The 96,570-nt window shown below is 68.3% G+C and carries 86 protein-coding genes, 1 tRNA gene and 1 pseudogene; 39 read left to right on the top strand and 49 right to left on the bottom strand.

Annotation, left to right across the window (positions count from 1 at the left end; genetic code table 11):
* Positions 1-473 (top strand): lipoprotein LppJ family protein (locus tag AC5Y7V_RS28710; RefSeq protein WP_499883421.1); only part of this gene is annotated, 473 nt, incomplete at its 5' end.
* Between the two features lie 4 nt (positions 474-477).
* On the opposite strand, the gene AC5Y7V_RS28705 is transcribed toward AC5Y7V_RS28710, so the two are convergent.
* On the bottom strand, positions 478-711 hold the full coding sequence (locus tag AC5Y7V_RS28705) for a DUF7218 family protein (protein ID WP_499883420.1): 234 nt from the start codon (positions 709-711) through the stop codon (positions 478-480).
* Positions 712-823: 112 nt separating this feature from the next.
* On the opposite strand from AC5Y7V_RS28705, the gene AC5Y7V_RS28700 reads away from it, so the two are divergent.
* The 4 genes from AC5Y7V_RS28700 to AC5Y7V_RS28685 all read left to right on the top strand — a co-directional run bounded on the left by AC5Y7V_RS28700 (position 824) and on the right by AC5Y7V_RS28685 (position 4,463).
* Entirely contained in the window at positions 824-1,963 is a 1,140-nt protein-coding gene (locus AC5Y7V_RS28700; RefSeq protein WP_499883429.1) for a M42 family metallopeptidase, read from the top strand.
* 193 nt (positions 1,964-2,156) lie between these two features.
* On the top strand, positions 2,157-3,101 hold the full coding sequence (pat, locus tag AC5Y7V_RS28695; RefSeq protein ID WP_499883428.1) for an acetyltransferase Pat: 945 nt from the start codon (positions 2,157-2,159) through the stop codon (positions 3,099-3,101).
* A gap of 6 nt (positions 3,102-3,107) precedes the next feature.
* Positions 3,108-3,779 (top strand): DUF5642 family protein, encoded by a 672-nt coding sequence (locus tag AC5Y7V_RS28690; RefSeq protein ID WP_499883419.1) that lies wholly within the window; start codon positions 3,108-3,110, stop codon positions 3,777-3,779.
* 27 nt (positions 3,780-3,806) lie between these two features.
* Positions 3,807-4,463, top strand: a complete 657-nt coding sequence (locus AC5Y7V_RS28685) for a DUF5642 family protein (RefSeq protein ID WP_499883418.1) — start codon at positions 3,807-3,809, stop codon at positions 4,461-4,463.
* Between the two features lie 61 nt (positions 4,464-4,524).
* On the opposite strand, the gene AC5Y7V_RS28680 is transcribed toward AC5Y7V_RS28685, so the two are convergent.
* Positions 4,525-5,121: an alpha-ketoglutarate-dependent dioxygenase AlkB gene (locus tag AC5Y7V_RS28680; RefSeq protein WP_499883417.1), complete on the bottom strand. Its 597-nt coding sequence runs from the start codon at positions 5,119-5,121 to the stop codon at positions 4,525-4,527.
* A gap of 70 nt (positions 5,122-5,191) precedes the next feature.
* Here AC5Y7V_RS28680 and arcA point away from each other — a divergent pair, with 70 nt between their 5' ends.
* The gene (gene arcA, locus AC5Y7V_RS28675; protein ID WP_499883416.1) at positions 5,192-6,403 is read left to right on the top strand and encodes an arginine deiminase; all 1,212 of its coding nucleotides are present in this window, start codon (positions 5,192-5,194) and stop codon (positions 6,401-6,403) included.
* A gap of 91 nt (positions 6,404-6,494) precedes the next feature.
* Here arcA and AC5Y7V_RS28670 read toward each other — a convergent pair whose 3' ends face one another.
* On the bottom strand, positions 6,495-8,051 hold the full coding sequence (locus tag AC5Y7V_RS28670) for a dolichyl-phosphate-mannose--protein mannosyltransferase (RefSeq protein WP_499883415.1): 1,557 nt from the start codon (positions 8,049-8,051) through the stop codon (positions 6,495-6,497).
* Between the two features lie 24 nt (positions 8,052-8,075).
* On the opposite strand from AC5Y7V_RS28670, the gene rsmI reads away from it, so the two are divergent.
* Positions 8,076-8,912: a 16S rRNA (cytidine(1402)-2'-O)-methyltransferase gene (rsmI, locus tag AC5Y7V_RS28665; RefSeq protein WP_499883414.1), complete on the top strand. Its 837-nt coding sequence runs from the start codon at positions 8,076-8,078 to the stop codon at positions 8,910-8,912.
* A 5-nt stretch (positions 8,913-8,917) separates the two neighbouring features.
* Here rsmI and AC5Y7V_RS28660 read toward each other — a convergent pair whose 3' ends face one another.
* The 5 genes from AC5Y7V_RS28660 to AC5Y7V_RS28640 all read right to left on the bottom strand — a co-directional run bounded on the left by AC5Y7V_RS28660 (position 8,918) and on the right by AC5Y7V_RS28640 (position 14,252).
* Positions 8,918-9,901 carry a hypothetical protein gene (locus AC5Y7V_RS28660; protein ID WP_499883413.1) on the bottom strand — a complete coding sequence of 328 codons (984 nt, stop codon included), beginning with the start codon at positions 9,899-9,901 and terminating at the stop codon, positions 8,918-8,920.
* Between the two features lie 120 nt (positions 9,902-10,021).
* Positions 10,022-11,266 carry an aminodeoxychorismate synthase component I gene (locus tag AC5Y7V_RS28655; protein ID WP_499883412.1) on the bottom strand — a complete coding sequence of 415 codons (1,245 nt, stop codon included), beginning with the start codon at positions 11,264-11,266 and terminating at the stop codon, positions 10,022-10,024.
* Between the two features lie 16 nt (positions 11,267-11,282).
* Positions 11,283-12,185, bottom strand: a complete 903-nt coding sequence (locus tag AC5Y7V_RS28650; RefSeq protein WP_499883411.1) for an RNA polymerase sigma-70 factor — start codon at positions 12,183-12,185, stop codon at positions 11,283-11,285.
* Complete coding sequence (locus AC5Y7V_RS28645; RefSeq protein WP_499883410.1) at positions 12,182-13,369, bottom strand: NAD(P)/FAD-dependent oxidoreductase; 1,188 nt, start codon at positions 13,367-13,369, stop codon at positions 12,182-12,184. The genes AC5Y7V_RS28650 and AC5Y7V_RS28645 overlap by 4 nt, the downstream gene beginning before the upstream one ends.
* 88 nt (positions 13,370-13,457) lie before the next feature.
* Entirely contained in the window at positions 13,458-14,252 is a 795-nt protein-coding gene (locus tag AC5Y7V_RS28640; RefSeq protein WP_499883409.1) for an FkbM family methyltransferase, read from the bottom strand.
* 250 nt (positions 14,253-14,502) lie between these two features.
* Here AC5Y7V_RS28640 and AC5Y7V_RS28635 point away from each other — a divergent pair, with 250 nt between their 5' ends.
* Positions 14,503-16,368, top strand: coding sequence for a putative bifunctional diguanylate cyclase/phosphodiesterase (locus AC5Y7V_RS28635; RefSeq protein WP_499883408.1), 1,866 nt, complete (start codon positions 14,503-14,505; stop codon positions 16,366-16,368).
* A 5-nt stretch (positions 16,369-16,373) separates the two neighbouring features.
* Entirely contained in the window at positions 16,374-18,050 is a 1,677-nt protein-coding gene (locus AC5Y7V_RS28630; protein WP_499883407.1) for a hypothetical protein, read from the top strand.
* On the opposite strand, the gene AC5Y7V_RS28625 is transcribed toward AC5Y7V_RS28630, so the two are convergent.
* The 16 genes from AC5Y7V_RS28625 to AC5Y7V_RS28550 all read right to left on the bottom strand — a co-directional run bounded on the left by AC5Y7V_RS28625 (position 18,044) and on the right by AC5Y7V_RS28550 (position 37,289).
* Positions 18,044-18,715 carry a class I SAM-dependent methyltransferase gene (locus AC5Y7V_RS28625; protein WP_499883406.1) on the bottom strand — a complete coding sequence of 224 codons (672 nt, stop codon included), beginning with the start codon at positions 18,713-18,715 and terminating at the stop codon, positions 18,044-18,046. The two genes, AC5Y7V_RS28630 and AC5Y7V_RS28625, sit on opposite strands and share 7 nt — an antisense overlap.
* Before the next feature lie 8 nt (positions 18,716-18,723).
* Positions 18,724-19,815 (bottom strand): glycosyltransferase family 4 protein, encoded by a 1,092-nt coding sequence (locus tag AC5Y7V_RS28620; protein WP_499883405.1) that lies wholly within the window; start codon positions 19,813-19,815, stop codon positions 18,724-18,726.
* A complete protein-coding gene (locus tag AC5Y7V_RS28615; RefSeq protein ID WP_499883404.1) occupies positions 19,812-21,299 on the bottom strand; it encodes an O-antigen ligase family protein in 1,488 nt (495 codons plus the stop codon). Before AC5Y7V_RS28615 ends, AC5Y7V_RS28620 begins: the two co-directional genes overlap by 4 nt.
* A complete protein-coding gene (locus AC5Y7V_RS28610) occupies positions 21,296-22,858 on the bottom strand; it encodes a tyrosine-protein kinase domain-containing protein (protein WP_499883403.1) in 1,563 nt (520 codons plus the stop codon). The genes AC5Y7V_RS28615 and AC5Y7V_RS28610 overlap by 4 nt, the downstream gene beginning before the upstream one ends.
* Positions 22,859-22,861: 3 nt before the next feature.
* Positions 22,862-23,977, bottom strand: a complete 1,116-nt coding sequence (locus tag AC5Y7V_RS28605; protein WP_499883402.1) for a glycosyltransferase family 4 protein — start codon at positions 23,975-23,977, stop codon at positions 22,862-22,864.
* Positions 23,974-25,071, bottom strand: coding sequence for a class I SAM-dependent methyltransferase (locus AC5Y7V_RS28600; RefSeq protein WP_499883401.1), 1,098 nt, complete (start codon positions 25,069-25,071; stop codon positions 23,974-23,976). Before AC5Y7V_RS28600 ends, AC5Y7V_RS28605 begins: the two co-directional genes overlap by 4 nt.
* Complete coding sequence (locus tag AC5Y7V_RS28595) at positions 25,068-26,309, bottom strand: methyltransferase domain-containing protein (protein ID WP_499883400.1); 1,242 nt, start codon at positions 26,307-26,309, stop codon at positions 25,068-25,070. The genes AC5Y7V_RS28600 and AC5Y7V_RS28595 overlap by 4 nt, the downstream gene beginning before the upstream one ends.
* On the bottom strand, positions 26,290-27,732 hold the full coding sequence (locus AC5Y7V_RS28590; RefSeq protein WP_499883399.1) for a hypothetical protein: 1,443 nt from the start codon (positions 27,730-27,732) through the stop codon (positions 26,290-26,292). The genes AC5Y7V_RS28595 and AC5Y7V_RS28590 overlap by 20 nt, the downstream gene beginning before the upstream one ends.
* The gene (locus tag AC5Y7V_RS28585) at positions 27,729-29,747 is read right to left on the bottom strand and encodes a glycosyltransferase (RefSeq protein WP_499883398.1); all 2,019 of its coding nucleotides are present in this window, start codon (positions 29,745-29,747) and stop codon (positions 27,729-27,731) included. The genes AC5Y7V_RS28590 and AC5Y7V_RS28585 overlap by 4 nt, the downstream gene beginning before the upstream one ends.
* Positions 29,744-31,222 carry an oligosaccharide flippase family protein gene (locus tag AC5Y7V_RS28580; protein WP_499883397.1) on the bottom strand — a complete coding sequence of 493 codons (1,479 nt, stop codon included), beginning with the start codon at positions 31,220-31,222 and terminating at the stop codon, positions 29,744-29,746. The genes AC5Y7V_RS28585 and AC5Y7V_RS28580 overlap by 4 nt, the downstream gene beginning before the upstream one ends.
* The gene (locus AC5Y7V_RS28575; RefSeq protein WP_499883396.1) at positions 31,222-32,727 is read right to left on the bottom strand and encodes a sugar transferase; all 1,506 of its coding nucleotides are present in this window, start codon (positions 32,725-32,727) and stop codon (positions 31,222-31,224) included. Before AC5Y7V_RS28575 ends, AC5Y7V_RS28580 begins: the two co-directional genes overlap by 1 nt.
* A gap of 103 nt (positions 32,728-32,830) precedes the next feature.
* The gene (rfbC, locus tag AC5Y7V_RS28570; RefSeq protein WP_499883395.1) at positions 32,831-33,388 is read right to left on the bottom strand and encodes a dTDP-4-dehydrorhamnose 3,5-epimerase; all 558 of its coding nucleotides are present in this window, start codon (positions 33,386-33,388) and stop codon (positions 32,831-32,833) included.
* Positions 33,385-34,431 (bottom strand): NAD-dependent epimerase/dehydratase family protein, encoded by a 1,047-nt coding sequence (locus AC5Y7V_RS28565; RefSeq protein WP_499883394.1) that lies wholly within the window; start codon positions 34,429-34,431, stop codon positions 33,385-33,387. The genes rfbC and AC5Y7V_RS28565 overlap by 4 nt, the downstream gene beginning before the upstream one ends.
* Positions 34,432-34,454: 23 nt before the next feature.
* Positions 34,455-35,117, bottom strand: coding sequence for a PIG-L deacetylase family protein (locus AC5Y7V_RS28560; protein ID WP_499883393.1), 663 nt, complete (start codon positions 35,115-35,117; stop codon positions 34,455-34,457).
* Positions 35,114-35,944, bottom strand: coding sequence for a glycosyltransferase family protein (locus tag AC5Y7V_RS28555; RefSeq protein ID WP_499883392.1), 831 nt, complete (start codon positions 35,942-35,944; stop codon positions 35,114-35,116). The genes AC5Y7V_RS28560 and AC5Y7V_RS28555 overlap by 4 nt, the downstream gene beginning before the upstream one ends.
* 115 nt (positions 35,945-36,059) lie before the next feature.
* Positions 36,060-37,289 carry a PPE family protein gene (locus tag AC5Y7V_RS28550; protein WP_499883391.1) on the bottom strand — a complete coding sequence of 410 codons (1,230 nt, stop codon included), beginning with the start codon at positions 37,287-37,289 and terminating at the stop codon, positions 36,060-36,062.
* A gap of 483 nt (positions 37,290-37,772) precedes the next feature.
* On the opposite strand from AC5Y7V_RS28550, the gene AC5Y7V_RS28545 reads away from it, so the two are divergent.
* Both AC5Y7V_RS28545 and AC5Y7V_RS28540 read left to right on the top strand, forming a co-directional pair.
* On the top strand, positions 37,773-38,450 hold the full coding sequence (locus tag AC5Y7V_RS28545) for a TetR family transcriptional regulator (protein WP_499883390.1): 678 nt from the start codon (positions 37,773-37,775) through the stop codon (positions 38,448-38,450).
* Positions 38,451-38,581: 131 nt separating this feature from the next.
* Positions 38,582-39,310 carry a TetR family transcriptional regulator gene (locus tag AC5Y7V_RS28540; protein WP_499883389.1) on the top strand — a complete coding sequence of 243 codons (729 nt, stop codon included), beginning with the start codon at positions 38,582-38,584 and terminating at the stop codon, positions 39,308-39,310.
* On the opposite strand, the gene AC5Y7V_RS28535 is transcribed toward AC5Y7V_RS28540, so the two are convergent.
* Positions 39,307-39,837, bottom strand: a complete 531-nt coding sequence (locus AC5Y7V_RS28535) for a serine acetyltransferase (protein WP_499883388.1) — start codon at positions 39,835-39,837, stop codon at positions 39,307-39,309. The two genes, AC5Y7V_RS28540 and AC5Y7V_RS28535, sit on opposite strands and share 4 nt — an antisense overlap.
* Before the next feature lie 282 nt (positions 39,838-40,119).
* Between AC5Y7V_RS28535 and AC5Y7V_RS28530 the strand changes: the two genes are divergently transcribed.
* A complete protein-coding gene (locus AC5Y7V_RS28530) occupies positions 40,120-41,010 on the top strand; it encodes a WecB/TagA/CpsF family glycosyltransferase (protein WP_499883387.1) in 891 nt (296 codons plus the stop codon).
* An 18-nt stretch (positions 41,011-41,028) separates the two neighbouring features.
* Positions 41,029-41,814, top strand: a complete 786-nt coding sequence (locus AC5Y7V_RS28525) for a class I SAM-dependent methyltransferase (protein WP_499883386.1) — start codon at positions 41,029-41,031, stop codon at positions 41,812-41,814.
* A gap of 77 nt (positions 41,815-41,891) precedes the next feature.
* Here the strand turns inward: AC5Y7V_RS28525 and AC5Y7V_RS28520 are convergent, their stop codons facing one another.
* The gene (locus tag AC5Y7V_RS28520) at positions 41,892-42,254 is read right to left on the bottom strand and encodes a PAS domain S-box protein (RefSeq protein ID WP_499883427.1); all 363 of its coding nucleotides are present in this window, start codon (positions 42,252-42,254) and stop codon (positions 41,892-41,894) included.
* A gap of 128 nt (positions 42,255-42,382) precedes the next feature.
* Positions 42,383-43,939 (bottom strand): methionine--tRNA ligase, encoded by a 1,557-nt coding sequence (gene metG, locus AC5Y7V_RS28515; protein ID WP_499883385.1) that lies wholly within the window; start codon positions 43,937-43,939, stop codon positions 42,383-42,385.
* Between the two features lie 18 nt (positions 43,940-43,957).
* Here metG and AC5Y7V_RS28510 point away from each other — a divergent pair, with 18 nt between their 5' ends.
* The 5 genes from AC5Y7V_RS28510 to AC5Y7V_RS28490 all read left to right on the top strand — a co-directional run bounded on the left by AC5Y7V_RS28510 (position 43,958) and on the right by AC5Y7V_RS28490 (position 49,881).
* A complete protein-coding gene (locus AC5Y7V_RS28510) occupies positions 43,958-44,821 on the top strand; it encodes a TatD family hydrolase (protein ID WP_499883384.1) in 864 nt (287 codons plus the stop codon).
* Positions 44,822-44,983: 162 nt separating this feature from the next.
* Positions 44,984-46,111, top strand: coding sequence for a resuscitation-promoting factor (locus AC5Y7V_RS28505; RefSeq protein ID WP_499883383.1), 1,128 nt, complete (start codon positions 44,984-44,986; stop codon positions 46,109-46,111).
* Positions 46,075-46,992 (top strand): 16S rRNA (adenine(1518)-N(6)/adenine(1519)-N(6))-dimethyltransferase RsmA, encoded by a 918-nt coding sequence (gene rsmA / locus AC5Y7V_RS28500; protein ID WP_499883382.1) that lies wholly within the window; start codon positions 46,075-46,077, stop codon positions 46,990-46,992. Before AC5Y7V_RS28505 ends, rsmA begins: the two co-directional genes overlap by 37 nt.
* Positions 46,993-47,039: 47 nt before the next feature.
* Positions 47,040-47,990: a 4-(cytidine 5'-diphospho)-2-C-methyl-D-erythritol kinase gene (locus AC5Y7V_RS28495; protein WP_499883381.1), complete on the top strand. Its 951-nt coding sequence runs from the start codon at positions 47,040-47,042 to the stop codon at positions 47,988-47,990.
* Positions 47,991-48,246: 256 nt separating this feature from the next.
* Positions 48,247-49,881 carry a fatty acyl-AMP ligase gene (locus tag AC5Y7V_RS28490; protein ID WP_499883380.1) on the top strand — a complete coding sequence of 545 codons (1,635 nt, stop codon included), beginning with the start codon at positions 48,247-48,249 and terminating at the stop codon, positions 49,879-49,881.
* Between the two features lie 98 nt (positions 49,882-49,979).
* Here AC5Y7V_RS28490 and AC5Y7V_RS28485 read toward each other — a convergent pair whose 3' ends face one another.
* The gene (locus AC5Y7V_RS28485; protein ID WP_499883379.1) at positions 49,980-50,579 is read right to left on the bottom strand and encodes a TetR/AcrR family transcriptional regulator; all 600 of its coding nucleotides are present in this window, start codon (positions 50,577-50,579) and stop codon (positions 49,980-49,982) included.
* Between the two features lie 142 nt (positions 50,580-50,721).
* Between AC5Y7V_RS28485 and AC5Y7V_RS28480 the strand changes: the two genes are divergently transcribed.
* The 9 genes from AC5Y7V_RS28480 to AC5Y7V_RS28440 all read left to right on the top strand — a co-directional run bounded on the left by AC5Y7V_RS28480 (position 50,722) and on the right by AC5Y7V_RS28440 (position 61,159).
* Positions 50,722-52,287 (top strand): phytoene desaturase family protein, encoded by a 1,566-nt coding sequence (locus tag AC5Y7V_RS28480; RefSeq protein WP_499883378.1) that lies wholly within the window; start codon positions 50,722-50,724, stop codon positions 52,285-52,287.
* Positions 52,284-52,613 carry a ferredoxin gene (fdxA, locus tag AC5Y7V_RS28475; protein ID WP_499883377.1) on the top strand — a complete coding sequence of 110 codons (330 nt, stop codon included), beginning with the start codon at positions 52,284-52,286 and terminating at the stop codon, positions 52,611-52,613. Before AC5Y7V_RS28480 ends, fdxA begins: the two co-directional genes overlap by 4 nt.
* On the top strand, positions 52,610-53,521 hold the full coding sequence (locus AC5Y7V_RS28470) for an SDR family NAD(P)-dependent oxidoreductase (protein ID WP_499883376.1): 912 nt from the start codon (positions 52,610-52,612) through the stop codon (positions 53,519-53,521). The genes fdxA and AC5Y7V_RS28470 overlap by 4 nt, the downstream gene beginning before the upstream one ends.
* Positions 53,522-53,740: 219 nt before the next feature.
* On the top strand, positions 53,741-54,934 hold the full coding sequence (locus AC5Y7V_RS28465) for an MCE family protein (protein WP_499883375.1): 1,194 nt from the start codon (positions 53,741-53,743) through the stop codon (positions 54,932-54,934).
* Positions 54,931-55,965, top strand: coding sequence for an MCE family protein (locus tag AC5Y7V_RS28460; RefSeq protein ID WP_499883374.1), 1,035 nt, complete (start codon positions 54,931-54,933; stop codon positions 55,963-55,965). Before AC5Y7V_RS28465 ends, AC5Y7V_RS28460 begins: the two co-directional genes overlap by 4 nt.
* On the top strand, positions 55,958-57,040 hold the full coding sequence (locus AC5Y7V_RS28455; protein WP_499883373.1) for an MCE family protein: 1,083 nt from the start codon (positions 55,958-55,960) through the stop codon (positions 57,038-57,040). The genes AC5Y7V_RS28460 and AC5Y7V_RS28455 overlap by 8 nt, the downstream gene beginning before the upstream one ends.
* Positions 57,040-58,443: an MCE family protein gene (locus AC5Y7V_RS28450; protein ID WP_499883372.1), complete on the top strand. Its 1,404-nt coding sequence runs from the start codon at positions 57,040-57,042 to the stop codon at positions 58,441-58,443. Before AC5Y7V_RS28455 ends, AC5Y7V_RS28450 begins: the two co-directional genes overlap by 1 nt.
* Positions 58,444-58,457: 14 nt before the next feature.
* Complete coding sequence (locus AC5Y7V_RS28445; protein ID WP_499883426.1) at positions 58,458-59,642, top strand: MCE family protein; 1,185 nt, start codon at positions 58,458-58,460, stop codon at positions 59,640-59,642.
* Positions 59,642-61,159 carry an MCE family protein gene (locus AC5Y7V_RS28440; RefSeq protein ID WP_499883371.1) on the top strand — a complete coding sequence of 506 codons (1,518 nt, stop codon included), beginning with the start codon at positions 59,642-59,644 and terminating at the stop codon, positions 61,157-61,159. The genes AC5Y7V_RS28445 and AC5Y7V_RS28440 overlap by 1 nt, the downstream gene beginning before the upstream one ends.
* A 12-nt stretch (positions 61,160-61,171) precedes the next feature.
* Here AC5Y7V_RS28440 and pth read toward each other — a convergent pair whose 3' ends face one another.
* The 8 genes from pth to AC5Y7V_RS28400 all read right to left on the bottom strand — a co-directional run bounded on the left by pth (position 61,172) and on the right by AC5Y7V_RS28400 (position 67,198).
* Complete coding sequence (gene pth / locus AC5Y7V_RS28435; protein WP_499883370.1) at positions 61,172-61,747, bottom strand: aminoacyl-tRNA hydrolase; 576 nt, start codon at positions 61,745-61,747, stop codon at positions 61,172-61,174.
* An 11-nt stretch (positions 61,748-61,758) separates the two neighbouring features.
* The gene (locus tag AC5Y7V_RS28430) at positions 61,759-62,421 is read right to left on the bottom strand and encodes a 50S ribosomal protein L25/general stress protein Ctc (RefSeq protein WP_499883369.1); all 663 of its coding nucleotides are present in this window, start codon (positions 62,419-62,421) and stop codon (positions 61,759-61,761) included.
* Between the two features lie 139 nt (positions 62,422-62,560).
* Positions 62,561-63,430, bottom strand: coding sequence for an oxidoreductase (locus AC5Y7V_RS28425; RefSeq protein WP_499883368.1), 870 nt, complete (start codon positions 63,428-63,430; stop codon positions 62,561-62,563).
* A gap of 34 nt (positions 63,431-63,464) precedes the next feature.
* Positions 63,465-64,076, bottom strand: a complete 612-nt coding sequence (locus AC5Y7V_RS28420; protein ID WP_499883425.1) for an LpqN/LpqT family lipoprotein — start codon at positions 64,074-64,076, stop codon at positions 63,465-63,467.
* A 35-nt stretch (positions 64,077-64,111) separates the two neighbouring features.
* On the bottom strand, positions 64,112-64,456 hold the full coding sequence (arsC, locus tag AC5Y7V_RS28415; RefSeq protein ID WP_499883367.1) for an arsenate reductase (glutaredoxin): 345 nt from the start codon (positions 64,454-64,456) through the stop codon (positions 64,112-64,114).
* Positions 64,457-65,437: a ribose-phosphate diphosphokinase gene (locus tag AC5Y7V_RS28410; RefSeq protein WP_067877489.1), complete on the bottom strand. Its 981-nt coding sequence runs from the start codon at positions 65,435-65,437 to the stop codon at positions 64,457-64,459. It lies immediately after the preceding gene.
* A gap of 88 nt (positions 65,438-65,525) precedes the next feature.
* Entirely contained in the window at positions 65,526-67,025 is a 1,500-nt protein-coding gene (gene glmU, locus AC5Y7V_RS28405) for a bifunctional UDP-N-acetylglucosamine diphosphorylase/glucosamine-1-phosphate N-acetyltransferase GlmU (protein ID WP_499883366.1), read from the bottom strand.
* A 101-nt stretch (positions 67,026-67,126) separates the two neighbouring features.
* Positions 67,127-67,198: transfer RNA gene (locus AC5Y7V_RS28400), tRNA-Gln, on the bottom strand.
* A 137-nt stretch (positions 67,199-67,335) separates the two neighbouring features.
* On the opposite strand from AC5Y7V_RS28400, the gene AC5Y7V_RS28395 reads away from it, so the two are divergent.
* Positions 67,336-67,929 carry a TetR/AcrR family transcriptional regulator gene (locus AC5Y7V_RS28395; RefSeq protein WP_499883424.1) on the top strand — a complete coding sequence of 198 codons (594 nt, stop codon included), beginning with the start codon at positions 67,336-67,338 and terminating at the stop codon, positions 67,927-67,929.
* On the opposite strand, the gene AC5Y7V_RS28390 is transcribed toward AC5Y7V_RS28395, so the two are convergent.
* Genes AC5Y7V_RS28390 through AC5Y7V_RS28380 form a run of 3 tightly spaced genes read right to left on the bottom strand, consistent with a single transcriptional unit; the run spans position 67,930 to position 70,489 of the window.
* Entirely contained in the window at positions 67,930-68,823 is an 894-nt protein-coding gene (locus AC5Y7V_RS28390) for an SDR family NAD(P)-dependent oxidoreductase (RefSeq protein WP_499883365.1), read from the bottom strand.
* A 2-nt stretch (positions 68,824-68,825) separates the two neighbouring features.
* Positions 68,826-69,872, bottom strand: coding sequence for a TIGR03617 family F420-dependent LLM class oxidoreductase (locus AC5Y7V_RS28385; RefSeq protein ID WP_499883423.1), 1,047 nt, complete (start codon positions 69,870-69,872; stop codon positions 68,826-68,828).
* A gap of 11 nt (positions 69,873-69,883) precedes the next feature.
* Positions 69,884-70,489, bottom strand: a complete 606-nt coding sequence (locus tag AC5Y7V_RS28380; RefSeq protein ID WP_499883364.1) for a TetR/AcrR family transcriptional regulator — start codon at positions 70,487-70,489, stop codon at positions 69,884-69,886.
* 154 nt (positions 70,490-70,643) lie between these two features.
* Here AC5Y7V_RS28380 and AC5Y7V_RS28375 point away from each other — a divergent pair, with 154 nt between their 5' ends.
* Entirely contained in the window at positions 70,644-71,897 is a 1,254-nt protein-coding gene (locus tag AC5Y7V_RS28375; protein ID WP_499883363.1) for a sulfotransferase family protein, read from the top strand.
* Positions 71,894-73,054 (top strand): hypothetical protein, encoded by a 1,161-nt coding sequence (locus AC5Y7V_RS28370; protein WP_499883362.1) that lies wholly within the window; start codon positions 71,894-71,896, stop codon positions 73,052-73,054. The genes AC5Y7V_RS28375 and AC5Y7V_RS28370 overlap by 4 nt, the downstream gene beginning before the upstream one ends.
* Before the next feature lie 108 nt (positions 73,055-73,162).
* Here AC5Y7V_RS28370 and lysA read toward each other — a convergent pair whose 3' ends face one another.
* On the bottom strand, positions 73,163-74,503 hold the full coding sequence (gene lysA / locus AC5Y7V_RS28365; RefSeq protein ID WP_499883361.1) for a diaminopimelate decarboxylase: 1,341 nt from the start codon (positions 74,501-74,503) through the stop codon (positions 73,163-73,165).
* Positions 74,504-74,610: 107 nt separating this feature from the next.
* On the opposite strand from lysA, the gene mfd reads away from it, so the two are divergent.
* From mfd to AC5Y7V_RS28325, 8 genes and pseudogenes are all read left to right on the top strand, one after another.
* Positions 74,611-78,273, top strand: coding sequence for a transcription-repair coupling factor (mfd, locus tag AC5Y7V_RS28360; RefSeq protein WP_499883360.1), 3,663 nt, complete (start codon positions 74,611-74,613; stop codon positions 78,271-78,273).
* A complete protein-coding gene (locus AC5Y7V_RS28355; protein ID WP_499883359.1) occupies positions 78,270-79,295 on the top strand; it encodes a nucleoside triphosphate pyrophosphohydrolase in 1,026 nt (341 codons plus the stop codon). The genes mfd and AC5Y7V_RS28355 overlap by 4 nt, the downstream gene beginning before the upstream one ends.
* 138 nt (positions 79,296-79,433) lie before the next feature.
* Positions 79,434-80,171 carry a lytic transglycosylase domain-containing protein gene (locus tag AC5Y7V_RS28350; protein ID WP_499883422.1) on the top strand — a complete coding sequence of 246 codons (738 nt, stop codon included), beginning with the start codon at positions 79,434-79,436 and terminating at the stop codon, positions 80,169-80,171.
* 45 nt (positions 80,172-80,216) lie between these two features.
* Positions 80,217-81,506, top strand: a complete 1,290-nt coding sequence (gene eno, locus AC5Y7V_RS28345; protein WP_499883358.1) for a phosphopyruvate hydratase — start codon at positions 80,217-80,219, stop codon at positions 81,504-81,506.
* Positions 81,507-81,517: 11 nt separating this feature from the next.
* A complete protein-coding gene (locus AC5Y7V_RS28340) occupies positions 81,518-82,135 on the top strand; it encodes an FtsB family cell division protein (RefSeq protein WP_499883357.1) in 618 nt (205 codons plus the stop codon).
* Entirely contained in the window at positions 82,128-82,616 is a 489-nt protein-coding gene (locus tag AC5Y7V_RS28335) for a DUF501 domain-containing protein (RefSeq protein ID WP_499883356.1), read from the top strand. The genes AC5Y7V_RS28340 and AC5Y7V_RS28335 overlap by 8 nt, the downstream gene beginning before the upstream one ends.
* The gene (locus AC5Y7V_RS28330; protein ID WP_499883355.1) at positions 82,610-83,554 is read left to right on the top strand and encodes a Ppx/GppA phosphatase family protein; all 945 of its coding nucleotides are present in this window, start codon (positions 82,610-82,612) and stop codon (positions 83,552-83,554) included. The genes AC5Y7V_RS28335 and AC5Y7V_RS28330 overlap by 7 nt, the downstream gene beginning before the upstream one ends.
* Positions 83,555-83,654: 100 nt before the next feature.
* Positions 83,655-83,985: pseudogene (locus AC5Y7V_RS28325) on the top strand (hypothetical protein).
* A gap of 10 nt (positions 83,986-83,995) precedes the next feature.
* Here the strand turns inward: AC5Y7V_RS28325 and AC5Y7V_RS28320 are convergent.
* From AC5Y7V_RS28320 to AC5Y7V_RS28280, 9 genes are all read right to left on the bottom strand, one after another.
* Positions 83,996-84,676: a response regulator gene (locus AC5Y7V_RS28320; protein WP_499883354.1), complete on the bottom strand. Its 681-nt coding sequence runs from the start codon at positions 84,674-84,676 to the stop codon at positions 83,996-83,998.
* Positions 84,673-87,240 (bottom strand): DUF4118 domain-containing protein, encoded by a 2,568-nt coding sequence (locus AC5Y7V_RS28315; protein ID WP_499883353.1) that lies wholly within the window; start codon positions 87,238-87,240, stop codon positions 84,673-84,675. Before AC5Y7V_RS28315 ends, AC5Y7V_RS28320 begins: the two co-directional genes overlap by 4 nt.
* A gap of 10 nt (positions 87,241-87,250) precedes the next feature.
* The gene (locus tag AC5Y7V_RS28310) at positions 87,251-88,174 is read right to left on the bottom strand and encodes a potassium-transporting ATPase subunit C (protein ID WP_499883352.1); all 924 of its coding nucleotides are present in this window, start codon (positions 88,172-88,174) and stop codon (positions 87,251-87,253) included.
* Between the two features lies 1 nt (position 88,175).
* Positions 88,176-90,326, bottom strand: a complete 2,151-nt coding sequence (gene kdpB / locus AC5Y7V_RS28305) for a potassium-transporting ATPase subunit KdpB (protein WP_499883351.1) — start codon at positions 90,324-90,326, stop codon at positions 88,176-88,178.
* Entirely contained in the window at positions 90,326-91,996 is a 1,671-nt protein-coding gene (kdpA, locus tag AC5Y7V_RS28300) for a potassium-transporting ATPase subunit KdpA (protein ID WP_499883350.1), read from the bottom strand. Before kdpA ends, kdpB begins: the two co-directional genes overlap by 1 nt.
* Complete coding sequence (gene kdpF, locus AC5Y7V_RS28295) at positions 91,996-92,085, bottom strand: K(+)-transporting ATPase subunit F (RefSeq protein ID WP_156764638.1); 90 nt, start codon at positions 92,083-92,085, stop codon at positions 91,996-91,998. Before kdpF ends, kdpA begins: the two co-directional genes overlap by 1 nt.
* Positions 92,086-92,591: 506 nt before the next feature.
* Positions 92,592-94,121, bottom strand: coding sequence for a sensor histidine kinase (locus AC5Y7V_RS28290; RefSeq protein WP_499883349.1), 1,530 nt, complete (start codon positions 94,119-94,121; stop codon positions 92,592-92,594).
* Positions 94,118-94,891, bottom strand: coding sequence for a response regulator transcription factor (locus AC5Y7V_RS28285; protein ID WP_499883348.1), 774 nt, complete (start codon positions 94,889-94,891; stop codon positions 94,118-94,120). The genes AC5Y7V_RS28290 and AC5Y7V_RS28285 overlap by 4 nt, the downstream gene beginning before the upstream one ends.
* A 508-nt stretch (positions 94,892-95,399) precedes the next feature.
* Positions 95,400-95,558 (bottom strand): hypothetical protein, encoded by a 159-nt coding sequence (locus AC5Y7V_RS28280; RefSeq protein WP_499883347.1) that lies wholly within the window; start codon positions 95,556-95,558, stop codon positions 95,400-95,402.
* A 48-nt stretch (positions 95,559-95,606) separates the two neighbouring features.
* Between AC5Y7V_RS28280 and AC5Y7V_RS28275 the strand changes: the two genes are divergently transcribed.
* Entirely contained in the window at positions 95,607-96,512 is a 906-nt protein-coding gene (locus AC5Y7V_RS28275) for a PPE family protein (RefSeq protein WP_499883346.1), read from the top strand.
* Positions 96,513-96,570 lie beyond the last annotated feature (58 nt).

Genomic DNA, 96,570 nt, shown 5'->3' with positions numbered 1-96,570 from the left:
TTCCGAAACCGCATTCCTCGGGCTCTTCCAACCCCTTCGACGATTCCGCCCACCCGCTGACCGACGATCAGACCAAGGCCCAGGTGATCGAGCCGGCCAAGGAGATCGTCGCCGCCGCGGACCTGCAGGGCGTCGACGGGGGGTTTTCGTTCGCCTCCTGCAACGACCAAGGCGATCCCCCCTATCAGGGCAGGGTGACGATCGGGTTTTTATTGCAGGGCGACCCGGACGCGTACTTCGGGCACATCCGCGACGCGATGCGCGCTCACGGCTGGAGCGAGGGCGCCCCGCCGGGGCAGCACTACCACGGCACCACGCTGAACAAGAACGGTGTGACCGCGAACATGAGCTTCTTGCCGTCCGACCACAGCCGCGGACAGATCATCCTCTACGGCGAGTGCCGGGACACCACCGACCACCACCACGACCCGGGCGCCGGACTCGATATCACCAGCCAGTTGACCGCGCGCTGAGGAGCTAGCTGGACTTCTTGCCGCCCTTGCGGCCCGCGGCTTTCTTCTGGGACGTGTTACCGCCGCTGCCGCTACCGCTGCTACGGCTGCTTTGGGCGTTGCCCGAACTCTTGCCGCCCCGGCTGGAGGCGCCGGGCGAATTCGAGATCGCCGCCGCCCGGGACTTGCTCATCCCCTTTTTACGCGGACCCTCGTACTGTTTGTCGTTCTTGACGCTGGACCCATGATCCTTCGTCACTTTGGTCTCCTTCACACCGTGCAGGCCGAATACCCACTTTCGACCGCGTTGCCGGTACGCGATTTGGGTACTGATCCAGTTGTCGACCGAGCCCATCGAGCGGAAGGACCAGATGGCGCCCCGTGATCCCGATGCGACCGAAGCGCTGCTGAAAGAACTGCTGTGGACCTACGGGCCGTGCGGCCAGGAGGACGAGGTGCGGGCGGTCTGCGCCCGCGAACTGGAACCCGTCGTCGACGACATGTGGACCGACGAGGCCGGCAACCTCGTCGGCTACGTCGCCGCGGGCGGTGCCCCCGAAGGCCGTCGGCACCGCTCGGCCGCGACCGCCGGACCCAGCGCCGCGACGCGCGTCATGGCGCACATGGACGAATTGTCGATGCTGGTCAAGCGGATCGAGCCGGACGGTTCGCTGCACGTGACGCAGCTGGGCACCATGTATCCCGGCAACTTCGGGCTCGGCCCGGTCGCCGTCCTCGGCCAGTACGAGACGCTCACCGCGGTGCTGACCCTCGGCTCCGAGCACACCACCAAGGAGAGCCGGCGGATCTGGGAGACCAAGCCGGATGCGGGTGACAAGGCGCTGGACTGGGAGCACGTCTACGTCTTCACCGGCCGCAGCGGCGAGGAGCTGGCCGACGCCGGCGTGCGACCCGGCACGCGGGTGTGCGTCGAGCGGAGCAAGAGGACGCTGGTCGAGATCGGCGACTACGTCGGCTGCTACTTCCTCGACGACCGCGCCGCGGTGACCGCCCTGCTGCGCGCCGCTCAACTGCTGCGGGATAGCGGAAAGCGGCCCCACGACGACGTCTACCTCGTGTTCACCACCAACGAGGAGATCGGCGGGGTGGGCGGTTCCTACGCCAGCGCCGCGCTCCCCGGCACGCTCACGCTCGCGCTCGAGGTCGGGCCCACCGAGCAGGAGTACGGGACCACCGTGGCCGGCGGTCCGATCGTCGGCTACAGCGACGCCCTATGCGTCTACGACAAGGACGTCGCCGATCGGCTGATGGCCATCGCCTCCGACAAGGGACTGCAGCCGCAGGCCGCGGTGCTCGGCGCGTTCGAGTCCGACGCCTCCCACTCCAAGGCCAACGGGCTGACCCCGCGGGCGGCCCTGCTGTGCCTGCCGACGCTCAGCACACACGGCTACGAGGTCACGTCTCGGCGCGCCATCGACGGCATGGCCACGATCGTCGCCGACTTCGTGCTGCACCCCGGCGACGAGAATCGTTCCGGCACAACGGATTAACTTCCGCCCGTGACGTTGTTCGACATCGACCGGGCCGGCTGACGAGAACGGCAGGCTACGGTTACGGCGGCGCATCCTTGCCGCGCCGGGAACGCAACCCATAACGTGGACAGGGTCCGAGATCACAACACGGATCAGCGGGGACATCGCAGTGGCCGAACTGACCGGCGCGCGGGCCGAAGAGCTCGCGACGATGGACATCTTCGAAGGCTGCCCAATCGAGGAGCTGGTGCCGCTGGCGGCCCGCCTCCAGCCGCTGCGCGCCGCCGCGGGCCAGGTGCTGATGCAGCAGGGTGAGCTGGCGGTGTCGTTCCTGCTCATCTCGTCGGGAACCGCCGAAATCAAGCGAGTCGACAACGACGGCACGGTCAACGCCGGGCAGGTGTCGCCGGGCACCATCGTGGGGGAGATCGCCCTGTTGCGGAACATCCCGCGCATCGCGACCGTCACCACGGCCGAACCGCTGACCGGCTGGATCGGCGACAACGACGCCTTCATCCGGATGGTGCACCTGCCGGGGGTCATGCCGCGGTTGCTGCGCACGGTGCGCCAGCGCCTGGCCGAATTCATCACCCCGATCCCCATCGAGGTTCGCGACGGCACCCGCCTGATGCTGCGCCCGGTCCTGCCCGGCGACGACGAGCGCACCGTGCACGGCCACATCCAGTTCTCCAGCGAGACGCTGTATCGGCGGTTCATGACGGCCCGCGTCCCCACCCCGGCGCTGCTGCACTATCTGTCCGAGGTCGACTACGTCGATCACTTCGTGTGGGTGGTGACCGACGGGGATGACCCGGTGGCCGACGCCCGCTTCGTTCGCGACCAGAACGATCCGACGACCGCCGAGATCGCCTTCCTCGTCGCCGACGCCTATCAGGGCCGGGGCATCGGCAGCTTCCTGATCAGCGCGCTGTCCATCGCCGCGAGGGTCGACGGCGTCGAAAGGTTCTCCGCGCGAATGCTTTCCGACAACTCGCCGATGCGCGCGATCATGGACCACTACGGCGCGGTCTGGGAGCGCGAGGATATCGGCGTCATCACCACCGTCATCGACGTGCCCCGCCGGCTGATTTTCGGACGCCACATGGCCGAACAGATCAAGCGCGTCGCCCGTCAAGTGATCGAAGCGGTCGGCTGAACGGGCATGCGGCCCTTCTGGATTGGCGTTCCAGTGGTCCTGCTGGCGGCGTGCGCGCACGCGTCGGCGCCCGCGCCGTCCGCCACGCCCACCAAATCGGCCACCCCCAACGCCACCGTCAACCCCGCCAACATCAAGCGGGTGGTCGGCGCGCTGCCGCCGCACTACGAGGTGGCCACCGGCATCCCGAGCGGGCTCACCCCGAGTGTCGTCTGGAGCCTCCAAGCCGACGCGACGGCCAAGCCGCCGCAGTGCGCGACGCTGGCCGACCCGGGCAACGGGCGTGACCAATCCGCGCAGGGCTTCTCCGGGTCGGGGACCGGCGGCATCGTCGACGCGGTGGTGATGACTTTGCCGGGGCCGGTGGACCTCGACCAGGGCGTCGTTGCGGCGTGCGGGCGGTGGACCATGGGCGACGGTCACACCACGGCAAGCGTTCGGCTCGTCGATGCCCCCCACATCGACGGTGTCGCGACCCTCGGCATGGTGGCCGACACCAAGTCGTCCGTCGAGTCCGGAACCGAAATCGATTCGCGCACATACACCTTCACCGCGTATCTGGGCAACTACTACGCGTTCACGACGCTGACCACCGACCCCGGTTCGGCGCTGCCCGCGCTGCCGCCGCAATTCGCCGCCGACCTGCTCGTCAAAACGGTGTCCACGTTGCGCGGCTGAGCGTCCGTGTTGGGTAGATTGGCCACGATGTTGAAGGTGTTGCTCGCGACCGCATCCGTGTGCGTGCTCGCCGGATGCTCGTCGGGCGGCGACCCCGCACCCGCGAAGGCGGACATCGGCAAGGTCGCCGATGTCAAGTCCAGCTTCGGGCCCGACTACAAGGTCACCGACATCCCCGTTCGCGGCGTCGACCCCAAGCTGCTCTCGGCCCGCAAACTGCCCGACGGCCTGACCTTCGACCCGGCGAACTGCGCGAAAGTGGCGGTGGGCCCGGACATGCCACCCGACCTGCAGGGCAACATGGCCGCCGTCTCCGCCGAGGGCAACGGCAACCGGTTCGTCGTCATCGCCCTGGAGACGTCAAAGGCCCTGCCGTTCAACGAGCCCGGAAAGGACTGCACCAAGGTCGCATTCGCCGGGACCGGGGTAAGGGGCGGCATCGAGGTGATCGATGCGCCGCACATCGACGGGGCCCGCACGACGGGCGTGCACCGCGTCCTGCAGGCCGTGGTCGGCGGGGGAGCTCGCATCGGCGAGCTGTACGACTATTCGGCTCAATTCGGGGATTACCAGGTGATCGTCATCGCCAATCCGCTCGTCATTCCGGACCAGCCGGTGGCCAAGATCGACACCCAACGCGCGCGCGACCTGCTCGTCAAGGCCGTGGCCGCGGTCCGTTCCTAGCCGATGGCGGCGACCCACGGCGCCCCGCAGGGACGTTGCTGCCGCGTCCGCGGCAGCGCCGCTAACGCACGTCGCGGGGCCGGAACTGGATGCTCACGCGCGGGCCGGTGGGCGCCGACGTCTTTGGCACCGCGTGCTCCCAGGTGCGCTGGCATGATCCGCCCATCACCAGCAGATCGCCGTGCGCCTGAGGCAGTCGCAGCGACGGCCCGCCGCCGCGCCGCCGCATCGCAAACGTCCGGGTCGCGCCCAGGCTGACGATCGCCACCATGGTGTCCTGCGAGTTGCTGCGCCCGATGGTGTCGCCATGCCAGGCGACGCTGTCCGAGCCGTCGCGGTAACAACACAATCCGACGGTGGTGAAGGGCTCGCCGAGCTCGCCCGCGTAGATGTCATTGAGCCGCCGCCGCAGCTTGCCCAGCAGCGGGTGTGGGGGATCCTCCACCGTCAGGTCGTGAAAACTGACCAGCCGCGGCACGTCGACCACCCGGTCGTACATGTGGCGGCGCTCGGCCCGCCATGGAACGGTCGACAGCAGGTCGGCGAGCAGGTCGTCGGCCTCGGCCAGCCAGCTGGCGCGGACCTCGATGAAGGCGCCGTCACCGAGCTGCCTGCGCTCGGTGTGCTGGAACAGCGAGCCCTGTACCGCGATGCTCACGGCGCCCAGTTTATCGCACATCCGTTCGATGAGGATGGGGCCGGGCTCGCGACCGGCTACCGTTTTCAGGGTGGGTGTTGTTGAGCTGGGCACCAATTCCGAAGTGGGCGCGCTGCGGGTCGCCATCCTGCACCGCCCCGGCGCCGAGCTGCGCCGGCTCAATCCGCGCAACAACGACCAGCTGCTCTTCGACGGCCTGCCCTGGGTCGCGCGGGCGCAGGAGGAGCACGACCAGTTTGTCGAGCTGCTGCGGTCCCGCGGGGTCGAGGTGCTGCTGCTGTCGGACCTGCTGACCGAGGCGCTCAGTCACAGCGGGGCGGCCCGGATGCAGGGCGTCGCCGCCGCGGTGGACGCCCGCAGGCTCGGAACGCCACTGGCGCAAGAACTTTCGGCCTACCTGCGCGGGCTGGACCCGGTGACGCTGGCCAACGTGCTGATGGCCGGCATGACGTTCAACGAGCTGCCGCCGGACACCCGCACCGAGGTCTCCCTGGTGCTGCGCATGCACCACGAGGCGGATTTCGTCATCGATCCGCTGCCGAACCTGGTGTTCACCCGCGACTCGTCGATATGGATCGGGCCGCGGGTGGTGATCCCGACCCTGGCGCTGCGGGCGCGCGTTCGCGAGGCATCGCTGACCGATCTGATCTACGCCCATCACCCGCGGTTCACCGGGGTGCGGCGCGCCTACGAGTCGCGCACCGCCCCCGTCGAGGGCGGCGACGTGCTGCTGCTCGCCCCCGGCGTGCTCGCGGTCGGGGTCGGCGAACGAACCACCCCGGCCGGCGCGGAAGCGTTGGCGCGCAGCCTCTTCGACGACGATCTCGCGCACACGGTGCTCGCGGTGCCGATCGCCCAGCGGCGCGCGCAGATGCACCTGGACACGGTGTGCACGATGGTCGACACCGACACCGTGGTGATGTACGCGAACGTCGTCGACACGCTGTCGGCCTTCACGATCCAGCGCACCCCCGACGGCGTCACCATCGGCGACGAGACGCCGTTCCCGGAGGCGGCCGCCAAGGCGATGGGCATCGACAAGCTGCGGGTCATCGGCACCGGGCTGGACCCCCTCGTCGCCGAGCGCGAGCAGTGGGACGACGGCAACAACACGTTGGCCCTGGCGCCCGGCGTCGTCGTCGCCTACGAGCGCAACGCGCAGACCAATGCCCGCCTCGAGGAGGAGGGCATCGAGGTGCTCACCATCGCGGGTTCGGAGTTGAGCACCGGCCGCGGCGGCCCGCGGTGCATGTCCTGTCCCGCCGCCCGCGACCCGGTGTAGTTCGCCGATTTTGTGCCGAGATTGCCGTCATGGTCGTGATCGCGCGCCAATCGCAGCCACCACGGCAATCTCGACGCAGCCGCACAAAGAACTAACGCCAGCTGGGCAGCCAGATCTCCATGTTCCACGTCTGCTGGGAGATCGGCAGGCCGGTCAGCACCGGGAACAGCCACGCGAAGTTCGTCACCACTAGGGCCACGTAACACGAGACCGCGATCAGTCCCAAAGTGCGTCGCTCGGACCCTTGATTGCGGGCGTAGAGGATGTCGCCGCAGATCAGCGCGATGCCCATGGCCAAAAACGGCGCCATCGTCGAGGCGTAGAAGAAGTACATCTGCCGATCGATGTCGGCGAACCATGGCAGCCACCCCGCGCAGTAACCGGTTAAGACGGCCCCATAGCGCCAGTCGCGGCGCACCAGCGTTCGCCAAAGCGCGTAGAGCAGCACCGGCACCGCGAGAAACCATAGAGCGGGCGTGCCCACCAACATCTCCGCCTTGACGCACGACTGCGCGCCGCAGCCGGGGACGTTCTGCTGATCGATGGCGTACAGAACCGGCCGCAACGACATCGGCCAGCTCCACGGTTTTGATTCCCACGGGTGGTAGTTGCCGGCGGAATTCGTCAGGCCTGCGTGGAACTGGAAGGCCTTGGCGGTGTAGTGCCATAGCGAGCGAATTGCGTCGGGCACCGGAACAACGGAGTGCGGGCCGATCGACTGGCCGACCTCGTGGCGGTCGATCGCGGTCTCGGACGCGAACCACGGCGCGTAGCTGGCGAGGTAGACCGCGAAGGGAATCAGGGCCAGCGCGTACCCGGTGGGCACCAGGTCGCGCCGTAAGACCCCCAGCCATGGCCGGTTGACTTGATATTGGCGCCGCGCCGCGACGTCGAACGCCAACGACATGACGCCGAAGAACAGCACGAAATACAGGCCGGACCACTTTGTCCCGCAAGCCAATCCGAGCATCACCCCGGCTAGAAAGCGCCACCAGCGCACGCCCAGCCTTGGGCCCCAAACGGTTTCGGCGCTGCGGCCCTCCGCCAGCGCGATGTGCAGCCGCCAGCGCACCTGATCGCGGTCGACGATGAGCGCGCCGAACGCCGCCACCACGAAGAAGGTCAGCAGGCCGTCGAGCAGGGCGGTCCGCGCGGTGACGAAGCTGACGCCGTCGCAGATGACCAGCACCCCGGCGATCGCGCCGACCAGCGTCGAGCGGCTGATCCGCCGCACGATCCGCATCACCAGCACCACCATGACGACGCCGAGCAGCGCGCCGGTGAACCGCCAGCCGATCCCGTTGTAGCCGAAGATCGCCTCGCCGAACGCGATCAATTGCTTGCCGACCGGCGGGTGCACCACCAGACCGAACCCGGGGTTGTCCTCCACCCCGTGGTTGTGCAGCACCTGCCACGCCTGCGGCGCGTAGTGCTTCTCGTCGAAGACGGGCGTGCCGGCATCGGTCGGCGAGCCCAGGTTGAGGAAGCGGGTCACCGTCGCCAGCACCGTGATCACGCCGGTCGCGACCCAGCCGCGGATGGTGTCGGTCGGCCCGAAGTCCACCACCGGAACGAGCGGACCGGGGCTGTCGAGGGGTACGACACGCTCGCGCTCGGCGACGGCGCTTTCGCGGGGCGGGGCGGTCATCACGTCGATCGTAGGCTGTCCGTCATGACCTCCGGTCGCCTATTACTGGGCGCGACACCGCTGGGCCAGCCGTCGGATGCCTCGCCACGCCTGATCGACGCGCTGGCCCGCGCCGACGTGGTGGCCGCCGAGGACACCCGGCGGCTGCGGATCCTGGCCAAGGCGCTGGACGCCGATATCAAGGGGCGGGTGGTCAGCCTGTACGACCGGGTCGAGGCCGCCCGGGTGCCCGCCCTGGTCGACGCGATGACGGCCGGCGCGACGGTGCTGTTGGTCAGCGACGCCGGGATGCCGTTGATCAGCGACCCCGGCTACCGGCTGGTGACCGCGTGCGTCGAGGCCGGGGTTCCCGTGACCTGCCTGCCCGGGCCGTCGGCGGTGACGACCGCGCTCGCGGTGTCCGGGTTGCCGTCGGAGCGGTTCTGCTTCGAGGGGTTCGCCCCGCGCAGGAAGGCGGCGCGCCGAACCTGGCTGGCCTCGCTGGCCAACGAGCGACGCACCTGTGTGTTCTTCGAATCGCCGCGGCGGCTGGCGGCGTGCCTGCGCGACGCCGCCGACGAACTGGGCGGTGCCCGCCGCGCGGTGGTCTGCCGGGAGCTGACCAAGGTGCACGAGGAAGTGGTGCGCGGGTCGCTCGAGGAGCTGGCGGCGTGGGCGGCCGACGGGGTGCTCGGCGAGATCACGGTGGTGCTCGCCGGCGCGACGCCGCGCGCCGACCTGCCGTCGCTAGTGGCGCAGGTGGAGGAGCTGGTCGCCGGCGGGGTGCGCGTCAAGGACGCGTGCAGCGAGGTCGCCGCGGCGCATCCGGACGTGCGGACGCGCCAGCTCTACGACGCGGTTCTGCAGCTACGCGGCGAGTAGCTCTTCTAAGGCGTGCAGGCCTTGAGCGGGCCGATCCCCGGCGTGCAGATCTGCGGGTGCGGCGGCAGGGGCGGCGGCCCGGGCAGCGGCGGCAGCGGGGGTGGCCCCGCGGGGAGCGGCGGTAACGCCGGCAGCGGCGGAAGGGGCGGCGGACCGGCCGGCAGCGGGGGCAGGGCCGGCAGCGGTGGGGCGGCGGGCAGGGCCGGCAGCGGCGGGGCGGCGGGCAGGGCCGGCAACCCGGCGGGAACCGCGGGCAAGGCGGGCAGCGCGGGCAGGGCGCCCGGCGCGGCCGCCAACACCGCCGGAATAGCGGCGGACGCACCCGGAACGGCCGCCGCCGCACTCGGGACGGCCGCCGCCGCGAGGGCAAGGCCCGGGATGGCCGGCACGCCAAGGGTGAAGCCGGCCGGCAGCAGGCCGCTGCTCTTGAGGTAGGCGAGCGCGATGGCCGCGGTGGAGGCGGTTGCCACGACGCTGGTCCCCACACCGACCACGGTGGTTCCCACGCCGACCACGCCCTGGACGATCGACCAGGCGGTTTGTGCCCCGGCGGGCGCGGCGGAGATCGCGGCCGCGTTGTCTATGGCGCCGGGCAGTTGCGGCAGGACCGCGGCCGCGGCGTCAGGCAAACCCGAGTCGAATCCGCCCGGAAACGAGGCCCCCGAGGCGGGTGCGCCGCCGCTCCCGCCGATTCGCGGTGCCCCGGACACCGCTCCAGTGCTCCCCGGGCCACCGGGCATTGTCGGGTTGGTCGCCTCCGCGACCGGCTTGGGTGCGTCCCCTGTGTTCGCGGCGGGGGCGGCCTGCGTGCCGGGCGCCGACGGCGGCGTCTCGGGCATTAGAACCGACGCCACCTTCTGGCAGGGGGCCCCGCCGGGGCCGCATGGTCCCGCGGCGGGCAGCGGCGAGCTGACCGAGGTCAGGGGCGTGACCGCCAGCGTCCCGCCCATCAGGGCGGACGCGACGGCGCCCAGCACAGCGATTCTCATGACGGCCCCCTCCGGCAGTCGACTCGCGATCGGCGCGGGTCAATCCCTGAAGCTTAAGCAAAAGCCGCACGTCGCGTGGGGGGTTAGCCGAAATTCACGGCCGGGGCGCCGACGCGTCACCTAACCGGCCGCCGCGATCAGCGGCAAGCCGACGATCGGGGCCGCCTTGTGCAGGCACTCGTCCCATTCGGCGTCGGGATCGGAGTCGGCGGTGATGCCGCCGCCGACGCCGAGCACGGCACCGCCGCCCGCGTCGAACTCGACGGTGCGGATCGCGACGTTCAGCTCGCATCCGGCGATCGGGGAGGCCAAACCGATTGTCCCGCAGTAGATGCCGCGACGGTTATGCTCCCACTGCGAAATCAGTTGCCGCGCACGGTGTTTGGGAGTTCCGGTGACCGAAGCCGGGGGGAAGGCGGCGTCCAGCAACGCCGACGTCGGGACCTCGACCGGAACGCGCGCCGACACCGTGGAGACCAGGTGCCACACGCCCGGCGCGCGGCGCACCACCAGCAGCTCGGGCACGGTGACCGTGCCGACGCTCGCCACGCGGCCGAGGTCATTGCGGACCAGGTCGACGATCATGATGTTTTCCGCGACGTCCTTGGCCGACGCGCGCAGCGCGGACGGCCAGGCATCCAGCGGCAGCGTGCCCTTGATGGGGCTGGACGTCACGACCGCGCCGCGACGCCGCAGGAAAAGTTCCGGGGACAGCGACGCCACCGCGCCCCACGGCCCCGCGACGTAGGCCGCCCGGGCCGGGGAGGTGCGCGCCACGCCGTCGGCGAAGAAATCCAGCGGGGCCCCGCTGACCGAACCCGTGAATTGCGTGCATACGCAGGCCTGATAGACCTCGCCGGCGCGGATCGCCTCCAGACAGGCCAGGACCCCGTCGCGGTGCGCGGCCCGGTCGGCGGCGCCCCAGTCGATCCGGCACTCACGCGGAGGTGACGGCCCGGCCGCCAGCGCGGCGCTCAGCCAGCCCGGCATCGACGCGCCGGACAGGCTTTCGTACCACCAGATGCCGTCGCGGTCGCGGCGCAGGACGCAGTCGGTCCAGCCGCCGGCGGCCTCGGGGATCCGGTTTCGCCGGCCGTCGGCGCCGGGATCGGGATAGGACAGGTAGCCGACCCACCCGCCGCCCACCGCCTCCGAGTCGGGCGCCGGGGCGCCCAGCCGGACCGCGAAGGCGTCGTCGACGGCGACCGGCCGCGCCGCCAGGCTGGGCGCGATCACCGCCGGCGAACCGAACCACTCGCCGGTCAGTGCGGCGGGCGGCGGCAACCCGAGCCGGCCGGTGGCGTCGCCGACGGCGCGCAGCACCCGGGGGGCGGCGCCGAGGTCGCCAAGCCGGTCGGTTCGCACCGCCCTAGTCTGCCGCCTAGCCGCGGCTGATGTCGCGAGCAGTGGCCAGGGCCGCCAGCTTTTGCGGGTTGCGCATCACGTAGAAGTTGGTGATCTTGTCGCCGGCAATCTCCAGGGTGATCACGCCCTCGAGCTGTTCGCCGAGGTAGAGCAGCACGGCCGGGGCGCTGTTGCAGGTCACCATGTCCACGCGCGCCCCGGGCATGCCGGCGGCCTTGCGCATCAGCCCGGCGATCGCCCGGGCCACCCGGTCGGCGCCGACGACCGGGCGGCGGGCGGCGCTGACGACGCCGCCGCTGTCGGCCGTCCAGGTGGCGTCCGGGGCGAGCATCGCCATCAGCGCCTCGACGTCGCCGCTGGCCGCCGTGGCCAGGAACTGGGCGGTGATTTCGGCGTTGCGTTCCGGGTCGGCGGCGTCGAAACGCTTGCGCCGCGCCCGCACGTGTTCGCGCGCGCGGTGCGCGACCTGACGCACGGTGGGCGCCGGCTTGCCGACCGCGTCGGCGATCTCGCCGTAGTCGAAGCCGAACACCTCGCGCAGCACGAACACCGCGCGCTCGTCGGGGCTGAGGGTTTCCAGCAACACCAGCATCGCCATCGAAACCGATTCCGCCAGAACGACATCGGCCGAGGGATCCTGCTCGTCGAGGAGCAGCGGCTCGGGCAGCCAGGGCCCCACGTACTCCTCGCGGCGGCGCGCGTCGGCCCGCAGCGCGTTCAGCGCCTGCCGGGTGACCAGCTGGGCCAGGTAGGACTTGGTGTCGCGCACGGCCGTCAGGTCCACGTCGGCCCACCGCAGATAGCTGTCCTGTAGCACGTCGTCGGCCTCGGTCGCCGAGCCGAGGATCTCGTAGGCGATCGTGAACAGCAACGGTCGCAACACCGTGAATCGTTCGGCGTGCTCGGACGGTGGGGTCACGGCAGCGCGACCTGCTCGTCGGCCGGGGATTGCGCGAGCCGCCTGCCGCCCTTGAACCAGAAGTACGAGCCGGGCTTGGCGGCCTCGCGCCGGATGGCCCACAGCGTGCCCTTGCAGACCGTCTCCTTCACCGATGCCGCGACCCGGCCGCCGACGTAGACCTCCACCGGGGTGTCGTCCTTGCGGGCGAGCTGGATGGTGCCGTGCGAACGGCCCAGGCTGACGCACTGCCCCGTGAACGCCTGGTCCAGCAGCGCCGGGGCCTCTCCCGCGATGCGGCTGAGCACCGTGTTGGCGGCCTGGATCCCGAGCGGGCCGGCGGCCTGGCAGCTCATCCGCAGCGGCTGGCCCGACGGCGCGGCCGCGTCACCCGCGGCGACGATGCGCTGGTCGTCGATGCTGGTCAGCGTCTCGTCGGTGAGCAGCCGGCCCAGCGCGTCGGTGCTCAGCCCGCTGCGCGCGGCCAGGTCCGGTACGGCGAAACCCGCCGTCCACACCGTCGCCGCGCTGGGCAGCACCGCTCCGTCGGTGAGCACCACCGCGTCCCAGCGCACCTGGCTTGTCGCGGCGGATTCGAGGACGTTGACGCCGAGGTGGCGCAGCTGCTTGCCGACGGACCGCCGCCCACGGTCGCTGAGCGAGGGGCCGAGGATGCCGCCGCAGACCAGGGTCACCGGGCGCCCCGCTTCGGCCAGCTCGGACGCGGTTTCGATGCCGGTCAGACCGCCGCCCACCACGGTGACGGGCGACGCCAGCGGCAGGTCGGCGAGGGCGTAGCGCAGCCGCTGCGCGCTTTCCAGGTCGGCGACCGAGTGCGCGAACTCGGCCGCGCCGGGCACGGTCAGCGGCATCGCGCCGGTGCTGCCGACGGCGTAGATCAGGTAGTCGTAGTCCAGCTCGGCGCCCGAGGCCAGCATCAGGCGCCGGTCGGCCGCCTCGATGCGGTCGACGGCGTCGATGACCAGCCCGACGCCCTCGCCCAGCAGCGTGTCGTAGTCGGCGACCGCCGCGCTGGTGTCGGCCACCAGCTGGTGCAGCCGGATCCGCTCGACGAACACCGGGCGCGGGTTGACCAGGGTGATGTCGACGTCGGCGCGCCGGCGCAGGTGGTTGGCGGCCAGCGTTCCGGCGTATCCGCCGCCGACGACGACGACGTGGGTTCTTGGGGCGGCCGGCTGGGTCATTTCTGTCTCCTACTCTCAGGGGGCTCGTGCCCTTGAGACACCGCGGGCGGGCCGGCCGTGACAGTCCGGGGCACGGCTGTGAGCCGTTTCACACGCCCTTCGGGACGAAGACGAAGTTGTTGACGTAGACGCCGTGCGCCGCCCAGCCGTCCCCGCGGCCGCCGATGTTGGCCGGGTCCTGGTGCCGCACCGCGTCGAACTCCCCGATCGGCCGCCGGCCGTCGCCGGTGTCGAAGTGGCCCTCGTACCCGAGGCCCGACAGCAGCTCGGTGATCGCGGCGACGGCGCCCGGATGGTGGCGTTCCTCGGCCTCCACCAGGACCGCCGGCCGGTTGCGGGTCAGCGTGTCCGTCGCGCCGCGCAGCACGGCCAGTTCGTGGCCCTCGACGTCGATCTTCACCAGGCCGACGTCGCCCAGGTGCAGGTCGTCGAGCCGCTTGACCGGCACCTCGATGCTTTGGACCGCGCCGCCGTCCGCGTCGCCCAGGGCGTTGTCGCTGTCGATCGTGCTGCGGCCCGGGTCGGACTCCACCACCCGCATCGTCGTCACGCCGGGCTTGTCGGAAAGCGCCACGGCCTCCACCCGGACCGGCGCGCCGACCGCGTCGAACATCGACGCGAGGTCGCGCGCCTGGGCCGGCCGCGGTTCGAACGCGATCACCGATCGCGACGCCGCGAGCATCGCGATCGTGAACTCGCCGACGTCGGCCCCGATGTCGAGCGAGACGCGGTCGGGATCGCACAGCGACGCGACCAGTCGCACGTCCTGCCGGGCCTCGCCGAGGCGTTGCAGGATGCCGTACTTGCGGCGCCAGAACAGGCGGGGCGCCAACGTCTTTGCCGCCGGCGCGAGCCAACGTTTCGCCGAGCGTGCGACAGGCATTTGCGGTGGTCTCCCGTCCTCTTGGGGGGCTTTGGGGGCCGCGCTTGACCCGGGCTGAGCCGGGTCGCACATGATACGCTTCGCATCTATTCGTGACCTGCCCCGGGCCGAATGCAGCCACCGCGAAAGTATGGGGCTCCCCAGTGCGCACCGGCGTGCATCGGGCGAGGCAAACTGGAAGACGAACACCCCCCTGATTGGGCCCCCGAACCGGCCAAGCCCAGCTGGGACACGCCCATCGGAGGAGTCCTTGCCGCGCAGCCTGGATCTCGTCGTCACCTCCGTGGCCACCCAGCTGATGGAGGCGACGGGAGCCACCGCGACCAAGGTCAGCGAGAGGGTGCTCGCGCAGCTCGTCGAGCAGTTCGATCTCGACGCGTGCTTCCTGCGCCACCACGACCACGACATCCGCGCCTCGGTCCTGGTGGCCGAATGGCCGCCGCGCACCGACGTGCCCGACCCCGACCCGATGGCCGTCGTCCACTTCACCAGCGCCGACCCGGTGCTCGCGCAGTGCGAGCACGGCAGGAAGCCGGTCGTGATCCGGCCGGAGCCGAACAACGGCGGGTTCCGCCGCCGCCTTGGCGGCGCAAAGCAGCCCACGTCGCCGTCGGTGGCCGCCGCGCCCCTGGTCTCGGGCGAGGCCACCACGGGCGTGCTCGGCTTCGTCAAGAACGGCGCGCGCAAGTGGAAGCAAGAAGAGATCAACACGCTCGAGGCCATCGCGGCGCTGTTCGCCCAGCTGCAGGTGCGGATCGCCGCCGAGGAGAAGCTGCGCTACCTGGCCGAGCACGACGACCTGACCGGTCTGTACAACCGGCGGGCGCTGGTCGCGCACCTGTCCGAGCGGCTCGCGCCGGGCAGCCCCGGGCCGGTCGCGGTGTTGTATCTCGACCTGGACCGGCTCAAGCCGATCAACGACTACCTCGGCCACACGGCGGGCGACTGGTTCATCCGCGTTTTCGCGCAACGCATTCGGGTGTGCGCGGGCAACCAGAGCATGATCGCCCGGCTGGGCGGCGACGAGTTCGTCGTCATCCCGGACCAGGCGATGTCGACGGGGACGGCGGAGTCGTTCGCCCGCCGGCTGGGGTCGATGCTGCGCGAGCGGTTGGCCATCGGCGGACACATGATCACCCGCACCGTCAGCATCGGGCTGGCGGTGGGTATGCCGGGGCGTGACAACAGCACCGACCTGCTGCGCCGGGCCGACGAGGCCGTGCTGACCGCCAAGCGCGCGGGCGGCAATCAGGTGGCCCTGTCCACCGACGACATGTCGCTGAAAAGCGCCTTCCGCAACGACATTGAGCTGCACCTGCAGGGTGACATCGACAGCGAGGCGCTGCTGCTGCACTACCTGCCCGAAGTCGACCTGTGGACCGGCGCCATCGTCGCCGCGGAGGCTCTTGTCCGCTGGCGGCACCCGATCTGGGGCCTACTGCTGCCGGACTCGTTCATCGGGGTGGCCGAGTCGACCAACCTGGCCGGGGAGCTCGGCCGCTGGGTGATGCGAGCCGCCTGCGCCGAATTCAGCCGGTGGCGCGCCAACGGCGTTGGGCAGAGCGCGGTCCTGCGCATCAACGTCTCGCCCATCCAACTGATCACGCGAGGCTTCGTGCGCAGCGTCGCCGACACCATCGACGAATTCGGCATCGACGGCGGATCGGTCTGCCTGGAGATCACCGAGCGGGCGGTGGTGCACGACATCGAAACCACCCGCAAGACGCTGCACGAGCTCAAGGAGGTCGGGGTCCAGATCGCCATCGACGACTTCGGTACCGGCTACGCGGTCCTGTCGCACCTGAAGTCCCTCCCGGTCGACATGCTCAAGATCGACACCGGGTTCGTGCGCGACCTCGGCACCAACGCCGGCGACCTGGCCATCGTCCGGGCGATCATCGGTCTGGCCGAGGCGTTCGGACTGCAACTGGTCGCGGAGGGAGTCGAAACACCCGCCGCCGCACTGACTTTGATGCAGCACGGGTGTCACCGGGCGCAGGGCTTCCTGCTGTCCCGGCCGGTGCCGGGCAACGCGATGGAAGCCCTGCTGTCCGCGCGCTGGATGCCGATGCCGTTCCTCGCCGACCGCGAGGCGCTGTCGTTAGGCGCGATCTAACCCAGATGTTTCGGTCATTCAAAAAGGGCGCTGCCGCCGTTATTGCGTGCACGGCGCTGTTGCTGAACGGATGCGGCGGTCACGCCAATCCGGGGCCGCTGTCCGCGATGGTCTTTCCGGCGATCCCGCCGACGGTTCAGGAGATCGCCAACCCGCTGCGCGGGCAGTACGAGGATTTGTTGGTTCCGCTGTTCCCGCAAGGCAATCCGGCCCAGCAGCGATACCCGGCCTGGCCCGCGTCCTACGACGCCAGCCTGCGCGTCTCGTGGCGGCAGCTGCAGCCCACGGACCCGCACACCCTGCCGCCCGACGCTCCCGACGATCGCAAGTTCGACTTCAGCGTGATCGACGACGCCCTGACGAAGCTGGCCAACCGCAACATGCGGCTGACGCTTCGCGTGTACGCCTACAACTCCTGTTGCAACGACTCGTATCCCGACAACACCAACCTCGCGATTCCCGACTGGATGCGGTCGTCGGCCACCAACTATCCCGCGCCGCCGAACAGCCCCACCCCCGGGGTGACGCAGGTGGTGCCCAGCTGGAACGACCCCGCCTACCTCAACGCTTTCGGGCAGCTGCTGGCCGCGCTGGGCCGCCGCTACGACAACGACGAGCGGCTCAGCGTCTTCGAGTTCTCCGGGTACGGGGACTTCAGCGAGAACCACATCGCGTACCTGCGTGACGTGTTGGGCGCGCCGGGTCCGGCGCCCGACGAAAGCGTGGGAATGCTGGGGTATTACAGCCAGTTCCGGGATCAAAGCATTACCAAGGCATCGATCCAGCAGCTGGTGACGGCGAACGTCAACGCGTTCCCCCACACGCAATTGGTGGTCACCCCGCAGAATCCCGAGATCGTGCGCGAGCTGCTGGCCGACGACGTCACGAAGAAGCTGTCGGCGCCGGTGGGCATCCGGGCGGACTGCCTCGGCGTCTATGCACCGATCCAGACCTGGGCCGAGTCCAACGAGTCCTACTACGTGAAGACGAACGATCCGGTTGTCAACGCGCTGAAGCAGCGGCTGACCTCGGCGCCGGTGATCACCGAGTGGTGCCAGTTGCCCAACGGAACCGATCCGAAGTCCTACTACGAGAAGGCCCTGCACGATGTCGTCAGGTATCACGTGTCGATGACGTCGAGCGTCAACTTCGCGGACCGCGACTCCAGGTCGGCGATGGATCCCAAACTGTTCCTGCTGTGGGCGCAGGCGAATATCTCTGCGGGCTACCGGTATTCGGTCGAGGCCCGGCCGGGCTCCCAGTCGATACAGGGCAATACGGCGCGCATATCCGTCGCCTGGACCAACTACGGCTCCGCGGCGGCCACCGAGCAGTGGACGCCCGGCTACAAGCTGGTGGATTTCTCGGGGGCGGTCGTTCGCAGCCTGCCGGCGACGGTCAACCTCAAGGGGCTGGTCAGCGACGACACCAGCACGACGCGCGAGGAGGCGGTCCCGGCGACGACGACGGAGTCGGTGCGCGTCGACCTGAACGGCTTGGCGCCGGGCCACTACACGCTGCGCGCGTCGGTGGACTGGCAACAGCACAAGCCGAACGCTTCCCACGTCGTGAACTACGCGCCGATGTCGTTGGCCCGCGACGGTCGCGACGGGTCGGGCCTGTATCCGATTGCCACGCTGGACATTCCGCGTGACTCGACCACGTCACCGAACGGTCAGTGAGCCGTCGCGTCGCCATTCCTGATGGCGACCAGGGACTTGACCAATCCGGCAAACCGCTCGTACCAAATATCCGATAACGGGAAATATCGACGCATCTGCGAGATGCCGATCAACTCGATTTCGTCGACCTGATCTTGCGCCGCCTCGCGGCTGTGGGTCCGGATGTGGCCGCGGTTCCAATGCATCGACACTTGCACGCGCGCCTCGTAGGGCAACCATTGGATGCCGGGGAATAGCCAGTGCGGTTCGATCGGAAAATAGCGGTATGGCGTCTGCACCCAGTGCCGGTCGGCCAGGACGTGAATGTTGTCAGCCAGCCGTTGCCGTTGCACGTGGCCGCCCACGTGCTCGAGCAGCGAGTTGGAGAACACCAGATCGAAGCGCTCCTTGGCGAGCGAGCTCGGAAGCTCGCATGCGTCACCCTGAACCGCGACAATGTTCGGAGCCTCCGATTCCGCAGGCGCCAAGTTGACCGTGACGACCGACTCGGGCCGAACGGGCGCGAGTCGCCATGACTCCGGCGTTCCACCCAGATCCAGCACCCTCATTTCCGACAACGACGGAAAGCAGCTGCTGAAGTGCTGCCATCGGCGCGCGCGGGCGCGCCCAGACAGCGATTGCCTTGAGTTGACATCCGTTGCGGTGTCTCGCAGCCAGTTCGACATTCCAACCCTCACACCTTGACGCGGTCGTGCCGCGCGAGATCGCTCCACAGCAGCGCCAGCGACTCATACCAAGGCGCCAGCCCGAAGTCGAGAACTCGGCTGCGTGCGGCCGTCCCCAGCCGGGTTCGGAGGCTCTGATCGGTGACGAGTGCCGTCAGCGCCTCGGCTATCCGGTCCGACGAGCCGGGCTGTACGACGATGCCGGTGACGCCGTCGGTCACGGCTTCCCCGATGCTGCCGACGGACGTGGTTACCGGCGCCAGCCCATAGGCCATGGCCTCCAACAACGCCATTGGCAGACCCTCATCCCGGCTGGGCAGCAGGAAAACGTGTGCGGTCGAAAGCAGTTCGTCGCGCTCCGCCGGGTCCAGCCAACCCGCCACGTGAATTGTTTCGCCGACGCCCGCGGCCGTCACCGCGGCGCGCACCTCGTCGACATCGCCGTCACCGGCCAGCGTCACACGCAGCCTGCCGCGGACCGTTGGGTCGAGTGCTGCCACGGCCGCGACGACGTCGTAGCTGCCCTTGCGCGTGCCCATCCGCCCCAACGCCACGGCGTGCACCCGCTCGACACCGGATTGGGTCACCGGCACCTCCGGAACCCGGACAGCGTTGTGCAGAACGCTGATTCGGTTGTCGGGCAGCCCCAATCGGCTGGCGTACTCGTCGACGTGACGCTCGCCCAAGACCACCCAGCGGTCAGCGACGAGGGCGCGGCGTACGGCGGCCCGCGCCGGCGACGGCAGCCGGTCGAACCAGCCGCCGTAGTCGTAGCTATGCCCGTGCACCACCGCCGGAACGCCCGCCAGCCGGGCTGCCCACAACGTCACCGCCTTGCGAACCACGCTGCCGCCGTGAGCCATGTTCACGTGCAGCACGTCGGCGCGGCCACGCATGAGCAACCAACTGGCCCATAGCATTCCGCGTACGCCGACCAGCAGTTTGACGAAACGTGACCGGTCCACGTAAGTGGGCACCACGGTGACGCGGAGTGATTGGTCGGGATGCGCCGCCATCAACGCGGCCACCGTCGCCATGCCGCCGCGGCTGTTCGCGTCGGACGGGGCCGGTCCGACCACGAGCACCCGCACCACGCTCATCGCAGGGCCCCGATCGGCACGGGCTCGGTGGCGGGCTCGGCGTCGGTGTCGACGGCCTCATCCGACGTGCCGGAACGCCGCCGCAGGCGGGCGAACGCCAGGGCCGCACCCAGCGCCATGCCCAGCGTCATGGCGTTGGCCGGGTCCTCGGGCAGCGGGTCGACGACGGACATCACCAGCAGACCGGCGCTGACCGCTGCGCTGGCTTTGGCCGGCGCCGAGGCGCTGCGCAGCGCCACAACCAGCGGTGTGAGCGCGAACACGGCAAACGCCGCCATGCCCACCGCGCCGGATTTGGCCAGCCACCACAGGTAGAAATTGTGCGAATAGGTGGTGCCCAGCGTGTTCGTGAACGCGTCGGGGTCCCTGCCGAATGGCTCTTGATACGCAAAGCCCAGCCCGTGCCCGAACACCGGCGCCTTGGCGATCGCCCGGTTGAGGTTGGCGTCTTCGGCCAACCTGTCCAGCGTCGACGAGTCCACGGCAAGCGCGCTGCTCGACACACCACCCAGCACTCGGTGGCTGAACCCGTTGAGCTGGTCGTTCAACCACGCGCCGGCTGCGGAATGCTGCAGCAGAAACAGCGCGCCGGGCACCGCCACCGCCAAAATCCCCGCGCCGGCAATGGTCAGCCTGGCCGCCCGCCGCAGGGATGCCCAGCCCAGGGTGGCGAGAAATGCCACGGCTGCGGCCACGCCCACGGCGATCAGGGTGTTGCGGGAGAACGCCAACACCGAAACGATCAACGCGGGCAAGCCCAAAGCGAGGTACCAAAAGGGCTTTATGCGACCGACGATCTGGGTCGCCACCAGCGCGGCGAGAACGGCGATCGCCGGCGTCAGGGTGGCGGTGATGACCCGGCTCGCGGTGTCGCCCGTGTCCCCCTGCAGGCTTTCCAGCCGGCCGGCCAGCTTAAGGCCGCCCGAGGAACTTGCGACAGCCATGCCCGCCGAAAACCACAGGATGAGAACCATCGCGTGGATCGACAGCTTCACGTGGCCGCCGTACACAATCAGCATGGCCAGCACGAACCCGGCGACCATTTCGAGCAGAAAGGTGGTCTCCCGCAGGATAACCGCGGCGGGATGTCCCATCGCGAAGCCGACTGCCGCGAAGTAGGCCACCGTCAGCGCGAAGACCCCCGGCAATAGGTACTCGGACAAGCGCAGCCGCACCGCCGGCAGGAGGAACCCGATGGCCATCACCAGCACAACGTGAGAGAGGTAGATGGTCACGGGGCCGACCACCTTGCCGATGTGCAACCCGTCGGGAAGCGCGGCGAACCCCAAGAACAGCGCCACCCCGATCATCATCTCCGGCCTCGTCCAATACACCACCAGGCAGAACGACAGGCCAATCAGCAGCATCCCCTGGGTGGTGTTGCGCACCGCCAGTACTCCAAACACAAAGCAGCCGAACAGGAACGCCGCGAGGATGGCGCCAGACATCGCCAGCCGGTGGCGACTTCGCAGATAAAGGATCACGCCCGTGAGCCCAATTTGGTCCGGTAGGTCCGTGCCGCTGCCCGGGAGTGACGGGGTATCCGGGCATCGGTCAGCACCGTGCCGACGACGTCGGCACCGGCAGCACGCAGAGCGGTCAACGCGTCGTTGAGTTCGTCCTCGGTGGTGCGGCCCGCTCGGACCACCAACACCGTGGCGTGGACGGCAGCGCCCAGGAGGCCGGCGTCGGCCGTTGCCAGCACCGGTGGACCGTCGATCACGGTCCGGTCAAAGGTCGCCGACACGTCTTGCAACACCTTGTCGAGTACCTCGGGTAGGTATGCGCTGCACGGCTGCGTGTCCCGGCGGACCGCTCGTGACGCGAGGATGAACAGCTTCGGAATAGGAGTCGGCTTGACGGCTTCCGGCGCGATGTCGGGATCGGCCAACGCGTTGGCCAAGCCCTCCCCGGAATCGACCTTCAGCAGGCCGGCGATCACCGGTCGGCGAGTGTCGCCCTCGACGAGCAGGGCCTCTTCGCCGGATTCGGCGAATGCCCTAGCCAGGTTCAGCGCGGTCGTCGTGGTGCCCTCGCCTCCGAATGGCGCCGTCAGCAGCACCCGGCGCGTGCCCGGTTGCATCGCCCGCAGCAGACGCGCACGCAAACCGCGGATCGCGTCGTCGAATGAGATATCCGTGCCGAATCGCGGTGCGGTGCCGCGTTTTCCGGGGAGCTCGGCCAACGTCGGCAGCTCGGAGATCTGCTCCAGCTTGGCGCGATCGCGAACGGTCCGGTCGGCGGCCTGACGCGTCAACGCCACACCGGTCCCCAGCAGCAGCCCGGCAACAAGTCCCATCGCCATGTTGCGCACCGGAACTGGTTGGATCGGGCTATCCGGTACCCCCGGCTGCTCCACGATGGTCGCCCGGGCGATCGGCGTGTTGGGACTGGGCGCAGGTGGCACCGCCTGGGGCTGCGCCGGCTGCGGCGGCGCGACCGGCGGTTCCGCGGACGGGGTGGCGTCGCCGGTGGGTTGCGTCGCGGGCTGGCCGTCGGCGTCCTGCGCCGCGGGCGCCGTCGACGGAGGCGCTTGCGGTGCGGGTGCGGGTGGCGGCGGCGCCTGAGGTGGCGAGCTGTTCACCAGCGCCACCGGGTCCTTCGGATTCGCGCCAAGGGCGCCGACCATCCCGGTGAACGTGTCTGCCATCGCCTTCGCCAGTGCCGCAGCCCGGTTCGGATCGGTATCCCTGACCGAGATGGTGAACATCGTCGACTTTGGGATGTACTCCACGTGGGTTTCGCCTGCCAGAACGTCCGGGCTGATCGGGAGCCGGAACTGGGTGACCGCGCGCTGCGCCGCAGCGTGGCCGCCGGCTATCGCCGCATACGACGACAGGCGTTCCTGGGCGGCCTGCGTTCCCGAGTACACCTGGGTCAGGTCGGTTTCGCCCGTAAACGAGATGAGGATGGTGGCCGAGGACTGGTAGAGCTTCGTCTGCAACACCGTAATGGCCGCGGCTCCCGCGAGACACGCCAGCAGTGCGCCGACAAAAAGCTTCCAGTGCGTTGTCAGCGTCCTGACAAAAGTTCGAAAATCCATCGGCTAAAACCTTTCCCGGCGCCTACCGGCGCTTTCAAGCTCACGCACGCCGTGCGGCGGGTGCGTGACCAAGACCTCTGTGAGGATATCCAGCATGCGGTCGGCGACGCGGTCGACGCTGAAGCGCTCCGCGTAGTGGCGGGCCGCCTCGGCGCCGAGGCGCGCCGCCGCGGCCGGGTCCGCCAGCGTGTCGAACGCGGCGGTCAGCCCGGCGACGTCGTCGACGTCCACCGTCGGACCGCCCGGCGGCTGGTACTCCGGCAGCCCGCCCATGCTGGAGACGATCGGCATCACGCCCAGCTGCATTGAGAGCACCTGCACCCCGCTTTGCGAGGCTCGCCGGTAGTGGGCAACCGAACCCTTTGCGGCGGAAAGTGTCTCGACGACGTCGCGGTAGCGGTATTTCCCGGACCACCACCGCGTGTGTGGCGGCAGCGCAGCGCTTCGCAGGCCGATCGGCGCGTCTCCGATGAGCACCAGGTCGTCGCCGCGCCAACTGGCGCCGGCGGTGTGATGTTGCCAGGCCTGCAGCACCACGTCGATGTTCTTGTACGGGTTGAGCCGGCCGGCCATCACGAAATCGCGGCGTCCCTCGGCGCGGACCGGCGGCGGCACGAGGTCGACGTCGAGGTCGCTGGTGAGCGGCAGGATGTGCACGGGCGTCCGTACGATGTCTCGTCGGGTGCTGATGGCTTCCGCGACGTACTCGCTGTAGGTGACCGTCGCCGCCGAGCGGGCGCCCCAGCGGTCGAACACCGCACGCTCATAGGCCGGCCGCTTTTCGGCGTCGTCGTGGGGACGGTCGTCGTGGACGACTTGCACGCGCGGCACGCCGGCGGCCAACGCCATCCAGCGTGGATCGCGTACCAGCTCGGTGATCGCCAGCTGCGGCTTGTAGCCGCGGATGCGGCGCAGGGCCGCCAAGCTCGTCGGCCACGTCGCGGCCGTGCGAAGCCGCGGGTCGAGCACCAGCTCGTAATCGCGGGCGGCATCCGACTCGGGGTGCTGGTCGGAGGTCACCAGCAACACGTCGGCGCCCCGCCGCTGCAGCGCCTCGGCCTGGATGCGCGCCAGCGGCCGCATCCACGGCGAAAGCCAAAGCACCCGAATGGGATTCATAGCAGCGCCCGGCTCCCGTCGGCGCCGGGGTCGATCGACCACCGCCCGTCCAGTTGCGGATAGGCCCGCCGGACCTCGTCGTACAGGTCCGGCAGGGTCAGCATGACGCGATCGGGCCCGGCCGCGATGAGCTCTTCGGGCGAGATGATCCCGACGTCGGTCCCCGGAATGCGGCGTCCCTGCTTCGCCGGCGACGCGTCGGCCACGGCCCGCAATAGCCGGCGATCGACGCCCGCGATGCTGAACAGCGAAACGACGCGCGATCCGGCGCCGTACCCGTATACCGCGCGCCGCTCGCACGCCTCCGTGACCAGCCAGTCGCGCAGCTGCGCGGCGTGGCGCTCGGCGGCGCACTGCAGGCTGCGGACCACGGCTGCGTCGGTGATGCCGATGTTCTGCTCGCGCCGCAGGATTTCCCGGGCGCGTCCGTCGGGTTCGACGGCGCCGTGCACCGCGGCGACCAGCACGGTCCCGCCGTACAGGCCGAACTCCCACGCCGAGGCGACGCTCATGCCGGCCCCGGCGAGCAGACTGGTCAACGCGGTAAGGGAGTAGTAGCCGAAGTGGCCGTGGCGCAACGCATTCCATTGGGCCTCGGTCACGATCGTCAACAGTGAATGGAACTGCAGCAGCAGCACGCCGCCCGGCGCGGTGGCCTCCGCGCGGCGTTGAAAGGCCAGCCGCTGGTCCGGCTCGTGCATAATGCCGAACGAGTCGAGCACGACGTCGGCGCGTTCGGCCTCGCTGAAGCCCCGCTCCGCCAGCAGCGGCAACCACGTTCCGCCGTGCGGGCTGCCGAATTCGCGTACGGTGGCGCCGCGCAGCCAGCCCGCGTCGGCGACGCGCCGGACGGCCTCGGCCGCCTGGTCGCGCAGGGCCTGCGGTTCGATGCCGCGCGGCTCGGCGGGCGCCGTGTCGTCGTGGGCGAGCTGGGCCAGACCGCAGCGGCCGCACAGATCCATCGCGAGCGGATGCGACGATTCCTCGGGCCGCACGGGCTCCGCGACCGGGGGGAAGTCGTCGCCCGCGGGCACGTTCCCCAGGTCGAGGACCCGTCGCAGATCGGGGCCACCGCACCCTCGGCAGGTCCTCATCGCCGCACGTTACCAAGCTGAGCGGTGTGCAGGGTCGGAAGCGGAAATACGAGCTGCCCTCCCCACTCGGCGACGTACCGGAGTTGGTCGGTCAGTTCGGCTTCGAGGTTCCACGGCAACACCAGCACCACGTCCGGGCGGTCTTCGGCGATGCGCTCCGGCTCGTAGATCGGGATCCGGGTCCCTGGGGTGAACCGCCCGTGCTTGTACGGGTTGCGGTCGACGGTGTATTCGAGCAGGTCGGGCCGGATCCCGCAGTAGTTGAGCAGGGTGTTGCCCTTGCCCGGCGCGCCGTAGCCCACGACGCGCTTGCCGTCGGCGCGGCACTGTAGCAAGAAGCGCAGCAGGTCGTGCCGGATAGCCTCCGCGCGCGAACGCAACTGCAGGTAGCCGTCGGCGCGGTGCAGCCCGGCCGCTTCCTCGGCGCGCATCACCTTCTCCACCCGTTCGGTCGGGCGCGAGGCGATCTCTGCCGAGCGGGCCCAGATCCGCATCGACCCGCCGTGGGTGGGCAGCAGCTCGACGTCGACGACGGCGAGCCCGGAGGTGGCCAGCGCGCAGATCGCCGAGAACAGCGTGTAGTACTGGAAGTGCTCGTGGTAGATCGTGTCGAACTGCCCCAGCCGCACCAGGTTCAGCGCGTGGTGTACCTCGATGCTCAGCCAGCCGTCGTCGTCCATCAGCCTGCGCAGCGAGCGGGTGAAGCCGCGCAGATCGGGGATATGCGCGTAGACGTTGTTCGCCACCACGAGGTTCGCCGGCCCATGCTCCTCGCGAACGGTGGCGGCTACCTTCTCGTCCAGAAACGCCGTCAGCGTGGGGATGTTGCGCGCGCGGGCGGCGGCGCCGACGTTCTCGGACGGCTCGATGCCCAGGCACGGCACTCCCGCCGCGACGACGTGCTGCAGCAGGTAGCCGTCATTGCTGGCGACCTCCACCACGCGCGATTGCGGGCCGAGCCCGAGCCGCTGGACGGCTTCGTCGACGAACAGCTTGGCGTGCTGCACCCAGCTGTCCGAATACGAAGCGAAGTAAGCGTATTCGGTGAACGTGTCCTCGGGCGTGATCAGCGCCGGGATCTGCAACAGCAGGCAGTCCTCGCACAACCGCAGGTGCAGCGGAAAGGTCGGCTCCGCTAGGTCGAGCTCCTCGGCGGTGAGGAATTTCTCGCACGGCGGGGTGGCGCCCAGATCTACGACGCTGAGCAGGCGCTCCGAGTCACACAACCGGCAAAGCATATGACTCAAGCTCCTCTGTGTCGCTGGGTGTTTGGGCGTCCAAGGCGAGCTGCTGTGCGCGCCGCCGGGTGCTGTCGTAAATCAGCTTGCCAAGGCCGTTTTGGTATAGCCAGAGGCTGTTCTGCTGACCGGTGAAGGATTCCTCTCCGGCCATCAGGCCCCAGGGCAGGAATCCGCTGCCCAGCCCGACCCCGAACACGCCCGGGATCGGCGCGCCGTCCTCGGCGAGCAGCCGCGCGCTCGGCGCGACCGACGGGCCGGTCCGGGCCAGCGGCACCCGGGCGCCGCGCGCATCGTAAATGGGCGGCGCGGCAAGGCGATAGCCCAGAGCGGGAACAATCAGATCGCAGTCGGTCAGCAGGTCCAGCAGGACCGCACGCGACAGGCTGGCGATCGGCATGGCCACCGCGCGGTCATCCGGCTCCGCACCGGGTTTGCGATGCATGCGACGCCACACTTCGCGCCCGTCGCCCTGCAACCCACCAAGCCGATGCACGCGACCGGTGGCCTGGCATACGTCCGATTCGGAGAATTCGTAGAAGTCGATATGGGCCGCGGCGCGTGACACATACGTGGGCCGGGGTTCGCTTCGATGCAAAATCTGCACGCCCCGGGGGCCGAAGCTCACCCCCGGAATCTGTTCCAGCAGCATCCACGTCGCCGAAAAGGCGCTATGCGCGCCGCCCAGGACGACCACCCTCGGGTTGCCTGGTATGCGGGCCAGACGCCGCGCGACCTCTTGTGGGCCACCCTGGCTGAGGAGCCGGTGGCTGGACACGATCTTCTCGCGCCAGTGGCCAAGGTCGATTCCGGGTGCGACCTCGATCTCGGACCACGACCCGTTCGGCCGCCCGCCGACCGCCACTACCGCACTGGCGGCCCGGATGACCGTGCGCCGCCCATCGCCGGCGGCAGCGGTGACGGCGACGGAGCCGTCGTCCTGCAGCCGGATCGCCTCAGCACGAGTGCCGGTGCAGGCGTGGCTGTTCGGGTGTCGGTCAAACTCGGCCAGAATGGCGGCACCGAGGCGTCGCTCGAAGCGATCGACAAGTTCCAGCGGCGGGTGCGCCGCCCGGAAGTTTTCCAGTTCTGCCGCAACGGGATCGGCTTGCACGCCGGCCAGCAGCGGCTCGCAATCCGGACCGTCCAGGCACTCCAGGAAAGAGGTGCCCCGAGAGTCGGCATTCAGCGTGTACCGGCCGAGCGTCCCGCCCAACTCCTCGGACTGCTCGACCAGCGCGACGCCGGCGTCCAGCCAGGCGCCCAGCCGACCGTGCCGCGCCGCCCAGACGAGCGCCCCGGTCCCGGCCGGCCCGCCGCCCAGGATCACGGTTTCGTACACCCGCGTCGGACTGGCGACGGCCGCCCGCTCGCGAGGCTTGGTGTGGCGGGCCGATTTCCAGTTGAGCCGCAATGCGCTCACAGCACGGCCTCGATTGCCTCGAGGTAATCGTCGGTCATCGCCTCCACGGTGTAGTGCAGTCGCATGCGCTCGTGGCCGCGGCGCCCCATCGAAGGCAGCTCGCCGGGCTTGGCCAGAATCTCGGCGAGGCAGTCGCGCCACGCCGACACGGTCACGGGCTCGACGACGAACCCCGCCTTGCCGAAGTCCAGCATCTCGGGGACGGCGCAAATCGCCGACGCGGCAACCGGTACCGCCCGGGCCATCGCCTCGAGAATCGCGAGCGGGAACGCCTCGGAGCGGCTGGGGACGCACAACAGATCGGCCTCGGCCAGCGCGGGCCCGGGCCCCGCCGACCAGCCCCGCCAGTGCACCCGGTCGCGCAGCGCGGCGGGGGTGGCCGCCTGCAGCCGCTCGCGATCGGATCCGTCGCCGAATATCGATAGCTCCCAAGGCATGTCGGTCAGGCCGCCAAGCGCCTCGATGAGCAGCTGCGGGTTCTTGTGCTCGACGATGCGCGAGAGCATCACCAGATGCACCGGCTCGCCGGCGGCGCGAACCCGGGGCTGCGGCTCACCCATGAAGGTCACCCCGTTGGGCGCGACGAATCGGCGTGCGGGAAGCCGATGGTGTTCGGTCAACATTTCCCAATGCCGTTGTGCCAGAGTGATAATGCCATCGGCACGACTCATTGCCGCCGCCAGCGGCCGAGAGTAGATGGGGCGCTCAGGTTCCGGGGGAACGTGCGGCGCGACCAACCAGCGCCGACCGCCGCCACGCGCCCGCCATAAGGTCGCAAAACCCGTCTCGGTGTTGGTGTCACCGCTGACCAGCACCGCTGGGCCCGGGGGAACGTCGACGACCGGTGCCCACCAGGGCTGGCGCACGACTCGGACGGTGTGGGGGATTTCCCTGATCAACGGGCCGAACCGTTGCATGCAGACGATGGTCACCGGATAGCCGCGGCGGTGTAATTCGGTTGCCAAGAGGGCCTTTTGGCGTTCGGCTCCGCCGTAGACGAGGCGGTTGGTGGTGATCACGATCGCCGGCTTGCCGGTGCTGTGCGAAGCGGTACTGCTTAATGCCCGCCGACGCGCATCGCGCTTTGAGCGCTGCAACCGCTCGAGCAGGGTGGTGCCGGCCAGGTATAGGTCGGCGCTGTGAACTCCGCGTTGATGTTCGAGCAGCAACGCCGCGTTGGCGCGCGACATGTCTCGGTTGCGGTGGCGTTCGGGAGTCGCGACCTGTGCGCCGTGACTCGAGCTGGGATCGAGGGCATTCTTGGCGGCAGCAGGGTTGCCGTGCTCGACGTCGAGTTCGTTGGCCAGTAACACGCGCCAGCCGGCGGCCGTGGCGCGTGCCTGCCAGTCGGCTTCTTCCCCGTAGAGGAAAAATTCCTCGTCGAAGCCGCCGATTTCGTTCCAGGCCGCGCGGTTGATCGCCAGGCAGGCCCCGCCGATGTAGCCGTCGATGCTTTGCGATTCGTCGGGCTGGTGGGCGTACAGGTGGGAAAGGGGTGTGCCGCGCAGCAGATCCGCATAGCCTGCGGTCGCGACCAGCGCCCGGCTCAGGGTTCGGCGGCGCGTTGCGATGTCCCACCGCTCCGGGCCGGGGGCGCCGTCGTCGTGGATCATGGGCGACGCCGCGGCCACCTTGGTCTGGTGGAGCAACTCCCGGGTGCGGGTGAGCGGGCCGACCAACCTTGCGTCGGCGTTCAGCAGCAACAGATCGGCATCCGGCGGCGTGTGCTCGACCAGGGCGTTAAACGCCGCCGCGAAGCCGAGATTGACCGGACCCAACACCCAGTGCACCTCCGGGTGCCGGGCCGCCAGCTCCTCGCGACCGGGATAACTGTCGCCGCTGTTCTCGTAGACGTACACCGGCAATTCGGGCAGGTGCTCGGCGACGCCGGCCAGGCATTGCTCCACCAGGTCGTGGCTCTTGTAGGTCACGATCATGACCACCATTGGTCGGCCCGACCTGTTGAGAGTGCCGACCGGGCGCTTCAGGTATGCCCGGTCCAATTCGCGTGTCACGCGATCACCGGCCCTTTGCGTAGCGCGGCCAAAGTCGACCACGTGACCGGCCCGAAGGCGGCGCTTGTGGCGAGGTAGGTCGCTGCGGCGGCGGTTACGATCAACACGACGTGCTGACCCGAAAGCAGCAGGGCCACAGCGACGCAGGACGCCGTGGGCACCAACAGCCGGAGCAGGAACGCAGTCGGAGTGCGGTAGTCGCATTCACGTCTCAGCCACCAACTGGCGATTACCATGCCGAACACCTCGGTGCCCACTAGTGAGAGACCGGCTCCAACCGCGCCAAACGCTTTGTCCAGGAATAAGTTCAGGACGATATTGACCGCCAGGGTCGCGATCGATAGTCGGAACAAGAACTTCTGCTGGCGACACGCGAAGAGGCCCTCACCCAAAGTTCCGGTGACGAAACGCAGTGCCACCGCGACGAATAGCATCGCCAGCGTCGGTGCGCCGCGCCCGACGAATTCTCGATCGCCGAACAATTCGATCAGGGGTCGGGCCAGCAGCGCTCCCACAACCGCTACCGGAACCGCGGCGAAGTACATCAGCTCGACGCAGCGCCGCAGGAAGTTAGTGAACGCGGCGACGTCGCGTGCAAATAGTTCGGTGGCCGTCGACAACGTTGCCTTGAGGAAGAACATCGACACGACGAGGGTATTGAATGCGACCGTGTAGGCCAGTCCGTAGACCCCGACCTCGGAGTGCGTGCTCACCTTGGACAGGATGACGCCGTCGGTGCGCCAGTACAGGATGCCGACCACGGCCACACCGATCGGAAATGCACTCTCCCGTAACAATTCCGCGATCTCTCGTGGTGCGAAAATCGGGCGCAACGACACGTGGCGCGCCGCCGCAGTTCCCTGGATCAACAGCTGCAGTGCGGGTGGTATGAGCTGTGCAACCGCGAACCAGACGACGTCGGCGCGCATCGTCACCAGATAACTGACCAACGTCAGCGTGCCCAGGCGCCCGGCGACATCGGACACGGCCACAGCGGAAAATCGGACGCTGGACAAGAACACCGGTTCAAACCGCGTTGCCATCGTCAGCATCAGCAGCTGGCCCGACAACACCACGAGCATCGTCCGCACGTCGCGGTCGTGATACAGCAGCAGGCCTGAGCCCAATGTCAGTGCCGCGAGCGGGACGCAGTACATCAATGACAGGCCGCCGTTGACGCGGACAAGCCGTTCCAGGTCGCCGGTACCGGCTGCAACGCGGCGCACGATGACGCTGCCGATGCCGAGATCGGCCAAACTGCCCCACATCCCGACGAAGGCGACCGCGATCATGAGCTGGCCGTAGCGTCCGGGCCCGAGGTAACGCGCGGTCATTGCCACTGAGACCACCGACGCCACCATCCCGAGCGCCCGGCAGATCAGCTGGACGGAGAATGCGCGCGCGATCAGCGACTGGCGCTCCGCAGGGGCGGTGTGCGGCGCTGACGTGGGCTCGATCGTGCTTTCACACACCATCAGTAGGCACCCTCGCTCGACATGACGGCCTTGAGCGTACGGGCGATGATCACCAAGTCGCCGGCCATCGACCAGTTGTCGACATAGGACAGATCGAGCCGAACCGAGTCCTCCCAGGAAAGGTCCGATCGGCCACTGACTTGCCACAGCCCGGTAACGCCCGGCTTCACCAGCAGCCGCCGCTTGACGTCGCCGTCGTAGTTTTCCACCTCCCGCCGCAGCGGTGGCCGCGGCCCGACGACGCTCATATCCTGCTTGAGTACGTTGATGAACTGCGGCAGCTCGTCGATGCTGAAGCGGCGGAGGATCTTTCCGACGGGCGTAACCCGGGGGTCCTGGCGGATCTTGAAGAGCATGCCGCCGGCGCCCTCGTTGAGCGGCAGCAGGCCTTCGATCTGGGTGTCGGCGCCGTCCACCATCGTCCTAAACTTGAGCATCGTGAACGGCTTCCCGTCCAGGCCAATTCGCTCGGCGCGGTAGAAGACCGGGCCCTTGCTCGTTGCTTTGATGCACACCGCCGCCGCGACGAGGAGCGGTGATGTTCCGATGATCGCGGCCAGCGCAAAACAGAAGTCGAAGGCGCGCTTCTTAAACCGTTGGGTCCCTTCGTATTGCGGTTTGTCGACGTGCAGTAGGGGAAATCCCGCGATCGGCTTCAGGGTCAGGCGCGCTCCTGCGACGTCCACCACTCCGGGCGCGACCACGAGGTCGACGTCCATCGTCTCCAACTGCCACATCAGGTCCCGGATCCCGTGCGCACCGAAGTGTTCGGTGCGCGTCACGGCCACGGTGTCCGCACCGCTGCGGGCGATCGCGGCCACGGCGGTGGTTTCGTCGCCGAGGATCGCGATCTGCTGGCCCTGGACCGTCAACGTCTCGCCGCGCGGCGGCCCATAGCCCGCGATGCACACGCCGACCACTGCGTAGCCGTCGTTCGGATTGCGGATCAGCTCGCGGGCGAGATGTGAGACGCCTGGCCGGTCGCCAATAGCCAATACCAGCGTCTGGCATTCGCCTCGCGCCCGTTGGTGCCAGACATGCTTCCGCCACAAGTTGCGGCTAGTCACCAGTCCGATGGTGCCGACGGGAAGCGCGACCGCCAGATAGCCGCGTGCCAGCTCGATCTTGGCGAGCAGCGTCACTATGGCGATGAATCCGAATGTCCAGAAGGACGCGCTGGCGATGCGCCGGTATTCGTCGACTCCGGCTCCGATGATTCGCGCCGAACGGGTTTGAAACATCGTCATAGACGAAAGCCACAGTGCGGCAAAAAGGACCGAGAACAGCGTCATCACCTGGCCCGGGTATCCCGACGCGTATGGTGAGTCCCCGAATCGCACGATTTGAGCGAGTGCGACCGCGCTGCAGACGATCACCGAGTCGGTGATGCGCAGACGCGCAGAGTACTTCTGCTGCCAACGCGAGACGACTTTGGCGCCGACCCGTTGCGCGGGTTGCGCGTGAATCAGCGAGAGGCCGCTTTCGGCTCTCAGGGTTGTCGTCATGCTGGCAGGTCCCTCGCTTACACCATCGCCGATGCGGCAGCGGCGCGCGGGAGTTCGGCGTTGCCGCCAACGGCGGTGCCCGGAAAGGCCGGGCGGTACGACGTCATGACGCCTCGCTCTCGGCCGGCACCGTCTCCTCGAGAGAAGGCCAGCTGGCGTCCTTCTCCGACATGACGGTCACCGGCAGCGGCCACTTGATGCCGAATTCGGTTTCGTCCCAGCGGTATCCTTCTTCGCTGTCCGGCACGTACGGGCCGCTGACCTGGTAGAGGACCTCGGTGTCGTCGACGAGGGTCTGGAAGCCGTGCAAGACGTAGGGCGGCAGGAACAGCGCCCGGCGGTTCTCCGCGGTCAGCTCCACCATCACGTGCTTGCCGTAGGTTTGCGACTCGGGCCGAACGTCGACTGCGACGTCGGCGATCGCGCCGCGCACGCAGCGCACCAGTTTTGCCTCGGCGTGCGGCGGCGCCTGCCGGTGCAGGCCGCGCACCGTCCCCCGGGTGTAGTTGAAGCAGAGGTTTGTTTGTGCCACTTCGGAAATCAGGCCGTAGGTCAGGAATTCGTCTGCGCAGAAGGATCGAGAGAAGAAGCCGCGATGGTCGCGATGGGGTTCGATGTCGATGATCGTCACCCCGGCGACACTCGTGGGCGTGTACTTCACTGAGTCTCCTTCCAGAACAGTCGTTGGTCGACCTGCTCCGTCTTGAGCAGGTATTCGATTTGCTTGAGGCGGGTGTGCCCGCGGCCTTGAAACGTCTCGGGATCCATCGCCACGGCCTGGAAAACGCGGTGCAGTTGGGCCGCCCCGGCCGCGACGTCCCACGCGGCGCGAAAGTCGGGGAAGACCTCGGTGATCTTGCCGAACGCCACCCGGTAGCTGCGGTTGTCCGCGTTGGGCGGGCCGAAGGTGAGTTCGCAGCCGGGGAATTCGGCGCTGACGGTCTCCGCGATTTCACGGACGGTGCGGTTGTTTTCGTCGCTGCCGACGTTGACCACCAGCTTGTGCACGGTTTGCCGGTCGGCGCGCAGCGCGCACCGGATGGCTTGCGCGATGTCGAGGGCGTGCACCAGCGGCCGCCATGGGGTGCCGTCGCTGGTCATGGCGATGCGGTGTTCGGTCCAGGCGTACCCGGCCAGGTTGTTCAGCACGATGTCGAAGCGCATCCTGGGGGAGGCGCCGAATGCCGTTGCGTTGCGCAGGAATGCCGGCGAGAAGTCGTCGTCGGCCATCGCGGTGAGGTCCCGTTCGACCAGCGCCTTGCATTTGGCGTACGAAGTGAGCGGGTTGATGGGGCTGGTCTCGTCGACCGTCCCGTCGGCGATCCCGTACACGCTGCACGACGACATGTACACGAACCGGCTGACGCCGGCGAGCTTGGCGCACTCGGCCAAATGCACACTGCCGCAGTGGTTTATCTCGAACGTCACGTCGCCGATCAGGTCGCCGATCGGATCGTTGCTCAGCTCTGCCATGTGCACGATCGCGTCGAACCCGCGCAGGTCCGCGACGGTGACGTCGCGAATGTCCTTGATGAGGGTGAGCGGCGCCACCCCGTGGGTGCTCCCGGCGAGCGGCCCGGGGCACAGCCAGCCGGCGCGGTAGTAGCCCGTGTCCAAACCGACGACGTCGTGGCCGTCCTCGACAAGCAGCGGCGCGAGGAGGCAACCCAGATAGCCCTCCGTGCCGGTGATCAGCACTCGCATGGTGTCGTCGCTCCTGTCGAAAATCAGTTGAGTGAATGAGCGCCGAAGGGGCTCATAACCGCCTTCTCGCCCACGAAGGCTTCCGCGTAGCGCGCTCGGCACTGGACGCCCCGGACTCGCATCAGGCCGAGGAACGCCTCGTCGTCGAACCAGTCCCGGCCCGCTTGCGACGGGTAGGACTGCGCGAGCAGCTCCGCCTTCTTGTGGGCCAACTCGCTCGAAACGCCCACGTACAGAGTGGGATTCGGCAGGTCGGACTCCCATTTGAGAATCTCGTAGCCCAGCACCAGGTGCCCACGGAACTCGGTCGGGATGAGTTCGGCGACCAAGCGGTGGTCCTGGTGGTAGTCGTGGCGGTGCGGCCCGATCACCAGATCGGGCCGGCAGTCGCGCCGGAACTCGGCGAGGTAGCCCTTCACCGCCCCCCAGTTGTCCGGGAGCCGGCCGTCGGGCAGGTCGGCCACCGTCAACCGGACCTCCGACTGGGGGAACAGCGCCGCGAAGGCGTTCTTTTCCTCGATCTCGCGCTCGGTGCCGGCGCCGGTGAGCACCAGGGCGTGCACGACGACACCCGGATTGTGGTGGGCGATCTGCAACAGCGTTGCGCCGGCACCGATGACGATGTCGTCACAGTGTGCCCCGATGACGGCGATCGAGTTGATTACGCCGGTGTTCAGCCGGTTCATGCCGAGAGTCTCGCGTGGCGTCCCACCGACGCCGGTACAGCGGCGACTTCGTGCGGTTGCTCCCACACCATCCATGGGCGGACTCCCGCGTTGTAGTCGGCGTCGAGTTCCGCGCGCTCCTTGAAGGTGTCGGCCGGCTTCCAGAAGCCATCGTGTTGATACCCCAAGAGCCGGCCGGTCCCGGCGAGCGCCATGCAGGCGTCGCCGACGAGGTCGCCGTTCTCCGGAATGAGGTCGAAGACCTCCTGGGTCAACACGAAGTAGCCCCCGTTGACCCAGATCGGGAACTTGGCGATCGGGGCGATCTCTTTGATGTCGCCGTCGGCGCTGACGTCGACGCAGTGGAAGGACGACTGGGGCGGCACGATCAGCATGGATGCGGCCCCGCCACTGGTCTTCAGCCGGTCGATCATGGTGTCGAGCGGCGCGTCGGTCAGCACGTCGGCGTAGTTGGCCAGGAAGTACTCGTCATCCCCGATGTACTTGCGCACCCGGCGTAGCCGCTCGCCGATCGGCGACTCCAGCCCGGTGTCGACGAACGTGATGCTCCAGTCGGACATGTCGGAATCGAGCAGCTCGATCTGGCCGGCGCGCATGACGAAGTCGTTGGACTCCATCTCGCGGTAGTTGAGGAAGAAGTCTTTGACCATCGACTGGCCGTAGCCCAGGCACAGGATGAACTCCTTGTGCCCGTAGTGGGCGTAGTAGCGCATCACGTGCCAAAGCAGCGGTCGGGGCCCGACCATCTGCAGCGGCTTGGGGACCTGGTCGCCTTCGGCGGTCCGCATCCGCATGCCGTAACCGCCGCAGAAGAGCACGACTTTCATGACACCCATCCTTTCGACACGGCGAGACCGGATGTCCGCCCGACGGCCAAGAAAGATACTTCTGGTATTTGGAGACGCGGGCCGGATCCGGCCCGCGTGGGCACCCTCGCTGCGGTCATACGATCGCCGCCCCATAGCCGCCGGACGGCGGTTGTGCCATCACGGTCGGTATCTGCCCGTACCGCGGACCCGGGGCTTGGCGCCCGGCGGCGTTCGGCAGACCGCCCAACAGGCTCGGTGGCAGGTTCCCGATTCCGCCGGGACCGCCGACCGTGGGCAATACAGCGCCCGCACTAGTCAGCTGCGCGGAGGGGATGACGCTGGTCCAGCTGGCCGGGACTGACAGGGGCCCGAGTGCCCCCGCTTGGCCCATCGCGCCCGCTACGCCCGCACCGAATGCGTCGGCGGCGCCGGCGGCCGCGCCGGCTGCCTCCGCGGCCGCTTGCCCGGCCACATCGGCTACACCCTGCGCTGCGGTGGTCGCCATCCCCTGCATGGTCTGGGCCATGCCGAGCACGCTGGACAGCGCATACAGCGGGGTCGTGCTAACCATCAGATAGCCGGGGAGCAGGGAGGGCAGGTTGCTCTCGAAGTTGCTCATGAAGCTCGACAGCGAGAGCCCGCCCGTCCCGGATGTGGCCGCGCCAAGCAGCGTTCCCCAGGGCGTTTCCGTAGCCGCGGCGCTCGCCGAGGCGGGCGAAGCCAGGCTCTGCAGCATCGAGGACATCGCGGACATCAAGCTGTTCAGCGAGAACTGCTGCGTCGCGGAACCAGCGGTTTGGGCTACTGCGGCCGACTGCGCTGCGACCCCGGAGGGGTCGGCGACCTCCGGCGCGGACGTGAACGGTGTCAGCTCCGCGGCCAGCGCCGAGTTGGCGGCGTATTCGTACATCGCCACGGCGTCTTGAGCCCACATCTCGCCGTATTGGGCCTCGTTGGCCGCGATGGCCGGCAAGTTCTGACCGAAGAAGTTGGTGGCGATCAACGTCGCGAGCTGGACCCGGTTGGCGATGACCGCCTGCGGTGGCACGGTCGCGGCCCAGGCCGCGTCATAGACTTCCGCGGCAAGCCTGGCCTGACCGGCCGCTTCGGCGGACCGCGCGGCGGCCCCGGCCGTCCACGCGACGTACGGTCCGAACGCGGATGCCATGGTCAGCGACGAGGGACCCAGCCACCGCCCGACCGTCAGACCCGAGATGATCGACCGATACGCGGCCGCGGCGGAATGCAGTTCGGTGGCCAGATCGTCCCAGGCCACCGCGGCCGCCGTCAGCGACCCTGGGCCTGGGCCGGCGTACATCCTCGCGGAGTTGATCTCCGGCGGAAGGGCGCCAAAATCGATCATTTCGAAAGGTCCCTGCCGGTCGGCGACGTGACGAACGACACACGCCATTCGGGGTCCGTGCGGATCGCCCGGCGCAGCGGTTGACGCGGGGAGCGAAGCGCAGAGTGCGCCCGCGGCCCGCGGAAAGGGCGCTGACCAGGCAATGAAACTGAGGACCACATAGATGACGATTCTACATACTTTTAGTTCGGAGTGCAGCATAATCGCGAACCGAAAGTATTTGCGAGTTCGTGAACGCGACCCGCTGCGTTGAATGCTTCCGGACGACCCGTGACTGCTAACCTCAAAGACGGCCCATATGCCGCCCGAGACACGCCGGTGAGTGCTGGCCCTGGAAACCGAGGTGCGTGCCCTACTCGAGGAAGGCATCGAGAACGTGGAAGCGATCGATCCGGGCCGCGGTGAAGGCTCCGGAATGATCACCCGCCTTGCTCACGCAACCGTGCGGTCGACCCGCACTTGGCACCTGAGTCCTCGGTTCCGATGACCACCCATTCGACCGACGGACGCGCGGACGCGACGCGGCGCCAGATTTTGCGCGCCGCGTCGCATCAGTTCGCCCGACGGGCCTACCACGACGTCGGCCTGGACGACATCCTCGCGGAAGCGGAGCTGACGAAGGGGGCGATGTATTTCCACTTCCGTTCCAAGCACGCGCTGGCCGTGGCGATCATCGAGAGGCAGACCGCAGCCGGAAACGTCGCCGTGGAAGAACTCCTCACTCGCGGCCTTTCCGGCTTGGAAACCCTCATCGACTTCTCGTATCTGATCGCCGTCGGGGACATCAAGACCGACGGGGTCCGGGCGGGGCTGAACCTGCTCGAGTCGGTCGGTCGATCCGAAGGGCTGCAGAAGAAGCTTTTGGAGGAATGGGCCAAAGCGCTGGCCGGAGTCGTCGAGCAGGCCATCGCCGAGGGTGACATCGACGGGCAGTGTGACCCGCAGGACGTTGGGCGCCTGATCGTCTCGCTGCACATGGGGCTGCGACAAACCAGCAATCTGGAGGAACCGGAGCAGTTCCTGAACCACCTCGAGAAGTGCTGGCTCCTCATGTTGACCGGAATCTTGCAGGCGGGCCGCATCGACTACTTCCGCCAATTCCTCAGGCGCCGTGCCGCACTCGCGATCACCTCCACCTCGACGGGCGCGGATTCTGATTAGCGCCATGTGCACTTCGCGCGATCAGGACCGCGTGTGGGCGGCTGTTACGCTTACCCCTCCGGCCGGACGGTTGGTGAAGGGGTCGAGACCCGCGCCCGGGGACGTCGACGGAACTCCGGGGGTGTAGAGGGATGGCGCGCCAGGTTCGATCGGAAGCCACCCGGCGAAAGATCCTCGATGCAGCGATAGACGTTTTTGGCGACGTCGGGTACGCAGCGGCCGGGTGGAACACGATCATCGAGCGGACCGGCATGACCAAGGGGGCGCTCTACCACCACTTCGATTCGAAGGAATCGCTGGCGTCGGCCATCATCGAGGAGGGTTCGGAGACAATACTTGCCGCCTTCCGCAACGTGTGCGGGTCGTCGTCGCCGGCGCTCGAGAACATGATTCACGGCACCTTCACGATCGCCAACATGCTCAGCACCGATAAGACGGCCCGCGCCGCCGAGCAGTTGACGGCCGCTTTGACCGGGTTCAATGAGGCTGCCATGCGCTTCTGCGCCAACATGGTTGAGCTGATGGCGGCTCAGGCCCAGCGGGCGGCCTCCGAAGGGGACGTGCGGCAGGATCTCGACCCGGTCGTGATCAGTGAGTCGATCGTCGGCGCCATGTTCGGAACGCGCTTGCTGTACAACGCGATTGCGGCCAAGGGCTTGGCGGGGCGCGATGCGAGTGCGGCGGTCGAGGGGGGCCTGGCCCCCCACACAAATCAATTCTGGGAGCTGCTGCTGCCGGGCATCGCAACGGAGGCGTCGTTGCCTTACTTCCGTGAATTTCTCAGGCGCGAGGCGCTCAGGCATGGGCCGCCGGCCGGATCATCCCAGGGGGAGGTCGTGGCGGTCCCCGAGGTCGGCTAGGCGTTGGCGACTGCGGTATTTCGGGAAGCCACCGTAATTATCCGGGCGGGGGCGCCCGCCACCACCGCGTCGTCGGGTACCGGCTGGGTCACGACGGCGCCGGCCAGGATAGAGGCGCGATCGCCCACGCGGACATCGCCGAGCACCATGGCCATGGGATAAATCCACACGCCGTCGCCGATTACGGGGACCTTCCCTCGGTTTTCCCCGACGGAGACGCCGTGGTGGATGTTGCAGTTCGCACCGATGCGCGCCTTGTGGTGGATCCACAGGGCGCCCGGATGTGCCAGCCGAAGGCCGGGACCACATACATTCCGCGGGACATACAGCCCAAGTCGTTCGCCGAGGAGCTTCGTCCGCAGTCTCAACCAGAATGCGATGGCATGGCCCATCGGTGTGTGGGCGGTGTTGGTCCAGTACTCGGATTTTCGCAGCATCCGCTGGAAGTAGGCGGGACGTTCCAAGAGCTGGTAGCGGAACTTCCAGCGTTCTAGGCCGTGCGCCTTCAAGTCGGCCGCCAGATACATTCTCAGGTCCTCCCGAGTCCTGATCATTGCGGTGACGATACTCCGGGTATCCGCAGAGCGGTAGAACCATACGTATGGTTCACAGGAGTCTTTAAGGCGTTTCGCTTCATCGACCACGATGCCGGCAGCGCCGGATGCCGTAAAGGCGCGCCCGATCAGGACGGCACCGCTAGGTGAGTGCCGTCGCACTTGCCGACCGCTTACGTGTCCGCATGACAAGTGGTCTAACTCATAGTCTGGTTTGGCTTCAAGTCCATACTTTATGCATGTAGTCTTCCTGTCATGCCTACTATCGGTCTGCCTAGCGCGACGGACCAGGAGGGCGGCTTCAGCGGGAGCGCTGGCAAGCGGCTCTTCCAGGCGCGCGGTGGCGCAGGGCTCCGCCAGGCGCCGAACAAAGTGCCGACGGACAAGGCGGATCCCAGGCTGATCAACAAGGTGATCAATAGCATCACCCCCGTCAAGAACCGCGACCAAGCGGACGCGCTGATCGCAAAGTGCCTCGCTTCGGAATCGCCGCAGATTATTTCTTTTCTCAACGCACATGGCCTCAATGTGTGCTACCGAAACAATGAATTCGCCGACGCGGTGCTGCGGTCCGACGTCGTGTTTCGTGACGGCATAGGCATGCAGCTGCTCGTTAAGGCGTTGAAATGCGACCCGGGCCTGAACATGAACGGGACCGACCTGATACCGGAATTTCTCGACAAAGCACGAGGCGAGACTGTCGGCATCCTTGGGACTCGGGAGCCCTACCTGTCCAAGGCGGCTGAAGAACTCAAGCAAGCGGGTCACAATGTCGTTTTTTGCGCAGACGGGTTCAAGGATGCGGCGTCATACCTATCGGCCGTCGAACACTACAGACCGCGGGTTGTCGTACTAGCAATGGGCATGCCCAAACAGGAACTCGTTTCCTTGTATCTGAAGGAGAATGCGAGTTATAACCCGATACTTATTAACGGGGGCGCCGTCATAGATTTCATCGCCGGCAAAGTTAAAAGGGCGCCGCAATGGATGCGTCAACTTCACCTGGAGTGGGTCTTTCGCTTAGTGAACGAGCCCAGGCGATTGGCTAAAAGGTACGTGATAGGAAATCTTCTGTTCCTTATGCGCATACAAGATATCCGCAGGACGTATATCCCTGCGCTGGATGGAAAGGCGCTTGCGGTTTGATTATCGGAAGGTCTCGCATTGACTGAAACCGAGGAGTACGCCAGGACGTACTTCCAAGAACAGGACGCGTCGAACAAAGAGTTTTGGCGGCGGTTCGGCGCGCCGGTGGACTGGGCCGGCAAGCGTGTTCTCGAGGTCGGCTGTGGCCACGGCGCCATGTCGGTTGAGTTCGCTCAACAGGGCGCAGAGGTGGTGGGCGTCGATCTCGACGAGGGCCGCATCGCATTCGCCAACCGCAACTTGTCGGAGCGGTTTCCTCATCTGCTTGACCGCGTGACGTTTCAAGCGGTCGAAGCGACTTCGCTTCCGGTGGATCAGCCGTTCGACGTGATCGTTTCCAAAGACACCTTCGAGCACGTGGCCGACATCGCTGCGCTGCTGAAGGCGCTCGGGTGGCGGTTGAGCCGGCCGCATGGCGTGATCTATGCCGGTTTCAGTCCGCTTTACTACAGCCCGTTTGGCGACCATGGTCGCACCGGACTGAAAGTGCCGTGGGCACACGCCGTTTTGCCCAGGCGCATCGTGTTAGCCGCCGCGGCGCGCCACAACGGTCACCCCGTGGGCTCGCTACTGGATATCGGCCTCAACGGCAATACTCCCGAGCAGTTCAGGGCGGCGTTCAATGACAGCGGGCTGCGGCTTATTGATATCGCCTACAATCGCGGTGATAAACGGCTGCTGCCTCTGCTCGAGAAGATTCGCAAACGCGTCCGTCGACTCGACCGATTTACCACGGTAAGCATCTACGCTGTCTTCGGCGCCTCGTCGTCCAAGCCTGAAGATGGCTCAGTGACCGTCGCCTGACGAAATAGGGTCACGCGGCGAACGCGGTGCCCTCGAATCCCGCAGGGGCAGTTGGAAATTCGGCCAACCGACGTGGCTCAGTGCTCGTCTTCCCACAACTGCTCGGTCAGATCCTGGAAAGCCGCAAGCACGAACTGATCGTCCGCTCGCAGCAGCGCGGATTTGCTCATCAGCGCGCGCACCACCGAACCGTCCTTGTGGGCCAATTTGACGACCATGTTCGCCAGGGCGTGAACCACCGAAAGCAAGGATTCGGACTCCGGAGCCCCGTGGAATATGTCTTGGAACCGCAGCGACAAGACTTCGTCGGGCTCGAACCCCAGCATCTCGGCGAACGCGGTGTTGGTGAACAAGATGGCGCCGTCGTTCCCGATCGCGAGCACGGGGACCGGAATCCGTTCCAGGACGACCAACGCAGGCAACTGCTGCAAGGTAGTCAGCGGCTCGCTCGATTGCGGGTTCCGTCGTCGCTCTCGCTCCACAGGCCGATTATGTCCTATGACTACCGGTCGTTCGGCCGATATTCCCCAGGGTGTCACGATGCCGGCCGAACGACCCTGCGGCGCGGTCAGTCTCCCGGGCCGGGAGGCGGCTGATAGCGCGGGAACACGCCGGTGGGTGCCGGCAGCGCCGTTCCCGGGACCAGACGCGTGCCGATGGTGGTGAAATCCCGTTGGTCCGGGCCCTGGCCGAGCAGGTCCAGCAGCTTGGCGGCCGACTCGGGCATGACGGGCTGGACCAGCAGCGCCGCGATGCGAACCGCCTCGCAGGTGACGTAGAGGACGGTGCGGAACCGGGCCTGATCCGCCTCGGACTCGCTCTTGCGCAGGACCCACGGCTCCTGGGCCGAAAAGTACTTGTTGGCGTCCCCGAGCATCAGCCAGATCGCCTCGAGGGCCAAGTGCATCGCCTGCCCGTCGAAACTGGCCCGAACGCGCTCGAGCAAGCCGCCGGCCGTCGCCAGCAGCTCGGCGTCCGCCGCGGTGAACTCACCCGGCTCAGGCACCACCCCGTCCAGGTTCTTGGCCACCATCGACAGCGACCGCTGGGCGAGGTTGCCGAGCTCGTTGGCCAGGTCGGCGTTGATCCGGGTGATGATCCCCTCTTCGCTGAAGCTGCCGTCCTGGCCGAACGGCACCTCGCGCAGCAGGAAGTAGCGCACCTGGTCGAGGCCGAACGTGTCGACCAACGCCACCGGGTCGACGATGTTGCCCACCGACTTGCTCATCTTCTCCCCGCGGTTGAGCAGAAACCCATGCGCGAAAACCCTGCGGGGCAACTCGATTCCGGCCGACATCAAGAACGCCGGCCAGTAGACGGTGTGAAACCTGATGATGTCCTTGCCGATCATGTGCAGATCGGCGGGCCAGTAGTGGCGGAACAACTCCGAGTCGGTATCGGGGAAGCCGACCCCGGTCAGATAGTTCGTCAGCGCGTCGACCCAGACGTACATGACGTGGTCGGGATGATCCGGGACCTTCACCCCCCAGTCGAACGAGGTCCGCGAGATCGACAGGTCGCGCAGCCCGCCGGAGACGAAGCTGACCACCTCGTTGCGGCGCACCTCGGGGGCGATGAAGTCGGGGTTCGCCTCGTAGTGGGCCAGCAGCTTGTCGGCGTAGGCCGACAGACGGAAGAAGTAGGTCCGCTCCTCGGTCCAGGTCACCGGAGTGCCGGTCTCGACGGCGATCCTGGTCCCGTCCACGACTTCGGTCTCCGATTCGACGAAGAACCGCTCGTCGCGCACCGAATACCAGCCCTCGTAGGTGTCCAGGTAGATGTCACCCGCGGCGGCCATCCGCCGCCAGATCTCCTTGGACGCCTCGTGATGGTCGGCGTCGGTGGTCCGGATGAACCGGTCGAAGGAGATGTTCAGCCTCTCCTGCAGGCGCTGGAACACATCCGAGTTGCGCCGGGCCAGTTCGGCGGTGGGCAGCCCCTCGGCGGCGGCGGCCTGTGCGACCTTCAGCCCGTGCTCGTCGGTCCCGGTCAGGAAGCGCACGTCGTACCCGTCCAGCCGCTTGAACCGGGCGATGGCGTCGGTGGCGATGTACTCGTACGCGTGCCCCAAATGCGGCGCGGCGTTGGGGTACGTGATCGCGGTGGTGACGTAGTACGGCCTCATCGAGACTCACCCTATTGTGTGGCGGTGAGCTCCAACCGCTCCGGTAAACGAGAAGCGCCTCCCGCGCCCGAGCCGCTGGCGCCCCTGATCGACGCCCACACCCACCTCGACGCGTGCGGAGCCGGCCCGGATATGGGGGCCGACGGTGTGCGGGCCATCGTCGACCGCGCCGCAGCGGTCGGCGTGGGAGCGGTGGTCACCATCGCCGACGACCTCGACTCGGCGCGCTGGGTGATCCGGGCCGCCGAATGGGATCCGCGCGTCTACGCCGCCGTGGCGCTGCACCCGACGCGTGCGAACGCGCTGGACGACGCCGCCCGAGCGGAGATCGAGCGGCTCGCCGCCCACCCGCGGGTGGTCGCGGTGGGGGAGACCGGGTTGGACCTGTACTGGCCCGGCCGCCTGGATGGCTGCGCGGAGCCGTCCGCGCAGCGGGAGGCCTTCGCCTGGCACATCGACCTGGCCAAGCGGTGCGGGAAACCGCTGATGATCCACAACCGGGAGGCCGACGCCGAGGTGCTCGACGTGCTGGCCGCCGAGGGCGCGCCCGACGCCGTGATCTTTCACTGCTTCTCGTCGGACAGCGCGATGGCCCGCCGCTGTGTCGACGGCGGCTGGTTGCTGAGCCTTTCCGGTACGGTCAGCTTCCGCAACGCGCGCGCCTTGCGGGAGGCCGTCCCGCTGATCCCCCCGGAGCAGCTTCTGGTGGAAACCGACGCGCCTTTTCTGACCCCGCACCCCTACCGGGGCGCAGCGAACGAGCCGTACTGCCTTCCTTATACTGTGCGGGCGATCGCTGAACTGCTGGATCGTCGCCCCGAGGATGTGGCGCACGTCACGACCAGCAATGCCCGGCGGGTCTACGGACTGGCTGCGGAATAGCTGCGGCGGACAGGTGAATTCGTTAACTCTGTCCCGTTGGAGTTGCCCAACATTGGCCGGTTCGTTACCGTCTTGTGATCGAACGGTGGGGCCTTTGGGCCCTTTTAGTCATTTTCCTGCTGAGTGGTTCGTGAGTTGTTGCTGAGGTCGGAGTAACGCGCGTTGACTGTATTGACAAAACTTCATCACAATTCATCGCCGATGTTGCGGCTCGTCGTCGCGGGCCTGCTGCTGGTTCTGGGATTCGCCGGTGGGCTGGCGGTTTCCGCGTCCAAGACGGTGACGTTGACCGTTGACGGAATCGCGATGCGGGTCTCGACCATGAAGTCGCGGGTGATCGACATCGTCCAGGAGAACGGCTTCCGGGTCGACGAGCGCGACGACCTTTACCCGGCCGCCGACGTCGAGGTTCGCGACGCCGCCAAGATCGTGTTGCGGCGCAGCCGGCCGCTGCAGATCTCGTTGGACGGCCACGACCCCAAGCAGGTGTGGACGACCGCTTCGACGGTCGACGAGGCGCTCGCCCAACTCGCGATGACCGACACCGCCCCGGCCGCCGCCTCCCGCGGCAGCCGCGTGCCGCTGGCCGGCATGACGCTGCCAGTCGTGAGCCCCAAGACGGTCCAGATCAACGACGGCGGCGCGGTGCGCACCGTCCACCTCGCCGCGGCCAACGTCGCGGGGCTATTGAACGCCGCCGGCGCTCCGCTGCTGGAGAGCGACCAGGTGGCACCCGGCGCGGCCGCCCCCATCGTCGACGGCATGCAGATCCAGGTCACCCGCAACCGGATCCAGCGGGTCACCGAGCGGGTGCCGCTGCAGCCGCCCGCGCGCCGGATCGAGGACCCGGACATGAACGTCAGCCGCCAGGTCGTCGAAGACGCCGGCAGCCCGGGCACGCAGGACGTGACGTTCGCGGTGGCCACCGTCAACGGCGTCGAGACCGGCAGGCTGCCCGTCGCCAACTCGGTGATCACGCCCGCGCGTGAGGCCGTGGTGCGCGTGGGCACCAAGCCCGGCACCGACGTTCCCCCGGTGAGCAACGGGTCCGTCTGGGACGCCATCGCGGGCTGCGAGGCCGGCGGCAACTGGGCGATCAACACCGGAAACGGGTACTACGGCGGCGTGCAGTTCGACCAGGGAACCTGGGAGCGCAACGGCGGGCTGCGCTTCGCCGCCCGCGCCGACCTCGCCACCCGTGAGGAGCAGATCGCCATCGCCGAGGTGACCCGGCAGCGCCAGGGCTGGGGCGCGTGGCCCGTGTGCAGCGGAAGAGCTGGTGCAAGCTGACCATCCGGCTCCTCGGGCGCACCGAGATCAGGCGGCTGGCCAAAGAACTGGAATTTCGGCCACGAAAGGCTTTGGGGCAGAACTTCGTCCACGACGCCAACACTGTGCGACGGGTGGTCGCGACCTCCGGTATCGGCCGGTCCGACCACGTCCTGGAGGTCGGACCCGGGCTCGGTTCGCTCACGCTGGCGCTGCTTGACCGCGGCGCCACCGTCACCGCCGTCGAAATCGACCCGGTGTTGGCCGGCCGGCTGCCGCAGACCATCGCCGAACATTCGCACAGCGAGATACAGCGCCTGTCGGTGCTGAACCGCGACGTGCTGACCCTGCGCCGCGACGAGGTCCCCGGGGAGCCCCCGACTGCCGTCGTCGCCAACCTGCCCTACAACGTCGCGGTTCCGGCGCTGTTGCACCTGCTCGCCGAATTCCCGTCCATCCGGGTCGTCACGGTGATGGTGCAGGCCGAGGTCGCCGAGCGGCTCGCCGCCGAGCCGGGCGGCAAGGACTACGGCGTGCCCAGCGTGAAGGTCCGATTCTTCGGGCGGGTGCGCCGCTGCGGCATGGTGTCGCCGACCGTCTTCTGGCCGATCCCCCGAGTCTATTCGGGGCTGGTGCGCATCGACCGGCACGCGACCTCGCCGTGGCCGACCGACGACGCCTTCCGGCGGCGGGTGTTCGAACTCGTGGACATCGCTTTCGCCCAGCGGCGCAAGACGTCCCGCAACGCGTTCGCCGAGTGGGCCGGCTCGGGCAACGAGTCGGCGAATCGGCTGCTGGCCGCCAGCATCGATCCGGCCCGCCGCGGGGAGACGCTGTCCGTCGACGACTTCGTGCGGCTGTTGCGGCGCTCGACCGTTTCGGGCCACGCCTCGGCGAGCTGACCGCGATAGTCTGCTGCGGTGGTCGACAATGTCTGACGGCAACACCGATGTCTGACGGCAACACCGCCGCGCAGTGGGTGCCCACCGGATCGGTCACCGTACGGGTGCCCGGAAAGGTCAACCTCTACCTGGCGGTGGGGGACCGCCGCAAGGACGGCTACCACGAACTGACGACGGTGTTCCAGGCCGTCTCGCTGCTCGACGAGGTGACGGTCCGCAACGCCGACGTGCTGTCGCTCGAGCTCGTCGGGGAGGGCGCCGACAAGCTGCCCACCGACGAGCGCAACCTGGCCTGGCAGGCGGCCGAGCTGATGGCAGAACACGTCGGCCGGGCGCCGGACGTCTCGATCATGATCGACAAATCCATTCCGGTGGCGGGCGGCATGGCGGGCGGCAGCGCCGACGCCGCGGCGGTGCTGGTCGCGATCAACTCACTGTGGGAACTCAACGTGCCGCGCCGCGACCTGCGCATGCTCGCCGCGCGGCTCGGCAGCGACGTGCCCTTCGCGTTGCACGGCGGCACCGCGCTGGGAACAGGTCGTGGCGAGGAGCTGGCCACCGTGCTGTCGCGCAACAGCTTCCACTGGGTGCTGGCGTTCGCCGACGGCGAGCTGCTCACCCCGAAGGTTTACAAAGAGCTCGACCGGCTGCGCAAGGCCGGGGATCCGCCGCGACTCGCCGAACCCGGACCGGTGCTCGCCGCCCTGGCCGCGGGCGACCCGGAGCAGCTGGCGCCGCTGCTGGGCAACGAGATGCAAGCCGCGGCGGTGAGCATGAATCCCGCCCTGCGAAAGACGCTGCGCGCCGGCGTGGAGGCCGGCGCCCTGGCCGGCATCGTGTCCGGGTCCGGCCCGACCTGCGCTTTCCTGTGCACATCGGCGGCGTCGGCGGTGGATGTCGGTACCCAGCTGTCCGGAGCGGGCGTCTGTCGCACCGTTCGGGTCGCCAGCGGCCCGGTCCCCGGCGCCCGCGTCGTGCCAACCCCCACTGAAGTGTGAATTCGCGCTCAAGGCGCGTCACGGTTTGGCAGTTACTTAAGAGGAGCTTAAGATAGCTTCCGGTGACGAGCAGCGGTAAGCAAGACCACTCGATTCCTTGGCCCACCGGAATTGCCGGTGGGTTCGTTGGCTCATCACCGGTTCGAGACCTAACCGCTGCGCAACTGTGCTCGCGCGGCTGCTTCAAAGTGGCACCCAACAGGCGGAACATGAGATTCCGGGCCTTGGGGCAACTGCCGGAACCGAGGAGGTTTTTGTGAGCAGGTTTACCGACAAGATGTTCCGCAATGCTCGCACCGCGACGACGGGCATGGTCACCGGTGAACCCCACGAACCCGTCCGGCACACCTGGGGCGAGGTCCACGAGCGCGCTCGTTGCATCGCGGGCGGCCTGGCCGCCGCGGGCATCGGCCTGGGCGACGCGGTCGGTGTGCTCGCCGGCTACCCGGTGGAGATCGCCCCGACGGCGCAGGGGCTGTGGATGCGCGGCGCCAGCCTGACCATGCTGCACCAGCCGACCCCGCGCACCGACCTGGCCGTGTGGGCCGAGGACACCATGACCGTCATCGGCATGATCGAGGCCAAGGCCGTCATCGTGTCCGAGCCCTTCCTGGTGGCCATCCCCGTGCTCGAGGAGAAGGGCATCAAGGTCCTCACCGTCGCCGACCTGCTGGCATCGGAGCCGATCGACCCGGTCGAGGTCGGCGAGGACGACCTGGCGCTCATGCAGCTGACCAGCGGCTCGACCGGATCCCCCAAGGCCGTGCAGATCACCCACCGCAACATTCACTCCAACGCGGAGGCGATGTTCATCGGCGCCGAGTACGACGTCGACAAGGACGTCATGGTCAGCTGGCTGCCCTGCTTCCACGACATGGGCATGGTCGGCTTCCTGACCATCCCGATGTACTTCGGCGCGGAGCTGGTCAAGGTCACGCCGATGGACTTCCTGCGCGACACCCTGCTGTGGGCCAAGCTCATCGACAAGTACAAGGGCACCATGACCGCGGCGCCCAACTTCGCCTACGCGCTGCTGGCCAAGCGACTGCGCCGCAACGCCAAGCCCGGCGACTTCGACCTGTCGACCCTGCGCTTCGCGCTGTCCGGCGCCGAGCCCGTCGAACCGGCCGACGTCGAGGACCTGCTCGACGCGGGCAAGCCGTTCGGCCTGCGGCCCTCGGCGATCCTGCCGGCCTACGGCATGGCCGAGACGACGCTGGCCGTGTCGTTCTCCGAGTGCAACGCCGGGCTCGTCGTCGACGAGGTCGACGCCGACCTGCTGGCCGCGCTGCGCCGCGCCGTCCCGGCCACCAAGGGCAACACCCGCAGGCTGGCCACGCTGGGTCCGCTGCTGAAGGACCTCGAGGCCCGCATCATCGACGAGAACGGCAACGTGATGGCCGCGCGGGGCGTCGGGGTCATCGAGCTGCGCGGCGAGTCGCTGACGCCCGGCTACCTCACCATGGGCGGCTTCATCCCGGCCCAGGACGAGCACGGCTGGTACGACACGGGCGACCTCGGCTACCTGACCGAGGAGGGCCACGTCGTGGTGTGCGGCCGCGTCAAGGACGTCATCATCATGGCGGGCCGCAACATCTACCCGACCGACATCGAGCGGGCCGCCGGCCGCGTCGAAGGCGTCCGGCCCGGCTGCGCCGTCGCGGTGCGCCTCGACGCCGGCCACTCGCGCGAGACGTTCGCCGTGGCGGTCGAGTCCAACGCCTGGCAGGACCCGGTCGAGGTGCGCCGCATCGAACACCAGGTCGCCCACGAGGTGGTGGCCGAGGTCGACGTGCGGCCGCGCAACGTCGTGGTGCTGGGCCCCGGCACCATCCCGAAGACGCCGTCGGGCAAGCTGCGGCGCTCCACGTCGGTCAGCCTGGTCAGCTAGCTTTCGTTCGGCCGCGCCCGTCGCGGCGAGCGTGCGCAAATTGCCATCGATTGCGTCGTGTCGCCGTACAGACACGCTCCCTCGCCATCGGCGAGGCGTCAGGTCAGTGGCGCAAGCCCCGAGCGCACCAGGTCCAGACAGGTGGCGGAGATGGCCGCCAAGTCGTCGACACAGCCGTTGCGCCCCCACGTCTCCACCCCGATGACCATGGCCGCGGCCAGCGTGGAGCCCGCGACGTTGGCGACCAGCTCGATGTTCTCCACGTCGGGGTAGCGGTGTTTGACGAAGTCGGTGATGACGGCGGCGAACGACGACTGGACCACTCGCAGGTGGCCGGCGATCTGTTCGCCGGTGATCAGTTCGGCGCGGGCCAGCGCCGCCTGCCGGACCAGCTCCATGTCGTGCGGATAGCTGGCCATGCTGGCCAGCACCGCCTCGAACACCGACTCCGAGCGCGGGCGCGTCGCGAGCGCGTCGGCCAGCCACTCCACCTGCGTGTCGTAGTCCTGGAACAGCACGGCTTCCTTGGTGGGAAAGTGCCGGAAAAATGTGCGCTCCGTGACGCCGGCTTCCTGCGCGAGCTGCTGCACGGTGACGTTCCCGAAGCCCTCGCTGGCGAACCGCTTCAGGGCGACCTGCCGCAGCGCCTCATGGGTTCGGCTGTGGCGCAGCTTGTGCAGATTGGTCCGCTCGCTCATACCTGGCATCCCATCACGTCGGGTTGATCTTGTCAGGGCCGACACCTTCCAATTGAGTCAGTACTGACATATATTAGGTTCCGCCCGCCACGGCCGTGGGGCCGGCTCGCCTCGAAGGCTTTTCGGAGAAGGAGAATCAGCGATGACAGATTATGACGCGATCGTGGTCGGCGCCGGCCATAACGGGTTGACCGCGGCGGCGGTCCTGCAGCGCGGCGGCCTGCGCACCCTGTGCCTGGAGGCCAACACCTACAGCGGCGGCATGGCGGCCACGGTGGAGCTGATCGACGGATTCCGTTACGAGATCGCGGGTTCGGTGCAGTTTCCCACCGCGCCTGCGATCACCAAGGAGCTGGGACTCGACACGCTGCCCACCGTCGACGCCGAAGTCCAGTCGGTCAACCTCGGCGACAACGGCGAAGAGCCCATGATCTTCTACCGCGACCCGATGCAGCTGATGACCCACCTCGCCGAGAAGCTCGGGACCGAAGCCGTCACGGGAATGGCCGAGATGATCGGCTGGAGCCAGGGGCCGGCGAAAGCGCTGGGCCGCTTCGAGGTGCGCACGCCGCCCAAGACGCTCGATGAGATGTACGCCTGTGCCGCAAACGAAGCCGAACGCAGAGCCATCCACGAAGTGCTGTTCGGCTCGGCGATGGATGCCATCGACCGCTTCCTGCCCGACAAGGACAAGCACGCGGTGCTGCGCGGCATGCTCGCCTTCCTCGCCATCAACTCCACTTACCGCGGGCCCTACACCCCGGGCAGCGCAACATGTTTGGCGTTCGCGCTCGCCGTCCCGAACGAAGGCGCGGCGATGATGACCAAGCTCGCGGGGGGGATCGGGGCGCTCGGCCAGCACCTGCACGATTTGTTCGTCTCCCACGGCGGCGAGATCCGGTACCGCGCCAAGGTCGAGAAGATCCTCGTCGACAACGACCGCGTGACCGGCGTGCGACTGAAGGACGGCTCCGAGATCAGCGCGCCGATCGTCGTGTCCAACGTGTCGCCCGACCTGACGATGATGGATCTGGTCGGCGGCGAGCACCTGCCCGCCGACCTGGTCAGCCGCCTCAGCGGCCGCGACCACCGCGCGCCGTTCGTCCAGATCCACTTCGCCCTCGACGGCCTGCCGGAATTCGCCCCGCCCTACGACTTCCTCAACGAACCCGGCATGCAATCGTCCATCGGCATCTTCGGTTCACCCGAAGAACAGCAACGCCAATGGGAGGAGTGCAAGCGGGGCATCATTCCCGACAACCCGTCGATGGGCATGCAGATCCCGTCGGTGCACGATCCGAGCATGGCGCCCCCGGGGAAGCACGCGGCGAGCGCCTTCGCCTACGCGTTCCCGGTGGAGACACCCCGCGAACTCCACGGCCAGCTCAAGAACGTGATGGCGGAGAAGGTCATCGACAAGATCACCCGCCTGGCACCCAACTTCCGCGACATCCAGATTCGGCACATCACGTTTGCCCCGTACCACATGCAGACCATGTTCGCGGCTCCCGCCGGCGACTTCTGCCACGGCATGCTGCATCCGGACCTGATGGGGCCCAACCGACCCGGGCCCAAGGGCTTCCTCGACATGCCGATTCCGATCGAGGGGCTGTACCTGGGCGGCGCGGGATGCCATGGCGGCCCGGGCATTACGTTCACCCCCGGCTACAACGCCGGGCACCAGGCGCTCGAGGACCTCTCGCGATGACCTACGTGATCGCCGAACCCTGCGTCGATCTCAAGGACAAGGCCTGCATCGAGGAATGCCCGGTCGACTGCATCTACGAGGGCGCCCGGATGCTCTACATCCAGCCCGACGAGTGCGTCGACTGCGGCGCCTGCGAGCCGGTCTGCCCGGTCGAGGCCATCTACTACGAGGACGACCTGCCCGACGGGTGGAGCGCCTACACGCAGCTCAACGCCGACTTCTTCGAGCGGCTGGGCTCGCCGGGCGGCGCGGCCAAAGTCGGTGTCTGCGAGCATGATCCGGCGGCGGTCAAACAGCTCGAGCCCGCTGGAGGGCAGGGCCGGTGACGCGAACCCTCGACGGCGCGGTGGCCCTCGTCACCGGCGCCAGCCAGGGCATCGGCCAAGGCATCGCGATCGAGCTCGGCGCGCAGGGCGCCACCGTCTGGCTCACCGCCCGCAACGCCGCCGGCCTCGAGCACACGGCGGATCAGATTCGCGGGCTCGGCGGCGCCGCGGTGGCCCGGCCCTGCGATCACGCCGACGACGACCAGGTGGTGGCCGTGTTCGACGAGTTGCGGGGCGAGGCGGGCCGGCTCGACATCGTGGTCAACGTCGCCTCGCCCGACTTCACATCCATGGTGGCGCAGCCGTTTTGGACGCTGCCGTTCCAGGCGATCACCGATAGCCTCAACGTCGGGCCCCGCGCGAACTTCGTGACCTCGGCGCTCGCCGCGCCGATGATGATCGAGCAGCGCGGGGGACTGATCGTGAACATCTCCTCCCACGGCTGCGAGAACTACCTCCTTTCCACGCCCTATGGGGCGGCCAAGGCGGCCATCGAGAAGATCACCCACGACACCGCGCTCGAACTGCGCGAGCACAACGTCGCCGTGATCGGGTTGTGGCCCGGGCTGGTGCTCACCGAGCGCATCGCGGCCTTCGCGACCGAGGGTCCGTCGGGTTCGCGGCAGCTGTTCGGGCTCGACCTCGACATCTGCGAGTCCCCGCGGTTCCCGGGGCGCGCCGTCGTCGCGCTGTTCACCGATCCCGACCGGATGGCCCGCACCGGCCGCTCGTTCTTCGCCTCGCGGCTGGCTCGCGAGTACGGCTTCACCGACGTCGACGGGCACGTCCCTCCCGAGGTGCGGCTGCTGGTGGACTACCTGGGCGACGGCAACGTGCCGGCCTACTGGCAGATGGTGGAGCGGTTCGGCCGCGGGTTCGCCGAACCCGCACCGGCAGAACCGGTCTGACGGCTTGGCGTGCGTGCGCGCGTCGAATCTCGGCCGAACGGAACCGGCAAAATTAGTCAGTACTGACGGCTTCCAATTACGTCAGCACTGACATATTCTGGCCTCACCCCGGGGTGTTAAGGGAGCCGCCCTGGAGCGCTGCGGACAAGGAGCTCGAGCCATGACTGAGCCAAGGAGGTTGGCGCACAACGTCTCCGGTCGGATGGCCAGCCCATTCTGATGCCGGAGCTTGTCGTTCGTCCGCTGATGGGCCTGGTGACCTTCGCCGCGATCGCCGGCGTCGTCGCCCTCACCGCGTTCTCGTTCCGCGGGGACTTCGACGACAGCGTGCCGGTCACCGTGCTGGCACCGCGCGCCGGGTTGGTGATGAACCCGGACGCGAAGGTGAAATTGCGCGAGGTGCCGGTCGGAACCGTTGCCTCGATAGAGGAGCGGCCGGACGGCCAGGCGGCGCTTCACCTGGCGATCGATCCGTCCAAGTTGCGCCTGATCCCGGCCAATGTGCTCGTTGACATCGCCTCGACGACGGTGTTCGGCGCCAAGTTCGTGCAGCTGATTCCCCCCGCCGAACCGTCACGGGAGAAGCTGCACGCCGGCCAGGTCCTCGACGCCAAAAGCGTGACGGTCGAGATCAATACGGTATTCGAAGAACTCACTTCGGTGCTGTCGAAGATCGAGCCGGAGAAGCTCAACGAGACGTTGGGGGCGCTCGCCTCGGCGGTCAACGGCCGCGGTCACCAGATCGGTCAGATGCTCGCGGATCTGGATTCGTTTTTGGCCAAGCTGGATCCCGGCCTGACCAACCTGACCCACGACATCGCCGCCTCGCGGAAGGCGTTCGGCGCGTACGCGGATGGCGCGCATGACCTCGTCGAGGTTGTCGACAACACGACACGGATCAGTCAGACGGTCGTCGACGAGCAGGCGAACCTCGACGCGTTTCTGATCAGCGCGATCGGCCTTGCGGACGTCGGAAACGACGTGGTGGGCGGCAACCGCAGCGCGCTGACCGACGTCGCCCACCTGCTGGCGCCGACCACCGACATCGCCAACGAGTACCACGACGCGCTGAATTGCGCGCTGGCCGGTCTCGTGCCAATTTCGAGGAACCCGCCGCCCGGCGATCCGGGTGTCGTGGTGTCGGTCAGCTTCACGCTCGGGATCGAACGCTATCGCTACCCGGGTCACCTGCCCAAGGTCGCGGCGACGGGCGGCCCGCACTGCGCGGACCAACACCTGCCGGCGGTGCCCTACGAAACCGCTCCGCCGTTCCTGGTTACCGACGTGGGCGCGAATCCGACGCAGTACGGAAACCAGGGCATCCTGCTCAACTCCGACGGGCTGAAGCAGTTGCTATACGGACCGATTGACGGGCCGCCGCGCAACTCCGCTCAGGTCGGACAGCCCGGGTGAGCGGCTCGACGGGCACGACGGTGCTCAAGTTCGGGGTCTTCGCCGTCGTGATGACGACGCTGACCGCGTTTCTCTTCTTCATATTCGGGCAGTACCGCACCAGCGCGACCAACGCCTATTCCGCGATCTTCACCGACGTGTCACGCCTCAAGCCCGGCGACTCGGTGCGCGCGGCCGGCATCCGGGTCGGCACGGTCAACAGCGTCGAACTTCGCACGGACACAACCGTCTTGGTGAAGTTCGACGCCGACCGGGAGGTCGCGATCACGACCGGCACGAAGGCGGCGGTTCGCTACCTCAACCTGGTCGGGGATCGATACCTCGAACTGGTCGACGGCGCCGGATCGACCCGGCGGCTGCCGGCGGGGGCGCAGATCCCGATCGATCGCACGGCTCCCGCGCTCGACCTCGATCTGCTCCTGGGCGGCCTGAAACCCGTTATCCAGGGCCTCAACCCGCAAGACGTGAACGCGCTCACGTCGTCGCTGGTGCGCGTGTTTCAGGGCGAGGGCGACACCCTGGACTCCGTCTTCTCGAAGACCTCGTCGTTCTCGAATGCGTTGGCCGACAACAACCGAACGGTCCAGCAACTGATCGACAACATGCACGCGGTCCTTGGGACGCTCGTCAAGGACGGGGACAAGTTCTCCAGCGCCATCGACCGGCTCGAGCGGTTGACCACCGGCCTTTCCCAGGACCGGGACCCGATCGGGGCCGCGATCGAATCGCTGGACACCGGAACGGCGTCCATCGCCGACCTGCTGAGGAGGGCGCGGCCGCCGCTGGCCGGCACCGTGGAGCAGCTCAGCCGCCTGGCGCCACTGCTCGACGAGGGCAAAGACCAACTCGACGTGGCGCTGCAGAAGGCGCCGGGGAACTACCGCAAGCTGGTCCGCCTTGGCGCGTACGGCAGCTTCATCCAGTTCTACATCTGCGGGATGACGGTCAGGGTCACCGACCTGCAGGGGCGGACCGCGGTGTTCCCATGGCTGCGGCAGACCGGCGGGAGGTGCGCGGAACCGGATGCGTAAATACCGCGGCGCTCACCTGATTCGGGCCGGGTTCATCGGAATCGTGCTCGTGCTGCTCGTCATCGCCGTCGGCCTGCAACCGCAGCAGCTGTTGTCGATGGCGACCGACGTGCGCTACCGGGCGTTGTTCACCGAATCGGGCGGGCTCGAGGTCGGCGACGACGTGACGGCGTCCGGCATCAAGGTCGGCGCGGTGTCGGGCATCACGCTGAGCGACGGGGATGCGTTGGTCACGTTCAGGGTCGACGGAAAGATCCGGCTCGGCTCGTACAGCACCGCCCACATCCGCACCGGCTCGCTACTGGGCCGGCGGGTGCTCACCCTCGACTCGGCGGGCGCCGGCACGCTGCGTCCGTCCGACGTCATCCCGGTCTCGCGCACCTCGGCGCCGTATTCCCTGACGGAATCGGTCAGCGGCCTCACCACCGACCTCGCGGGAACCGACACCGCATCGCTGAACCAATCGCTCGAAACGCTGTCGGCGTCGATCGACCGCGTCGCACCGCAATTGGGGCCGATGTTCGATGGCCTGACCCGGCTGTCGCAGTCGCTGAACGGGCGCAATCAGACGCTCGGCGAGGTGCTGAAGGACACCGGCAGCCTGACCGGCATCCTGTCCGAACGCAGCCAGCAGGTGAACCGGTTGATCCTCAACACCAACGACCTGCTCGACGTGCTGGCGCGGCGGCGCCAGGCGATCGTGGACCTGCTGGCCAACGTGTCGGCCATGGCCAAGCAGCTGTCCGGCCTGGTGCACGACAACGAAAAGACCCTGGCGCCGATGCTGCGGAAGCTCAACGGGGTGACCGCCATCCTGGAGAAGAACCGCGACAACATCGCCAAAGCCCTTCCGGGCCTGGCCAAGTACGAGGTCACCCAGGGGGAGGCGGTGTCCAGCGGGTTCTACTACCAATCGTTCACCCCGAATGTGATGCCGCCGCAGTTCATCCAGCCGTTCCTGGACTACTACTTCGGCTTCCGCAGGGGCAACATCCCCGGGCAGCCGCCGGACAACGCCGGCCCGCGCGCGGAATTCCCGTTCCCGCGCAACGGGATCCCGGAGGTGCCGCACTGATGTCGCGGAACAAGCTGGCAGTGGGCCTGGCGGCGGTGCTGGCCGTGCTCGGCGTGGCCGGCGCGGCTTTCGTTGTCTACCAGTCATTCTGGCGCCCGAAGACGATCACCGCCTACTTCACCACCGCGACGGCGATCTACCCCGGCGATCAGGTGCGGGTCTCCGGGGTCAAGGTCGGCAAGATCACGTCGATCCGCCCGGAGGGCGACTTGGTCCGGGTCACCCTGCATGTCGATCGCGACGTGCGCGTCCCCGACGACGCCAAGGCGGTGATCGTCGCCCAGAACCTGGTGTCCGCGCGCTACGTCCAGCTCGCGCCCGCGTACCACGGCGGCGGGCCGACGATGCGCGACGGCGCGGTGATTCCCGTCGGGCGCACCGCAGTGCCGGTCGAGTGGGACGAGGTGAAGGCCCAACTGACGCGCCTTGCAACGGATCTGGGGCCCAGCAGTCAGGTGTCGACGCCGTCGGTCGCGCGGTTCATCGACAGCGCCGCCAACGCGCTGGACGGCAACGGCGAAAAACTGCGCCAGACGTTGGCGGAGCTGTCCGGGGTGGGCAGGATCTTGGCCAACGGCAGCGGCAACATCGTCGACATCATCAACAACCTGCAGGTGTTCGTGACGGCCCTGCGCGACAGCAACCAGCAGGTCGTCTCGTTCGAGAATCGGCTTGCCACGCTCACCAGCGTGCTCGACGACGGCAGGTCCGACCTGGATGCGGCCCTGACCGACCTGTCGAGCGTGGTCGGCGAGGTGCAACGCTTCGTCTCCGGGAGCCGTGACCAGCTTTCCGAGCAGGTCCAGCGGTTGGCCGACGTCACCAAGAACCTCGTCGACCACCGCACCGACCTGGAGAACCTCCTACACGTGGCCCCGAACGCGTTCGCCAACTTCTACAACGCGTACAACCCCGACACCGGCGACACCATCGGATCCATTGTGATCAACAATTTCTCGAACCCGCTGCAATTCATCTGCGCTCAGATCGGGGCGCTGGAAAACGCCACCGCACCGGAGACGGGAAAGCTGTGCGCCCAATATCTGGGCCCCGCGCTGCGATCGATGAGCTTCAACTACCTGCCGATCCCGACCAGCATGTTCCTGATGAAGTCGGCCAGCCCCGACAACGTCATCTATTCCGAACCACGCCTGGCGCCCGGTGGCGAGGGCCCGAAGCCCACACTGCCGTTGCTGCCGCCCGCGGTGTCCGCTTACGGTGGGCTGCCCGGTGACACCCCGCCGGCGGCGCCACCGCCGCCGCCGCTGGCGCGCATTCCTGGCGCGGCGCAACCCGAGCCGCCGCCCACCACGGCCACCGGCACCGAGCCGCAAGAGATTCCGGCACGTGAACCGGCGAACGTGCAGGACATGCTGCTCCCGACGGGCGGGGCGCAGCCGTGAGCCGATCTTCGACGGTGCGCCGGGCGCTCGCCATCGGCGGCTTCCTGGTGCTCACCCCGACCGGATGCGCGTTCCAGGGATTGAACTCGCTTCCGCTGCCGGGCACGGTGGGGCGAGGGGCCGGCGCCGCCACTTACCATGTCGAGTTGGCGAATGTCAGCACGCTAGAGGCGAATTCACCGGTGATGCTCAACGACGTCGTCGTCGGCAGCGTCGACCACATGACCTTCCACAACTGGCACGCCGACGTCGCGATCTCGGTGAAGCCTTCCGTCGTGGTGCCCGCCAACGCGGTGGCCCGGGTCGGGCAGACCAGCCTGCTGGGCTCCATGCATCTCGAGCTGAGCCCCCCGGTGGGCCAGGCGCCGAGCGGCCGGTTGCAACCCGGAGCCACCATCCCGCTGAACCGGTCGTCGACCTATCCGTCGACGGAGCAGACCCTTTCGTCGCTGTCGGTGGTGATCAATGCCGGGGGTCTGGGCCAGATCGGTGACATCATCCACAACTTCAGCGCCGCCATGTCCGGGCACGAGGACCAGATCCGCGATCTGCTGACCCGATTCGACGATTTCGTCGGCGCGCTGGATGCCCAGCGCGACGATCTCATTGGGCTCATCGGAGACCTGAACCGCCTCACCGACACGCTCGCCGGGCAGCGCGACGTGATCACCCAAGCGCTGCAGAAGATTCCGCCTGCCCTCGACGTGCTGATCCGCGAGCGGCCGCGTCTCACGACGGCGCTGGAGAAGTTGCGGGTCTTCAGCGACACCGCCACCCGGCTCGTCGACGACACGCGAGACGACTTGGTGCGCGACCTGAAGAATCTGGAACCGACGATCAAGGCGCTCGCCGATATCGGTCCCGACCTGGATAGCGCGCTGGTCTGGGCGACGACGTTCCCCTACGGCCAGAATCTGATCGACCGGGGTGTCAGAGGCGACTACATGAACATGTTCTTGATCGCCGACCTCACTCTTCCCCGGCTCAAGCGGACGTTGCTGCTCGGCACCCGGTGGGGTCAGGTCGGCGCGAAACTTGTTCCCGCACCCGGGGAACCGGAATATCTGAATTTCACCTACGATCCGCCCGGCGTCGCTGCCCCGCCGCCGAGCGCCCCGGCGGCGCCGACCGCTCCGCCGCCCGCCGGTGGGGTTCCGCAGCCCACCGACTTCCCGCCGAAAGACCAGGCGGGCGGCTGATGCTCACGCGCCTGGTCAAGATCCAGCTGACGATCTTCACGATCGTCTCGATCGTCGGCGTCCTGTCGATGGCCCTGGTCTACGTACAGGCGCCGACCCTGCTGGGCATCGACCACATCACCGTGCGGATGGAATTGCCTTCCGGCGGAGGGATATACCGGTTCGCCAACGTGACCTACCGGGGCGTTGAGGTGGGCAAGGTGACCGCCGTCGATCTCGAGCCCGACCGCGTGTGGGCGACGCTGTCGCTCGACCGTTCGCCGCGGATCCCCGCCGATCTGCAAGCGGAGGTGCGCAGCATCTCGGCGATCGGGGAGCAGTATGTGGACCTGCGCCCGCGCCACAACGCGGGACCCTACCTCGAAGACGGCTCGGTGATTCCCGTCGGGCGCACCACGATTCCGCAAGCGGTCGGGCCGATGCTGGACAGGGTCAGCGCGCTGATCAACAGCATCCCCAAGGGCAAGATGAGCGCGCTGCTCGACGAGTCGTTCAAGGGGCTCAACGGGGCCGGCTTCGATCTCGGTTCCCTGCTCGACTCCTCAGCCCGGGTAAGTCGAGACGCCAACGCCGTCGCCGAACGGACCCGCACGCTGGTGGATGACGCTGTGCCGCTGCTGGATTCGCAGGCCGAAACCACGGACTCCATCCGGACCTGGGCGCACAGCCTGGCCGGTGTGACGCACACGCTGGCGGCCGACGATGGACAGCTGCGCGCGCTGCTCGAAACCGGCCCGGGCGCCGTCAATGAGGTTTCTCGCCTGCTCGACCAGATCAAACCGACGCTGCCGATCCTGCTGGCGAACCTGACCACGGTGGGCCAGATCCTGGTGACGTACAACCCGTCACTCGAGCAGCTGTTGGTGTTGTTGCCGCCGGTGATCGCGTCGTTGCAGGCCTCCGGGTTGTCGAAGAACAACCCGACGGGGATGGCGATGGGCGAGTTCGCGATCAGCGTCGCTGACCCGCCGCCGTGCACCGTCGGGTTCCTGCCGCCCTCGTCGTGGCGTTCCCCCGCCGACACCACGACGGTCGACACGCCGGACGGGCTGTACTGCAAACTCCCTCAGGATTCCCCGATTTCGGTCCGCGGGGCGCGCAACTACCCGTGCATGGGTAAGCCCGGGAAACGTGCGCCCACCGTGCAGATCTGTGACAGCGACAAACCGTACGAACCGCTGGCCATGCGCCAGCACGTGCTCGGTGCCTATCCGCTCGATCCGAACCTGGTGGCGCAGGGCATTCCGCCCGATGATCGCGCCACGTCCGGCGACCACACCTTCGGTCCGGTGGATGGGACGCCGCTGCCGCCGGGCGCTTCGCCGTCCGGAACGCCCCCGCAAGCGGCGCCGAGCTCGTTGACCACCGGCGGCCCCGAGGCCACCCCGCCGGTGGCGGTCGCGCGATACGACCCGCGCACCGGCAAGTACATGGCTCCGGACGGCCAACTGTTCCAACAGTCCGACCTGGTCGTCACCGCGGCGCCGAAGTCGTGGAAGGACATGCTGACGAGGTAGGGCGCGAAGCGCTCACCAAGCGTGGACGCGGTTCTGCGCGGGCTCGAGCCCGAGTTCGATGAGCGCCTCGGTGGCGTCCGCGGCCTGCTCGCAAATGGTGGGCACCTCGGCGCGTTCGGCCGCGGTGAAGTTCTCCAGCACGAACGCCGCCGGGTCCTTGCGTCCGGGCGGACGCCCGATCCCGATGCGCACCCGCTGAAACTCCTTGGTGCCCAACGCCGCAACCACGGAGCGCAGCCCGTTGTGGCCGCCCTCGCCGCCGCCGATCTTGAGCCGGATGCGGCCGAACTCCAGGTCGAGGTCGTCGTGGATGACGATCATGTCGGCCGGGGCGACCGAGTAGAACTTCGCCAGCGGCCCCACCTGGCGGCCGGACTCGTTCATGAAGCAGCGCGGCTTGGCCACCAACACCGGGTGCCCGGCCAACCGGCCGCTGACAACTTCGGCGCCGGAACGCTTGTGCGCCTTGAACTTCGAACCCAGCCGCGCGGCGAGCAGGTCGGCGACCATGAACCCGAGGTTGTGCCGGGTGCGCGCGTAGTTGTCTCCCGGGTTGCCCAGGCCGACCACCAGTAGCGGTTCGGCCACGTCGGGACCGCCTACTCGGACTCGTCGGCGGAGGCCTCGGCCTCGCCGCCCTCTTCGGCCGCGGGAGCGGCCGCCTCGCCCTCGGCAGCCTCGCCGGCGCCCTCTTCCTCGAGGTCGGCGGCCGTCGGCGCGTTCACCACATTGACCACCAGCATGTCGGGGTCGGAAACCAGCGTGACGCCGCTGGGCAACGCGATCTGGCCCGCGGTGAACTGGGTGCCGGGCGGGGCGTCCTCGACCGACACGGTCAACTGCTCCGGAATCGACATGGCCTCGGCCTCGATCTCGATCGTGTTGGTCTCCTGGGTGACCAGCGTGTCGGGTCCGGCCTCGCCCTCGACGACGACGTTGACCTCGACGTGGACCTTCTCGCCGCGACGCACGATCACCAGGTCCGCGTGCTGAATGGTGCGGCGGATCGGGTGGATGTCGAGTGCCTTGGTCAGCGCCAGCTGTTCCTTGCCCGCGATGTCGAGGGTCAGCACCGCGTTGGTGCCCGAGTGCCGCAGCACCGCCGCGTAATCATGCCCGGGCAGTTCCAGGTGCTGGGGGGCGGCGCCGTGACCGTAGAGGACGGCGGGAATCTTGCCGTCGCGGCGGGCCCGGCGGGACGCGCCCTTGCCGGTCTCGGCTCGCACCTCGACCTTGAGTTGGTTGACTGTGGCCTTGGCCATCGTGTCGCTCCTCTGTGCTCAATACCTGGTTCGGGAGCACGGCGGGGGTCGCGACATTGAAGTCGGTCTCCGTCGATAACGGTGCTGGCCAGCCAGCCACCCTCGCCGTGACGCCCGGTCAGGGTAGCGCATCGGCACCTCAGAGCGGAAATTTGGTGCCCGTGAGCTGCTCGGACAGCTCCCACAGCCGGGTGGCCGCGGCCGCGTCCCGCGCCCGACGGCTCCGGCCGACCGGCTGGGTCCGGCCGATCCAGCTGAATCGCGGGCCGATGAACGTGTCGCCCGGCACGTCCTGCGACGCCGCGTACAGGGTTTGCCGGGCGCCGAAGTCGGCGTCGGTGGCCACCACCCGGGTGGCGGCCGACATCAGCGCGTCGCCGACCTTGCGGCCCGACGCGCCCTGCAGGTTGGTGTGCGAGTAGCCGGGATGGGCCGCCACCGCCCGCAGCGGCGAACCGGCCGCCTCGAGGCGGCGCTGCAGCTCGCTGGTGAACAGCAGGTTGGCCAGCTTCGACTGGCTGTAGGCCAGCCACGCGGAGTAGCGGCGGTTCTTCCAGTTCAGGTCCTCGAAGTCGATGCGCCCCGGCCAGTGCGCCATCGAAGACACCGTGACGACCCGGTCGGTCAGCTTGGGCAGCAGCAGGTTGGTCAGAGCGAAGTGACCGAGGTGGTTGGTGCCGATCTGGCTCTCGAATCCGTCGGCGGTCAGCGCGTAGGGGGGCGCCATGATGCCGGCGTTGTTGATCAGCACGTCGGCCCCCTCCACGCCGTCGGCGAACCGGCGCACCGACGACAGGTCCTGCAGGTCGAGGGGACGCACCTCGACCTGGCCGGACATCTGCTTCGCGGCGGACTCGCCCTTGCCCGTGTTGCGGACGGCCATGACGATCTTGGCGCCCTTACCGGCCAGCTCGCGGGCCGTCACCGCGCCCAGCCCGCTATTGGCGCCGGTGATGATCACGGTGCGGCCGGCAAACGACGGCAGATCTGCGGCGGTCCAGTTCGTCATGGGTGATGAGCTTAGTGAAGGGACGCGGTGCGAATTACTTGGCGGCGACGACGAACCCGTGGATGATCCCCTCGATGTCGGTCGCCTCGGCGGCCGCCTGGTTAGCCAGGGTGGTGATGGTCAACTGGACCAGGTAGCGCTGGTGCGCGGGCGGCGACCCGGTGGCGATGACGATCCGGTTCCAGCTGTGCAGCCGTTGGCCGTCGACGTCGTAGCTGCCCTGGATCATCGACGAGGGGAAGCCGTTGTAGTTGTCCGTGGAGGCGTCCAGTTGCTTGAAGTTCTCGAACAGCTGGGCGTCGTCGTTGCCGTGCTTGACGACCTGCGCCGGGTCGAAGTCCCCGTGCAATTTGAAGACCACCAGCCGCGCGGTCGGGTACTTGCCGCCGGGCGAGATCATCAGGGTCTCCTTGGCGATGTTCGGGTTGTTCGCCTGCGACCAGCCCGTTGGCGTCGGTATCGACACGTTCAGGTCGGGCAACGATCCCGGCGCCACCTGCTGGCCGGTGACGCCGATGTTCTGCAGGTACTGCGACAACGGGACGGGCTTCTCCGTCGGCGTGGCAGTGGCGCTGCTCGTCGAACTCCTCGTCAGGATCGACTGGTAGTCAGGGGCTTTCGGAGGCGAGCACGCCGCCACCGGCATGCTCAGCGCGACCAGCACAACCGCGGCGGTACGTCTCACAGAATCTCGCGCACGGCGTCGATCGGCCGCGCCAGCCGGGTGCCCTTCGGCGTGACGACGAAAGGCCGTTCGATCAGGATCGGGTGTTCGGCCATGGCGTCGAGCAACTCGTCGTCGGTCGCGTCGGCGAGATCGAGCTCGGCATAGAGCGGTTCACGCTTGCGCACCGCGGTGCGCACCTCGATGCCGGCGTCGCGGATCATGCGCGCCAGCTCCGCACGCGACGGCGGCGTCTTCAGGTACTGCACGACGGTGGGATCAATCCCGTTGTCCCGCAAAAGGTCCAGGGTCTTGCGGGAGGTGCTGCACTTAGGGTTGTGGTAGATGACGGTATCGGCCATCTAGGCGTCCCCGTCGAAAAGTCCCGTGACGGAGCCGTTTTCGAAAACGGCGCGGATGGTGCTGGCCAACAACGGCGCAATGGACAGGACCGTGAGCTGCGGAAAACGCTTCTCCTCGCCGATCGGGAGGGTGTTGGTGACGATGACCTCCCGCGCGCCGCACGCCGCCAGCCGCTCGGCGGCCGGGTCGGAGAGCACGCCGTGGGTCGCCGCGATCACCACGTCGCTGGCGCCGTCTTCGCGCAACAGGTTCACCGCGCCGGCGATGGTGCCCCCGGTGTCGATCATGTCGTCGATCAGGACGCAGGTGCGGCCCTCGACCTCGCCGACGACGCGGTTGGAGACCACCTGGTTGGGCACCCGCGGGTCGCGGGTCTTGTGGATGAAGGCCAGCGGGACCCCGCCCAGCGCGTCGGCCCATTTCTCGGCGATGCGCACCCGGCCGGAGTCGGGGGAGACGACCACCATGTTGCCGTCCGGGTAGTTGTCCTTGATGTAGCCGGTCAGCAGGTTCTGTCCGCGCATGTGGTCGACGGGCCCGTCGAAGAAGCCCTGGATCTGGTCGGTGTGCAGGTCGACGGTCACGATCCGGTCGGCGCCGGCGGTCTTGAGCAGGTCGGCGACCAGGCGCGCCGAGATCGGCTCGCGGCCGCGGTGCTTCTTGTCCTGCCGCGCGTAGGGGTAGAACGGCATGACCGCGGTGATCCGCTTGGCGCTGCCCCGTTTGAGGGCGTCGATCATGATCAGCTGTTCCATCAGCCAGTTGTTGACCGGCGCGGGGTTGGATTGCAGGACGAAGGCGTCGCAGCCGCGCACCGACTCGTGGAACCGAACGAAGATCTCGCCGTTGGCGAATTCGCGGGCCGTCTGCGCGGTGACGTGGACGTCGAGCTCCTTGGCGACCTGTTCGGCCAGCTCGGGATGCGCGCGGCCCGAGAAAAGCATCAGATTTTTTCGATTATCGGTCCAATCGTGGCTCAACGCACTGCCCTGCCTCGGGATCGAAATGGAAGCCCCATCGTACGTAGCGAATCGTACGGAAATGTGGCCGGGTTGCCAGGGACCAAACTCACGGTGTCTGTTCGGGCCCTGAATTCTCGGGATTTTCTTCGGCGGTCTTCCCGGTCGCCTTTTCCGCGGCCTTGTCCGCGGCCTGCGCCGCCGCGCTGCCCGGCCGCTTGCGCCGCACCCAGCCCTCGATGTTGCGTTGCGGCCCCGCCGACACCGCCAGCGCCCCCGGCGGGACGTCGTCGCGCACCACCGTGCCGGCGCCGGTGTACGCCCCGTCGCCGATGGTCACCGGGGCCACGAACATGGTGTCCGAGCCGGTGCGCACGTGTGAGCCGACGGTGGTGCGCCGCTTGGTTTCGCCGTCGTAGTTGACGAACACGCTGGACGCGCCGATGTTGCTGTGCTCGCCGATGTCGGCGTCGCCGACGTAGGTCAGATGCGGGACCTTGGTGCCCGTGCCGATGACGGAGTTCTTGGCCTCGACGAACGCGCCGAGCTTGCCGTCGGCCCCCAGCACGGTCCCGGGTCGCAGGTAGGTGAACGGGCCTACCGTGGCGCCGTCCCCGATCGCCGAGGAGGTGCCGTGGGTGCGCACCACCGACGCGCCGTCGCCGACGGTCACGTCGGTCAGGGTGGTGTCCGGGCCGACGACGCAGCCACCGCCCACCCGGGTGCGCCCCAGCAGTTGGGTTCCGGGGTGCACGACGGTGTCGCGGCCGATCGTCACGTCGACGTCGATCCAGGTCGTGGCCGGATCGACGACGGTCACGCCGGCCAGCTGGTGGGCGGCGACGATCCGGCGGTTCAGCTCGGCGCCCAACTCAGCCAGCTGGACGCGGTTGTTGACGCCGGCCACCAGCGCGCTGTCGGCGACGTGCTGGGCGCGCACCGCCCGGCCGTCGCCGCGCAGGATCGCGACGACGTCGGTCAGGTAGAGCTCCTGTTGGGCGTTGTTGGAGCTCAGCCGGCTCAGCGCGGAGCGCAGCGCCGCGACGTCGAACGCGTAGACGCCGGCGTTGACCTCGCGGATCTCGCGCTGCGAGGGCGTCGCGTCGGTGTGCTCGACGATCGCCATCACCTCGTTGTCCTGGGTGCGCAGGATGCGGCCGTAGCCGACCGGATCGCTCAGCGTGGTGGTGAGCACGGTGACCGCGGCTGAGTCCGCGGTGTGGGTGGCGATCAAGCCGGCCAGGGTGTCGGAGTCCAGCAGCGGGGTGTCGCCGGAGGTGACGACGACGACGCCGGCGTAGTCCTCCGGCAGGGCGGACAGGCCGCACAGGACGGCGTGGCCGGTGCCCAGCGGCCGATCCTGCAGCGCCACGTCGATCGAGCGTCCCAGCGTCTCGGCAAGCTCGCCGACCAGCGGCGCGACCCGCTGATGGTCGTGGCCGAGGACCACGACCAGGTGCTGGGGCGCGACCTTGGCGATCGCGTGCAGGGAATGCGACAGCATGCTGCGGCCGGCGATCGTGTGCAGCACCTTCGGGGTGTCGGACCGCATCCGGGTGCCGGGTCCGGCCGCGAGCACCAGGACCGCGGTGTCACCACGAAACGACATGAACTCTCTCCTATTGCCCTTCTGCGCGAGCGTGCGTGTTTGCACACCGACACGCCGTCAAGCGTGTCATTTCATGCACGCTCGCCGCAAAGGGCACGCTGCTCCGTCGCCAGGACTCGAACCTGAACTCTCAGAACCAAAATCTGATGTGCTGCCGATTACACCACGACGGATGGAATACCCACGGTGACTCTAGACGGTAAGCGGCCTGGTCGCGGCGGGCGTAACGGATAGGCTGACTGACGTGGCCGTTCTCGACCCCCAAACGCAAAAGGAGCCGGACAAGGAAGCCCGGGCCCCGCGCGCTCGCATGACCGGTAGCGATCGCCGGCAGCAGCTCATCGGCATCGCCCGCTCGCTGTTCGCCGAGCGCGGTTACGAGGGCACCTCGATCGAGGAGATCGCCCTGCGCGCCAACGTGTCCAAGCCCGTCGTATACGAACACTTCGGCGGCAAGGAGGGGCTGTACGCGGTCGTCGTCGACCGGGAGATGTCTGCGCTGCTGGACATGATCACCTCGTCGCTGACCAACAACCGGTCCCGGGTGCGGGTGGAACGGGTGGCCCTGGCGTTGCTCACCTACGTCGAGGAGCGCACCGACGGGTTCCGGATCATGATCCGCGACTCGCCCGCCGCGATCAGCTCGGGCACCTACTCCAGCCTGCTCAACGACGCGGTCAGCCAGGTCAGCTCGATCCTGGCCGGCGACTTCGCCCGCCGCGGGCTGGACGCGGATTTGGCGCCGCTGTACGCCCAGGCGCTGGTGGGCTCGGTGTCGATGACGGCGCAATGGTGGCTCGACACCCGCGAGCCCAAGAAGGAAGTGGTCGCGGCGCACCTGGTCAACCTGATGTGGAACGGCCTGACCCACCTCGAAGCCGACCCGCGGCTGCAGGACGAGTAGCTACGGCCGCACCCCGTCGAGGAAGTTGTTCAGGGCGTGCTTGCCGATTTCCCGGATGCCCATCGATCGCGGAAGCAGGCGGGTCACGGCGAACATCATCCGCCGGTTGGGCGCCCCCACTTGCATGCTGGGCCGCTTGCCGAGATACAAGACCGCCTCTTCGACGTTTTCCTCGGGCGTATTGATCAGGCTGCCCCTGGCCCGCGCGACCTCGAGCGCCTCGGCGGCCCCCGGCGAACTCGTCAGCCCGGCCATGCACGCCAACACGTGCACGTTGTCGGGTTTCAGTTCGTACCAGAGCCCTTCGGCGAGAATGATGTTGTACGCCCTCGTCGCGCCGTAGTGCGTGTAGTACGGGCTGCCGATCAGCCCCGTGCCGCTACTCATGAGGACGATGCCGCCACGGCGGCGCGCCTTCATGAGGGCCCCGTAGTGGTAGGTCAGCCCAAACGGGCTGCAGCAGTTGATGTTTATCCGCTTCCGCTCGAATTCGAGGTTATCGGCCCAGAATCCCCCGACCGTGGCCAGCGCGGCGTTGGATACCAGCAGCCCGATTTCGCGATCGCCGACGGCCGCGACGATGCTTTCCACGGCATCCGGCGCCCCGAGTTCCTGGGAGATGGCGAGCACCTCGACGCCGAACCGTGACACCAATTCCTGACGCTTCTTCTCGAGCTTGTCGGGGTCGCGCGCGACGATCGCGACCGACAAGCCTTGGGACGCAGCATAATCCGCCCAGGCGCCGCCGATGCCCTCGCTGGCGCCGGACACCAGCGCCCACGGCCCGTACTGCCCGGCGAAGTTCTTCGGTGGGCGCCGCGCCAGCGGGCTGCGCGAGCGCCACTGCCGGGCCACCATGGACTTCAGCGCCAGAGCCGATTGTGCTGCGTTCATTGCTACCTTCCTGGTGTTTGTTCCCCGAGGGTGGGAATCGCCTTGAGGCGATCGATGAGCATGGCCAGCACGTCGTCCGGCACGTCGGTGACCGGCAGGCTCAGGCCGGTGCACACGCCGGAGTACCAACGCGCGAGCACCGCGGGAATTTCGTCGTAGGTGCCTTGCGGCACAACCCGATCCATCACCTCGTCGGTCAGGTGCTCGGGCAGGTCGGTCCATTCGTTCCGGCGCGCCATGGCGCTGAGCGCCTCGCCGACGTCCTCGAAACCGAAGAATTCGAGCTGCCGGCGGTAGGCGGGGGTGCTGTAGAGGAAGGCCAGCTCCGAGCGGCGGTGTTCGCGCAGCCGTGCCAGCTCGTCGCCGGTGGCGGCCATCAAGGGTTGCGGATTGGCCACCACGGCGAGCGGAGCTCGGCTGCGGCGACCCTTCGCGGCGCCTTCGGCGAGGGCCGGCAGCGTCTGCGCCGCGAGGATCGACGGATGCGAGTTGGTCGGATGGCAGACGAAGCCGTCGGAGAGCTCGCCGGCCAGCACGCACATCTTCTTGTTGACCCCGCCGGTCCAGATCTGCGGGGGTCCGCACCGATTCGGGCCGGGGTTGAAATACGGCTGCAGGCGGTCGAATCGGTAGAACCGCCCGCCGTAGTCGAGGGGCTCACCGGTCTGGAAGGAGTGGAAGATCGCCAGCACCGATTCGATGTACTCCCGCATCCGCAGCGCCGGCTGCGACCACGGGACCGAGAATCGTCCGACGATGTTCCCGCGCACCTGGGAGGCCAGGCCGAGCTGGAAGCGCCCGTCGGAGTAGCGGGCGAGGTCCCAGGCCGCATAGGCGGTGATCATCGGGCTGCGCGGAAACGCCAGCGCCATGCTCGTGCGCACGGTCAGCCGCGTCGTATGCGCCAATGCCATTGCCGCGATGGTGAATACATCGTGGATGGTCTCCGACACGTGGACGACCTCGAAGCCGATGCGCTCCATGCGCGCGGCCCACGGGCCGATTTCGGCCAGGCCCAGCTGGGCCGGTGCGGAGGCGACGACCTGCATCGGCGGCGCGGTCATGGGTTCAGCCCGCGGACGATCAGCGCGGTGTTGTGCTCGAGCCAGCTGTCGTCCAGCGTGCGTTCGGTGGCCATCGACATCATCACCGTGCCGCCGATCATGTCCATCAGCAGACGCGCGTCGATGCCGTGGACCGCCACTCCGTTGGCGGCGGCGTGATCGAGGTAGCCCTGCAGGCGTTCGTAGGTGCCGCCCTGCAGCCGGTCCAGCAGCCGCGCCGACAAGCCCGGCTCGGAGGGCAGTTCGGCCGTCAGGCCTGACACCGCGCTGTGCACCGCCGGCCGGCTGAACAGGTGGATGGATCCCTCGAGCAGGCTGCGCACGACCGTCCGCAGGTCGCCGGTCAACGGCAACTCCGCCCGCGGCGTCGGGGGAAACACCGCAGCGAAGACGAGTTCGATCTTGGTGGGGAAGCGCCGGTACACCGCCGGCGGCGTCGCGCCGGCCCGCGCCGCCACCAACGGAATGCTCAGCCGCGCATAGCCGATCTCTTCCAGCAGCTCGTTGGTGGCTTGCAGGACCGCATCGTCGATGCGCGCATCGCGGGGCCGCCCCTGCGACTTGGACTCGCGATTATCGCGCTCGAAAGGTGTTGATTTCATTACGTTCAGATCGTAATGTTTTGCAGGATCGAGCACAACGATCCTTTTGAAGGTCCGCTTGAACACCGGGAGGCATCGAGCAATCGGCGCAGTCCGCGTAACTTCCTGCGCGTCAACAGGTTTCTTATCCCCTCAACGGTGAGGAACGCCAGTCATGGCCATCGATGAACCACCCAGACCGCTGCCATTCCGCGTTCTCAACGGTGCCTACCGCGCGGCCCGCCGCCTCGGCGCACCTCCCGTGCCGCTGCGCAAGTACGCGCTCATGGACCGGGCCAGCCGGCGCGCTGGCGGCCTGACCGACTTCGGCGATCCCCGCTTCGAAGCGGGCCTGGACCGGCTCATCGAGTCGATCAACACCGAGGACAAGCTCAACGGCTTCGGCCGCATACTGGCCGCGACGCACATCACCAACCTGTTGCGCCAGCGGTTACTGGTCATGGACCACATCCGCCGGAATCCGGCGATCCGGGACGAGGTCATCGCCAAGCCGGTCTTCCTGGTCGGCGCGCCGCGCACCGGCACCACGATCACCCATCACCTGCTCAGTCAGGATGACCGGTTTCGCTTTCCCCTCACCTGGGAGTGCGACGAGCTGCACCCGCCGCTGGATCCCGCCACGATGCGCACCGACCCGCGAATCGCGCGCAGCGAGAAGCAGATTCGCCGGACCCTGTCGCTGGCCCCCGACCTGGACGCCGCGCACCCGCTCGGCGCGTGGGAGGCCCAGGAATGCGCGCTGCTGCACGCCTACGCCTTTCACAGCGAGACGTTCCTGGTCATGTTCAACTGTCAGGGCTATGACCGGTGGTTGGCCGATCAGGACCGCACCTGGGTCTACCAGGAGGAGAAGTTGCTGCTGCAGTACATGCAGAGCGGGGGACTGCGCCCGAAGGAGAGCTGGCTGCTCAAGACCCCACCGCACATGGCCAACATCGACAAGATCCTCGCCGTCTTCCCCGACGCGCGTTTCGTCACCACCTACCGCGAGCCCACCGAGGTCATCGCCTCGAGCTGCAAGTTGTCCGGCACCGTCTTCGCGATGGTGACCGACTGCGTCGACTGGCATGATCACGGCCGTTACATGACCTGGCGCACCGGAGCCATGCTCGCCCGCAACGTCGAATTGAGGCGCCAATTCGCGGACCGCTCAGCGCAATTCATCGACTTCCCGATGGATCGCATGGTCCGCGACCCGATGTCCTGTGTCACGGAGATCTACGACCACTCCGGTATCGAACTCACCGCCGAGGTTCATCGCAAGATGAGCAGGTTCATGGAGCAGCGCGGCATGGCGACCCGCAAACCCAACATCTACCAGGCCGAGGATTACGGGCTCGACATCGCGGCGCTTTGGCCGAAACTGCAGTACTACCGCGACTTCTACGGAATCGAGGACAAGCGATGACCGACCAGTCAAGTGACGCGCTGCGCGCGGCGTGGCGACGATTCGGCGAACTTCACGACGACCTGCTCGGCGTCGCGCTGGCGCAGGGCGACCTCGACGACGGCTCTGCCAGTTCGCTTCTCGAGCACCTGATCGGCCACATCCAGTACATGGGGCTGCAACTGCGCAGCGACCCGGCCCGCCCCGCGCTGATCAACGCCCAGTACGCGCCGTGGAACTGGGGCCACTCCAACCCCGACACCCTGTACCTGTCGGCGCGAATCGACGACGCGCACGACTACCGGGTCTACGGCAAGTTGGGCTCCGTCGCGCAGACCACCTTCGGCGTCTACGCCGGCAAGGACGACCAGGCCCAGGCGGTCAAGACGCAATCCGAGGACCTCGACATCGCGCCGGACGGGTCCTTCGAGGTCTACTTCGGCCGTCAGAAAACCGGCGATACCAACTGGTTTGAGCTTCCACCGGGCGCCGAGTCGTTCTGCTGCTACCAAACCTTCGGCGACTGGCAAGGACAATCCAAGGGCACCGTCCGCATCGAATGCCTCAACCCCCAAGCACCGGCGAGGCCGCGGTCGCCGGCGCAGGCGCTCGCCGCGTTCGACGAGCACCTGGTCGCGTCGCGCGACCTGTTCACCATGTGGGTCAAGGACATTCCCGCCCGGGTCTTCGGGGCCCTGCCGAAGAACTTCGTCATCCCGCCGATGCAGCCGCCGTCGGCGATGGCCGGTGCGTGGTTCGTCCCCATTTCCTGGGAACTGGACGACGGCCAGGCCCTGGTGATCGAGTACCAAATCCCCAGCGGCAGCCCGTATGTCGGAATCTGCCTGACCAACCGGTGGAGCGAGATGATCGACATCGCGACCCGCCAGACGAGCCTGAACCTCGGCCAGTCGCACGCCGACGGCGACCGGGTGCGGGTGCTGCTGGCCACCGAGGACGTCGGCGTGGACAACTGGCTCGACGCGCGCGGCTATCGAAGCGGCGTCGTCACCTGGCGCGCCACCGCGGCCGAGCAGCCCGCCGCGCCCACCGCCACCGTGATCGACGTCGACCGCGTCGGCGACTACTTCGACTCGTCGCGGCGCGTCACCGCCGAGCAGCGGGCCGCGGCGTTGCTGGCGCGGCAACGCCACTTCGCCGAGCGGGACACGCCGTGACTGCTTAACCCGCGGCGATCGCAAGCGCGGCGTAGCCGGGCGCAGCGGGTCGCCGCTTAACCCGCGGCGATCGCAAGCGCGGCGTAGCCGGGCGCAGCGGGTCGCCGCTTAGCCACTGTCGCGCGACAGCAGATCGGCGACCGTCTCGCGGCGCACGAGGGCGCGGGCCCGCCCGTCGTTGACCGCCACCAGCGGTGGCCGGCCGACCAGGTTGTAGTTCGACGCCATGCTGTGGTGGTAGGCGCCCGTGCAGGCGACGGCCAGCAGGTCGCCGGGATGCAGGTCCGCCGGCAGCTCGATGTCCCGGGCGATCTCGTCACCCGCCTCGCAGTGCCGTCCCGCGACCGTGACGCGCAGCTTGGCGCTCAGCGGGTGCCGGTTCGCCAGCGTGACGGTGTATTGCGCGCCGTACAGCGCCACCCGCGGGTTGTCGCTCATGCCGCCGTCGACGGCGACGAAGGTGCGCCCGCCCGGTTGCGTCTTCACCGAGCACACCCGGTACAGGGTCACGCCGGCCCGGCCGGTGATGGCGCGACCGGGCTCCACGACGATGGTCGGCCGCGGGAAGTGCTCGGCGGCGCAGGCCTCGTCCAGCGCGTCCTCGATGACGCAAGCCAACTCGTCGAGGTCGAGCTCGCGGTCGCCCGGAATGTAGGGGATGGCGTGGCCGCCGCCGATGTTCAGCTCGGTGAGCACGACACCGTGCTGGGCGCGAATGTCGGCCATGGCCGCAATCATCCGGCGAATCGCCTCGCCGTAGAGCGCCGGGTCGGTGACCTGCGACCCGATGTGGCAGTGCAGCCCGACCAGGTCGAGGATGGGATGCGCCAGCACCCGCTTGGCGGCGTCCGAGGCGTGGTCGCCCGCGAGTGTGAAGCCGAACTTCTGGTCGCTGATGCCCGTGGTGACGGCGCGGTGGCCGTGGATATCGATGTCGGGGGTCACCCGGATGAGAACCGGCTGCCGCCGCCGCGCCAGTCCCGCGAGGTAGGCGATCTCGATGCACGAATCGACCACGATGCGCCCGACGCCCACGCGAACCGCCTCGCGCAGCTCGTCGGGCGATTTCGCGTTGCCGTGCATGACGATCCGTGCCGGGTCCACGCCGCCGGCCAGGGCGGCGGCCAGCTCGCCGGCCGAGCACACGTCGACACCGAGGCCCTCCTCGCGCGCCCACCGCGCCACCGCGGTGGTCAGCAGCGACTTGCCCGCGTAGACGACCCGCACGTCGGGGAGTGCCTTGCGGTAGCGGCGGGCGCGCAGGCGGAAGTCGGCCTCGTCGATCACGTAGGTCGGGGTGCCGAACTCGTCGGCGATGTCGGCCAGGAGTACGCCGCCGACGCACAGCCGGCCCTCCTCGTCGGAGTGCGTCGTGACGGGCCAGATCGCAGAATCGAACCGGCGGGGGGCCGCCTTTCCGAGGGACGGCAGGATGTCGAGCAATGTCATGACTTCAACGTGCGCCCGGCCGGTGGCCGGTGCCGCTTTTCTTACGATCCCTTGACGCCGTCGGGGCCAATATTGACGTCGTTCGGCGCCCCTAGAATGGATTCATCATGACCGGACCGGGGCCTGCTCGCCCAGAAACCCCGATCGCGGGGCTCGTGGACCTGGCGCTGACGGCGCCGACGTTCCAGCAGCTGATCGACAGCGCGGCCGCCCGGCCCGCCGAGTTGCACCTGGTCGGACCCGCCAGCGCCCGGCTTTTCGTCGCCACCGCGCTGGCGCGGCTGGGGCCCGTGCTCGTGGTGACCGCGACGGGGCGTGAGGCCGACGACCTGACCGCCGAACTGCGCGGCGTGCTCGGCGACGCGGTCGCCGTGTTCCCGTCGTGGGAAACCCTGCCGCACGAGCGGCTCTCGCCCGGCGTCGACACCGTCGGCGCCCGAATGATGGTGCTGCGCCGGCTGTCCCATCCCGAAGACGCGCGGCTGGGTCCGCCCTTGCGGGTGGTGGTGACGGCGGCGCGCTCGGTGCTGCAGCCGATGACGCCGCGGCTGGGCGAGGTGGAGCCGGTCACGCTGAGCGTCGGTCGGGAGATCGCGTTCGAGGACGTGATCGCCCGGCTGGTCGAGCTGGCCTACACCCGGGTGGACATGGTCGGCCGGCGCGGCGAGTTCGCGGTGCGCGGCGGGATCCTCGACGTCTTCCCGCCGACGGCCGAACACCCGGTGCGCGTCGAGTTCTGGGGCGACGAGGTCAGCGAGATGCGGATGTTCGCCGTCGCCGACCAGCGGTCCATCCCCGAGATCGAGGTCGACACCGTCATCGCGGTGGCGTGCCGCGAGCTGCTGCTCACCGACGGCGTGCGGGAGCGGGCCGCCGCGCTCGCCGCCCGGCACTCCGGGGCCGAGCCCGCCATCACCGGCAGCGTCACCGACATGCTGGCGAAGCTGGGCGAGGGCATCTCGGTCGACGGCATGGAGGCGCTGCTGCCGGTGCTGCGTCCCGGCGAACACGTGCTTCTGACCGACCAGCTGGCCGAGGGCACGCCCGTGCTGGTGTGCGACCCGGAGAAGGTGCGCACGCGGGCCGCCGACCTGATCAAGACGGGCAGCGAGTTCCTCGAGGCGTCGTGGTCGGTGGCGGCGCTGGGCACCGACGCGCCCGTCGACCTCGCGCAGTTCGGCGGATCCGGCTTCGCCGAACTGGACGACGTCCGCGCCGCCGCGGCCCGCGCCGATCATCCCTGGTGGACGCTGAGCCAGCTCTCCGACGAGTCCGCCGTGGAACTGGACGTCCGGGCGGCGCCGTCGGCCCGCGGGCACCAGCACGACATCGACGGCATCTTCGCGATGCTGCGCGCCCACGTCAGCACCGGCGGGCACGCCGCGGTCGTCGCGCCCGGCACCGGCACGGCCCACCGGGTGGTGGAGCGGCTCGCCGAGTCCGACACCTCGGCCGCCATGCTGGAACCGGGCGCCGCCCCCAGGCAGGGGGTGGTGGGCGTGCTCAAGGGCCCGCTGCACGACGGTCTGATAATCCCGGGCGCCAACCTCGTCGTCATCACCGAGACGGACCTGACCGGTAACCGGGCCAGCACCGTCGAGGGCAAGCGGCTGGCAGCCAAGCGGCGCAACACCGTCGACCCGCTGGCGCTCACCGCCGGCGACCTGGTGGTGCACGACCAGCACGGCATCGGGCGGTTCGTGGAGATGGTCGAGCGGACCGTCGGCGGCGCGCGCCGCGAATACCTGGTGCTCGAATACGCCTCGGCCAAGAACCGGGGGGGTGGGGCAAAAAACACAGACAAGCTGTACGTCCCGATGGACTCGCTGGACCAGCTGTCGCGCTACGTCGGCGGGCAGGCGCCGGCGTTGAGCCGCCTCGGCGGCAGCGACTGGGCCAACACCAAGACCAAGGCCCGCCGCGCGGTGCGCGAGATCGCCGGCGAGCTGGTGGCGCTTTACGCCAAGCGGCAGGCCAGCGCCGGGCACGCGTTCGGGCCGGACACCCCCTGGCAGGCTGAGATGGAGGACGCTTTCGGCTTCACCGAGACGGTCGACCAGCTCACCGCGATCACCGAGGTCAAGGGCGACATGGAGAAGCCGGTGCCGATGGACCGGGTGATCTGCGGGGACGTCGGCTACGGCAAGACCGAGATCGCGGTGCGGGCGGCGTTCAAGGCGGTCCAGGACGGCAAGCAGGTCGCCGTGCTGGTCCCCACCACGCTGCTCGCCGACCAGCACCTGCAGACGTTCACCGACCGGATGGCCGACTTCCCGGTGACCGTCAAGGGGCTGTCCCGGTTCACCGACGCCGCCGAGTCCCGCGCCGTGGTCGAGGGCCTGGCCGACGGGACGGTCGACATCGTGATCGGCACGCACCGGCTGCTGCAGACCGGGGTGCGCTGGAAGGACCTGGGCCTGGTCGTCGTCGACGAGGAGCAGCGGTTCGGCGTCGAGCACAAGGAGCACATCAAGTCGCTGCGCACCCACGTCGACGTGTTGACCATGAGCGCCACCCCAATCCCGCGCACGCTGGAGATGAGCCTGGCCGGGATCCGCGAGATGTCGACAATCCTGACCCCGCCCGAGGAGCGCTACCCGGTGCTGACCTACGTCGGCCCGCAGGACGACAAGCAGATCGCCGCCGCGCTGCGGCGCGAGCTGCTGCGCGACGGCCAGGCGTTCTACGTGCACAACCGGGTCAGCTCGATCGACCGGGCGGCGGCCCGGGTGCGTGAGCTGGTGCCCGAGGCGCGCGTCGTCGTCGCGCACGGGCAGATGCCCGAGGAGCGGCTGGAACGCACCGTGCAGGGCTTCTGGAACCGCGAATACGACATCCTGGTGTGCACCACGATCGTGGAAACCGGGCTGGACATCTCCAACGCCAACACGCTGATCGTCGAGCGGGCCGACACCTTCGGGCTGTCCCAGCTGCACCAGCTGCGCGGGCGGGTCGGGCGCAGCCGCGAGCGCGGTTACGCCTACTTCCTGTATCCGCCGCACGCGCCGCTGACCGAGACGGCCTACGACCGGCTGGCGACCATCGCGCAGAACAACGAGCTGGGCGCCGGCATGGCGGTCGCCCTGAAGGACCTCGAGATCCGCGGTGCCGGCAACGTCCTGGGCGTCGAGCAGTCCGGCCACGTCGCCGGGGTGGGGTTCGACCTGTACGTGCGGCTGGTGGGCGAGGCCGTCGAGGCCTACCGGGCCGCCGCCGACGGCGAAACGGTCACCACGCCCGAGGAGGCCAAGGACGTCCGGATCGACCTGCCGGTGGACGCGCACCTGCCGCCCGACTACATCGCCAGCGACCGGCTGCGGCTGGAGGGCTACCGGCGGCTGGCCGCGGCCTCTGACGACGCGGCCGTCGGCGCCGTCGTCGAGGAGCTGATCGACCGCTACGGGGCGCTGCCCGAGCCCGCCGAGCGGCTGGTGGCCGTGGCGCGGTTGCGGCTGCTGTGCCGCGCCGCCGGCATCACCGAGGTGTCGGCCCCGTCGGCGGCGACCGTGCGGCTCTCGCCGGTGACGCTGCTGGATTCGGCCCAGGTGCGGCTCAAGCGGATGTATCCGGCGGCGAACTACCGCGCCACCACGTCCACGGTTCAGGTGCCCATTCCGCGGGAGGGTGGGGTCGGCGCGCCGCGCCTGCGCGACGTCGAGTTGCTGCAGATGGTGGCCAACCTGGTGACCGCGCTCGAGGGGAAACCACAGATAGAGATTGGTATAACGGGGTCACCAGCGAACATGTCGGGGGAGGAGCGGCGCGCATGATCGTCGTGTTGTTCGACCCTCGCCGCCCGTCGCTGGTGCCGATCGAGGCCATCGAGCACCTCGCCGGCGAGGTGCAGTACACCGAGGAGATGCCGGTCGCGGTGCCCTGGTCGCTGGCCGCCGCGCGGCCTGTGCATGCCGGGGACCCCGATGCTCCAGCGCCGGTGCTGCTGTCGTCCGATCCGGACCACCCCGCCGTCACCGCCCGGTTGGCCGCCGGGGCCCGGCTGATCTCGGCGCCGGACACGCCGCGCGGCGAGCGACTGGTCGACGCCGTCGCGATGATGGACAAGCTGCGCACCGCCGGGCCGTGGGAAAGCGAGCAAACTCACGACTCGTTGCGCAGGTTCCTGCTCGAGGAGACCTACGAGCTGCTGGACGCCGTGCGCAGCGGCAACGCCGACCTGCTGCGCGAGGAGCTGGGCGACGTGTTGCTGCAGGTTCTCTTCCACGCCCGCATCGCCGAGGACGCGCCGCAGCTTCCTTTCACGATCGACGACGTCGCCGCCACACTGATGCGCAAGCTGGGCAATCGGGTGCCCGGAGTGCTTGCCGGACAATCGATTTCGCTCGAAGAGCAACTGGCGCAGTGGGAGGAGCGCAAGGCCGCGGAGAAGTCGCGCAATTCGGTGATGGACGACGTGCACACCGGTCAGCCGGCACTGGCGTTGGCGCAGAAGGTGATTCAACGCGCCGAGAAGGCGGGGCTGCCCGCCGACCTGATCCCCGCCGAGATCACGTCGGTGTCCGTGTCGGCCGACTTCGACGCCGAAGGCGCCCTTCGCGCCGCCGTTTTGGAGTTCGTGGACACCGTGCGCGGCGTGGAGAGGTCGATCGCGGCCAGCCGCCGCGGCGACAGCGTCCCGGTCGAGCTGGACGTGGCGCCGCTGGGCGAAGTCACCGAGGAGGAATGGCGCGCGCACTGGCCTTCCGCGGAAACGCCCGCGGAAGAGGCGGCCGGCTCCGAGGCCGCTTCCAAGGCGCCCGGTGGGGGCTCCAAGCGGCGCAAGGGCCGGAAATAAACCCGTTCGACCAGGCGGAACGCGCGCCGCACCGGTGGGCTCGGGGCGGGAATCGACGGGGTCGGGCCGTAACCCGTGGGACGATGGTCGTGGTCGAGTTTGTCTAGGGAAAGTCCAGGGGAGTTCCAGAGGGGCATGGTGTCGCCGAGGCGTTGGTTGCGTGCGGTCGCCGTGATCGGCGCGACCGCCATGATTCTCGCCTCCAGCTGCACCTGGCAGTTGAGCCTGTTCATCCCCGAAGGGGTGCCGCCGCCGGCCGGGGATCCGGTGCCGCCGGTGGACACGCACCTCAGCGGCCGGCCCGCGGATCAGTTGCGCCAATGGGCCGAGCAACGTTCGGCGGCGCTGGAGATTCCGGTCGTCGCGCTGGAGGCCTACGCCTACGCCGCGCGCGTCGCCGAGGTGGAGAACCCCAAGTGCCACATCGCGTGGACCACCCTGGCCGGCATCGGGCAGGTCGAAAGCCACCACGGCACCTACCGCGGCGCGACGCTGTCGCCCAACGGTGACGTCAGTCCGCCGATTCGGGGTGTTCGCCTGGACGGCAGCGGGGGAACATTGCGCATCGTCGACACCGAGGACGGCGCGGAGGGCTCGAAAGGGGACGCCGGGGTGGTGCGCGCGATGGGGCCGATGCAGTTCATCCCGGAGACGTGGCGGCTCTACGGGGTGGACGCCCACAACGACGGCGTCGTCAGCCCCGACAACATCGACGACGCGGCGCTCGCGGCGGCGGGTTATCTGTGTTGGCGTGGAAAAGATCTCGCCACGCCGCGGGGATGGATCACCGCGCTGCGGGCCTACAACAACTCCGGTGTCTACGCGCGGGCGGTGCGGGACTGGGCGACCGCCTATGCGGCGCATCACCCGTTGTAGCAGGATGTATCGCTGACGGCGCCAGCTACGACAAGGAGAAACCCAGTGCCGATTATCGAGCAGGTCGGGGCCCGCGAGATCCTCGACTCCCGCGGCAACCCGACGGTCGAGGTCGAGATAGCCCTGATGGACGGGACGTTCGCCCGGGCGGCGGTGCCGTCCGGCGCGTCGACCGGCGAGCACGAGGCCGTCGAGTTGCGGGACGGCGGCGCGCGTTACGGCGGCAAGGGCGTGCAGAAAGCGGTGCAGGCCGTGCTCGACGAGATCGGTCCGGCCGTGATCGGCCTGGCCGCCGACGACCAGCGGCTGGTGGACCAGGCGCTGGTGGACCTTGACGGCACCCCCGACAAGTCGCGGCTGGGCGGCAACGCGATCCTGGGCGTCTCGCTGGCGGTCGCCAAGGCGGCCGCCGATTCCGCCGATTTGCCGCTGTTCCGCTACATCGGCGGGCCCAACGCGCACATCCTGCCCGTGCCGATGATGAACATCCTCAACGGCGGCGCCCACGCGGACACCGGCGTCGACATCCAGGAGTTCATGGTCGCGCCGATCGGTGCGCCCAGCTTCGCCGAGGCGCTGCGCTGGGGCGCCGAGGTCTACCACTCGCTCAAGTCGGTGCTGAAGAAGGAGGGCCTGGCCACCGGGCTGGGCGACGAGGGCGGATTCGCCCCTGACGTCGCCGGTACCACCGCGGCGCTGGACCTGATCGGCCGCGCCATCGAAGCGGCGGGGTTCAAACTGGGCACCGATGTGGCGCTGGCCCTCGACGCGGCGGCCACCGAGTTCTACGCCGACGGCACCGGCTACACCTTCGAAGGCAGCGCCCGCACCGCCGAGCAGATGGCCGAGTTCTACGCCGGCCTGCTCGGCTCGTATCCGCTGGTGTCCATCGAAGACCCACTGTCCGAAGACGATTGGGACGGCTGGGCGGCCCTGACCGCGTTGATCGGGGACCGGGTGCAGATCGTCGGCGACGACATCTTCGTCACCAACCCCGAACGCCTGGAAGAGGGTATCGAAAAGGGCGTGGCAAACGCCTTGCTGGTCAAGGTGAATCAGATCGGCACGCTCACCGAGACGCTCGACGCCGTCGCGCTGGCCCACCACAGCGGGTATCGCACGATGATGAGCCACCGCAGCGGCGAGACGGAGGACACCACGATCGCCGACCTGGCGGTGGCCGTCGGCAGCGGCCAGATCAAGACCGGCGCGCCCGCCCGCAGCGAGCGCGTGGCCAAATACAATCAACTGTTGCGGATCGAGGAAGCCCTCGGCGACGCGGCACGCTACGCCGGCGATCTGGCGTTCCCGCGGTTCGCGCTGGAGCAGAAGTAGGTTGAAATAGGTTGACGCCCAAGCCCGATCCGAAGCGCCGTTCCCCGGCATCGCGCCCGGGGAAGGCCGGTGAATCGGTTCGGCGCCGTCGATCGGCCAAGCCGTCACAGACCGCGAACCACACGGCCCGGTCGGTGCAGGAGCGGGTCGTCGAGCCCATCAAGCGGCAGGTGGCCGAGTCGGTCGAACAGCGCTCCGATCAGCGGCTCGGGTTCACCGCGCGCCGGGCGGCGGTGCTGGCCGCGGTGATCTGCGTGCTGACGCTGACCATCGCCGGCCCGGTGCGCACCTACTTCGCGCAACGCACCGAGATGAACCAGTTGGCCGCCAGCCAGGCGGCGCTGCGCCGCCAGATCGCCGACCTGGAGCAGAAGAAGGTCAAGCTCGGCGACCCGGCATACATCGCGGCGCAGGCCCGCGAGCGCCTCGGATTCGTGATGCCCGGCGACATTCCGTTCCAGGTTCAGCTGCCGCCGACGGCGGCGGTGTCGCCGCAGCCCGGGTCCGACGCGGCCAAACCCGCGAACAACAATCCGTGGTACACCTCCCTGTGGCACACCATCGCCGACGCGCCCCACCTGCCGCCGGCGCCCCCGGAAGCCCCCAACCCCAGCGCTCCCGGTGGTTGATCGTGCCGATCTGGAAGCGGTGGCGCGTCAGCTCGGCCGCGAGCCGCGCGGGGTGCTCGAGATCGCCTACCGTTGTCCCGACGGCGAACCCGGCGTGGTGAAGACGGCTCCGAAACTCCCTGACGGCACGCCCTTTCCGACGTTGTACTACCTCACCCATCCGGTGCTGACCGCGGCGGCGAGCAGGCTCGAGACGACCGGGCTGATGCGCGAGATGAGCGAGCGGTTGGGGCGGGATCCCGAACTGGCGGCCGCGTACCGGCGAGCCCACGAGTCGTATCTGGCCGAACGTGACGCGATCGAACCGCTGGGGACAACGTTCTCCGGCGGCGGGATGCCGGATCGGGTCAAGTGCCTGCACGTGCTGATCGCGCACTCGCTGGCCAAGGGGCCCGGCGTGAATCCGCTTGGGGACGAGGCCTTGTCGGTTTTGGCCGCCGACCCGGCGATGGCGGGCGTGTTGGTGGCGGGCCAGTGGTGAGCCGGCTCGCCGGAATCGATTGCGGCACCAACTCGATCCGGTTGCTGATCGCCGACGCGGGTGGTGGCCGGTTGCGCGACGTGCATCGCGAGACGCGAATCGTGCGGCTGGGGCAGGGCGTCGACGCGACGGGCGAGTTTGCGCCCGACGCGATCGCCCGAGCCCGCGCCGCGCTGGAAGACTACGCGTCGCTGCTCAAGGCGCACGGCGTCGAGCGGGTGCGGATGGTGGCCACGTCGGCGGCGCGCGACGTCGCCAATCGCGATGTGTTCTTCGCGATGACCGCCGACGTGCTGGGCGCGGTGCGGCCCGGCGCGGTGGCGGAGGTGATCAGCGGTGCCGAGGAGGCGTCGCTGTCCTTCCACGGGGCCGTCGGCGAATTGGACAGCACCGCAGGCCCTTTCGTCGTCGTCGATCTGGGCGGCGGCTCCACCGAGATCGTGGTCGGCGGCGAGCGCGTGGTTGCCAGCTACTCCGCCGACATCGGGTGCGTCCGGCTGACCGAGCGTTGCCTGCACTCGGACCCGCCCACGCCCGACGAGGTGGCGGCCGCCCGGGCCGTGGTGCGGGAGCGGCTCGACGCCGCGCTGGGCGTGGTGGACGTCGCTGGGGCGCGGACCTGGGTGGGGCTGGCCGGCACGATGACGACGCTGTCCGCGCTGGCGCAGAACATGATGGCGTATGACTCTGCGGCCATTCACCTTTCGTGCGTCCCGGGCCACGACCTGCTGGCGGTGTGCGAGCGGCTGATTTCGATGACGCGGGCGGAGCGCGCCGCGCTGGGGCCGATGCACGAGGGCCGCGCCGACGTGATCGGCGGCGGGGCGATTGTGGTCGAGGAACTGGCGCGCGAGCTGCGCGCCCGCGCCGGCATCGACGAGTTGATCGTGAGTGAGCACGACATCCTGGACGGCATCGTGCTGTCGATCGCCGGCTGAGTCACGTCTGTCACACTGGCCCCTGCGCGGAGGCACCACTCTTTGTGCCCGCCTCAGAGCGACAACTTGAGATGTCGTACCGGTATGCGAACCTGCGGCAATGAACCTCAAAGGAATCGAGCTGCGCTACGTGCTAGCAATGCATCTCGCACGTAACGGGCGGGCAACCGTCCGCGAAATGATCCATGCGCTTGGAGCGCAGGGCTTCTGCGTCCCCGGCAGGGCATCGAAAGTGATTTCGGATGCCCTGCGTTGGGAGACGGAACGGGACAGGGTGCGCCGGCTTCGGCGCGGGTTGTACGGGCCGGGTTATATGCCGCGCTCCACCGAACACCGAATACATCAACGGGTGCTCGCGTTGCGGGCGGCGGCCAAATTGTCGCTATGAGGCGGGCACAAAGGGTGGTGCCTCCGCGCAGGGGCCAGTGTGACGGATGCGACTCACGCCTCGAAGCGGTAGCCCATGCCCGATTCGGTCAGCAGATGCTTGGGGTGCGACGGGTCGTCCTCGAGCTTGCGCCGCAGCTGCGCCAGATACACACGCAGGTAATGGGTTTCGGTGGCATACGCCGGGCCCCATACCTCCTTCAACAGCTCCTCGCGGCCCACCAGCTTGCCGCGATTGCGTACCAGCACCTCGAGCATGCCCCATTCGGTCGGCGTGAGATGGACCTCGGCGCCGTCTTTGGTGACCTTCTTGGCGGCCAGATCCACGGTGAACGCGTCGGTCTCGACGACCGGCTCGTCCACCTCCGACGCCGCGGCGTTGCGGCGCACCGCGGCGCGCAACCGGGCCAGGAACTCGTCCATCCCAAAGGGTTTCGTCACGTAGTCGTCGGCCCCGGCGTCGAGGGCCTCGACCTTGTCCGAGGAATCCGTGCGCGCCGAAAGCACGATCACCGGCGCCGACAGCCAGCCGCGCAGGCCGGCCAGGACCTCGATGCCGGAGATGTCCGGCAGCCCGAGGTCCAACACCACCACGTCGGGCTTGTGCTCGGCGGCCGCGCGCAGCGCCCCGGCACCGGTCGACGCGGTGATCACCTCGTAACCGCGCACCGACAGGTTGATTCGCAACGCACGCAGGATGTGCGGCTCGTCGTCGATCACCAGCACCCGCGTCATAGCGCACCAAACTCCTGCGGCGCGGCCAGATCCACCACGACGGTGAGGCCGCCGCCCGGCGTGTCACCGGCCGAGATGGTGCCGCCCATCGCCTCCACGAAACCACGGGCCACCGACATGCCCAGCCCCACGCCAGTCGTGTTGTCGTGATCGCCCAGCCGCTGGAAGGCCTCGAAGATCTGATCCTCGGTGCCCTTAGGGATTCCGGGTCCTTCGTCGATCACGTTGATCAGGACGCGATCGCCCACCCGGCCCGCGTTGACGCGAACGACGCAGTTGGGCGCGTAGCGCAGCGCGTTATCGATCAGGTTGGCGAGCACGCGTTCCAGCAGCCCGGCGTCGGCCAACACCACCGCGTCGCCCACGTCGACCTTGACCCGATCGATCGCCGATCGGTAGAACCCGGTGGCGCCCTTGCCGATGCTGACCAGCGCGCGTTGCACCGTCTCCTCGAGATACACCCGGCGCAGGTCCGGGTGGATCACGCCGGCGGCCAGGCGCGAGGAGTCGAGCAGGTTGCCGACCAGCGCGGTCAGCTGGTCGATGGACTCCTCGATGGTGGCCAGCAATTCGGCCGTGTCCTCGGCGGAGAAGGCGACGTCTTCGGCGCGCAGGCTGGACACGGCGACCTTGGCCGCCGCCAGCGGAGTGCGCAGGTCGTGGCTTACCGCCGAGAGCAGAGAACGCCGCAGCTCGTCGGCCCGCACGATCGCCTCGGTCCGGCTGGCCTCTTCCGCCAGCTCTCGCTGCCTGATCAGGCCCGCCGCCTGCTTGGCCACCGCGCTCACCACCCTGCGGTCCCGGGTGGACAGCTTCTTGCCGGCCATCAGCATCCAAAACACGTCGTCGCCGACCTCGATCGCGGTGTCGGCGGAATCGACGCTCACACAAGGGTCTTTGCCCACACACGCGACGATGTAGCTCTTCTTGCCGGCGGCGCGCTCCTCCTCGCTCGGCTCCCGCAGCATGCTGACCGCGCGCTGCGAGTAGGTCTCCCGCACGCGTTCCAGCAGCGTCTCGAGGTCGGCGCCGCGCAGCACCGACCCCGCGAACAGCGTCAGCAGCTCGGCCTCCTGGGAGGCGCGACGGGCCTCGCGGGTGCGCTTGGTGGCTCCGTCGACGAGGACGGCGACCGCCACCGCGATCATCAACAGCACCAATTCCGTGATGGCGCTGTTGGGCTCGGCGATGGTGAAGCTGTGTCGCGGGGGTATCAGATAGTAATTCAGCAGCAACCCGGACAGCACCGCCGAAAGCGCCGCCGGCGCAACGCCTCCCAAGAGCCCGACCAACAGCACCCCGATGAAGAACAACGCGCTCTCGCCGCCGTTGTTCAGGTACCGATCCAGCAGCGTCACCGAGACCGCGCAGATGATCGACGGCACGATGAAGGCCGCCAGCCACGACGTGACGCGGCGCTCGCGGGGGGACAGCGACGCGATCCGGAATCCGCCGCTGGATTCCTCGTGCGTGACCATGTGTACGTCGATCTTCCCGGACCGCTCGACGATCGTCGGGCCGATGCCCTCCTCGAAGATGCGCGCCCATCGGGGCCGGCGCGACGTGCCGATGACGAGCTGGGTGGCGTTGTTCTCGCGCGCGAAATCAAGCAGGGCCGTGGGCACGTCGTCGCCCACGACGGTGTGCAGCGACGCGTCCAGGCTGTTCGCCAGTTCCCGGATCTTGCCCATCCTGCGCTCCGAGACGCCGGCCAGGCCGTCACCGCGGATGACGTGCACCACCATCAGCTCGGCGCTGGACTTCGACGCGATCCGCGACGCCCGTCGCACCAACGTTTCCGATTCCGGACCGCCGGTGACCGCCACCACCACCCGCTCGCGCGCCTCCCACATGTCGGTGATCTTGTTCTCGGCCCGGTACTTGGCCAGCGCGGTGTCGACCTGGTCGGCCAGCCACAGCAACGCCAATTCCCTTAGCGCCGTGAGGTTTCCGGCGCGGAAGTAGTTCGACAGCGCCGCGTCGATTCGGGCCGGAGCGTAAACGTTGCCGTGGGATAACCTGCGGCGCAACGCCTCCGGGGTGATGTCGATCAATTCGACCTGCGAAGCCTGGCGCACGATCGAATCCGGAATGGTTTCCTGCTGCTCGATGCCGGTGATCTGGGCGACGACGTCGTTGAGGCTCTCCAGATGCTGGATGTTGACCGTGGAGATCACCGTGATCCCGGCGTCGAGCAGCTCCTCGACATCCTGCCAACGCTTTTCGTTCTTGCTGCCCGGCGTGTTGGTGTGAGCGAGTTCGTCGACCAGGACCACCTGGGGATGGCGGGCCAACACGGCCGGCACGTCGAGCTCGGGGAACCGGCCGCCGCGATAGTCGACGTAGTGCGGCGGGATGATCTCGATACCGTCAAGCAGCTCGGCGGTTTTCGCCCGCCCGTGGGTCTCGACCACCGCCGCCACCAGGTCGGTGCCGCGTTCCAAGCGCCGGTGCGCCTCACCGAGCATCGCAAAGGTCTTGCCGACACCCGGTGCCGCGCCGAGGTAGATGCGTAGCTCGCCGCGCCTGGGATGGTGGTCGGTCACGCTCACGTCAACCATCATCCCCTCCGCGCTAGCCGTTAGCCGGAAATCGGTGGTCGAGCGCCAGGTTGAGCTCCAGGACGTTGACCGTCGGCTCGCCCAAAAACCCGAGGTCGCGGCCGCTGCGGTACTGCGCCAGCACCCCGCGGATCTGATCGGGGCTGACGTGGCGGGCCTTTGCCACCCGGGCGACCTGGATGTCGGCGTAGGCCGGCGAGATGTGCGGGTCCAGGCCGCTGCCGCTGGCAGTGACCGCGTCGGCGGGGACGGCCGGGTTGGCGGGCGCGGCCCCGCGGATGGGCACGATCTGGCCGATCGTGTAGTCGTCGCCGAATTTTGCGCACTCGACCCGCACGCCCTCGTACATCGTGAGGAACGGGGCCGAGGTCGACTGGCACGGCTCGTTGACGCTCACCACGCGGGTCGGGTGGAGGACGTTGCCGCGGGCGTCGCGGGGTCCGATCACGGACAGCACCGCGCCCACGCCGCCGCCGGTGCAGAACGGGCGGGACCCGTCCACGCCCTCCAGCTGACCGATCGCGCTACTGCGCGTGCACACCTGCGTCAGCAGGCTGGGCTTGAAGCCCGCATCCGACGCGGACTTCCCGGCCGTCAGCAGCGCCGGATCCGCGGGCGTGTCAACGATGCTCTCCGGACCGAGGTTGCTCGCGCTGGTATTCAGCGGGTCGTAGCCGGTGCCGGCCGCCGAGGGGCGGCTCTGAAAATACTGCGGCAGCGCGTTCCCGTCCTTGTCGGTGAACAGCTGGCCGATCAGCCGGCTCCCGACGGTCTTGCCGTTGGCGGTGAGGATCGAGCCGTCGGCCTTGTCGTGCAGGCCCGGGAGCTGTGCGACCAGCCAGACGAACGCCGGGTAGGCGAGGCCGGTGATGACGGTCAGCACCAGCAGCGCGCGGAAGGCCGCCCAGTGCATGCGGACGAAACTGGAGAACTTCATGTCAGGACATCCCGGGGACGAATTGGACAATGAGGTCGATTGCCTTGATCCCGATGAACGGGGCGACGATGCCGCCGAGCCCGTAAACATAGAGGTTGCGGCTCAACAGCTTTGACGCGCTGCTCGGCGTATAGCGCACGCCGCGCAGCGACAGCGGGATCAGCATGACGATGATGATGGCGTTGAAAATCACCGCCGACAGGATCGCGGACTGCGGGCTGTGCAGCCGCATGATGTTGATCATGTCCAGCCCGGGGAACAGCGCGACGAACATCGCCGGGATGATCGCGAAGTACTTCGCGATGTCGTTGGCGATGGAGAACGTGGTGAGCGCGCCGCGGGTGATCAGCAGCTGCTTGCCGATCTCGACGATCTCGATGAGCTTGGTCGGGTCGGAGTCGAGATCGACCATGTTGCCGGCCTCTTTGGCCGCCGAGGTTCCGGTGTTCATCGCCACGCCGACGTCGGCCTGCGCCAGGGCCGGCGCGTCGTTGGTGCCGTCGCCGGTCATCGCGACCAGCTTTCCGCCCTCCTGCTCACGCTTGATCAGTGCCAGCTTGTCCTCCGGTGTGGCCTCCGCGAGGAAGTCGTCGACGCCCGCCTCGTCGGCAATCGCCTTGGCCGTCAACGGGTTATCGCCGGTGATCATGACGGTGCGGATGCCCATCTTGCGCATCTCGTCGAAGCGCTCGCGCATGCCCTGCTTGACGACGTCCTTGAGGTGAATGACGCCCAGCACCGCCGCTTCACCGTTGAGGCACTCACCGACGACCAGCGGCGTGCCGCCGCCCGCGGAGATGCCGTCGACGATCTCACCGAGCTGCGTGGGCACCTTACCGCCTTGTGCGCGTACCCATTCGGCGACGGAGCTGGCCGCACCCTTGCGGAGCTGGTGCCCGTCCAGGTCGACCCCGGACATCCGCGTCGTGGCGGAGAACTCCACCCAATGGGCGTGCGCGAGTTCGCCCGGGGCGCGCTCGCGCAGCCCGAAGTGTTGCTTGGCGAACACGACGATTGAGCGTCCCTCCGGCGTTTCGTCGGCGAGGCTGGACAATTGCGCGGCGTCGGCGAGGTGCTCGTTGGTGACGCCGTCGAGTGGGACGAATGCGCCGGCCTGCCGGTTGCCCAGGGTGATGGTGCCCGTCTTGTCGAGCAGCAGCGTGTTGACGTCGCCGGCGGCCTCCACCGCGCGCCCGGACATGGCGAGCACGTTGCGCTGCACCAGCCGGTCCATCCCGGCGATGCCGATGGCCGACAACAGCGCGCCGATCGTGGTGGGGATCAGGCACACCAGCAGCGACACCATCACGATCCCGGTGACGCCACTTGCGTTGAGCGCCTGGGTGTCCGGGACGCCCGGGTTGTTCGCCTTGGAGTAGATCGCCAGCGGCTGCAGGGTCGCGACGGCGAAGACGAAGATGACCGTCAACGCGGCCAGCAGGATGTTCAGCGCGATCTCGTTGGGGGTCTTCTGCCGGTTGGCGCCCTCGACGAGCGCGATCATCCGGTCGATGAAGCTTTCGCCCGGCTTCTGGGTGATCTTCACGACGATGCGGTCGCTCAGCACGGTGGTGCCTCCGGTGACCGCGGACCGGTCGCCGCCGGACTCGCGGATCACCGGCGCCGATTCGCCGGTGATCGCCGATTCATCCACCGACGCAATGCCTTCCACGACGTCACCGTCGCCCGGTATCACCTGGCCGGCCTCGACCACGACGATGTCGCCTTGCTGCAGCAACGGCGCCGCGACCTCTTCCTCGACCCCGGAGCCGCCTGGTGTCCAGTCCTTGAGGCGCCGGGCCAGGGTCTGGGTTTTGGCTCGGCGCAGCGTTTCCGCCTGGGCCTTGCCGCGGCCCTCGGCCACCGCCTCCGCGAGATTGGCGAACAGCACGGTCAGCCACAGCCAGATGACGATCAGCCACGCGAACCAGGTTTCGTTGATGACCGCCAACACGGTGCTCCAGGCGGCGCCGATTTCGACGATGAGCATCACCGGGTTGCGCCACAGGGTGCGCGGGTCGAGCTTGCGCAGGGCGTCCGGGGTCGAGCGCCACAGCATCTTAGGGTCGAGCAAGCCGCCCTGGACCCGCTTCTTCTCGGTGGGAGTCGCGGGCTGCGTCTGCTCGGACGAATCGACGGCGGTCGCGGTCATCAGTGGATTCCTTCGGCGAGAGGCCCGAGCGCGAGCATGGGCAGGAAAGTGAGGGCAACGAGGATCACCGTGACGCCGGCGACCATTCCGACGAACTGCGGGCGATGGGTGGGCAGGGTGCCCGCCGATTCGGGCGTGTGGCCCTGTTTGGCGAGCGAGCCGGCCAGCGCCAGGACGAGCACCATGGGCAGGAACCGCCCAAAGACCATCGCCAGTCCGAGCGCGGTGTTGTACCAGTTGGTGTTGACGCTGATCCCGGCGAACGCGGAGCCGTTGTTGTTCGCGGCGGAGGTGAACGCGTACAGCACCTCCGACAGGCCGTGCGGGCCGGTGTTGAGCATGCCGGCGCGTTCGCCGGGCAGCGCCATCGCGACCGCGGTCCCGGTCAGCACGATGAGCGGGGTGACCAGGAAATAGCTTGCGGCCAGCTTGATTTCGCGTGGGTTGATCTTCTTGCCGAGGTATTCCGGGGTGCGCCCGACCATCAGTCCGGCAACGAAAACGGTGATGACCGCCAGGATCAGCATGCCGTAGAGCCCCGAGCCGGTGCCGCCGGGAGCGACCTCACCGAGCTGCATGTTGAACATCGTGATCATGCCGCCGAGGCTGGTGTAGGAGTCGTGGAACGAGTCGACGGCGCCGGTGGAGGTGAGCGTCGTGGAGTCGGCGAACACCGCCGAGTTGGCGACGCCGAACCGCTGCTCGGCGCCTTCCATGGCCGCGCCAACCGCGGTCGGGACCGTGCCGTGGTGCTGCAGCTGGAACAGCATCATGAAGGACACGCTGAACGCGTACAAGCTCGCCATCACCGAGGCGATCGCGTAGCCCTGCTTGGTGCTGCCCACCATGCGCCCGAAGGTGCGCGGCAGCGAGAAGCTGATCACCAGCAGCAGGAAGATCTCCAGCCAGTTGCTCCACGTCGTCGGGTTCTCGAACGGGTGCGCGGAGTTCGCGTTGTAGAAGCCGCCGCCGTTGGTGCCGAGCTCCTTGATCGCCTCCTGGCTGGCCACCGGGCCGCCGGTGATCGTCTGCTGGGCGCCGCCGAGCGTGGTGGCGACCTGGTCGTGCAGGTGGAAATTCTGGATCGCGCCGCCCGCGACGAGCACGATCGCGGCGATGATCGAAATGGGCAGCAGGATGCGCAGCACCGTGCGCACCAGGTCGACCCAGAAGTTGCCGAGGTCGCCGGTGCGCTTGCGGGCGAAGCCGCGCACCAGGGCGATCGCCACCGCCATGCCGACGGCGGCCGAGACGAAGTTCTGCACCGCCAGCCCGGCCATCTGCACCAGATGGCCCTGGGTCGATTCGCCGGAGTAGGCCTGCCAGTTGGTGTTGGTGACGAAGCTGACCGCGGTGTTCCACGCCAATCCCGGGGTCATCTGGGTAGCCGGATCGTGCAGGTGCAGCGGCAATTTGCCCTGCACGAGCTGGAACACGAACAGGAACAGGATGCTGATCGACGAGAACGCCAGCACGCTGCGGGCGTAGGCCCCCCACGTCTGCTCCGAGCGTGAATCGACACCGATCGCCCGGTAGATCACCCGCTCGACGTAGGAGTCCTTCTCCGCCGTGTAGACGCGATACATGTAGTCGCCGAACGGCACGTGCACCACAACCAGTGCCACGACGAGGACGACGAGGAAGATGATCCCCGCTGTTGTTGCGCTCACTAGAACCTCTCCGGGAACAGCAGGGCGGCTGCGAGATACAGCGCGAGGATGACGGAAAGCGCCAAACCGACGACGTTTTCGTAGCTCACAGCCGCTCGACCAGCTTCTGCGTCAGCCCGAGCAGGGCGAACACCGCGATCGTCACCAAGACGTAGACCAACACGCCCATCCTGTCTCCGTTTCACCAGTCCTGTGCACACACGTAAAGGCCTCAGCGAGGCGGCTACGGCGCCGGCCTCGGAGGCAAGGTCAGCTTGAAGTTAAACGGGGCCGGTGCGGTAGGGCCGTTGGTTGACACTTTCCTAACGGCGCCGTAGTGCACCTTTACGGTTTTTTTACGCCCGAATCCCGGGGTGGCCGGATCAATATCGCGCAAAGGTCGGCACCGCTCGCGTATGGATGCCGTTTAGATCCGTGCCCGGGATGCCGACGGCGGGTAGACCCGAATCATGCGAGTGACACGGCACCCCGAGGCGGTCAGGTATGTCTGACGCGCTGCTGCAGCTTCCGGACGCGGTGAAGGCCGTTGTCGCGGCGTCGATCCTGCTGACCGTCTACTACCTGGGTCGGCGGGGGCCGAGGCCTTCCGTGGAATTCAGGGGCCGTCCGGCACCGGATCATCGATCATCGGCAGCCGGACCCGGAAAACCGTTCGGCCATCGGCGGATTCGGCGGTCACCGAGCCGTGGTGGGCCTTGACGATCGAGCTCACGATGGCCAGGCCCAGCCCGATGCCCGAGCCGTTGGACCGAGCCGTGTCGGCGCGCGCGAACCGCTCGAACAACCGGGGGAGGAGATCCGCGTCGATGCCCGGGCCGTCGTCGGCGACCGTCAGTTCCACGTAGGGCGGCTCCGTGCCGCGGCGCCGGCAGGTGATCCCGGTCGTCACCGTGACGCCCGGCGGCGTGTGCACCCGGGCATTGCTGAGCAGGTTGCTGACCAACTGGTGCAGCCGGGCGTGGTCGCCGCGAACCCAAACCGGCTCGTCGGGAAGGTCTTTGACCCAGAAGTGGGTCGGCGCCGCGACCGCCGCGTCGTTCACGGCGTTGACCGCCAGGTCCGCCAGGTCGACGTCCTGGGTCTGCAGGTCTTGGCCCTCGCCCAGGCGCGAGAGCAGCAGCAGCTCGTCGACGAGCACCGCCATGCGCCGCGCCTCCGCCTCGATGCGGGCCAGCGCGTATTCGGTGGTCGGCGGCAGCGCCGAGCTGTCCTGGCGGGTCAGCTCGGCATACCCCTGAATCGCCGCCAGCGGGGTGCGCAACTCATGGCTGGCGTCGGTGATGAATTGGCGCATCCGCAAGTCGGAGTCGGCGCGATGCGCCAACGCGCTGTCCACGTTGTCCAGCAATCGGTTCAGCGTGTGCCCAACGATGCCGACCTCGTTGTCGGGGTCGGTGTCGTTGGGCTGCACCCGGACGCTGATTCGGTGTTCGTCGGTCAGCGGCATGGCGGCGACTTCGGCGGCGGTGGCGGCGAGCCGGCGCAGCGGGCGCAGCGTGATCCCGACCACCCAGATGGTCAGCCCCGCCGTGATCGCAAGCGCGGCCGCGACAAGTGCCGTGGTGGTGATGTTCTTGCGGGCGATGATCTGGTTGGCCCGCGCTTGCGATACCCCGACGACCAACAGGTCGGATCCGTAGGCCCGGCTGTCGACGCGATAAGAGCCGAGGCTGCCCAGCCTCTCGGTGCGTGGCGGGGCGTCTTCGGGCCAGGGCTGGGACTCGATGGCGTGCACCGCGTCGGCCGGCGCGGGCCGCGCCTCGGCTTCGGAAAAGACGGCCGAGCCGATCACGACGCCGTCGTGCAGCACGGCGATGACGTTGCCGGGCGTTTGATCGGTGAACTCCAGCATCGCCTGCCCGATGGGTTGGGTGCCCGCGCGCGTCGGACCGTGGTCGCCGTTTCGGTATCTCGTGTACGAATTGCTCAGCGCGTCAAGGGATTGGGCGACGTCGGCGTCGCTCATCGCCGTCACGTAGCCGCGCAGGCTCAGCACGGAGACGATACCGACCGTCACGAGCACCACGCTGACGACGGCCAGCACGCCCAATAGCAACTGGCGGCGCAGCGAATGGGGCAGCCACCGCGGAAGGTCCCTGGATCCGGTGTTCGGCTCGCCGGTCATTCGGGCGGTCGCAGCATGTACCCAACGCCGCGGACGGTATGGATCATGGGCTCCCGCCCGGAGTCGATCTTCTTCCTGAGGTACGAGATGTACAGATCCACGATGCTGGTTCGGCCGGCGAAGTCGTAATTCCAGACGCGGTCGAGGATTTCGGTGCGGCTCAGCGCGCGGCGGGGATTGCGCATGAGGAACCGCAGCAATTCGAACTCGGTCGACGAGAGTGATATCTGGGTGCCGCCGCGGGTGACCTCCCGGCTGGCGGTGTCGACGTGTAGATCGCCGATTTTCAGGGTCTCGGCCGCCGGCGGGGTCTGCTGCGTGGAGCGGCGCAACAGCCCACGCAGTCGCGCGACGAGCTCCTCGAGGCTGAACGGCTTGGTCATGTAGTCGTCGGCGCCGGCGGTGAGGCCGGTGACGCGGTCCATGACCGAATCACGGGCGGTGAGGAACAGCGTGGGGGTGTAGGCGTCGGATTCCCGGATGCGCTGCAGAATCCGCAGGCCGTCCACGTCCGGAAGCATGATGTCGAGCACCAGCACGTCGGGATTGACGTTCTCGAACTTCGCGATGGCCTCGCGGCCGTTGTGGGCGATGTCGACCACCCAGCCTTCGTAATGCAGCGCCATCTTGACCAAGTTGGTCAGCGCGGGCTCGTCGTCCACCAGCAAAACCCGGATCGGTGAGCCATCGGCACGATAGATGCGGGGCAACTGCCCCAGAATGGCCTGGCGTGGCCGCTGGCTGCCTGTGTATCCGGACATCACGGTCATGTTCCTACATTCTCCCAAGCGCACATGTGGTTGTCACGGACTTCATAGAACTCTCAAATAAAAGCCCGGGCCCGTCGCTCACACCGGGCGGCGCTCAACTACCTACGTCAGGGCGTTTCCTCTGCGCAGCTGCGGCAGCATCGAATTTGCAAAACTATTGGTATGCATGGCACTTGGTTTCGGCCCGACTAAAGTATTCTGACACCTAACTCGCCAAATCAACATGTTACGAATGGATTTCATTGAGAACAGTGCGCTGGGCTATCTCGGCCTTCATCGGGGTTCGCCACGCAAACCTGGCGGCCCAATGCGCCGGCGTCCCGATTCCAGTTACCGCGATGTTACGCGACGTTACGAATGTTGTTAGCGCTGAATGACTTTCGTAGCGCTGGCCGCCATGGTGCCGTCGGGAACGGCTTCGGCGGCTGCCGGTGGGTTTCGGCGTTTCAGCTCCTCCGGCCGCGCCACGTCCGCCGGATATCCGATCGGTCCGACCGCTTCCGAACGGTCAATCCCGAGGGCCGTCGGCGCGGACGTCCGTGCGGTGGCCGGTGCTCGTGGACAGGGTCGCCGCCGTCGGCAGGTGGCGCGTAGCGCCGTTCTCCCGGCTTCGCTGCACCTCTTCCAGCGCCACGACCTTCGGTGGCGGCGAGCGCGACGACGCCACTCGTGCGGAATGGGCCCAGCAAACTCGAGTGAGGGATGGGGATAGGCGATGGACTTCGGCGTGCTGCCACCGGAGGTCAACTCCGTTCGGATGTATACGGGGCCGGGGCCAGGTACCTTGTCGGCCGCATCCGCGGGATGGGACTCGCTGGCCACCGGCCTGACCGACGCCGCCAGCTGCTACCAGGTGGTGATCGCGGGCCTCATCGAGGAGTCGTGGCTGGGGCGTACGTCGATGTCGATGGCGGCCGCGGTGACGCCCTACGTGTCGTGGATGACCGTCACGGCGGCGCACTGCGCACGGGCCGCCGCGAGCGCCACCGCGGCCGCAACCGCATTCGAGACGGCGTATGCGATGACGGTGCCGCCGCCGCTTATCGCGGCGAACCGCGCCGAGCTAGCGGCGTTGATCGCGACCAACGCCCTTGGGCAGAACGCGCCGGCGATAATGGCCACCGAGGCCGAGTACGGCGAGATGTGGGCCCAGGACGCGACGGCGATGTACAACTACGCCGCCAATTCGGCTTCGGCGTCGGCCTTTTCGATGTTCACGCCGCCGCCACGCACGACCGATTCGGGCGGCCTCGCCGGCCGGGTCGGCGTGGTCGCGCGGGCGCCCGGCAGCAACACCCAGGCGACGACGGCGCGGTTGATTTCTTCGGTGCCCCAGGCACTGCAGACCCTGGCGACACCGGGAGCGGCGTCAGTGGCGCAGGCGGGGGAGGGCACAGCTGCCTCGGCGGGCGTGGGTCAAGCGGCCGCGCTCGGCACGTTGTCGGTGCCGCCGGGTTGGGCCGACGCCGTCTCGGAGATCACGCCGCCCCCCGCTCTCGACGCCAACGTTATGCCAGGCGGTTGGGGCGCAGCGCCGTCGGCCCGGCGCGAGTCCGGCGGCGCGGTTCAACGGATTGGGTTGCGTTCCAAGCTGATTCCACGTTCCCCGGTCGCGGGATAGCGCACCCAGACAAAGAACGGGGCCGCACACCGGTGGGGTGTGCGGCCCCGCTTTGAAG

It is taken from the genome of Mycobacterium sp. NGS34 (genome assembly GCF_059812845.1).
The sequence above is the reverse complement of the archived record's forward strand: the minus strand, read 5'-3'. Positions and strand labels throughout refer to the sequence as shown.

Coding starts and splice junctions, on each gene's coding strand:
- AC5Y7V_RS28375 (WP_499883363.1), top strand. CDS start 70,644: ATGGCCATCGATGAACCACCCAGACCGCTGCCATTCCGCGTTCTCAAC.
- AC5Y7V_RS28625 (WP_499883406.1), bottom strand. CDS start 18,715: ATGTCGAACTGGCTGCGAGACACCGCAACGGATGTCAACTCAAGGCAA.
- AC5Y7V_RS28550 (WP_499883391.1), bottom strand. CDS start 37,289: ATGATCGATTTTGGCGCCCTTCCGCCGGAGATCAACTCCGCGAGGATG.
- AC5Y7V_RS28660 (WP_499883413.1), bottom strand. CDS start 9,901: ATGAGAATCGCTGTGCTGGGCGCCGTCGCGTCCGCCCTGATGGGCGGG.
- rsmI (WP_499883414.1), top strand. CDS start 8,076: ATGACCTCCGGTCGCCTATTACTGGGCGCGACACCGCTGGGCCAGCCG.
- kdpB (WP_499883351.1), bottom strand. CDS start 90,326: ATGACCGCGACCGCCGTCGATTCGTCCGAGCAGACGCAGCCCGCGACT.
- AC5Y7V_RS28555 (WP_499883392.1), bottom strand. CDS start 35,944: ATGAAAGTCGTGCTCTTCTGCGGCGGTTACGGCATGCGGATGCGGACC.
- AC5Y7V_RS28390 (WP_499883365.1), bottom strand. CDS start 68,823: ATGAACGCAGCACAATCGGCTCTGGCGCTGAAGTCCATGGTGGCCCGG.
- AC5Y7V_RS28420 (WP_499883425.1), bottom strand. CDS start 64,076: ATGCCGGTGGCGGCGTGCTCGCCTCCGAAAGCCCCTGACTACCAGTCG.
- AC5Y7V_RS28495 (WP_499883381.1), top strand. CDS start 47,040: ATGTCTGACGGCAACACCGCCGCGCAGTGGGTGCCCACCGGATCGGTC.
- AC5Y7V_RS28370 (WP_499883362.1), top strand. CDS start 71,894: ATGACCGACCAGTCAAGTGACGCGCTGCGCGCGGCGTGGCGACGATTC.
- AC5Y7V_RS28560 (WP_499883393.1), bottom strand. CDS start 35,117: ATGAACCGGCTGAACACCGGCGTAATCAACTCGATCGCCGTCATCGGG.
- AC5Y7V_RS28385 (WP_499883423.1), bottom strand. CDS start 69,872: ATGCAGGTCGTCGCCTCCGCACCGGCCCAGCTGGGCCTGGCCGAAATC.
- AC5Y7V_RS28645 (WP_499883410.1), bottom strand. CDS start 13,369: ATGACCCAGCCGGCCGCCCCAAGAACCCACGTCGTCGTCGTCGGCGGC.
- AC5Y7V_RS28455 (WP_499883373.1), top strand. CDS start 55,958: ATGCGTAAATACCGCGGCGCTCACCTGATTCGGGCCGGGTTCATCGGA.
- fdxA (WP_499883377.1), top strand. CDS start 52,284: ATGACCTACGTGATCGCCGAACCCTGCGTCGATCTCAAGGACAAGGCC.
- metG (WP_499883385.1), bottom strand. CDS start 43,939: ATGAGGCCGTACTACGTCACCACCGCGATCACGTACCCCAACGCCGCG.
- AC5Y7V_RS28540 (WP_499883389.1), top strand. CDS start 38,582: ATGGCGCGCCAGGTTCGATCGGAAGCCACCCGGCGAAAGATCCTCGAT.
- AC5Y7V_RS28605 (WP_499883402.1), bottom strand. CDS start 23,977: ATGAATCCCATTCGGGTGCTTTGGCTTTCGCCGTGGATGCGGCCGCTG.
- AC5Y7V_RS28580 (WP_499883397.1), bottom strand. CDS start 31,222: ATGGTGTGTGAAAGCACGATCGAGCCCACGTCAGCGCCGCACACCGCC.
- AC5Y7V_RS28275 (WP_499883346.1), top strand. CDS start 95,607: ATGGACTTCGGCGTGCTGCCACCGGAGGTCAACTCCGTTCGGATGTAT.
- AC5Y7V_RS28450 (WP_499883372.1), top strand. CDS start 57,040: ATGTCGCGGAACAAGCTGGCAGTGGGCCTGGCGGCGGTGCTGGCCGTG.
- AC5Y7V_RS28465 (WP_499883375.1), top strand. CDS start 53,741: ATGCCGGAGCTTGTCGTTCGTCCGCTGATGGGCCTGGTGACCTTCGCC.
- AC5Y7V_RS28315 (WP_499883353.1), bottom strand. CDS start 87,240: ATGATGGTTGACGTGAGCGTGACCGACCACCATCCCAGGCGCGGCGAG.
- AC5Y7V_RS28530 (WP_499883387.1), top strand. CDS start 40,120: ATGCCTACTATCGGTCTGCCTAGCGCGACGGACCAGGAGGGCGGCTTC.
- AC5Y7V_RS28395 (WP_499883424.1), top strand. CDS start 67,336: ATGACCGGTAGCGATCGCCGGCAGCAGCTCATCGGCATCGCCCGCTCG.
- AC5Y7V_RS28690 (WP_499883419.1), top strand. CDS start 3,108: ATGCGGCCCTTCTGGATTGGCGTTCCAGTGGTCCTGCTGGCGGCGTGC.
- AC5Y7V_RS28565 (WP_499883394.1), bottom strand. CDS start 34,431: ATGCGAGTGCTGATCACCGGCACGGAGGGCTATCTGGGTTGCCTCCTC.
- AC5Y7V_RS28380 (WP_499883364.1), bottom strand. CDS start 70,489: ATGAAATCAACACCTTTCGAGCGCGATAATCGCGAGTCCAAGTCGCAG.
- AC5Y7V_RS28620 (WP_499883405.1), bottom strand. CDS start 19,815: ATGAGCGTGGTGCGGGTGCTCGTGGTCGGACCGGCCCCGTCCGACGCG.
- AC5Y7V_RS28600 (WP_499883401.1), bottom strand. CDS start 25,071: ATGAGGACCTGCCGAGGGTGCGGTGGCCCCGATCTGCGACGGGTCCTC.
- AC5Y7V_RS28485 (WP_499883379.1), bottom strand. CDS start 50,579: ATGAGCGAGCGGACCAATCTGCACAAGCTGCGCCACAGCCGAACCCAT.
- AC5Y7V_RS28640 (WP_499883409.1), bottom strand. CDS start 14,252: ATGCCTGTCGCACGCTCGGCGAAACGTTGGCTCGCGCCGGCGGCAAAG.
- glmU (WP_499883366.1), bottom strand. CDS start 67,025: ATGTCGTTTCGTGGTGACACCGCGGTCCTGGTGCTCGCGGCCGGACCC.
- AC5Y7V_RS28610 (WP_499883403.1), bottom strand. CDS start 22,858: ATGGATTTTCGAACTTTTGTCAGGACGCTGACAACGCACTGGAAGCTT.
- AC5Y7V_RS28290 (WP_499883349.1), bottom strand. CDS start 94,121: ATGACCGGCGAGCCGAACACCGGATCCAGGGACCTTCCGCGGTGGCTG.
- AC5Y7V_RS28700 (WP_499883429.1), top strand. CDS start 824: ATGGCGCCCCGTGATCCCGATGCGACCGAAGCGCTGCTGAAAGAACTG.
- AC5Y7V_RS28575 (WP_499883396.1), bottom strand. CDS start 32,727: ATGACGACAACCCTGAGAGCCGAAAGCGGCCTCTCGCTGATTCACGCG.
- lysA (WP_499883361.1), bottom strand. CDS start 74,503: ATGACATTGCTCGACATCCTGCCGTCCCTCGGAAAGGCGGCCCCCCGC.
- AC5Y7V_RS28630 (WP_499883407.1), top strand. CDS start 16,374: ATGTTTCGGTCATTCAAAAAGGGCGCTGCCGCCGTTATTGCGTGCACG.
- AC5Y7V_RS28670 (WP_499883415.1), bottom strand. CDS start 8,051: ATGACCGCCCCGCCCCGCGAAAGCGCCGTCGCCGAGCGCGAGCGTGTC.
- AC5Y7V_RS28480 (WP_499883378.1), top strand. CDS start 50,722: ATGACAGATTATGACGCGATCGTGGTCGGCGCCGGCCATAACGGGTTG.
- AC5Y7V_RS28440 (WP_499883371.1), top strand. CDS start 59,642: ATGCTCACGCGCCTGGTCAAGATCCAGCTGACGATCTTCACGATCGTC.
- AC5Y7V_RS28285 (WP_499883348.1), bottom strand. CDS start 94,891: ATGACCGTGATGTCCGGATACACAGGCAGCCAGCGGCCACGCCAGGCC.
- pat (WP_499883428.1), top strand. CDS start 2,157: ATGGACATCTTCGAAGGCTGCCCAATCGAGGAGCTGGTGCCGCTGGCG.
- AC5Y7V_RS28535 (WP_499883388.1), bottom strand. CDS start 39,837: ATGTATCTGGCGGCCGACTTGAAGGCGCACGGCCTAGAACGCTGGAAG.
- AC5Y7V_RS28355 (WP_499883359.1), top strand. CDS start 78,270: ATGATCGTCGTGTTGTTCGACCCTCGCCGCCCGTCGCTGGTGCCGATC.
- AC5Y7V_RS28310 (WP_499883352.1), bottom strand. CDS start 88,174: ATGAAGTTCTCCAGTTTCGTCCGCATGCACTGGGCGGCCTTCCGCGCG.
- AC5Y7V_RS28430 (WP_499883369.1), bottom strand. CDS start 62,421: ATGGCCAAGGCCACAGTCAACCAACTCAAGGTCGAGGTGCGAGCCGAG.
- AC5Y7V_RS28425 (WP_499883368.1), bottom strand. CDS start 63,430: ATGACGAACTGGACCGCCGCAGATCTGCCGTCGTTTGCCGGCCGCACC.
- AC5Y7V_RS28545 (WP_499883390.1), top strand. CDS start 37,773: ATGACCACCCATTCGACCGACGGACGCGCGGACGCGACGCGGCGCCAG.
- AC5Y7V_RS28320 (WP_499883354.1), bottom strand. CDS start 84,676: ATGACGCGGGTGCTGGTGATCGACGACGAGCCGCACATCCTGCGTGCG.
- mfd (WP_499883360.1), top strand. CDS start 74,611: ATGACCGGACCGGGGCCTGCTCGCCCAGAAACCCCGATCGCGGGGCTC.
- AC5Y7V_RS28685 (WP_499883418.1), top strand. CDS start 3,807: ATGTTGAAGGTGTTGCTCGCGACCGCATCCGTGTGCGTGCTCGCCGGA.
- arsC (WP_499883367.1), bottom strand. CDS start 64,456: ATGGCCGATACCGTCATCTACCACAACCCTAAGTGCAGCACCTCCCGC.
- AC5Y7V_RS28595 (WP_499883400.1), bottom strand. CDS start 26,309: ATGCTTTGCCGGTTGTGTGACTCGGAGCGCCTGCTCAGCGTCGTAGAT.